Source organism: Streptomyces sp. TSRI0281, from assembly GCF_001905125.1.
Classification (GTDB): Bacteria; Actinomycetota; Actinomycetes; order Streptomycetales; family Streptomycetaceae; genus Streptomyces.
In genome coordinates, this window is sequence record NZ_LWLE01000034.1 from 284,791 (window position 1) to 400,133 (window position 115,343).

Here is a 115,343-nt window from a genome sequence, read left to right on the forward strand (position 1 = left end):
GCTTCGTCAGGATGAACTCGGTTACGCCGGGCGGGTAGTTGTCGACCCGCCCGGACTCCTCGTACCCGTGTCTCCGGTAGAAACCGGGGGCCTGGAAGTCCCAGGTCTCCAGCCGGGAGGCGGTGCAGGCCCGTTCCGTGCGGGCCACCCGTTCGGCCTCGGCGAGCAGCCGTGAACCGAGGCCGATGCCGCGGTGGGTGGCCTCGACCCAGAGCAGCTCCACATGGAGCCAGTACGCCCAGGTCCGCCCGGTCAGACCGCCGACGATCCCGCCCCGCTCGTCCAGTACCCATACCTCCAGGGGGACTTCGTGCTCGGCGGAGGTGGAGAGCAGTGCGCGCAGTTCCGGTGAGTCGGCTCTGTTGTCGTCCCGCAGACGCCCGCTCAGCAGAATGCGACGTTCTCTGTCTACTTCTGTCTCAAGACGGAACATGCAGCACACCCTAAACACCGTGGGCAACCAGTTCCGCGAATTACCTTCCCCCGTCGGCCCCCGCCCGTACGCTGATGCCCAGCACCGGTGGGGGCCGGTGTCGATTCAGGGGGCGAGACAGTCGGGTACGACGCCCGGGTGGGGTGGCAGCCGGCACACGGCGGCGGCCGTGGGGCTGTGGACCACCACCTCGATGATCCGGGTGTCGTACCCGTACCGGCCCGTCCCGGCCGAAGGGGATGTCTGTGGCGCGAATCCGGGTTCTCGTGGTCGACGATCACCGTATCTTCGCCGAGTCGCTCGCCGCCGCGCTCGCGGCCGAACCGGACGTCGATGTGGCGGCGGCCGGCAGCGGTCCGGCAGCGCTGCGCTGCCTGGACCGCGCGGCGGCCGAGGGGCACTGTTACGACGTGATGCTGATCGATGCCGAGCTGGGCATCCTGGCCACGGACGGAGCCCGTCCCGTCCCCGTACCGCAGCACGGGGAGAACGGCCCGGTCGACGGCATCTCGCTGGTCGCCGGGGTCCGTGCGGGCCGCCCGTCGGTCCGTACGGTGGTGCTCGCCGAGCGGGACGACCCCCGCCGGGCGGCGCGGGCGCTCCAGGCCGGGGCCTCGGGCTGGGTGGCCAAGGACTGCTCGCTGCAACGGCTGCTCGCGGTGATACGGGGCGTGCTGCGCGACGAGACGCATCTGCCGCCCGCCCTGCTGACCGGTGTCCTGCGGGAGCTGACCGCGGCGCGCAAGCACCGTACCGAGAGCGAACGGCTGGTGGAGTCGCTGACCCCGCGCGAGCGTGAGGTGCTGCGCTGCATGGTGGCGGGGCTGGGCCGCAAGGCGGTCGCCGAGCGGCTGTTCCTGTCCCCGCACACGGTGCGTACCCATATGCAGAACGTGCTGGGGAAGCTGGGCGTGCACTCGACGCTCGCCGCCGTGGCGCTGGCCAGACGGGCCGGGGTGGGCCCCGCCGAGCTGTCCGGGAACGTCGCCGAACTGACCGGGGGGCCTGTCGTCCTAGCCCGGGATGTTGTCGAACGGGGCGGTCAACTGGCGTAGCAGTCCGGCCAGTTCGCCCCGCTGGTGGCGGGAGAGCTCGCCGAGGATGGCGCGCTCCTGGGCGAGCAGTCCGGCCAGTGACTGGTCGGCCTTGTCGCGGCCCTCGGCGGTCAGCCGGACGAGCACGCCGCGGCGGTCGCTCGGGTCGGGCAGCCGCTCGACGAGGTTCTTCTTGGTCAGCCGGTCGATGCGGTTGGTCATCGTGCCCGAGGTGACCAGGGTCTGGGTCAGCAGTTGGCCGGGGGAGAGCTGATACGGGTCGCCCGCGCGGCGCAGCGACGTGAGGACGTCGAACTCCCACGGCTCCAGGTGGTGCTCGGAGAAGGCGATCCGGCGGGCCCGGTCGAGGTGGCGGGCCAGACGGGAGACGCGGCTGAGGACCTCGAGCGGTTCCACGTCGAGGTCGGGGCGCTCTCGGCGCCATGCAGCGACCAGACGGTCGACCTCGTCCTCCATGTCGATCAGTGTAGAGGGTCTGTCGACATGAAGTCTCTTGAATTCAAGTGTCTTGACATCAAGATACTTGCGTGCCGATCCTGTTCCCATGACCGAACCCCTCCCCGAACCCCTCCCCGAACCGATCTCCGCACCGATCTCCGCACCGACCCCCGGCCCCGTCCCCACACCCTCGCCCACCTGGGACCCGCAGCAGTACCTGCGCCACGCGGACCATCGCACCCGCCCGTTCCGCGACCTCCTGGCCCGTGTCGGCGACCTGCCCGGCCACCCCGCGCCCCGTATCGCCGACCTCGGCTGCGGCGCGGGCAACGTCACCGCGCTCCTCGCCGACCGCTGGCCGCGGGCCCGCGTCACGGGCTACGACAACTCCCCGCAGATGCTGGGACAGGCCGCCGCCCACGCCCGCCCCCTCCTCGACTTCACCCGGGCCGACGCCGCGACGTGGACCCCCACCGAGACGTACGGCCTGATCGTCTCCAACGCCCTGCTCCAGTGGCTCCCCGGCCACGTGGACCGCTTCCCGGTCTGGCTGGACGCCCTCGCCCCCGGCGGCACGTTCGCCTTCCAGGTCCCCGGCAACTTCACCGCCCCCAGCCACACCCTGCTCGCCGCCCTCCGCGAATCCGACCGCTGGCGCCCCCTGCTGCACGGGGTGGGCGACCGCACGGCCGCGGTCCTCCCGCCCGCCGACTACCTCGCCCGGCTCCAGGACCTGGGCTGCGAGGCGGACGTCTGGGAGACCACCTACCTCCAGACCCTGCCCGGCGACGACCCGGTCCTGGACTGGGTCAAGGGCACCGCCCTGCGCCCGGTCCTGACCGCCCTCGCCGACGACAGGGAAGCCCACGACGCGTTCCTCGCCGAATACCGCGACCTGCTCCGCACCGCGTACCCGCCGGGCCCGCACGGCACGGTGTTCCCGTTCCGCCGCGTCTTCGCGGTGGCGCGGAAGGGAGGCCGGCGACCCGCGGCCGGCCGATGCGCGGGCGTCAGAGCCGATTCAGCGCGTCCAGCGTGATCTCGATGTCGATGGGGAACGGGACGCCGGGCTTGAGGCGGTCGTGGTGGATCCCGGTCAGCGCATACGCCTTCGTCACCGGGTCCAGCTCGTAGACCCGCACGACCGGGTGCCGGTCGGTCCCGGCCGTCTCGACCAGCCAGAAATTCGGGATGCCTGCCGCGGCGTACTTCTGCGGCTTCGCCTCACGGTCGCGCGCCTCGGAGTCGGGGGAGACCACTTCGACGGCCAGGAGGACGTCGGCGGCGTTGTAGGAGGTCTGCTCCAGGCTCCCGGTTTCGGCCTCGGCGCGAATGATGGAGATGTCGGGCTCGGGGCCGTTGCGACGGTCGAGGACAACGGTCATCTCCCGGACGGCTTTCACCTCACGGGGAGCGCCGGCCCGCAGGCCGTACATCAGCAGGTCGATCGTGCGGCTGTGAAAAATCCGCTGTGGACTCGCAAAGACCAGGCTCCCGTCGAGCAATTCCGTGTGCGGCGGGAGATCGGGCAGCGTGAACAGATCGTCCACGGTGTAGCCGCCCTGGGGCGGCACCGGCCAGCGGGAACTGTGCGCGGCGGTCGACTCGGCGGTCATGATTCCTCCCATGGACGGGATTCTTGGCCCTGTTGACCACAGTAGGGGTGGGTTTCCCAGGTCGTCACCGCAACGGGTGACGCGTCGGCTCAGTTCTTCCGGTGGCCTATCAGTCGGGGTTTCGACTCCAGGTTCTCCAGGCCGTGCCAGGCCAGGTTCACCAGATGGGCGGCGACCTCCGCCTTCTTCGGCTTGCGGACGTCCAGCCACCACTGGCCGGTCAGCGCGACCATGCCCACCAGCGCCTGCGCGTACAGCGGGGCCAGCTTCGGTTCGAAGCCGCGGGCCTTGAACTCCAGGCCCAGGATGTCCTCGACCTGGGTGGCGATATCGCTGATCAGGGACGCGAACGTGCCCGTCGACTGGGCGACGGGCGAATCGCGGACCAGGATGCGGAAGCCATCGGTGTACGTCTCGATGTAGTCGAGCAGCGCGAACGCCGCCTGCTCCAGCAGCTCGCGCGGATGACCCGCGGTGAGGGCGCCCGTCACCATGTCCAGCAGCTGGCGCATCTCACGGTCGACCACGACGGCGTACAGCCCCTCCTTGCCGCCGAAGTGCTCGTAGACGACGGGCTTGGAGACCCCGGCGCGGGCCGCGATCTCCTCCACCGAGGTGCCTTCGAAACCCTTGTCGGCGAACAGGGCGCGTCCGATGTCCAGCAGCTGTTCGCGCCGCTCCTTGCCGGTCATCCGGACCCGTCGGGTCCGGCGCGTGGGGGAGGGTCTGCTCTTCTCGCCGCTTGTGCTTCCGTCGGTCGCCACGTCGTCAATCATGCCGCGTCGGCCGGTACGCGCTTGCGCCGGGAGGCGATACGGGCCGCGTCCGGCCACCGCACGTCGTACGCCCAGCCCAGCTTCTCGAACCAACGGATCAGCCGGGCACTGGAATCGACCTGGCCCCGCAGCACTCCGTGCCGGGCGCTCGTCGGGTCCGCGTGGTGCAGGTTGTGCCAGGACTCGCCGCAGGACAGGACCGCCAGCCACCACACGTTCCCGGACCTGTCACGGGACTTGAAGGGGCGCTTGCCGACCGCGTGGCAGATCGAGTTGATCGACCAGGTGACGTGATGCAGCAGCGCCACCCGTACCAGGGAACCCCAGAAGAACGCGGTCGCCGCGCCCCACCAGGACATCGTCACCAGACCGCCGACCAGCGGCGGGATCGCCAGCGAGACGAGGGTGAAGGTGAGGAAGTGCCGGGAGATCGCGACCAGGGCCGGGTCCCTGACCAGGTCCGGGGCGTACTTCTCCTGCGATGTCCGCTCCTCGTCGAACATCCAGCCGATGTGGGCCCACCACAGGCCCTTCATCAGGGCCGGCAGGCTCTCGCCGAACCGCCACGGCGAGTGCGGATCGCCCTCCGCGTCGGAGAACCGGTGATGCTTGCGGTGGTCGGCCACCCAGCGCACGAGTGGTCCCTCCACGGCCATCGACCCGGCGACGGCGATCGCGAGGCGCAGTGGACGCTTCGCCTTGAAGGCGCCGTGCGTGAAGTAGCGGTGGAAGCCGATCGTGATCCCGTGGCAGCCGAGGTAGTACATCGCCACCAGCAGACCCAGATCGAGCCAGCTGACACCGCGCCCCCAGGCCAGCGGCACCGCCGCGACCAGGGCCAGGAACGGCACCACGATGAACAGCAGCAGGGCGATCTGCTCGACCGAACGCTTCTTGTCGCCGCCGAGCGTGGCGGGAGGGAGTGCGCGGCCCTCCGCGGCCGGCTGGGGATCGTCGATCACATCGGGGCTGGTCGGCATGGGGAATCCTCTGTGGGGTGAGGAGATATACGACGGATGGCCCTGGCTACGCTTCCGTAACCTACGGCTTGGTAAGTATGGCAGTGACCGGGCCCACAACACGAGAGGCCGGTCCAGCCCGTCCCGTGCGGTACCCCGTACGCACACCGGGTAGGGGACCGGTGCCGACGGCATCGCCCGCACCCCTCGGGGCAGCGGAGACGCCGCCTGCGACGACACCTATCCTGGAAGGGTCGGACAGCGCGGTCCGCACCCGCTCGACGGGGCGTGGCGACAGCACCGCTGGCGCCGAAGGGCCCCGGATCCCGTGCTCAACCACTGCAAGGAGCCGCACACTGTGAGCAGTGCCGACCAGACCCCTGCCGCCAGCCCCGAGCTGCGGGCGGACATCCGACGCCTCGGCGACCTGCTGGGCGAGACCCTCGTACGTCAGGAAGGCCAGGAGCTCCTCGACCTCGTCGAGCGGGTTCGCGCCCTGACCCGTACCGACGGCGAGGCCGCGGCCGAACTTCTCGGCGACACGGACCTGGAGACCGCCGCACAGCTCGTGCGCGCCTTCTCCACCTACTTCCACCTCGCCAATGTCACCGAGCAGGTCCACCGCGCCCACGAGATGCGCGACCGGCGCGCCGCGGAGGGCGGGCTCCTCGCCCGCACCGCCGACCGGCTGAAGGACGCGGACCCCGAGCACCTGCGCGCGACGGTCAAGAACCTCAACGTCCGTCCCGTCTTCACCGCACACCCCACCGAAGCCGCCCGGCGCTCCGTGCTCAACAAGCTCCGCCGTATCGCCGAGCTCCTCGAAACCCCCGTCATCGAGGCCGACCGGCGCCGCCACGACCTCCGGCTCGCCGAGAACATCGACCTCATCTGGCAGACCGACGAGCTGCGCGTCGTCCGGCCCGAGCCCGCCGACGAGGCCCGCAACGCCATCTACTACCTCGACGAGCTCCACGCCAACGCCGTCGGTGACGTCCTGGAGGACCTCGCCGCCGAACTGGAACGCGTCGGCGTCGAACTGCCCGCGGGCACCCGCCCCCTCACCTTCGGCACCTGGATCGGCGGCGACCGCGACGGCAACCCCAATGTGACGCCCGCCGTCACCTGGGAAGTCCTGATCCTCCAGCACGAGCACGGCATCACCGACGCCCTGGAACTGATCGACTACCTGCGCGGACTCCTGTCGAACTCCATCCGCTACACCGGCGCCACCGACGAGCTGCTGACCTCACTCCAGAGCGACCTGGAACGCCTCCCCGAGATCAGCCCCCGCTACAAGCGGCTGAACGCCGAGGAGCCCTACCGCCTCAAGGCCACCTGCATCCGGCAGAAGCTCGTCAACACCCGCGAGCGCCTGGCCTCCGGCACGCCCCACCGCCCCGGCTGCGACTACCTCGGCACCGCCGAACTCATCGCCGACCTCGCACTCATCCAGACCTCGCTGCGCGAGCACCGAGGCGGTCTCTTCGCCGACGGCCGGATGGACCGCACCATCCGTACGCTGTCCGCGTTCGGGCTCCAGCTGGCCACCATGGACGTACGCGAGCACGCCGACGCGCACCACCACACGCTCGGCCAGCTCTTCGACCGGCTCGGCGAGGAGTCCTGGCGCTACGCCGACATGCCGCGCGACTACCGGCAGAAGCTCCTCGCCAAGGAGCTCCGCTCCCGCCGTCCGCTCGCCCCGACCCCGGCCCCGCTGGACGCCGCCGGTGAGAAGACCCTCGGCGTCTTCCACACCATCAAGGAAGCGTTCGAGCGCTTCGGCCCCGAGGTCATCGAGTCCTACATCATCTCGATGTGCCAGGGCGCCGACGACGTCTTCGCCGCCGCCGTCCTCGCCCGCGAGGCGGGTCTCCTCGACCTGCACGGCGGCTGGGCCAAGATCGGCATCGTGCCGCTCCTGGAGACCACCGACGAGCTCCGCGCCGCCGACGTCATCCTCGACGAGATGCTCGCCGACCCGTCCTACCGCCGTCTCGTCTCCCTGCGCGGCGACGTGCAGGAGGTCATGCTCGGGTACAGCGACTCCTCCAAGTTCGGCGGCATCACCACCTCCCAGTGGGAGATCCACCGCGCCCAGCGCCGGCTGCGCGACGTCGCCCACCGCTACGGCGTACGCCTGCGTCTCTTCCACGGCCGCGGCGGCACCGTCGGCCGCGGTGGCGGCCCCTCGCACGACGCGATCCTCGCGCAGCCGTGGGGCACGCTGGAGGGCGAGATCAAGGTGACCGAGCAGGGCGAGGTCATCTCCGACAAGTACCTCATCCCCGCGCTCGCCCGGGAGAACCTGGAACTGACGGTGGCCGCCACCCTCCAGGCATCCGCGCTGCACACCGCACCGCGTCAGTCCGACGAGGCACTCGCCCGCTGGGACGCCGCGATGGACACCGTCTCCAACGCCGCGCACGACGCGTACCGCAAGCTGGTCGAGGACCCCGACCTGCCCGCGTACTTCTTCGCGTCCACCCCCGTGGACCAGCTCGCCGAACTCCACCTCGGCTCCCGCCCCTCCCGCCGCCCCGACTCGGGCGCCGGTCTGGACGGACTCCGGGCCATCCCGTGGGTCTTCGGCTGGACCCAGTCCCGTCAGATCGTGCCCGGCTGGTACGGCGTGGGCTCGGGCCTCAAGGCGCTGCGCGAGGCCGGACTCGACACGGTCCTGGACGAAATGCACGAGCGCTGGCACTTCTTCCAGAACTTCCTGTCCAACGTCGAGATGACGCTGGCCAAGACCGACCTGCGCATCGCCCGCCACTACGTCGACACGCTCGTCCCCGACGAGCTCAAGCACGTCTTCGCGGACATCGAGGCCGAGCACGCGCTCACCGTGAGCGAGGTCCTCAAGGTCACCGGAGGCACCGAACTGCTCGGCACCAGCCCGGTGCTCCAGCAGACCTTCGCCATCCGCGACGCCTACCTGGACCCGATCTCCTACCTCCAGGTCTCGCTGCTGGCCCGCCAGCGGCAGGCCGCCGAGCGCGGCGAGGAGGCCGACCCGCTGCTCGCGAGGGCCCTGCTGCTCACCGTGAACGGTGTCGCCGCGGGTCTGCGCAACACCGGCTGATCAGGCCGGCGGACGCCGGCGGGTGCGGTCCTGTCAGAGCGCGACGAACGTCGCGACCAGCAGGACCGTGCCCGCCAGTCCGCAACCCCACGCGGTCCGGGTCAGCCGCATCCCGCCGCCGACGATCAGGGCGGCCAGCAGCAGCGAACCGCCCAGCGGCATCCAGGCGTGCAGGAAACCCGGTGTACCGGCGCGCACGGCGTCATCGGTACCGGGCTTCACGACCACGGGGAACCGGTCCCCCTTCTTCGCCGCGACGGACTTCTCCACGGTCAGCCGCGTACGGTCCGGCGACTTCGCGTCCGGTTCGTAGGGACCCGTGCACACCTCCTCACCGCACCCGGTGACCGTCATCGTGCCGTGCTCGCGGCCCTTGCTCAGGACGACGTGATGCGCGGTGTTCCAGGACGACCACGCGCCCGCGACCAGCAACAACAGGGCAACGAGACCCATGGCGGCCACCCGGCCGATGAGCAACGTGCGGTGGGAAGAGCTCCGCTTCATGGGGGCAGATCCTTGGCCAGACCCGTACCCCGGGTCAACCTGTGGCCGAAAACCGCCGTACAGCCATCGGAGAATCGGTGGGGGACCGGCGGGGAAACAGCGGGAATGTCAGGAGTTGTACGCGCTCTGCGCCCGCTCCAGCCCCTCCGCCAGCAGGCACTCCACCGAGTCCGCCGCCCGGTCCACCAGGAACGCCAGCTCCTTGCGCTCCGTGGACGAGAAGTCCTTCAGTACGAAGTCCGCCACCTGCATCCGGCCCGGCGGCCGGCCGATCCCGAACCGCACCCGGTGGTAGTCCGGGCCCATCGACTTGGTCATCGACTTCAGCCCGTTGTGCCCGTTGTCGCCGCCGCCGAGCTTCAGCCGCAGCGCGCCGTAGTCGATGTCCAGCTCGTCGTGGACGGCCACGATGTGGTCCGTGGGCACCTTGTAGAAGTCGCGCAGCGCCGTCACCGGCCCGCCGGACAGATTCATGTACGACATCGGCTTCGCCAGGATCACCCGGCGGTTCTCCGGTCCCGGCGGGCCGATCCGGCCCTCCACGACCTGGGCCTGCGCCTTCTGGGCCCGCTTGAACTTCCCGCCGATCCGCTCCGCCAGCAGGTCGGCGACCAGGAAGCCGACGTTGTGCCGGTTCGCCGCGTACTCCGGACCGGGATTGCCCAGGCCCACGATGAGCCAGGGGTCGGTGGCGTCGGACATCGCGCGGGTTCTCCTCGGGTACGGAAGGGCGGGTACGGAAGGACGGGTACAGGCGGACGGGGCGGCGGAAACCCGGAAGGGTTCCGCCGCCCCGTCAGTCAAGCAGGTGGAGCAGCACGCGGCGAGGCTCAGGCCTCGGTGGTCGCGGCGTCGGCGTCGGCGGTCGGCTCCTCGGCCTGCGCGGCGACGATCTGGAGCACGACGGCGTCCTCGTCACCGGCCAGCACGGAGCCGGCGGGCAGCGGGATGTCCTTGGCCAGGATCGAGTCACCGGCGTCCAGACCCGCGATGGAAACCGTGACGGACTCGGGGATGTGGGTGGCCTCGGCCTCGACGAGCAGGGTGTTCTGCACGTACTCCAGCAGGTTGCCGCCCGGGGCCAGCTCGCCGTCGACGTGCACGGCGATCTCGACGTTGACCTTCTCGCCGCGCTTGACGGTCAGCAGGTCGACGTGCTCGATGTTGCCCTTGAGGGCGTTGCGCTGCACGGCCTTCGGGATGACCAGGGCGTCCTTGCCGTCGATCTCCAGACCGATCAGGACGTTGGCGGTGCGGAGCGCGAGCTGAAGCTCGTGGGCCGGCAGGTTGATGTGGACCGACTCGGCGCCGTGGCCGTAGATGACGGCGGGAACCAGGTTGGCACGACGGGTGCGGCGGGCGGCGCCCTTGCCGAACTCGGTACGGACCTGAGCGGCGAGCTTGATCTCAGCCATGGTTGCACTCCTCGTAAGTGACGAAACTCGAATGGTCACCCGGCCCACGACAGGCCTGCTACGAAGAGCGCGTCGATAACGGACCGCCGTACCGAAAGGTACGGCCTCCCTCGCCGAGCAACTCGCTGAGTCTACCCGGCGGGGAGGCCGCACCCCAAAGTGGATCTACCGCACCCTTACGGGCACGGCCTGAGCAGGGATTACTCCTGCTCCTCGAAGAGGCTCGTCACCGAACCGTCCTCGAAGACCTCGCGTACCGCGCGCGCGATCGTCGGCGCGATCGAGAGCACCGTGATCTTGTCGAGCTCCAGCTCGCCCGGCGTCGGCAGCGAGTCCGTGAACACGAATTCGCTGACCTTGGAGTTCTTCAGGCGGTCCGCGGCCGGGCCGGACAGCACGCCGTGGGTCGCCGTCACTATGACGTCCTCGGCTCCGTGTGCGAACAGGGCGTCGGCGGCGGCGCAGATCGTGCCACCGGTGTCGATCATGTCGTCGACCAGGACACAGACCCGGCCCTCGACGTTGCCGACGACCTCGTGGACGCTGACCTGGTTGGGCACGTCCTTGTCGCGGCGCTTGTGGACGATCGCCAGCGGGGCGTCCAGCCGGTCGCACCAGCGGTCGGCGACGCGCACGCGTCCGGCGTCCGGGGAGACGATCGTCAGCTTCGAGCGGTCGACCTTCGCACCGACGTAGTCGGCCAGGATCGGCAGCGCGAACAGGTGGTCCACCGGGCCGTCGAAGAAGCCCTGGATCTGGTCGGTGTGGAGATCGACGGTGAGGATGCGGTCGGCACCCGCCGTCTTCATCAGGTCCGCGATCAGACGGGCCGAGATCGGCTCACGGCCGCGGTGCTTCTTGTCCTGACGGGCGTACCCGTAGAACGGCACGATCACGGTGATGGAACGGGCCGAAGCGCGCTTCAGCGCGTCCAGCATGATCAGCTGCTCCATGATCCACTTATTGATCGGAGCCGTGTGGCTCTGGATCAGGAAGCAGTCGGCGCCGCGGGCGGACTCCTGGAAACGCACGTAGATCTCACCGTTGGCGAAATCGAAGGCCTTCGTCGGCACGAGACCGACACCCAGCTGGTGTGCGACCTCCTCGGCCAGCTCGGGGTGGGCGCGGCCGGAGAAGAGCATCAGTTTCTTCTCGCCGGTCGTCTTGATCCCGGTCACAGCACAGTCTCCTCAGACGTGTATCTGGCGCTGCACGCATAGGTCCCGATGTGCAACGAGCCAGCCGAAATGGGTGAGCATCTATCACGGTACGCCGTGTCGGGCGCGCCTGTTTCCGGTCAGCTTTCGCCGTCGGTCTCCCCGGACGCGGCCTGGGCCGCCTGTGCGGCGGCGCTTCCCGGACGCTTCCGGGCCACCCAACCCTCGATATTCCGCTGCTGGCCCCGCGCGACGGCCAGCGAACCGGCGGGCACGTCCTTGGTGATGACCGACCCGGCGGCGGTGTAGGCACCGTCCCCCACCGTGACGGGCGCCACAAACATATTGTCCGACCCGGTCCGGCAGTGGGAGCCGATCGTCGTGTGGTGCTTCGCCACCCCGTCGTAGTTCACGAACACGCTGGCCGCGCCGATGTTGGTGTGGTCACCGATCGTCGCGTCGCCCACGTAGCTCAGGTGCGGGACCTTCGTGCCCTCGCCGATCGTGGCGTTCTTCAGCTCCACGTACGCACCGGCCTTGGACTTCGCGCCGAGCCGCGTACCGGGCCGCAGATACGCGTACGGGCCCACCGACGCCCCGGGCCCGACCTCGGCCGAGTCCGCGACCGTGTTGTCCACGCGCGCGCCCGCGTGGACGACCGTGTCCTTCAGCCGGGTGTTCGGGCCGACTTCGGCGTCCTCGGCCAGGTGGGTCGCCCCCAGCAGCTGGGTGCCGGGGTGCACGATCGCGTCCGGTTCGAAGGTGACCGTGGCGTCGATCAGCGTCGACGCCGGATCGATGACCGTCACGCCCGCCAGCATCGCCCGCTCCAGCAGCCGCTCGTTGAGCAGGGTGCGGGCCTGGGCGAGCTGTAGCCGGTTGTTGATGCCGAGGATCTCGCGGTGGTCGGCGGTGACGCAGGCGCCGACGCGGTGCCCGGACTCGCGCAGGATGGACAGGACGTCGGTGAGGTACTCCTCGCCCTGGCTGTTGTCCGTACGGACCTTGCCGAGCGCGTCCGTGAGCAGTCGGCCGTCGAAGGCGAACACTCCGGAGTTGATCTCCGCGATCGCGCGCTGCGCCTCGGTGGCGTCCTTGTGCTCGACGATCGCGGTGACCGCGCCGTCGGCCGGGTCGCGGACGATGCGGCCGTAGCCGGTGGAGTCCGGGACCTCGGCGGTCAGCACGGTGACGGCGTTGGCGTCGGCGGCGTGGGTGGCGGCGAGCGCGGTGAGCGTCGCGCCGGTGAGCAGCGGGGTGTCGCCGCAGACGACGATCACGGTGCCCTCGACGACACCGCCGAGCTCCTGGAGCCCCATGCGCACGGCGTGGCCGGTGCCGTTCCGCTCGGCCTGGAAGGCGGTCCGTACGGGGGTGTCACCGGCGGAGAGGTGCGCGGTGACCTGTTCACCGGCGTGGCCGACGACCACGACGAGGTGCTGGGGTTCCAGTTCGCGGGAGGCGGTGACGACATGTCCGACGAGCGAGCGCCCGGAGATCTCGTGCAGGACCTTGGGGGTCTTCGACTTCATGCGGGTGCCTTCACCCGCTGCGAGGACGACGACGGCTGCCGGGCTGTTGGCGCTCACGGATGTGCCCTTCGGCTTCGGGTGGTGGACATCCGCAGGATACCGGGGGTGTTTCCGCACGAAACGAGCGCGGGCCCCGACCGGTGAGGTCGGGGCCCGTGAGCGGGTGCTCCCCCATCAGGATTTGAACCTGAACAGACGGTACCAAAAACCGCAGTGCTGCCTGATTACACCATGGGGGATCAATCCCGGCTAAACCGGACAATAAGTCGGCCCGCCGGATCGGCACCCAACACTATGCCGTACCAAGCGCCTTCTACGCGACGACAGCTCTCGTCGGCTCTCGTCGCTCTTGGTCACGAAGGCGACAAGGGCGACAACCCGGCCACTGGAGCCGTCGCCGGTGTTCTTGCTCGCACTCGGCGCGGTGGCGCCCCGGTCACTCCAAAATGAGGTGCGCGCGCCCGTAGGCTGGACCGCATGACCGCAACGGGGGCAGACCGGGAAGCGGCGGGATCGACCACCCGCGGCTACTGGTGGTGGGAACGGCGACGCAGTGTCGCCCTGGACGTGGGGCTGGCGCTGGTATCGGCGCTGGAGTGTGCGCTGGAGGGGGTGGAGTTCGCCCGGGACACCGGGCTGCCGGTGCCGATCGGGGTGCTGTTCGGGCTGATCGCGGGTGCGGTTCTGGTGGTCCGGCGGCGCTGGCCGATCGCCGTGGTGCTGGTGTCGATCGGGACGACACCGGCCGAGATGGGCTTCCTGATGGGCCTCGTGGGCCTCTACACGCTGGCCGCGTCCGAGGTGCCGCGCAGGATCACCGTCGTACTGACGGGCATGTCGCTGTTCGGCACGTTCATCGTCACCTATGTACGGCTGCGCCAGAGCGTCACCGAGCAGGCCGACTTCGGGCCCGGCGACTGGTACGTACCGCTGGTGTCCGGCTTCATGTCGCTGGGGCTGACGGCGCCCGCGCTGCTGTTCGGCCTCTACATAGGGGCCAGGCGCCGGCTCATGGAGAGCCTGCGCGAACGGGCGGACTCCCTGGAGCGGGAGCTGTCGCTCCTCGCCGACCGGGCCGAGGAGCGCGCCGAGTGGGCGCGGACCGAGGAGCGGACCCGGATCGCCCGGGAGATGCACGACGTGGTCGCCCACCGGGTCAGCCTGATGGTCGTCCACGCGGCGGCCCTCCAGGCGGTCGCCCCGAAGGACCCCGCGAAGGCCGTACGCAACGCCGCGCTGGTCGGCGACATGGGGCGCCAGGCGCTGACCGAGCTCCGCGAGATGCTCGGTGTCCTGCGTAGCGGGGACGCGCTGGCCGCCCCCGCGGCGGCCGGCCGGGTACCGCTCGCCGAGGTGGGCCGGGCGGCGGCCGCCGCGGCCGCCGCCGCGAGCGAGGACGGGCCGCGCCTGCACCAGTTGGAGGTGCTCGTCGCGCAGTCCCGCGAGGCGGGGATGACTGTCGAGCTGTCGGTCGACGGCGAGCTGCGCCCGTACGCGCCCGAGGTCGAGCAGACCGCGTACCGGGTGGTGCAGGAAGCCCTGACGAACGTGCACAAGCACGCGGCGGGGGCGAAGACCTGGGTACGGCTCGCGCACCGCGGCGAGGAGGTCGCGATGCAGGTCGAGAACGGCCCCTCGGACAGCGCCGCGGCGGACGCGGGCCTGCCGAGCGGGGGCAACGGGCTGGTCGGGATGCGGGAGCGGGTGCTGGGGCTCGGGGGTGTGTTCGTCTCCGGCCCGACGGACGCGGGGGGCTTCCGGGTATCGGCGGTACTGCCGGACCGGGGCTGAGGCGCGGGCTGAGGCGCCGCACGCGGACCGGGGACGGGGAACACCCGCGTCGGCCTGTCCGCCCCCGCCCGCCCGGACCGGCCCACCCCGGACCGGCAGGGGATGGCCGGGGGTCGATCAGCTCGGCCCGGCAGCTCGGCCCGGTCCAGCGGTCGGCCCGAGGTCAGCCCGAGGTCGGCCCGAGGACAGTCCGAGGCCAGTCCGAGGTCGGCCCGAGGTCAGTCAGAGGTCAGCCCAAGGTCAGGCGGGACGGTTGGGCGCCGGTCACCAGGGTGGCCAGGGCCTGGTCGATGTCCGCACCGAGGTACCAGTCGCCCGTGTGGTCGATGCTGTAGACCCGGCCCTCGCTGTCGATCGCGAGCACGGCCTGACCCTCCCCCTCCTCGCCGAGCGGGCTCACCTCCGTCTTCAGCGCCCGCCCGAGGTCGCCCAGCGTCCGGGCCAGATGCAGCCCGCTCAGCGGGTCCATGCGCACCGAGGCCGGGGCGATCTGGCGGCCGGGCGCGGACGCGGTGATGTGCAGCCCGCCGAACTCCGCCCAGACCTCGACGGCCGCCGGGAGGACGGCGTGCTGATGTCCGGCCGGTGAGGCGTGGGAACGCAGTGCGTCCGCCCATTCCTCGGCCTGCCGGATGTCCCAGCGTCCCGGCTGCCAGCCGGCGTCGCGCAGGGCGGCGTCGACGGCGACGGGGAAGCGGGTGGAGGTGTGCTGATTCTGGCCTTGCATCTGCGCGCGGTCAGCCCTTCTCGGCGGTGGTCGCCGCCCCGGTGGTGAGGTCGACGGGACGTACGCCGAAGTGGGCGAGCATCGCCGTGCAGGAGCGGCAGGGCGGCGCGTAGCTGCCGTGCAGCGGATCGCCGTCCTCGCGGATGCGGCGGGCGGTGATCCGTGAGTGCTTCAGCGCGCGGCGGGCCTCGCCGTTGGTCAGCGGCTTGCGCTGGGCCCGCTTGGAGCGGTTGCCCTCGGCGGCGGTGAGCTGCCGGGACAGGAGTATGGCCTCGGGACAGCGGCCGGTGAAGCGTTCGCGCTGGCCGCTGGTGAGGGTGTCGAGGAAGTCCTGGACAAGTGGGTGCAGTGCGGGTGGCTGGTCCCCCTTGCCCGCGGTGCAGGTGAGCGTCTCTCCGCGTACGGACAGCGCTGCGGCCACGGCGGGCAGGATGCCGTCGCGGCGGTGGTGCAGGTGGGGGGTGCGGCTGGTCTCGGTACTGCTCCAGCTGAGTCGCGGGTCCCCGGATGTGGTCGTTTGTGCCGTATGCATCGTGCTGACGTCCCTCCCTGCAATCCCCCGAGTTGCGGGGACAGCCTGCCAAATGTGCCGGGTGATGGGGAAGCTGGGTGGGTTTAACGTGTCTGCGTGTCGCACAAAGGGTGCGAGATCGTCGCTCTTTCCTCGCTCTTCCGTCACGCCGACGTGACGGTTCGTGACGGAGTCGGAGGGGCGGTTCCCCCTGTTGCCCCACCGCATAGGCTGTGCGGAACACCGGACGCAGCAGGGGGCAACCGCCATGACGACAGGTCGGCTCGGGCAGCAAGCCGCGCCACCGAACGCGGCCTACGCCGGGCAGGTCGTGCACTTCCCGGACCCGGTCCGGGCGTCCCGCCACCCCAGAGGTGTGCGCGTGGACGGGGACGGCCATCCGGAACTCTCGCCGTACGCGCGTGCCGCCGCCGAGATCGCCGATCCCCCGCAGGGGTTCGGCATCGACGAACTGCGGCTCACCGACTACGTGTCGGCGAACGCCGCGCTGGCGGCGAGCGGCCACGAGCTGTGGGACACGATCCCGGCGGTGGCGACGCCGCACGGCTGGACCTGGCACCACGTGGCGGGCGGCCGGCGGATGGAGCTGGTTCCGGTCGAGGTGAAGGCGCTGCTGCGCCACCACGCCGGTCTGACCACGACTGCGGTCGACCAGAACCGGCGCGGCACCCGCCCGTTGCAGGAGACCCGGCCCGCGCACTTCCGGCTGCCGAAGGGTGCCGTCGCGGTGAGCGAGCAGCAGATCCAGGGCGTGGAGGAGGACCTCGGCTACCGGCTGCCGGGCGCGTACCGCTCCTTCCTCAAGGCGGCGGGCGGTTCGGCCCCCGTGGGTGCGGCGCTGGACGCGGAACTCGGTCTGCTGGTGGACCAGCCGTTCTTCACCGTGCGGGAAGAGGCCGCGGTGAACGACCTGCTGTACATCAACAAGTGCCTGCGGGACCACTTCACCAAGGACTACCTGGGCGTCGGCTTCGTCCAGGGCGGCATCCTCGCCGTGAAGGTGCGGGGCGACGGCATCGGTTCGGTGTGGTTCTGTCCGTACGACGACGCCAGGGACCAGGACGGCTGGAGCGTGCAGGAGCGTGCCGAACGGCTGCTGCTGCCCTGCGGTACGGACTTCGACGTCTTCCTCCAGCGGCTGGCGGGCAATCCGCCGGAGCTGGAGACGGTGGCGAACCTGATGGTGGACGGTGGCTTCGCGCAGGCCGTCCCGGTGGAGGGGTGAGCGCGATGGTGACCTTCGCTCAGGCACAGGAGCGGGCGGACGAGTGGGTCAACGGCGATGTGGCCGTGTACCAGCACCGGGAGGTGCGGGTCCGTGAGTTCGAGCTGGGCTTCGTGGTGTGGGCCGAGGACCGGGCGGAGGGCCCCGTCTCGGACGGCGGCTGCCAGCGGCTGGTGATCGCCCGCGACAGCGGTGAGGCCACGCTGTGGCCCGGACTGCCGGTGGGAGAGGTGATCCGGCGGTACGAGGAGGAGTACGGCGCCCCGTCCGACGCGCCGCCCGCTCCGGCGCCGCCGCAGCGCATCGACCTGAACCAGACGTCGTTCCTGCTGACCCCGCCGGAGTGGCTCCAGGAGGCCGCGGACAAGCTGGGGATCCCGGACCGGCGCGCGGACCGGGACAGCGGTGCGAGTACGGACGCGGACGCGAGTGCGGGTGCGGGGGCGGGGGCGACGCCGGTTCCGGGGACGCCCGTGGCATCCGCCGCCCCGCCCGCTCCCTCTCCTCCCTCTCCTCCCTCTCCTCCTTCCTCTCCTCCCTCCGCGCCCTCTCCCGCTGCGCCCGCCGCTCCCGTCGGGGCTCCGTCCGGGGACTCGGCGGCCGACTGGCCGGCAGCCGCCGGCCAGGGCGCTCCCGGCGACTACGAGCCGACGGCATCCGACGGTGTTCCCGCGTCCGCGTCGTCCGCCGCCGTGCCCGTGGGGTCCACCCCCTGGGCCGGTACCGACACCAACGGCGGGTCCGACGAGGGCGCCGTCCCGCTGCCCGCGACGGTGTTCGCGCCGCCCCTCTCCGGGGCCGACGACGAGGGGGCCCCGCCGCTGGTCGTGCCCGCCGACGCGCCCACGGCGCTGATGTCCGGCGGCAGCCATCTGCCGCGTACGAGCGTCGCTCCCGCACTGAATCCGCAGCAGGGCCCCGGTCCCGGCTCCCGCCCCAGTGACATCGCGGACGCGGCCACCAGCAAGGCCGTGGTGCAGCCGCGCGGCACCCGCGGGAGCGGTGCGGGCACCCCGCCGCCGCCCGGCGCCCCGGGAACTCCCGGCGTGCGCCCCGGAGCGACGCCGCCGCCCTCGGGTCCGGGTGCGCCCGGTGCCCCGGCGGGCGGCTATCTGCCGACGCAGCTCGTCGCCCAGCAGGGCCCGCCCGGAGCGCCGCAGCCGCCCGGCCCGCCCGGCCCTCCGGGTGCGCCCACGCCCCCCGGCCCTCCCACGCCGCCCGGTCCGCCGGGTGCCACGCCGCCGCCCGGTGGCGGGATGCACCATGCGGCGACGATGTTCGCGGACGCGAGCGGCCCCGGCGGCCCCGGCGGCCTGGCCGCTCCGCAGCCTCCGGGCCCGCCCGGCGTGCCCGGTGCCGGTGCCGGTGCGCCGCAGCCTCCCGGCCCGCCCGGTCCTCCGGGTGCGCCGGGTGCGCCGACGCCGCCCGGTCCGCCCCCGCCCCCCGCTCCTCCCGGCGGCGGGGTGCACCATGCCGCGACGATGCTGGCGAGCCCCGGTCCGGTCGGCCCCCAGGCCCCCCAGCCGCCCGGCCCGCCCGGTCCTCCGGGTGCGCCCGCGCCTCCCGGTCCGCCCGGGATGCCGCTGGGCGGTGCCCCCGGCCCCGTACCGCCCAATCCCCACGTACCGCCGCCTCCGCCTCCGTCGTACGGCTATCCGCAGCAGCCCACCGGTCAGCCGACCGTCGGGCCCGGCTACCAGGCCGTCCTGCGGTTCCGGGCCCCGGACGGGAGCGAGCAGCAGCTGATCCGCCGCTCGGCGCCCGGCACCCCGCACCCGGAGTGGCAGATGCTGCACGAGCTGCGCGCCATGAACGTGCCGCCGCAGCAGGTGATCGAGCTGCACACCGAGCTGGAGTCCTGTGAGCTGCCGGGCGGTTACTGCGCGCGGATGATCCGGGAGACCTGGCCGCAGGTGCGGATCACCAGCGTCGCCCCGTACGGCACCGATCACGCGAGCCGTCAGCAGGGCATGCAGCATCTGCTGACCCACCAGGGCGAGCTGCACCAGGTCGCCGACGGTCCGGCCCGCCCGGCGCCGGTACGGGCCCCGCTGCCGCAGCTGCCGCCCGCCCCGGCGATTCCGCCGGAGGCGGTCGCGGAGGAGCTGGCGATGGCCTTCGGCCCGCAGGGCGTGCTCCGCTTCGACCAGCGGGCCGTGTCCCGCCAGGGCGTGCCCGAGATCGTGGCGCAGACCCTGGTGTGGGCGGGGCTGCCCGCCGATTTCGGGCCGTTCTTCTGGGCGCAGCCGGGTCAGCCGGTGGTCCCCACGCTGGCCGAGCTGGCCACGCAGCGCCAGGTGCAGCCCGCGTCCGACGCGGGCTCGTACCTCGTGATGGGGACCGACTTCGGCCGGGCGATCTGTGTCCAGTACGGCACGGCGCACATCGTGGCCGTGCCGGTGGAGGCCGGACCGGCCGGCCGTACGGCGGCGCCACAGTTCGTGAACACCGGGCTGCCGGAGTTCGTGCGCTCGATGGCACTGCTCGGCCGGATGTGGCGGCTGCGCTTCGGGCTCAACCCGGAGCAGGCGGGCCGCTGGACCGTCGACTTCCAGGCGCAGCTGGTGGCGCTGGACCCGGCGGCGCTCGCGTCGCCGGAGAGCTGGTGGTCCGTGCTGCTGGAGCAGATGTGGGACGGGCTGCTCTGACCTGTACGTACCTTCTTCGGTGACGGCCCTGAGGCGCCCGGACCCCTGAGGGGGACGGGCGCCTCACGCTCTTCCGCGCTGTGATGCCGGTCGCTTCCGCGCCGAATGGCGTTGATCGATTCCGACTTCTTTCACCAATTGCCGCATCCTTGACGTATTGATGGGTGTCGGAGAGTCGGAGAGAGGCTTCAAGGATGAGTGCTGCACCGGATTCCGCGTACGGCTTCGTCGGCGTACGGGGACGTGGCTACCGCCCTGAGCAGGTGGACGGCACCGTGGCAGCCCTGTCGGCGGAGCGGGACGCGGCACTGGCCGAGATCACCCGGCTGTCGGACCTGGCACAGGAGCTGGCCGCCGAGTCGGCCCGGCTGGGCGAGACCGTGGCCACGCTCGCCCCGCAGACCTACGCGGAGCTGGGTGAGCGGGCCCAGCAGATCCTGGCGCTCGCCGAGAGCGAGGCCGAGACGATGCGCGACGCCGCGCAGGCGGAGGGCCAGGAGTGGCGGGACGCGGCCGGGACGGCGGGTCGGGCGGCCGGGGACGCGGCCCGCGAGTACTCCGGGACGGTACGGGCGGCGGCCGAGGCGTACGCGGAGCAGGTGCTCGATGCCGCGCGCAACACCGCCGAGGACACCGTCTCCCGTGCCCGCCAGGAGGCCGCCGAGGTCGCGGAGACGGCCGCGACGGCGATGCGCGAGACGCGGCGCCGTACGGCGAGCGTGCTGGCCCACCAGAAGCAGGAACACACCGAGCGTACGAAGGTGTCGGAGGCCGAACTGGCAGCGGAGGAAGCCGCGTTGACTGCCCGGCACACGGAGCTGACCGCCCGGGCGGAGGCGCTGCTCGCCGACGCCAAGCGGGCGCTCGCGGAGACCGAGGAGGCGGCCCGGCACGGCCAGGAGGACGCGGAGGCGAGGGCCGCCGAGCTGCTCGTGGAGGCCGGGGTGCGCGAGGAGCGCGTGGTCCGGGAGACGGAACGCGTCCTGCGCGAGCACGACGAGGGCCGCGAGGAGGTGCAGGCGCACATGACGCACGTACGCAACTCGCTCGCGGCGCTCACCGGGCGCGTCGCTCCGTCGGCGGACGACGACCGGGCGACGGAGGACTGAGGGCGGGGCGGATCTCTCTCGGAGCCGGGATCGGGCGGGCTCAGGCGGCGCTGGACCTGCGGCCCCTGTCGCGTCGGTGCGCCCGGTCGGCTCTGTCGGTCAGCGCGGCGCGCACGCTCTTGATGGAGTCGCCGACGGCGGGCACGTCGCTCGTGGCCGGGGTGTCGCAGTCGAGGCAGTTGCCGGGGCGGGCGGCCCGGAAGGCACGCTCGCACCCGCCGTCGCAGGTCTGCCAGGGCAGGAGGTCCGGCGGGGCGTCGGTGAGGGGTGCGGCGGGTGCGGGGGGCAGGGCGACGGGGGTCTCGCCGAGCCGGTAGGCCAGGATGCGGGCCGGGCGGGCCCGGAGCGGGGTGGGCAGCCCGACGGTGAGTGCCTCGGTGATCTGCTCGGCGCCGATACCCCGGGCGAGCCAGTCGGCGACAGCGGGGGCGAGCGCGGCCACCTCGCGCCGGGACAGACCCAGCCGGGCGTCGACGATGCGCAGCGAGGCCAGGATGGCGACGGCGTGCGGGTCGGCATCGGGAAGCGCGAGCGGGGGCGGGGGAGCAACTGGTTCGGCCGGGGCGGGAGTTGCGCCGCCACCCGCGTCGGTCCCGGCAGCGGCATCCGCTTCCGCTTCCGGAGCATCCGGAACTCCCGGAGCTTCCCACGCGGTCACGTCGTCCGGCTCCGGCTTCGGCACCGCAGGCTTTCGCGGACGCGGCGGGGCGGGCCGGTCGTCCCCTCGCTCGGGCACGTCGTGGAAGTACGTACGGGTGCCGATCAGGCCGCCGGACCTCCGCACGCGGCGCCGTTCCAGATATCCGGCGTCCTCCAGCTCCCGCAGCGCGCGGGAGATCAGGATCTCGCCCTCGGTGAAGTGCGCGCACAGCGCTTCGATGCTCACCAGATCGCCGTCCGGCAAGGAGAGGATGTACGCGGCGACACCGACCGTGACGGCGCTTCCGGGGCGCTGAGCAAGGGAGTTGGCCATCACGGTGAAGTGGGCCGTGAGGCGCGTACGTACGTGGATCACGCCGGAGGTCGGAGCTCCGGATTCGGCGCGAAGGCGCGCGTTAGACTGCGAATCAGCCATGGGGAAGGGTCTGTTCTTCCTGATTGGTCAGGCCCTCGTTCGGGATTGCCGTCCCGGCGGGGGCCGTCTTGGTGTGTGAGGTTGTTTCGCTGAACGTAACCGGCCTTTCCCTGTCGAGGCAAACAAGTCACCCTTGTGGGTGACGAGTTGGGAGGGGAGGGAGGGGGGTAGTTCTTTTCACCGGTTCTTAAGGGAGGTCCGTGGCCCACCGGGTAGGGGTGGGCGGGGGCCCGGTGGGCCGCGCCATACCAACGACGCGCAATATGGCCGCTGACCCGGTGGTGGGTCAACGGCCATATGAGCTTGAGTGGTGGGCGCCGGGGCTTCTATGCGGGTGTCAGGGTACTCGTGCGCCCCGGCCTACGTGCCAGTCGCGAATGCCGGCGGAGCGGACCTCAACTGCGGTCCCGCCGCGCTGGGCGAGTACGGCGGCCGTGAGCGGGGCGCGGCAGTGGCAGCCCATGCACACCGTCAGGATCCGCCGGGGCCGGTCAGTGCTCACGGTGCGTCAACTTTCGCGACCTCGATGGCCAGTACCCCGAGCGCTTCCTTCTCCGCCGGGAAGATGTCGCGGATCGCGCGCAGTTGCTCCTCGGCGGTGACCGTGGGATTGATGGCGGCCGCGCTCTCGTGGTCGAACATCTCGTCAAATGTGCCGTACCTGGCAACGCGCTTCACCTGGGTCAAGGTGCTCTCGGCGCGGCAGGTGAAGCGGATCCGATCGCCCGCCTTGATCCGCAGCATCGAGGAGTAGGCGACGCGCACCTCGACAGTCTTGGACCCGTTGGCGATGAGGTCGTAGTACTGCTTGTAGATCGGCATGTCCCGGGACCGGGGTGTCGTGGCGAGGTGGGAGGGGCGCGAGGCCATGAGACGTCCTAACTCCTGTGAGGTGAAACTTCGGAAGAAGTGCTTGGGGTCGGTCAGCAGGTGGCCGACCATCCAGAGCAGCGCGTCGACGTACTGGTCGGTGGTGCCCGGCCAGTCGGTCGTGGACAGCATCCACGGTTCGACGCCGGGGAAGTCGGTGATCGAAGCCGCGCGTATGAGCGACTTGGGCAGCTTTCCGCCGGTGTCAGGCCTGCTGGTCGCTGTACGTCTCGGTGCTGTACTCGACGTCGGTGGCGTCCGACAGGGAGTCGAAGAAAGGCCGGTAGTAGCCGTCGATCAGGGTGGCGACGCCGTCCTTGCCGAGCGCGTGGTGGTACGTCTGCTGGTAGGCGTGGTGGGTCTCGGGGTCGAGGACGATGTTGTACGGGGCGTTGTCGAGCGCGCCGAACTTCCCCACGGTGTCGGTGCGGAACACCCGTCGGGCCTGCTGGGCGAGGAGGAACGCCGACGCCTGGACCAGGTTCGTGCCCAGGTGCGCGGCGCCGCCGCTGCACCTCGCCCTGGTCTTCAACCTGTCCCACACCACCGCGAGCCGCTACGCGACCATCGCCCGAAACCTGCTCGACGACCAGATCGAGTAGCCCCCTGGCTTTATCGGTTGAGTCCTGACACCGGTTGTCGATCGGTGGCAACCTGATCCAGACCGGCACCGGACTCCTACCGCCTGGCCCTCGCCCAGGCCCGGGCAGCAGCACAGAACGCCGCCGGCTGACCTTACCCGGCCAGCGGGAGGCGATGCCGTCTTGCCCCGCACACGAGGGTCCGGACGGCCTCTCGCTATTGCGGTGCGATGGCTTTGAGCCAGTCCTCGACGGCGACGACATCTGCCCACTGTGGGAACAGCTTTTCGGTGAGCATCGTGTGCACCTCGGGGTCAGTGTCGAGGCAGGCATCCGCCAGCACGGTGAGGCCGAAGTCCAGGTCGATGGCGTGCCACAGGGTGGACAGCACTACAGCGCTGGTGGCGATGCCGGTGAGAACAAGGCCGTCGATATCGCGAGCTCTGAGGACCAAGTCAAGGTCGCTGCCCGAGAACGCGCTCCCCCGCCTCTTGGTCACCACGACGTCGCCCGGCTGGGGCGCGACATCGTCATGGATCTCGGTGCCAGGGGCACCCTCGCGGAACAGGCCGGCCGGCACGGCGTTTTTCATCGCCCTGTTGCGAGGGCTGACTTCCGGATCGCCCGGTCGTAACCCCATCACCACGTAGATCACGGGGATGCCGGCAGCCCGGGCGCCGTCGATCGCCCTGCGCAAGCGTGGCAGATATCCGGAACCGTCGTCGGCGATGGCCACGACGTCCCGTTGGACGTCCATCACCAGAAGTGCGCTGTTCACCATGCTTGCCATCCCTTCTCCGTTGGGAAACACGCACAAGTCTGGTGGATCAACCGAGCCGAGAGCGAATGAGTATCCTTCCGATTCAGAGGCGACGAACCCACCGCCCTTTCGAGCCTCTGCCATCAGCCGCAAACGATCGGCTTTCGGAGACTGTGGAGGGCTCACGACCATTCCTGTGCGGTGCAACGGAATCGGCCGGGGGCTCCTGCCCGCGAGAAGTCCGCCGTACGCGTCCGCGAGGTCGTCCCCGACGCCGTGACGCACCCGCCAGTCCGGCACGGCGATCTGATGCGGCTCGGTGCCGGTCCCGGCGACACTGTGCTGATCATCGATGGACTCTGGCACCAGAGTGCCCCGGTGCGGCACAAGGAGATCCTGGCGCTGCTGGCCGAAGGGGTCGCCGTGACCGGCGCCGCCAGCATGGGGGCTCTGCGTGCCGCCGAGCTCGTCCCGTACGGGACGGTCGGCATCGGCCGCATCTTCGAGGACTTCCGCAGTGGCGCCCTGGACGCGGACGACGAAGTCGCCGTACTCCACACCGACGGCGGCCTCCCGCTGTCCGAAGCCCTCGTGAACCTGCGGGCCGCCCTGACCCGGGCCGCCGCCGACGGGCAGCTGGATGTCACCGAAGCGGACCGGCTCGCCGACCTGGCTCGTTGCCTCCCCTACACGTCCCGGTCGTGGACCGCGCTGGGCCGCCCTGCGGCCGGGGAGGGGCTGGGGCCCGCGTTCAGCCGGGCGGACGCCTGGCGCCGCACGCATCCCTGCGACGCCAAGAGAGAGGACGCCGAGTGTGCTCTTGCCCTGGTTGCCGCCGGTCTGCCCCCGGTCCCTGGCGCCGGGGCGTGGGTGGGCGAGCCGTGGCAGACCGGTTTCGTCCGGTACTGGCAGGCGGCCTTCCGGCCCGGCGCGGTGGCGTGCGGGCAGCCCGTGAGCTTCCTCGCTCTCCTGCACCATCAGCAGCTGTACGACCCGGGGTTCCCCGGCCGGTGGCGGACGCGGGTCCTGGCCGCCGTCGCGCATGAGACGTCCGACGACGTGTGCTGCCCGGTGCGATCCGCGGCGGTGGAGCGGTCCGCCCTGCGGTGCGCCGCTGCGGCAGGCGTGGAGGTGGCCGGTATGTCCGGCGACCAGCTCGCCCACTGGCTCACCGAGGGGGAGTCGAGCCGGTTCCCGCCCGGGGAAGCGCTGGTGCGGGTCGTCGTCCGCTCCGCCCGCCTGGACGGTGGGGCAGGCGTTCACCGCGTACGCGAACACCTGCCCGGACGGTGGGGCAGGTGTCCACCGCGTACGCGAACACCTGCCCGTGGGGCCGGATGCCGGTCAGCGGGTGAGTACGTGGCCGTCGTGGGGGCGGTGGTCGCGGGAGCGGCGCAGGTCGGTGGTGACGTAGGTGCGTTGCAGCCAGCGGTCCGCGCCGTCGTAGCGGGGCTGGAAGGCGGTGCGGCCGTGGACGGTGACGCGGTTGTCGATGATGACCAGGTCGCCGGGTGTCAGGCGCAGGGTGCGGGCGGTCGTCTCGCAGGCTTGGCCGAATTCGGTCAGCGCCGCGGTGGCCCGAGGGGTGAGCGGGGTGGTGACGAGTTGGGCCATGCGGATGTCGGGATCCTCGACCGCTCCCGACAGCACCGGCCGGGGCTCGACGTCGGGTTCGCTCGTGGCGGCGGGGCCGAAGGACGGCGGTGGTGTGGTGATGAACTCCGGTGCGAACAGGGCCTGGCGGCCGGCTGGAGTCAGGAGCGGCAGTGCTTGGCGGATGCCGGCGACGCGCATGCCGGCGATCCGGTCGTGGTCGGCGCGCAGGCACAGGAAGATCACATAGTCGGGTGGGTGGGGGTGGAAGCCGTTCTCGGTGTGGAAGGACAGCGGCACCGATCCGGCGTTGCCGTGGAAGGTCTCCTGCCCGGGTACGGGCACGACGTCCTGCACGAGGGCGCCGGATTTCTCGGCCCGGTAGGCGAGAGGCTCGCCGAGCCCGCAGGCCACCATGGTGAGCATCGCGGCCGGGACACTGGCCCGGCGCTGGACCGAGCCGGGTACGGACGGTGTCGCGGGCAGGGCCGCCCGATCGACGGGCAGGCCGCCGATCACCAATGTGCCGTGCGGGCCGGAGTGCCTGCGAAACCGGCGCACTGCACGGCGCAGCGGGAACGGAAGGCCCTCCCAGGCGTCCCGGGCCCCTGCCACCCACTCGGGGCTGTCGACCTGGGCGTGCCCGCCGGTGCACAGGGTGCGGGCCAGCCGCTCGCATACGACGGCATCGGCCGGGTCAAGCGCCCAGTCGGCGGCGTCGGCAGAGCGTTGGGTGGTGCCGGGCGTCGTCTCGGGCATCAGGGTCTCCTGCCGGGGGTGGGCGGCGGACGCACGGACTCATGAGTGGCGCAGGCCGGCCACGGCGTCGGCGATGTAGTGGTCCCCGAACCGGACCAGGGAGGCGTACTGGGCCGCGCGGCGATGGCGCATGAGCCGTAGTTCGGCCACGGCGTTGTCGGGGCCTTCGGACTTCTGGGCGAGGGAACGCCGCAGGTGCACCATCGAGTACGCCAGAGTGACGTGCCGTTCACCGTCCACGATGTCGGCTTCCAGGAGAGCGGCCCGTGCTTCCGCCAGCTCCGGGGCGCCGGCCGACAGGTGCTCGTAGGAGTCGGGAAGCACCGACAGCAGTTCCTTCATCGCCGCCCGGAACAGCTTGTACCCGCGATGCTGGCGCCCGCTCAACGGGGCGTCCACCGACGGCGGCGCCATGGTGTGGCGTATCGCCGCCATGTAGTACTCGGCCGGGACCGTACTGGCGTGGGTCATGGCCGCCGGGAAGCCCCGCACGTACACCGTCGCATCTGACAGCCGCAGCAGCGCGGCATCGCCGTCACCCTCCCGCAGGTGGCGGGTGGCATCGGCCACGGCGACCGCGGCGCAGACGTTGAACAGGACATGGACCTGGTGCCCGATGAGCCACCGAGCACTCCACACACTCTCCAACGACGCCTCCGCAGCCGGCTCGGGGGCGGCCACCGACGGTACGGAGTCAGGGTCGGCGCCCGGCGCCGTGCCGGTGAGGTCGAGCACCGACTGCCGCATCCCCTCCACCTCAAGCGCCAGGTCGGCACCCGACAACGGAGCCTCGCACAGGTCTTCCAGACCGCGGTGGACGACCAGGACACCGTGCAGGGCAGCCTGTTGATCCGACAGCTCCCCCTCACGGACCCGGAAGAACGACTGACTGGTCGAATCCGCGGGCAGCCCCTCACCGACCACGGCCGGAGCCAGGGCCGACAGCGCGGCCACCAACTCACCGGAAGCCACGGCGGCCTGCCGCAGTGCGACGGCCCGCTCGACGGGCCTGGCGTGGGTCGCCAACCCGGCCAGCACGCGGGCGGTGCGCTTCGCCTCGGCACCGACCCGCGGGCCCAGCACCGGGACGGGCCGCCCGCCTCGGGGTTCACGGAAAACAGCGACAGCAGGATGACCGGCAACCGGCGATAAGCCCATGGTTGAAGTACTTCGCCAAGAACAGTTCACACGAAACCTGCTCCGCACGACCATTCCTGTGCGGTGCGACGGAATCGGCCGGGGCTCCTGCCCGCGAGAAGTCCGCCGTACGCGAGACATCCGCCGTACGGGAGGCGGAGCCCGTACGGCGGATGAGGGGGCGGCGGGTCGGCGGACGCGGTGGTGGGTCGTCTCACCGGTCCGCTGTGAGCGCGTCCGCTGTGAGTGGTTCCGCCGGTGGGGCGCCCGCGAGGATCAGGGGTTCCACGGCCTCGTACTGCCGGCGCTCCTTGTCGACGCCCCGGCGGGTGAACCTGGTGCCGAGCCAGCCCGCCAGGAATCCGGCCGGGACCGAGACGAGGCCGGTCGTGGTGAACGGGAACCAGTTGAAGTCGAGGTCCGGGAAGACCGCTTCGGGTGAGCCGGAGACCAGGTTGGTGCCCGTGAAGTGGATTCCTGTCCCTTAGGAGCGGGCCGGCCGGGGTGGGGTACCGGGGTCTCGTGCGATGGCGGTGGCTGAGCGGTCCCGGAGGGGTTCGTCCCAGGTGTCGAACTGTGCGGTGAGCCATCGGGGATCTACCTGCCAGGTGCTGCAGAGGTTCAGCATGGGCGCCCCGGCGCGGTAGGCCTGGAGTACGTCGTCGCGGTGGATGAGTACGTCGACTCGTGCGGCCTTCACTTGGGTTCTCGTGCGGCGGGGTAACGGCCGTTCTTCTGTGTGGTGTTGGTGCCGGGGGTGGTCACGGGAGTTCCGCGACGGTGACGCCGCGTAGTTGGCGGATGAGGAGGAAGGCGAGCATGCCGGGGTAGCGGGGTTTGCTGTACGGGGAGAGTTGTCCGTTTTCGGTGGAGATCCAGCCGGTGGTGGTGAGGCGGTAGAGGGTGCCGGACACTCCGTAGAGGTGGGGTTTCCTGACGCGTAGGAGGACGTGTTCGCCGCGGCGGAGGAAGGGGCATTGCCGTACGGAGATGCGGGCGTGTTCGGTGCAGAGCGGGGGCATGGTGGTGAGTGATTTCTCGGGCCAGGTGGGGGGTGAGTCCTCGCGCCGCCAGTCCATGAACAGCCAGCCGTCCTTGTTCCGGTCGGCGGGCTGGGCACAGACCTGGCACAACAGGTTTTCCATGCACCTGCGTTGGCGGGTCGAGTGCAGGGAGTCGTACAGGACAGGGCCCGGCTGCGGGGACTCATCCACGCGGACCCACAGGTTCCCGTGCCTGTCCCGGTCCTCCGGACGTACGTCCCGGTACGTGAGCCGGGGCCCGCTCGCGGCGAACTCGACGGTCAAGGCGGACTCCAGCACGCCTCTGTCGGTACTGCGTGAGGCGACGTACGGGGTCAGGAGAGGCATGGGTTCCTCCTTGTGGGGGTGGGGGCCGCCCGGCTGCCGCCGTCCCCATGACAGGGGGCAGCCGGGCGGGGTTTGGGGGTTACTGGGCCGCCGGGTGTGTGCCGGGGGTGCGGGGTGCCGTGGTGGGCGGGGTGGCTTTCGCGTAGGGGCGGCCGGGTTTGGTGCCGGTGCAGAGGTTGCAGTGGGGGCAGTCCTGGATCCGGGTCTCAGGGGGTGGTTTCCATGGGGTGTGTTCGGTGCCTTGTTGGGTGGTGCCCGTCCTGGTCGCCCGTGGGGGAGCCACTGCGAACGCGACCAGGACGGGGGTGTGTGGGGTGCTGGAGGCCGGTGGTCCCGTGCGTCCGGGCGGGTCGGCCGGTGAGGGTGACGTGCAGGCCGACGGCCGGGTCGGCCACGGTGAGCAGGGTGCCGGAGCCGGTTTCCAGGTGGTGCAGTGCGTCGGTCTGGCGCTGGTCGTCGGCGGCCCAGGCGCGGAGGCTTTCGGGGGCGTCGGAGCCGTGGAACGTGACTGGCCGGACGTCGTTCCTCGCCCGTGCCCAGGGGGTGGTGTCGGGAGATATGAGGTGTCCGTGCCCGTCCGCGAGCCGTAGTGCCTGCCTGCGGAGCCAGCGCAGGGCGAGACGGCGGTTGGGCACGGTGACCCGGCCGAGCAGGACCGCCCGCCTCGTCCCGGCGGTCACGGTGACTTCGGCGACGTAGTCCGTGCCACCGTGGCGGCCGTCGTGGCGGGGGCGGATCAGGCGCCGGAGCAGGTCGGCCGCCGCTTCGACCGCGTGCGACCGGGCCGTACGCTCCGCGTCGCGCCGGGCGATCGCTGTGTCCAGTCCGGTGAGGAACAGGGCCCGGTACGCGGGGTCCGACTCGATGCGTTGCAGCTCGGCGAACAGCGGTGGTGGCTCGGGTGGTTGTGGGGCGAGTGCCCGCATGATCCGGGGGAGGTACCGGCGCAGGAGGATTCCGGCGGCCCCGAGGGTGAGGGCGAGCCGGACCGCCAGGAACCTCGACGTCATGACGGCGCGCCGTGCTCGGCAGCCTCGTGGCGCCGGCGCGAGGCCCGGCAGGCGGCCTGCTTGGCGGTGTCGCGTTCGGCACCGGCTACGGCCTCGGCGTGGTCGATCTCCTGGCAGCCCCGGCACGGCTCCGGCGCGGGCAAGCCGTCGTGGACGACCGGCCGTACGAGGGTGCCGGGGGCGGGTACGTGGGGGGTACGTCCGTTCGGAGAACCGTTTTTCGTAGACACGATCGTTCCTCTCCGTGGTCATTTCGCTACCAGGTGGGATGAGCGTGACCTACGGTTCGGGTGTCTTCAACTTGCGTTGGCTGAACGGAAAGTTGGGTACCACGATGGTGAACCGCAAGGATTTGGACCCCGAGAAGTCAGCTAGCGCTGCGTTTGGGCAGCTTCTGCGTACTTTTCGGGATGCGCGGGGCTGGACGCAGGACGAGTTGGGGGAGCGCATGGGGTGCTCCGGGACGCACATTTCTGCTGTCGAAACTGGTCGCCGCCCTCCAACTACCCGTTTTGCGCGGAGTGCTGACAGGGCGCTCGGTACCGGTGACAGGCTCGAACGTCAGAGCCGAGCCGTTCGGCATACGGCACTTCTTGAGGGCTTCCCGGAGTACGTCACGCAGGAGGCTCGCGCGGCAGAGATCCGGCTCTACGAGGTCGGCGTAATGCCGGGAATACTCCAGACATCGGAGTACGCATCGGCACTCACCGCCCGCACGGTCGAGCGTGGAGCTATCACGCCCGAACAGGGTGACGAACGGATCGCGCTCGTATCGGAGCGTCAGACATCCCTGAAACGGACACCGCCACCGCTCGTGTTCGTAGTGCTGGACGAAAGTTGTCTTAGAAGGCCTGTCGGCAGCTCCACCATCATGGAGAACCAGTTGGCGCGGCTGGTTGAGTTCGCCGCACTGCCCAATACAGTCCTCCAGATCGCCCCGTTCGATATGGGCGACCGCCGTCCGCTCAGCTTGCCGCTGTACGTCCTGACGATGGAGAACCGCTCCCTCGTCTCGTACGCGGAGTCCGCGCAGCGCGGTCAGTTCGAACGGGAAAGCACTTCCGTAGTGCCCCTGTTGACCGCCTATCATCAGTTGCAGGCCGAAGCGCTCTCGCAAGCGGCATCCGTGGCCATGATCGAGCAGTTACGAAAGGGCACTCCGTGACGACCGAATCCCCCCAATGGTTCAAGTCTTCATACAGCGAGAACGGCGGCGCTTGCATCGAGGTCGCTGCCAACCTCGCCGCCTCGCGCGGCATGGTCCCCGTACGTGACTCCAAGGATCTGAGCGGTCCCACCCTGGACCTTCGCGCTGATGCGTTCGTCGGCTTCGTGGCGGGCGTCAAGGCCGGAGAGTTCGGCACCGTCTGAGCACCTGGTTGTTTGCCGAGCCGGGTGCAAGCCCCCTGGCCCTCCTGCTCACCCGGGCCAGTGGGGCGACGCCCCACAGGTGATCGAGGTCCTGAACCGGATCCAGCTTCCCGACCGCATGGCCAACGGCCCGGACCGGCTGCCCGGCTGCCCGGACAGGGGCGCCGCCGCTCCAGCTCCGGTCGGCCTGCTGCTCCCACCACCGGTAGGCGGTTTCCGTCTCATCCCACAGCCGGCGCGGCCCCGACCGCACCACGAGGTACTTGCTCGCCCCCGGCTCGTAGTCGATGGACGCCCAGGACTGTTCGTCGTCGCTGTAGAGCCACACCACGTAGGTTCCCTCATCATCGGGCTCGACAGACCGTCGGCCCACGCCCGAGCCCCCCCTCACCTGCGGCTACGGGGTCTGCCAGTAGTCCGCCCACGCCCGTGCCGCCTTCACGTGGCGCTCCAGGCCGGGCGTCCCGTACTCATGCCAGGCCTCCCAGGAACGGGCGTCGGCCTCGGCGAGCACCACCACGCCCTCGCGGGGAGCCTCGGCGAACGCGGGAATGCGCCGGCACCACCGGGCGGCCTGCTCGGGAGTCTGCTCGCCGTCCAGGACGAGGCGCTGGCCCCACAGGACCGCGTCCACCCATCCGGGGCCCCGGGCCGCCCACGCCCAGTCGATCAGCCACGTCCGGTCGGTCCCGGGCAGGAAGTTGACCGCCGCCGGATCGCCGTGCACAAGCATGTCCCCCGTCAGCAGCGGCTCATCAACAGGGTCGCAGTACTCCTCCCACCGCTCCCACGCCGGCTTCAACCGGGCCTCGGGCGGCGCGGACGTCGTGCTCAGCTCCTGCAGGACCGTCGCGACGGAGTCCAGATGGGGGCTGTCGTCCGCATAGAAGTCGGCCCACGGTGACGTACTGGTGATCCCCTCGAACCCGAGGATCGTCCAACCGCCCGCTGCCACCCGCCACAGGAGACGTGGTGCGAAGTCGGGAAGGAACGGCGCCACCGCGCTCTCCACGTTCAGCTCGGCCGTCCGCTCATGGTCCTCGGGCAGCCCCTTGACGAAGACACTCCCGCCGCCGGGGGCGGTCAGCAGGGCGGCGAAGCCCGAGCTGGTCGCGTTGGCCATGTCGGCCACCGCACTGCCCTCTCCGACCTGGCCGGCGACCGCCCGCCGTACAGGTTCGGGCAGTTCCTCGTAGGAGCGCAGAGCGACACGCACGACCGTCTACCTCGGGGGCCTCTGAGGGGCGTTCGGAGGGAATGGCGGGTTCTTGTCCGGCCTCGTCGGTGGGTTGGTCGAGGGACGTCCCGGCGGGGGGTTGGTCGACGGACGGGGGGACGGGTTGCGTGCTTCAAGGATCGTCATGACCGGGACCGTATCGGCCGCCCCCGACCGGACGGGCCCGAACCAGTGAAGTTCCAGGGACGGCAACCCAGTCCTCGTGTTGCTACGGCAGACGAACACGTAACGAAGGCTAGTGACCGGTTCCGACGCTCCGTCAGCGGTCGTCAACCAGTGATCGGCGCGCGCCGATCCGTGGACGGGGGCAGGCCGTGGTCAGGCGCTCCGGCACGTTCCATCCGCCGTACGGGAGGCGGAGCCCGTACGGCGGATGAGGAGGTGGCGGGTCGGCGGAGGCGGTGGTGGGCCGTCTCACCGGTCCGCTGTGAGCGCGCCCTCCGGTGGGGCGCCCGCGAGGATCAGCGGTTCCACGGCCTCGTACTGCCGGCGCTCCTCGTCGACCCCCCGGCGGCTGAACCTGGTGCCGAGCCAGCCCGCCAGGAATCCGGCCGGGACCGAGACGAGGCCGGTCGTGGTGAACGGGAACCAGTTGAAGGCGACGTCCGGGAAGACCGCGTCGGGCGAGCCGGAGACCAGGTTGGTGCCCGTGAAGAGGATCAGCACGCTGACCGTGCCGCCGATGAGCGTGCAGAGCAGGCCGACCCGGGTGAAGCGACGCCAGAACATGCTGTAGATCAGCGCCGGGGCCAGCGCGGAGGCGCCGACGCAGAAGGACAGCGTCACCAGCGACTGGAGGTTCCAGTGCCGGGCGAGGACGGCGAGCGCGATGGTGAGCAGGCCGATGCCGACCGCGGCGGCCTGTGCCGTACTCATCTCGGTGCGCTGCTTCAGCGGCGGCTTGCCCGGTTCGCGCAGTCCATGGGCGAACAGATCGTGGGCGAGGGAGTTCGCGCAGGCCAGGATCATTCCGGCGACCGAGGCGAGCAGTGTCAGGAAGATCGCCGTCGTCATGGTCGTGACGACCAGCGCCCCCGCCGCCCCGCCGCCCGCGACCGCGCCGCTGACCTGGAGGATCGCGCTGTTGCCCTGCGCCCCGGCGGCGGTGATGCCCTCGTAGCCGACGAGGGCCGCCGCGCCGAAGCCGCTGAGGGTGAGCAGCAGACAGATCGCGGCGACGATGCAGACCGCCCAGGACAGCGAGCGGCGGACGGCACGGGCGCTGCCGACGCTCGTCATCCGCATGGTGATGTGCGGCAGACACGCGACACCGAGCACCAGGGTCAGTTCGGAGCTGATCATGTCCAGGTCGTTGCCGTCGAACTGCAGCCCCGAGCGGAGGTAGGCCGCCCCGGCTCCGCTGCCCGCCTGGGCGGCCGAGAGCAGGGCGCCCAGGCTCCAGTCGTAGCGGTTCATCACGAGTACGGAGACGAGCAGTGCGGCGCCGAGGAGCACCACCGTCTTGACGATCTGGATCAGGGTGGTGCCCTTCATGCCGCCGATCGCCGCGTAGCCGATCATCATGACGCCGAGCGCGACGATGGATCCGGTGCGGAATCCGGAGCTGTCGAAGCCCAGCATGAAGGCGAGCAGATTGCCGCTGCCCGCGAGCTGGACGACCATCAGGGGTACGAGTGCGGCGAGCGTGACCGCGCAGGCCGTGATGCGGACGGCGCGGCCGGGGGCCCGGCGGGTGAGCATGTCGCCGATGGTGAACCGGCCCGCGTTGCGCAGGGGTTCGGCCAGCAGGAACATCAGCAGCAGAAGGGAGAGGACGGTGCTCAGGGCGACCACGAGCCCGTCGTGGCCGGTGAGGGCGGTGAGCCCGGTGGCACCGAGGACGGTGGCCGCCGAGAGGTAGTCACCGGCGATCGCGAGGCCGTTGCGCAGCGGGGAGAGCGTGCGGTAGCCCGTGTAGAAGGCGTCGAGGTCGTCGCGGTCCGGCACGGTCATCACGCAGAGCAGCAGGGCGACGGTGGCCACGGCGATGAACGCCACCAGGGACATGGTCTGCGCGGAGTCTTCGAATCCGGTCATCGTCCCGCCCGGTCGTCGTGCCTACGGGGGCGCCGGTGGGGGCGCGGATGGGCAGAGGTACGGCCGCCGTTGCGCAGGTCGGCCGAGAGCGGGTCCACCGTCCGCTCGGCTGTCCGTTCGTACACGGTGATGGCGAGCACGGCGACCGGGAGCTGGCACAGACCCAGCAGCAGGCCGACGTTGAGACCGCCACCGCCGACGGGGTGGGCCATCAGATCGGGGGCGTAGGCGGAAAGCAGCAGGAACAACGTGAAATAGCCGAGCGCGGTGAAAGTGGCGGCCCGGCGCAGGACGCGGTACGCGCCGCGCAGCCGGAGCAGATCGCCGTGGTGGTCGTGGGCGGGAGCGGAATCGTCCTCGCACGGGGCGGCGGACCACCGGGGCGGGAGCAGCGGCGGATACGGCGCCGGAGCGGCCTGCGGGGGCGAACTCTGCCAGGCGAGAAGGTAGTCGGGTTGGTAGGGGGGAGGGTGCGGGTCGTTGTTCGGCATCGGGTACTGCTCCCTTCCTTGCATGGCTGGGGGACCTGGGGGTGTGCAAGGCAGAAGCGGAGGCGCTGGTGCGCCCGGTCGATGCGCGTAGATTACTTATGGGTACGGCGGGTGGGGAGGGGTAACACGGAAATACCCTCCGAGGTACCGGAGTTGTCCTATTCCTGGACGCCTAACGGACGCTTTCCGTCCCCTCGTCGAGGATCGGGAAGCGGCGCGGGGCGAGGACGACGAGTACCAGCAGTGCGAGTCCGGCGGCCACGGCGGCGCCGAGGTAGACATGGTCGACCGCGGCGTCGACCGCCCGGCGCAGGTGGTCCGTCGCGGCGGCGGAGAGCGACCCCGGGTCGTCCAGGGCGTGCGAGATCGCGTCCAGGTCGCCCGGCAGCCCGGGGACGGGGGCGTCGGTCAGCCGGGAGGCCAGCCCCCCGTTGGCGACGGCACCGAACAGCGCGGCGCCGACGCTCTGGCCGACCTGGCGGCAGAAGAGGACGGACGCCGTCGTCGTACCGCGCTCCGACCAGCCGACGGTCGACTGGACGCCCACGATCAGCGGCAGTTGGAACAGGCCGAGCGCCGCGCCGAGCAGCAGCATGATCAGGGCGGGCTGCCAGGCCGCACCGGGGTAGGGCAGCAACGGGAAGGCCAGCAGGATCAGCAGGGCGGCGCTCATGCCGATGATCGCGGTGAGCCGGAAGCCGATGCGGTGGTAGACCCGGTTGGACAGCGCCGCCGAGACCGGCCAGCTCAGCGTCATCACGGAGAGCACGAAACCGGCCGCGATCGGGCCGAGGCCCAGGACGGACTGGGCGTACGTCGGAAGGAAGACGGTCGGCGCGACCATCAGCAGCCCCATCGCGCCCAGGGCGAGATTGACCGAGGCGATGGTGCGCCGCCGCCAGACCCAGCCCGGGATGATCGGATCGGCGGCCCTGCGTTCGATGGCGACGGTCAGCGCGGCGAGTAGGGCACTGGCCCCGAAGAGGCCCAGCGAGGGAGCGGAGAGCCAGGGCCAGGCGACGCCGCCCTGGACCAGTGCGGTGAGCAGGAGGACGCCCGTCGCGAAGACCGCCAGCGCGCCGGGCCAGTCGATCCGGGGGCGGACGGCGGGGCGCGGGCGGGACGGTTCGTGGAGGTGGCGGACGACCAGCCAGAGGGCGATCGCGCCGACCGGCAGATTGATCAGGAAGATCCACCGCCAGTCGGCGTACGCGGCGAGCAGCCCGCCGATCGCCGGTCCCGCGACGGCCGAAGTGGCCCAGACGGTGGACAGCTTGGCCTGGATCTTGGGGCGTTCCTTGAGCGGGTAGAGGTCGGCGGCGATCGTCTGCACCGTGCCCTGGAGCGCACCGCCGCCGAGACCCTGCACGACCCGGAAGGCGATCAGCGCGGCCATGTTCCACGCGGCGGCGCAGAGCACCGAGCCGACCAGGAACAGGATGATCCCGGCGACCAGGACGGGCTTGCGGCCGAAGGTGTCGGAGAGCTTCCCGTACACGGGCAGGGTGACGGTCATGGCCAGCAGATAGCCGGAGAAGAGCCACGAGAAGACGGCGAACCCGCCGAGATCGCCGACGATCTGGGGGACGGCGGTGGAGACGATGGTGCCGTCGATGGCGGACAGCGCCATGCCGAGCATCAGCGCCGCAACTACGGGGCGACGGCCGCGTGGGGTGGTGGGGGAGGCCCCGGTCTCTCGGGTTGCGGTGGCGGTTGCGGATGCAGTGGTGGGTGCGGCTGGGGTGACGGCTGCGGGTTCCGGGGCCGGAGTTGTGGCGGTGGCTTCCGGGGCTGTGGATACGGCAGTTGCTTCCGTGGGCTTCGTGAGGTTCGCGGGCGGGCCGGCGGGCGCGGTTCCGGGTGGCTCGGCTCCGGCGGGCCCGGTTCCGCCCGGCCCGGCTCCAGTTGGCGCGGCTCCGGGGGGCGGGGCTCCAGTTGGTGCGGCTCCGGGCCCGGAGGTCGCTGCGGCCGGCCCGGGTATCGCTTCGATGTCGCCGTCCGCGCCGCCCACAGATTTTCCTTCCCTATGCATGTATTTCCTGGGCCACTGTCTCACCGCGCGCCGCCCGGCGGGAGGGCCGCGAAGGACGGGCCCCGGTCGGCCCGGTCCGCCCGCGGCCGGTTCGCGACCCCTTACGCCGGTCTCCGTCGAGGGGTGGAGACCCCTAGGGGTTGGTCCTCAGTTCTGTCCAGGGGGCGTTCCTCCCGGCGGAGGACGTGGTGGTGGGGGGCCGTTCCTTAGCCTTTTCCTACGTCGCGAATGCGGCCGGCAACGGGGGCGGGGTGGGGATAACCCCACCGAAGGACTGCGATGAGCACCAGCGCGCCGGACCCCCTCCTCACCCGAGACTCGGAACGTACACAAACGCGTTCAGTCATTGACCGACATAGGAGACTTACCGTGACAACGGCTGTAACCATTCCCAGGCACGGGGGCACTGGAGGGCGTACGGCCGTCGCTGCGCGAGCGAGGCAGGTCGTCAAGGCGTACGGGTCGGGGGAGACCCGGGTCGTCGCGCTCGACCATGTCGATGTGGACATCGCTCGCGGGCAGTTCACGGCGATCATGGGGCCGTCCGGCTCCGGCAAGTCGACCTTGATGCACTGCCTGGCCGGACTCGACACCGTGACCTCCGGCGAGATCTTCCTCGACGAGACCGAGATCACGAAGCTCAAGGACAAGAAGCTCACCCAGCTCAGACGGGACCGGATCGGCTTCATCTTCCAGGCGTTCAACCTGCTCCCGACGCTCAACGCGATCGAGAACATCACGCTGCCGATGGACATCGCGGGCCGCAAGCCCGACGCCGGGTGGCTCCGGCAGGTCGTGGAGACCGTGGGTCTCTCCGAGCGGCTGAAGCACCGGCCGACCGAGCTGTCCGGCGGTCAGCAGCAGCGCGTGGCGGTGGCCCGCGCCCTGGCCTCGCAGCCGGAGATCATCTTCGGTGACGAGCCCACCGGGAACCTGGACTCGCGGGCCGGTGCCGAGGTGCTGTCCTTCCTGCGCCGGTCGGTCGACGATCTGGGCCAGACCATCGTCATGGTAACCCACGACCCGGTGGCCGCCTCCTACGCTGACCGGGTGCTCTACCTCGCCGACGGCTCCATCGTCGACGAGATGTACAACCCGACGGCGGACCAGGTCCTGGACCGGATGAAGCACTTCGACGCACGCGGGCGGACCTCATGACCGTCTGGAAGACCTCGATGCGCAACTTCCTCGCGCACAAGGGACGGATGGCGCTGTCCGCCGTCGCGGTCATGCTGTCGGTGGCGTTCGTGTGCGGCACGCTCGTCTTCACCGACACGATGAACACCACCTTCGACAAGCTCTTCGCGGCGACCTCGGCCGATGTCACCGTCAGCCCGAAGTCGTCGAAGGGCGGCGGCGACATGCCGGAGAACGGGAAGCCCGAGTCGCTGCCCGCCTCCGTCGTCCCGCTGGCCGCGAAGGCCGACGGGGTGGAGAAGGCGGAGGGCGCCGTCATCAGTGCGTCGGTCACCGTCGTCGACAGCCACAACAAGAACATGGGGACGGAGAGCGGCGCCCCGACGCTCGCGGGCAACTGGACGCGGAACGACCTCCGTTCCATGGAGATCACCGCCGGCCACGCCCCGCGCGGCCCCACCGAGGTGATGGTCGACGCCGACACCGCCGAGAAGCACCACCTGAAGCTCGGCGACGAACTGCGCACGATCGCCGTCACCGGTGACGTCACGGCACGGATCAGCGGGATCGCCTCGTTCAAGGTGACCAACCCGGGCGCCGCGATCGTCTACCTCGACACCGCGACCGCCCAGACGAAGCTGCTCGGCACTCCCGGTGCCTTCACGCACATCTCCATCACCGCCGAACCCGGCATCAGCGACACGCAGTTGAAGAAGAACGTCGCCTCGGCGCTCGGCGACCCGGCCGCGTACAAGCTCCAGACCCAGCAGGAGGCCGCCGACGCCAACAAGGACTCCATGGGGTCCTTCCTCGACGTCATGAAGTACGCGATGCTCGGCTTCGCCGGAATCGCGCTCCTGGTCGGCATCTTCCTGATCGTCAACACCTTCTCCATGCTGGTCGCCCAGCGCACCCGCGAGATCGGTCTGATGCGGGCCATCGGCTCCAGCCGCAAGCAGGTCAACCGGTCCGTGCTGGTGGAGGCGGTCCTCCTCGGCATCGTCGGATCGGTCCTCGGCGTCGGCGCCGGAGTCGGCCTCGCCGTCGGACTGATGAAGGTGATGAGCTCCATCGGCATGGAGCTGTCCACCGACGACCTCACCCTGGCCTGGACGACCCCGGCGATCGGGCTCGTGCTCGGCATCGTCGTCACCGTCCTCGCCGCGTACATCCCGGCCCGCCGGGCGGGCAAGGTCTCCCCGATGGCCGCACTGCGCGACGCCGGAACCCCGGCCGACGCGAAGTCGGGCTGGATCAGGGCCGGTATCGGCCTGGTCCTCACCGGCTCCGGCGGAGCGGCCCTGTGGGCGACGACGCAGGCCGACAAGGCGAGCGACGGATCGCTCCTCCTCGGCCTCGGCGTGGTCCTCACCCTGATCGGCTTCATCGTGATCGGCCCGCTGCTGGCCGGCCTGGTGGTGCGGGTGCTCAGCGTGGCCGTGCTGCGGCTGTTCGGCCCGGTCGGGCGGCTGGCGGAGCGCAACGCGCTGCGCAACCCCCGGCGTACGGGAGCGACCGGCGCGGCCCTGATGATCGGCCTGGCCCTGGTGGCCTGCCTCTCGGTCGTCGGCTCCTCCATGGTGGCCTCGGCCACCGACGAGCTCGACAAGTCGGTCGGCGCGGACTTCATCGTCCAGTCGTCCACCGGCCAGCTGATCGTTCCCCAGGCCGCTAAGGCGCTGGAATCGGCCCCCGGCATCGAGCACATCACCGAGTACAAGAACATCAGCGCGAAGATCACCGCACCCGACGGCACCACGGAGGACGAGGGAATCGTCGCCGCCGATCCGACGTACAAGGACGATCTGCGCCGCGAGACGGTCTCCGGCGACATGGCCGCCGCGTACGGCAAGAACGCCATGTCGGTCGGCGACGGCTACGCCGAGCGGCACGGTGTCGAGGTCGGCGACGAGATCACGGTCGCGTTCAAGGCGGGCGACACGGCGAAGCTGAAGGTCGCCGCGATCACCTCCGACGACACGAGCGTCGACACGGGCGCGATGTACACCAACATCACGACCGCCGAACGGTACGTCCCCGCCGACCGGATGCCCGAGAACGTGATCATGTTCGCCAAGGCGCAGGACGGCAAGGAGAAGGAGGCGTACACCGCCCTCAAGTCCTCGCTCGACGCGTACCCGCAGTACAAGGTGCAGAACCAGACGGACTTCAAGCAGGAGCTGAAGGACCAGATCGGCCAGCTGCTGAACATCGTGTATGGCCTGCTGGCCCTGGCGATCATCGTGGCGGTGCTCGGCGTGGTGAACACCCTCGCCCTGTCCGTGGTCGAGCGGACCCGGGAGATCGGCCTGATGCGGGCGATCGGTCTCTCCCGCCGCCAGCTGCGCCGGATGATCCGCCTGGAGTCCGTGGTCATCGCCCTCTTCGGTGCCCTGCTCGGACTCGGCCTGGGCATGGGCTGGGGCACCTCCGCCCAGAAGCTGCTGGCGCTGGAGGGCCTGGGAGTCCTGGAGATCCCGTGGCCGACCATCCTCACCGTCTTCGTCGGCTCGGCGTTCGTCGGACTCTTCGCCGCACTCGTCCCGGCCTTCAGGGCGGGCCGGATGAACGTCCTGAACGCCATTGCCACGGACGGCTGATGGCTGACAGTTGACGGCGACGGTCGCTCCGGACGGGCGGCCGAAGGCGACCGTCACCGTAGAATGACCGTGTTGGCCCCGGGGCGTTCCTCCAAACGCCCCGGGGCCGTTCGCGTCCGTACGCCGTCGCACCCGGCCCGGATCCGTCCTGTACGAGGTTGCCCCTGCACGAAGCCGCCCCTGTACGAGGCTGCCCCTGCGCGAGGTTGCCCCTGCGCGAAGCCGCCCCTGTACGAGGCTGCCCCTGCGCGAGGTTGCCCCTGCGCGAAGCCACAGCCCTGCACGAAGCCGCCCCCGCACGCAGCCGCCGCCCCGCACGAAGTTGCCCCTGCACGAAGCTGCCGCGCCCCGTGCAGCAAGCTGTCACCGCCGCCCAGGCCCCGTTCCGCTCCCCGCTGGCATATTCATCCGTGCCGGGACCCCCCGGCAGGACGCCACAGCCGAAGGGGAAACGTGACCATGTCTTCGCTTTCGCAGCAGCCGCGCGGTCCGGTGCGCAGCGCCGTCGCCGTCACCACTCTCGCGCTCGTCTCGCTCGCCCTCTCCGCCGGTGCCGCGTCGGCGGCCCCCGCACCGGCCACCGCCCCGGAACACCTCCCCGAACACACCGGCCGGACGCTCTGTACCCAGGTGGAGGAGTTCCTCGGCCGACTGCCCGTTCCCTCCGGGCCTGTTCAGGTGTGCAAGCTGGTCAACGGCTGGGACTAGGGGCGGGAAGCCATGATGCGCTTCCAGATCCTCGGGCCGCTGGCCCTCGCGGACGGCCCCGACACCGTCGTACTCCAGCCCTCGAAGCCCACGATCCTGCTCGCCGCCCTCCTTCTGCACGCCAACTCCGTGGTGTCCGCCGAGTACTTGCAGCGGGCCGTATGGGGCGAGGAGCAGCCCGCCACCGCCAAGGCGGCGCTCCAGACCTGTGTCCTGCGGCTGCGCCGGCTGTTCACCAAGCACGGGGTCACCGAGACCTCGATCGAGGCGGTGCCCGGTGGCTACCGGATCACCGCCGCACCGCACTCCCTGGACCTCCTCGGTTTCCGCGACCAGATCCGCCGGTCCGTGGCCCTCTCCGGCGACCCGGAGGCCGAGCTCTACACGCTCAAGGACGCGCTGTCGCTCTGGCAGGGCTCCCTCCTCGCCAACGTGCGCTCCGACGTCCTGCACCGGGACGAGGTGCCCCGGCTCGCGGAGGAGCGGCTGCGGAGCGTGGAGCGGGTCTGCGATCTGCTGCTGGGGCTGGGGCGCTGCGGGGAGGCGCTGGTCGAACTGTGGACCGCTACGCGCGTATATCCGGGGCACGAGCGCTTCCACGAGCAGTTGATCGAGGCGCTCTACCGGACCGGGCGGCAGTCCCAGGCCCTGGCCGAGTACCGCAGGGTCAAGGGCTTCCTCCTGGACGAACTGGGAGTGAACCCGTCGCCCGCCCTCCAGCAGCTGGAAATGGCGATCCTGCGCGGTGAGGACCTGGGCACCGGCGAGCCCGCGCCCCCGCCGCCGCCCGCCCCCGCCGTCCGGGTCATCGAAGGGGAGACCGTCCCCGTCCCGGGCGTCGGCCCGGTGCCCACCGTGCCGAACTTCACCGGGCGCGAGGCCGAGACGGCCGCCATGGTCGCCCGCCTCACCGCCGGTGCCGAGCCCGGCGCGAAGGACCGGCAGCCGCTCACGGTCCTGGTGTCGGGCGCACCCGGCATCGGCAAGTCGGCCCTCGCCCACCGGGTCGCCCACCTCGTGCGGGACGCCTTTCCGGCCGGCCGGCTGCTCGTGCCGATGACCCGGCCGGACGGCGAACCGCGCCGCGTCGCCGAGGTCGCGGCCGAGGTGTCCGCGGCCCTGCGCTCCGGGCGCGCGGGCGAACGCGCCCTGCTCGTCCTCGACGACGTGGTGGACGCCGATCAGGTGCGCCCGCTGCTGCTCCCGGCGGACGGCCCCGACATCGCCGTCGTCGTCACCAGCCGGATGGGTCTGGCCGGGCTCATCGCCACCCACGGCGGCTGGGTGCACCGGCTCTCCGCCTTCACGGAGGCGGAGTCGTACGCCCTGCTGCTGGCCGCACTCGGTGCCGAACGCGTCGAGGCGGAGCCGCAGGCCGCCCGCCGACTGGCCGCGCTCTGCGGGCACTTCCCCGTGGCCCTGCGCATCCTGACGGCCCGGCTGCTGACCCGGCCGGGGCTGGGACTCGGCCACGCCGTCGACTGGCTGGGCGAGGACCCGCTCGCCCGGCTCACCCTGACCGATTCCCCCGGCCTGTCCGTCACCGGCCTGTTCGACCGGGCGCTGGGCCGGCTCGACCCCCGGCTGTCCGAGGCGTTCCTCCGGGTCGGGGCGGGGCCGCTCGACACCTTCGGGGCCGAGGACGTCGCACCGGGGAGCGGGGCGGTACCGGAGACCGAGGCCGTACTGGAGCAGCTGGCCGACGCCGGACTGCTGGAGGACGGCCCGCCGGGCCCGTACCGCATCCACGCACTGCTCCGCGCGCACATACGAAGAACCGCCCGGATCCGCATCCGCCGCACAGAGAAGGTGTGAACCCATGGCCGAGAGTGCCGAAGCCGTAGCCGACACCGCCGTCGAAGCCGCCGCAGTCGCAGGGGTGGCCGGTCGCGCAGCCGCCACGACCGGGGCGTTCGACTCCCTGGCCGGGACCCGGCCGCGCATCCGCCAGGACGTGCTGTTCACCGAGACCCCCGGCGGGGTGCTCTTCCACAACGCCGACGGCGGCTTCCATCTGACCGGCCGCACCGCCTACCGCTTCGCCTCCCTCGTCGTCCCGCACCTGACCGGCCACCACCGGCTCGACGAACTCTGCGCGGGCTTCGGACCGGCCCAGCGGGCGATGGCCGCCGAGCTCGTCAAGACGCTGTATGCACGGGGGTTCGCCCGCGACCTGCCGGTGGCGGACAGCACGGTGGAGCCCCTGCCGGACGCGGTCGCCGAGCGGTTCGCCGCCCAGATCGCCTACGTCGACCACTACGCCGACGGCGCCCCGGAGCGCTTCGCCCGCTTCCGCGCCACCCGGGTCGCGGTCCTCGGCGACGACGAGGTCGCCCGCTGGTGCGCGCTCAGCCTGGTGCGTAACGGGTGCGTCCGGATCGGTACGGCGACGGGCTTCGACGACGTCACGGCCGAGGCGGCCGAGGCGGGCGCGTACGTCGAGCGCATCGGCTCGGGCGCGGACGCCGGGATCGACGCCCCGGGAGCGGGCACCGGGATCACGGCGTCGGGCACGGACGCCGGCTGGGCGGCACTCGGCGGTTACGACGTCGTGGTGGTGACCGGCGCCGGGGCCGGGGCGCGTACCCAACGGCTGCTCGCCGCCGGGGTGCCCGAGGGCCGGACCCTGATCCCCGCCTGGTCGTTCGGCCGCCGCCTCGTCGTCGGACCGCTCGCCACCGCCACCTCCACCGGCTGCTGGTCCTGTGCCGTCCTGCGGCTCGGCGGCAACGTGGCCCCCGGGCCCGCCGCCGAACTCTGGGGCGAGGCCGCGGGCGCCGTCACCTCCTCGGCGGACACGCTGTCCGGCCCGGTCGCCGCGATGGTCGGCAACCTCCTCGGTTACGAGATCTTCCGCATCGCCACCGGCGCCCTGCCCGCCGAGACGGACGGTCAGGTCCTCGTCCAGGACCTGGAATCGCTCGACGTGATGGCCGAACCGGTCCAGCCCCATCCCCGGTGCCGCCGCTGCGCCGCCCTCGACGCCCGCGAACCCGCCGCCGCGCTGCCGGAGGGCCTGGCGCTCCCCGTCACCCCGACCGTGGAGACCGCCCGCGACGCGGAGGCGCTGGTCGAGGACCTGAACCGGATCAGCACGGCCCTGGTGCGCCCGTTCACCGGGATCTTCGGCCGGTACGACGACGAGGGGCTGACCCAGACCCCGTTGAAGATCAGCCGGGTCGAGGTGGCGCTCGGGGCCGGAGTACGGCGCCGGATCGCCGCGTTCGACGTGCACCATCTGGCGGGCGCGCGGATGCGGGCGCTGTACGCGGCGGCGGAGGTGTACGTCGAGCACGTGGTGCCGGTGGCCGCCGAGGACACCGCGGATGCGGTCGCCGGGGAGGGCGCGGCGGTTCCCGTGCTCGCCCCGGACGCGCTGACCACCGGGGGCGGTACGGGAGCCCGCCCGCGGTCCTGGGTCACCGCCACGTCCCTGATCCGCAAGGAGCCGGTCCGGGTGCCCGCCGCCGCGGTGCGCACCTTCGGGGCCGACAACCGGGACCGGCCGCACCTGGCCACCTCGGCCGGTTCGGGCGCGGGCGGCAGCGCACGGGAGGCGGCGGGGCGCGGCCTGATGTCGGCGCTCGCCCACGACGCGCTGCTGCGGGCGGTCCGGGGCACCACCCGGGTGAGCCCCGTGGCCGTCGACGGCGCGGACCCGGAGCTGGTGTTCCTGCTGAAGTCCGCGGCCAACCTGGACGTCGCGGTGGAGCTCCTCGACCTCGGCGAGGGGGCCCGCACCTCGGCCCAGGTGGTGCTGGCCCGCGAGGCGAACACCGGTGCCACGGGCGGGCGTTGGGCGGTCGGATCCGGTCTGTCGCGGCGTGCGGCGGCCTGTTCCGCCCTGCGGGATCTGCTCGGTCAGGTGCAGCTGGCTGCCGAGGACCCGGGTGCGGAGGTGGACCTGGGCGATCCGCTGCTCGGTGACTTCGCCGCCGGGACGGTCGCGGTGACCGGGGAATCCGTCACGGCGGACGGGGCGGCGACCACGTTCGAGGCGGTGCTCGACCGGCTGCGGGACGCCGGGCGCGACGCCCTGTACGTACCGACGACCCCGGCGGACCTCCCGGCGGGCGGCATCAGCACCGCCCGGGTGCTCCTCACCGTGGACGGCGAGGTCGGCCCCGATGCCCGTTGAGACCGCGGACACGGCCGCGACGGACGCCCGCGCGCCCGACGCCGTACTCGCCGAATCCACCCGGCGCCTCGCGGAACTCCTCGCGGAACGGCTGGCCCGGCACACATCCGAGCCGCCGCCGCTGGACGTGGCACCACTGGGCGTGCGCGACGCCTTCGCGGACCTCGCGCCGAGTGACGAACCGCCGACGAACGCATTGCCGGCGGACGGCGCACCGACGGACGGCGCACCGGCGGACACCGTGCGCGCCGTGCCGGTCGGCGCCGTGCCGGTCCGCTACTACGGGCAGCACGCCGTCGTCGGCCCCTTTCCTGTCGCACCCCCGGCCACGGGGGGAGCGGAGGGCGGCGACGCGACGGTCCCACAGCCCTGTGCGCGCTGCCTGGACCGGCGCTGGCAGGGGGTCCGCTCCGTCGCCCTGCGCGAGGCGCTGGAGCTCGGCTCCGGCACCCGGGCGGCCGGGGAGTCCCCCTATGTCACCCCGTTCGGCGCCGAGGCCCTCGCGGGTGTCATCGCCGCCCGGCTGAGCGGCACCGGACCCCGGACCGGCGCCTTCCCCTACGTCCATCTCGTCGACCTCCAAACCCTGGCGGTCCGCGGCTATCCGCTCGTCCCCGATCCGGAGTGCCCGGTCTGCGGCCGGCCGGAGCCGGACACCGCCGAGGCCGCCGCACTCACCCTGCGGCCCGCCCCCAAGCGGAAGCCCGGCAGCTTCCGGGTCCGGGACATCGCCGACTACGAGCTGCCCGTCGAGCCGTACGCCAACCCGGTCTGCGGCTCGCTGGGCTCCTCCGTCGTCCAGGACGTCTCCTCCACCTCCACCTCCGCCACCATCGGGCGGTTCTCGATGCGCTCGGGCGAGTACCTCCGCGAGACGTTCTGGGGCGGCCACGCCGACACCTTCGCCGAGAGCGTGCGCATCGGGGTCCTCGAAGGGCTGGAGCGGTACGCGGGCATGCGCTCGCGGGCCAAGCGCGCACAGGTGCGGGCCTCCCTGCACGCCCTGCGCGGGCGCGGTGAGCACGCGCTCGACCCACGGTTCTGCGGGCTGTACTCGGACGCCTTCCACCGGGCCAACCCCCGGGTCACCCCGTTCACCCCGGACCGCGAGATCCCCTGGGTGCGCGGCTACTCCCTGCGCGACCACCGCACGGTCCTGGTCCCGGAAGTGCTCACGTACTACCACGCACCCGGTCTGGAGAACCGCTTCGTGCAGGAGAGCTCCAACGGCTGCGCGTCCGGCGGCTGTATGGAGGAGGCCGTCTACTTCGGGCTGATGGAGGTCGTGGAGCGCGACGCGTTCCTGCTGGCCTGGTACGGGCGGGCCGCCCTGCCCGAGATCGACCCGCGCACCAGCCGTCGCCGGGCCACCCGGCAGATGGTGGACCGGCTGGAGATGTACGGCTACGAGGCCCGCTTCTTCGACACCCGGATCTCCTTTGCCGTCCCCGTCGTCACGGGAGTCGCCGTACGCCCGGACGGCGGGCGGGGCCGCATGTGCTTCGGCGCGGGAGCCGGGCTCGATCCGGAAGCCGCCCTGGCCGGTGCGCTCTGCGAGATCGCGACGGACGCGGTGAACCTCCAGGGACGTACCGCACGCGACGAGACACGGCTGCGCGCCATGGCGTACGACTTCGACAAGGTCGAGGCGCTGCACGACCACCCGCTGGCCTACGGCATCCCGGAGATGGGCGACCACGCCCACTTCCTGCTCGGCGAACCGGGCGCGCCGCGCCCGCCCAAGCGGTCCTTCACCGAGCTGTACGGCAACGGGGAAGGGGGCGGAGATCCGGGCGGCGACCTCGGCGCCGACGGGCGCGGCGCCCGGAACGGCGACCTGAACACCGGCGGGCGCGGCGACCGGAGCGGGGGCGCCGGGCGGCACCCGGTGATCCCCGTCTCCGACGACCTGCGGGAGGACCTGGACCGGTGCGTGGAGGCCGTCACCGGGGCGGGGTTCGATGTGATCGTCGTCGACCAGACCATGCCGGAACAGCGCGCCCTGGGCCTGACCACCGTCTCCGTCATCGTGCCGGGGCTGCTGCCCATCGACTTCGGCTGGAGCAGACAGCGGGCACTCGGCATGCCCCGGCTGCGCACCGCGCTGCGCGAGGCGGGACTGCGCGAGGGCGACCTCACCGACGCCGACCTCAACCCCGCACCCCACCCCTTCCCGTGACCAAGGAGCTCGCCATGGGGTACGCCCATGAATACGCGGCCGCGATCATGCAGCGCGGCCGGGTCCCGATGGACCCCGCCGATTTCGTACCGAACTGGTCGGACGGACCGCGCAAGGCCAAGTTCTACCCGGGTGCCGACAGCCTGCCGCTGCCCGGCACGGACTACCCGGCCCACGCGACGCTCGACCGCGGACTGGCCCAAGAAGACGGCATGGAAGGGGAGTTCGACCTGTCGGCGCTCTCCGGGATGCTCCGTGACTCCTACGGGCTCACCGGCCGCCGCCTCGGTGTCCAGGCCAACACGGACCTGAGCGCCCTGCCCCACTACCCGCTCGCCAACTGGTCCCGCGGCTCCGCGTCCGGCGGCGGCCTGTACCCCGTGAGCGTCTACTGGGTCTCGGGTCCCGGCGGCCCCGTACCGCCCGGAGCGCACTACTACTCCACCCGGCACCACACCATGCAGCGGCTGCTCACCGGCGATGTGTCCGGTGAGGTGCGCGCCGCCCTGGGGGACGGGGCGCCGGGTCCCGCCACCGACCAGTACCTGGTGCTCGGCGTCAAGTACTGGCAGAACTCCTTCAAGTACAACAACTTCTCCTTCCACGCCGTCTCCATGGACGTCGGCGCCTGTGTGCAGACCTGGCGGATGTGGGCCGGTGCGCGGGGCCTCGGAATCGAACCCGCGCTCTGGTTCGACGAGGAACGCCTCGCCTCGCTGCTCGGGGTGAGCACGAAGGAGGAAGGCATCTTCGCCGTCGTCCCGCTGAAGTGGGCGGGTGCGGCGGATGCGGCGAGCGCGGCGGATGCTTCGGGCGTCTCGGGTGTTCCGGGTGTTTCGGGTGCTTCCGCCGGTCCGGTCTGCCCGGTGCGGCGCAAGGACGTCGAGCGCTCCCGTACCGTCCTCGGCTTCGACGCGCTGGAGCGGATGCAGGCGGCCACCTCCGCCCATGCCACCGCCCGGCCCGCCCCCGACGCGCTGGCCCCCGCCGCCGCGCCTCCCGCCGACCCGGCGCTCCCCGAAGTGGCCCTGGCCCCCGCGCTGCCGCTGGACACCGACGTACGCACCGCCCTGCGCCGCCGCCGCAGCAGCTTCGGCCGCTTCGACGCACAACGCCCGGTGAGCGCGGCGCAGTTGGCGACCTGTCTCGCGGCGGCCGTCACCGGGTCCCGGATCGGCGGGGACACGGGCAGCACCCGGCTGGCGAAGCTGTACGCGTTCGTCAGCCATGTCGAGGGACTGGAGCCCGGCAGCTACGCCTACGACCCCGAGGCGCACAGTCTGCGGCTGGTCAAGGAGGGCCGGCCGGGGGAGTTCCTCCAGAAGAACTACTTCCTCTCCAACTACAACCTGGAGCAGGCGGGCGCCGTCCTGGTGCCCACGGTCCGTACGACCGCCGTCCTGGACGCGGTCGGCGACCGGGGATACCGCCTGGTCAACGCCACCATCGGCGCCGTCGCACAGAGCGTGTACACCGCGGCGTCCGCCGTGGACCTCGGCTGCGGTGTGGCGCTCGGCTTCGACAACATCTCCTACATCGAGGAACTGGGCCTGGAGGCGACGGGCGAAGCGCCGCTGCTGATCATGATGATCGGCCACGAACGGCCCGCCCCCGCCGACTTCCGCTACGAGATCGCCTGAGCCGGGGGTACGAACGATGCATCACGAATCCACGAACCCCGCCGTGATCCGGCCCGCGTTCATGCTGCGCGTCGCCGGGCTTCCGGTCGAGAGCGTGCGGGGCCTGCGCTGCCCCGAAAGCCGCCGCTGGGCCGACGACATCCTCGACGGGACCGAGCGGCTGAGCCTCGCCGCGGGAACGGTCGGCGATCAACTGCACGAGCTGATCGGCGGCAGCGACGACGAGCCGCTGCGCCGGACGCTGCTGAAACTGCGCCGGGACGTCTTCAACAACCGGCTGCCGCAGGCCGAGGCGGCCGACCGCGCACTCGCCCTGGTCCGCTCCCTCGACCCGGCCGCCGGTGACACGCTGGCCGGCTGGCTGGAGGCCCGGCGCGGGCTCGACGAGCGCCGGAACGCGGGCGCCGCCCTGCTCGCCGCCGAGACGGGCCGCAGCCGCACCGAGCTGCGCCGGCTGGCGGAGGAGGACCGGCTGCGCAAGGCGCTGCTGCTGGCCTCGCCCACCCTGGACGCCCAGATCGACGCCTTCGTCCACCGTGCGGCGGACGGCCCGCCCGACAAGAAGCAGCGCAAGATCGAGCGTTCGCTCCTCTCCTACCTCTACCGGACGGTCTGCAAGACCAGCCCGTTCTCCACGTTCACCGGCGTCGCCCTCGGCTCGCTGGGCGGTGACGGCGGGCTGCGGGTCCGGGTCGGGGCGGACTGGCACGGACAGGTGCGGCTCAATGTCGTCGCCCTCGGACGGCTCGCCGACGCCGTGATCGCCGACCCGGTGCGCCGCGCCGATCTGCCGGTCGCCCTCGCCTCCGGCTGGGGCCGTGACGACGACCGGGTGCGCTATGTGCGCCGCTGGGTCACGGCGGGCGACGACGACACCGCCGTCACGTTCGACGCGGTGAAGGACCGGCTGTTCTTCCTGCGGCGCAGCGGCACCCTGGAGCGCCTGCTCGGCCTGTTCGAGGAGCGCGGGACCCTCCGTTACGGGGAGCTGTCCGGCTGGCTCGCGAAGGACCGGGACGCCACCGAGGAGGAGTGCGCGCAGTACCTTCAGGCGCTCCTCGACCTCGGCATGGTCCAGGTGCCGTGTCTGCGGACCGAGGTGCACGACACCGACCCGCTGCGCGCGTTCCAGGGTTCGCTGCGGGGCCTCGGGCGGCCCTGGGCGGACCGGCTCGCGGACCGGCTGAACGGGCCCGCCTCCCGCGTCGAGCGGTTCGCGGACGCCTTCCCGGACGAACGCCGGGCGCTGCTGGACGAGTTGCGGGACGAGCTGCGCCGCGTCCAGGAGGAGGAGCTGGGTGCCGTACGCGCCAAGGTCCCGCAGACCCTGCTGTACGAGGACGTGGCGGCGGGGCCGGGCGTGGAGCTGGACCCGGCGGCCTGGCAGGAGCTGGCGGCCCGGCCGCTGGGCGCGGTGGAGCGGATCCTGCCCGCGTTCGACCTGACGCTGCCGCAGCGGATCACCTTCAAGGGCTTCTTCCTGGCCCGGTACGGGCAGGGCGGCCGCTGCGACGACCTGCTGAAGCTGGTGCACGACTTCCACGAGGACTTCTTCGACCAGTACATGTCGTTCACCGCCGGGCACACCAGGTTCGACGCCGAGGGCACCTACGTACCGGAGGTGAACTGGCTCGGTCAGCCGCAGCTCAAGGCCCTGGACGCGGCCCGGCAGACGTTCGTGGAGCGGATGCGTGCCCTGTGGGAGACGACGGGGCCCGGCTGCGCCGAGGTGAGCGTCGACGAGGACTTCCTGGCCGCCGTGGCGGATCAGCTGGGCTCGATCGCGCCGGGCTTCGCGCCGATGAGCCACCACCTCCAGCTCGTGGACCGGCCCGAGGACCCGTTGGTCGTCCTCAACCGTTCCTACGGCGGAGTGTCCTTCCCGTTCAGCCGGTTCACCCACCTCTTCGACGGCGTCCGGGACGGCGAGGGACCCGGCGGAATGCCCGGCGACGACGGTCTCGACGGAGGTCTCCACGGCGGTCTCGACGGGCAGTTGCTGGCGGGGGCGGACGACATCGTGCCCGAGGGTGCCGTCCTCGCCGAGATCACCGGCGGCCCCGTCACCAGCAACCTCAACCTGCACGGGCGCCTCACCCGGTACGAGATCGTCTGCCCGGGGGAGAGGGGCACCCTGCCCGAGGAGTTCCGGCTCGACCTCGAAGACCTCCACCTCGTCCACGACCAGGACGGGGACCGGCTGGTCCTGCGCTCCACCCGGCTGGGGCGCGAGGTGATCCCCGTCTACCTCGGCTATCTCGTACCGCTGGCCCTGCCCGAACTGCCCCGCACCCTGCTGCTGCTCTCCCCGACCTCGATGGCCCCGGTCAATGTGTGGGGAGGCGTTCCCGAGGGGGCACCGTCCGGCGGGGTGACCGGGCGGCCGAGGGTGCGCCACGGCAGTGTCGTACTGAGCCGGCGCAGCTGGAGCGCGCCCGCCACCGTGCTGCCGCTGCGGAAGCCGGGGGCGGCCGAGGACGGCTGGTTCCTCGGCTGGCACGGCTTCCGGCGTGCGCACGGCCTGCCCGACCGGGTGTTCGTGACCGTGTCGGACACCGGGGCACGGGGTGCGACCGGGGCCAAGCCCCAGTACCTCGACTTCGACAGCCCGCTGTCCCTGTCGGCGTTCGAGGCGCTGCTCAAGTCCCCCGAGGCGCGTGCGGTGTTCCGGGAGATGCTGCCCGACGAGGACGCCCTGCACGCCGTCTCCGCCCGTGGCCGCCATGTCGCCGAACTGGCCGTGGAGACGGCCGTACCCGTCCGAAGGAGGACCCAGACCCCATGAACGTCCCCACCGCCGCGACGCCCGCGACCGCGTCCCCGCAGACCGCCACGTCCCCCGGCCCCTGGCAGGCCCTGCACATCTTCTACGCGGCCAACCCGCGCCCCCTGCTCCTGCACTGCGTCCGCCCGCTGATCGACGAACTGGAGGCGGACGGCCTCCTCGCGGGGTACTTCTTCATCAACTACTGGCTGGAGGGACCGCACGTACGCCTGCGGCTCAGGCCCTCCTCACCCGCCGCCGGCGCGGAGGTGACGCGCCGCGCCGAACAGGCCGTGGACGCCTTCCTGGCCGAGCGGCCGGCGCTGTACGAGGTGGACTCCGGCTTCCTCAACGACTTCTACAACACGCTCTTCGAGATCGAGTTCCCCGGCAGCGAGCGCGGCCACTACATGGACGACCAGGGCCGGATGAACCTGCGCCCCAACAACTCGCGCCATGCGCAGCCGTACGAGCCGGAGTACGGGAAGTACGGTGGTCCGGCCGGGATCGAGCTGGCCGAATGGCACTTCCGGCACTCCAGCGACCTGGTCATCGACGCCTTCCGCTCCAAGAACCTCCATCTGCGCACCGTGCTGCTGGGCACGTCCGCCCAGCTGATGATGGTGATGTCCGCGACCTTCCTCCCGGACCGCGCGGAACTGGCCGACTACCTGGACAGCTACTACGAGTTCTGGCACACGGCCTTCCCCGGCACCGGCTTCATCGGCACCGAGGAGTACGACCGCAACTACGCGGCGATGGCCGCCGGGCTCACCGCGCGCTTCGAGCGGATCATGGACGCCACCGCCGGGGGCGTCCGGGGGGAGGACCGGACCCCGGCGGCCCTGCCCGGTTTCCTGGGCGGCTGGGCCGAGCACTGCGCCGAACTGCGCGACCGGGCCCGGAAGCTGACCGCCGACGGCGACCTCGTCTTCCGGTCCTGGGACGGTGAGCGCGACGAGCTGGTCACCGACCCGGCCGCCTCGTTGCCGCTGCTCCTGTCCCCGTACATGCATATGACCAACAACCGTCTCCACGTCACCATCAGGGACGAGGCCTACCTCAGCCATGTGCTGGGCCGCGCCCTGCGGGAGACCGGGTGAACGCCCCCGGTCGCCCTGCGGGAGACCGGGTGAACGCCCCCGGGGCCCTGGCCGACTACCGCCCCGCGCTCCGGCCCCGGGTGCTGCTCAGCGACGCGCTGCTGTACGGCTCCGCGACCGTGCACCTGATCAAGGACACGGACAACGGCACCTCCTTCAAGGTCGGCGTCAAGGAGCACTTCCTCATCGCCCGGATGGACGGGGAGCGCAGCCTGAAGGAGATCGGGGAGGAGTACGCGGCGGAGTACGGGCGCAGGCTGGCGGACGCCAACTGGCAGCAGATCCTGCGGATGCTGGGCACCCGCGGTCTGCTCGCCGGATCGCCCACGCCCACGTCCGCGCTTACGCCCACGTCCACGCCCGCACCCGCACCCGCTTCGGTCGAAGGTGCCACGTCCGGCCCCGCGTCGGCGTCCGGTGCGCAGCCCGCACGGGGGATTCTGCGCGGGAGCATCCGGCTGGTCGCCGACGCGGACGCCACCACCGCCCGGCTGCACCGGGCGATCGGCTTCCTCCTGGCACCGGGCTGGCTGATACCGCTGCTGGCCCTCGTCGTGGCCATGGAGGTGGTCCTCGCCCGGCAGGTCGGCGAACTGCTCATCGCCGTAAGGGAGCTGTTCACCAACCCGGTGCTGCTGACCGGGGCCGCCACCCTGCTCTGGCTGAGCACGGCCCTGCACGAGCTGGCGCACGGGGTCGTCGCCCGGCACTACGGAGGCCGCGTCGCCGAGATCGGGCTGCGCTGGCGGCTGCCCGTCGTCATCATGTACTGCACGGTGGACAACTATCTCTATCTGGGCAGCCGTTGGCGGAGGATCGGCACGGCGGTCGCGGGCGCGGTGATGAACCTGGTCTTCCTGCTGCCGTTCTGCGCCCTGTGGCTGTTCGCCCCGCTCGACGACGCCACGCACGACGCGCTGGCCGGCCTGCTGCTGCTCGGCAGCGTCCAGGCGTTCGCGATGCTCGTGCCCTTCCCGCCGCTGGACGGCTACAAGATCGCGAGCCAGCTGGCCGGAGCGACCGGGCTCGCCGCCTCGACCGGTACGTATCTGCGGCTCGTCACCCGCCGTGACCCGGCGGCGGCCGACTACCCGCGCCGGGCCCGGATCGCCTACACCGCCTACGGGCTCGGCTCGCTGCTCGTCCTCGCCGCGCTCGTCGCGGCGGTCGCGGCGGCCGCCCACCACCTGCTGACGGCCTGACGCATTCCCCAAGGAGAGTTCCATGAGCGCCACCGCCCCCCGCCCCCCGAAGGATTCCCCCGACGCCCCGGCCGCCCCCGCCGCCGCTCCCGAGGCCCCGGTCTCCCCGGCCGTCGCCCTGGACGGCGTGCACAAGAGGTACGGCGACACCCGGGCCGTCGACGGGGTGTCCTTCACCGTGGCACGCGGGGAGTTCTTCGGTCTGCTCGGCCCCAACGGCGCGGGCAAGACGACACTCGTCGAGATCATGGAGGGCCAGCGCAGGGCCGACGCCGGGACGGTGACCGTCCTCGGCACGAGCCCCTGGCCACGCAATGTCGCCCTGCTGCCCCGGCTCGGCGTGCAGACCCAGGCCTCGGCGTTCTTCGTCCGGCTGACGGCCCGCGAGCACCTGTGCACCATGGCGGCCCTCTACCGCTGCGACGCGGCGGCGGCCGAACGCGCACTCGCCTCCGTCGGGCTCACCGAACAGGGCGACACCCGGGTGGACGACCTCTCCGGTGGCCAGCGCCAACGGCTCGCCATCGCCTCCGCCCTGGTCCACGGCCCCGAACTGATCTTCCTGGACGAGCCGACCGCCGCCCTCGACCCGCAGGCCCGCCGCGCCCTGTGGCAGGTGCTCCGCGACCTCAAGGGCGCGGGCCGCACCATCGTCTACACCACCCACCACCTCGACGAGGCCGAGGCGCTCTGCGACCGCGTCGCGATCATGGTCGACGGGAAGGTCGCCGCCCTCGACAGCCCCGCCAGCCTGATCGCGGCGGGCAGTCCCACCACCCGCCTGCTGGTCCCGGCGGGCCGGCTCACACTCGCCGCGGCGCGGGCCATCCCCGGCGTCGACCGGGCGGAGGAGGAGGCCGACTCGATCGTGCTGGAGACCCTCGAATCGGGCCGGGTGCTGGCCGCCGTCGACGCGATCGCCGGACTCCAGGGCGTACAGACGCGCACCGCGAGCCTCGAAGACGTCTACCTGGCCCTGACCGGTGCCCCGCAGCCGTAGAGCCGCCCCGGCCGCCCCTCCCACCTCCCAGAGCGATACGGAGCACCCCCGATGAGCGCATACGCCGCGCTGAGCCAGGCCGGATACCGGGCCTGCACGCGTGACCGGACGACCCTCTTCTTCACCTTCGCCTTCCCGCTGATCTTCCTGGTGGTCTTCGGGCTGATCTTCCACGGCCAGACGGTCGAGGAGAGCGGCAAGCCCTACATCAACTACATCGCCCCCGGCGTGCTGTCCTGGGGCGTCGGCAACGCCGCCGTCTTCGGCGTCGGCTTCACCCTCATGCAGTGGCGCCGCGACGACATCCTGCGGCTCATCCGGATGACCCCCACCCCGGTCTCCTCGGTGCTCGCCTCCCGCTACGTCCTGGCGCTCGGCATCGGAGCCGTACAGGCCGTGCTGTTCGTCGCCGTGGCCCTGCTCCCCTCGTTCGGTCTCGAACTGGACGGCCGCTGGCCGCTCGCGCTGCCGGTTCTGGTGCTCGGCATCACCGCGTTCCTCGCGATGGGCGTCATCGTCGGCAGCTACGCCAGGACACCGGAGGCGGTCGCCGCCGTCGCCAACTGCCTGATGATCCCGATGGCCTTCCTGTCCGGCTCGTTCTTCCCGCTGGACGCCATGCCGGGCTGGATGCAGAGCCTCTCCAGGGTCCTGCCGCTGCGCTACCTCAACGACGGGATCTCCGGCGCCGTCACCGGCCGCGGCTCCCTCGCCGACATCGGCGTCGCCTGCGCGGTGCTCGCCGGATTCGCGCTCGTCCTCGGCGCGGTCGCGCTGAAGACCTTCCGCTGGAGCGACAAGTCATGACGACCACGACGGTGACCGCGGCGGCCACCCCGCTCGACGCGGCACGCACCCACCTCCAGTCCGAACTGGCCTCGCGCCATGCCACGTTGTCCGTACCGCCGTCCGGCCCGCCCGCGCTTCCCGCCCCGCGCGTCGTCCCGCTCGGCGCCGCCGACACCCTCGGCTTCGGCCACCCGGACCCGTACGCCGCCACCCGCCCCGCGGCGAACGTCCAGCTCACCGCCCGCGCCGTGCTGATCGGACCCTGGGGCGGCGGGCCCGGCGCCACCGCCTGCGGCCAGTGCCTCGCCATGCGCTGGCAGCGGCTGCGCAGCCGCTCCGAGCGCGAGGCGCTCGAACTCGGCCATGAGCCGCACGGCGCCATCCACTGGCCGGTGCTCACCGGCTACGCGGTGGACGCCGTCTGGGCCACGTACCGCGCCGTCCTGACCACCGACCGCGCCGCGCACCGCACCGCGCACCGTGCTGTTCCGCCCGGCGACCGCACCGCCCGCCTCGCCGCTCCGCCCGCCGACCGTGCCGTCACCGAAGCCACCGCGGCGGACCGCGCACTGCCCCAGGTCACCCGGATCGACCTCGGCACCCTCGCGACGGCCACCTTCCCGCTGCTGCCCGAACCGCTCTGCCCCGCCTGTGTGCACGAGGTACCCGACACCGAGGCCGCCGCCCGGATGGAACTGGCCCCCACCCCCAAGCCCGACCCGGACGGCTACCGGCTGCGCTCCCTCGACTCCTACCCGCTGCCTACCGCCGCCCTCGCCAACCCGGTCTGCGGCGCGCTCGGCTCCGACACCTGGATCAACCCGGCGTCCACCACCACCGCACCGGTCGCCGGAACCCACTTCGTCCGCGGCTACGCCGGACTCAACGACGTCACCTGGAGCGGCCAGGCCAACCGGTACGCGACCAGCCGCACCCTCGCCTACCTGGAGGGCCTGGAGCGGTACGCGGGCACCCATCGCAGACGCGGCACCTCACCCGTCGTCGACTCCTACACCAACCTCGCGGACCGGGCGCTGAACCCGGCGGACTGCGGCTTCTACGCCCCCGAGACCTACGCACGGGACCACCTGGTCAGCCCGTTCGACCCGGACCGGGCGATCCCCTGGGTCTGGGGCCACTCGCTGCGCGACGACCGCCCCGTCCTCGTACCCTCCCGGCTCGCTCACTACAGCGCCGGGGTCGAGGCCGACAACTTCGTCTTCGAGTGCTCCAACGGCTGTGCCACCGGCGGAAGTCTGGAGGAGGCCATCCTCTTCGGGCTCCTGGAACTCGTCGAGCGGGATGCCTTCCTGCTGGCCTGGTACGGGCGCGCCCGGCTGGCGGAGATCGACCTCGGCTCCTGCCGCTCCCCGGCCGTCCGCTCCATGCTCGACCGCGCCGCGCTGCACGGCTACGACGTGCACGCCTTCGATACGCGGATGGATCTGGCGGTACCGGTCGTCACCGCGCTCGCGGTGCGCCGGGACGGCGGAACCGGCACCCTCTCGTTCAGCGCGGCGGCCGGCTTCGACCCGGAGGGCACCGTCGAGGCGGCCCTGTCCGAAGTCCTCACCTATATCCCGCACCTGCCCTACCAGGTGGCCGAGCGCCTGCCCGAACTGGAGCTGATGGCGCAGGACTTCACCAAGGTGCTGCATCTCAAGGACCACGCCCAGCTCTACGGTCTGCCCTCGATGACCGGGCACGCCCGCGAGTATCTGGAGCCCACAGACGTCGCCCCGCTGGACGAGACGTTCGCCGACTGGCAGGAGCTGCGGCCCCGCACGGGCGACCTGCTGGACGATCTGCGGCTGCTGCGCGACCGGCTGACCGCGGCGGGGTACGACGTGATCGCCGTCGACCAGACCACGCCCGAGCAGCACCGGATGGGCCTGCACACGGTCTCCACCACCGTCCCCGGGCTGCTGCCGCTGGACTTCGGCTGGACCAGGCAGCGGGCGTTGCGCATGCCCCGGCTGCGTACCGCGCTGCGGGCGGCGGGCCGCCGCCCCGACGACCTGCCGGAGGGGGAGATCAAGGCCGTCCCGCACCCGTTCCCGTGACGGCACCCGTTCTCGTTCCCGCGCCCGCGCCTGTCTCCGCTTTTGCGCTTGTTTTTGCTTCCGCTTCCGCACGACCGGCAGCCCCCTCCGCCGACGGAGGGGGCTGCCGGAACGGCATCGCAGGCGCCGGTCCCGGTACGGGATCAGGCGCAGCAGGAGGTGGTGCTGGTGGTGCTGGAACAGGTGGACGTCGACGAGGACGACGTCGAACCGGCGAGGACGACCTCGACCGCGTCCGAGTAGTCCGAGATCTCGAAGGTCTCCGACTCCAGCTCCAGGATCTCGTCGGCGAGGGTCGCGAGCTCAGTCTTGGGGGCCATGGTGTTCTCCCTGGTGTCACGGGGACCGGCCGGCCGATCCGGCACTGTTCCCCTGCGGTGGGTCCATTGCAGGGGCAGCCGCTGTCAGATCGGCCCGGCTTTCGCTGTCACCCCGCTGGCATCCGGTGACAGCGGAACGGCGAGGTGCTGAAGGGCGGTCGGCGCAGGCTCGTACGGCGCGTACCGCTCGCACGTCCGAAGGAGAGAGGACCGACTCCATGTCCACACCCCTGCCGGTGCGGCGCCCGGTGCAGCACGCGGTGCTGCGCTCCGCGGTCGAGCTCTACCTCGACCTGCACGCCCACCCCGAACTCTCCGGAGCCGAGCACCGCACGGCCGGCCGCCTCGCGGACCGGCTGACGGAACACGGCTGTACGGTCACCCGTTCCGTGGGCGGCGGCCACGGTCTCGTCGGCGTCCTGCGCAACGGGCCGGGGCCCACCGTGATGCTCCGCACCGAACTCGACGCGCTGCCCGTGACCGAGCGCACCGGCCTGGCGTACGCGAGCACCGTCCCCGGGGTCATGCACGCCTGCGGCCACGATCTGCACATGGCGGCGGTGGCCGGTGCGGTGGCCGAACTCGCCGCCGCCCGGACCGACTGGCGCGGCACGGTCCTCGTGGTGGGCCAGCCCGCCGAGGAGACCCTGACCGGGGCGCGGGCCATGCTGGACGACGGCCTGTACGAGCGTTTCGGCACTCCGGACGCGGTCCTCGCCCAGCACGCCGCACCGCTCCCGGCGGGCATGCTCGGCCACCCGGCTCCCGGCCCCGCCCCCCTGATGGCGGGAAGCGTCTGTGTCGATGTCACCGTGCACGGCCGGGGCGGTCACGCGGCCACCCCGCACCTCGCCGTCGACCCGGTCCTGACGGCAGCCGCGATCGTGCTGCGGCTCCAGTCCGTCGTCGCCCGGGAGACCTCCCCGGCCGAACAGGCCGTGCTGACCGTCGGCTCGATGCGGGCGGGGGAGCGGGGCAACATCATCCCGGACACGGCCGAACTGACGCTGTGCATGCGGGCGTTCTCCGGCCCCGTGCTCGACCGGATGGAGGCCGCCGCCGAACGCATCGTCCGTGCCGAGTGCGTGGCGTCGGGCTGTCCCCGGGAACCGGACGTCACGGTGACCGCGCGCTCGCCCGTGCTCGTCCCCGATCCGGTGCTGACGGCCGCCGTGCGCGGGGCCCACGAGAGCCTGCTGGGACCGGACCGGGTCCTGGACTTCGGGACCACCACCGCCACGGAGGACTTCCCCTGGTTCGCGGAAGGGGGCGTGCCGGCCGCGTACTGGATGCTCGGTGTGACCGGGGCCCGGCAGTGGCGCACGGCCCGCGCCGGGGGCGAACCCGTCCCGCCCAACCACGCGCCCGGGTTCGCCCCCGATGTCCGCACGGCCCTGCCCGCCGGGATCGGGGCGATGGTGTCGGCGGCCCGGCAGGTGCTGGGAGCAGGGCCGGGCGGCGGCGGGGAGGCGCGGTGATGCGGCCCGGCTGGACGGATGTGGCCGTCGTGCGCCGCGACCGTACCGCCCCGACCGGGGAGACCACCGTCGTACGGCTGCTGGGCATGCTCCCGACGCACTGGACCTGCTCGCCCGGGGCGGTCGGCCAGGACCGGGTGGTGCTGAGGGTCGAGCTGGGCGGGGGGACGGACGAGGCCGCGGTGCGGCTGGCGTTCTCCCGGGTCCTGTCCGACGCGGCGCTGCACGGCTGGACCCGGGAAGCCTGACCTCGGTGCCGGTGCCGGTGCCGGTGCCGGTGCCGGTGCCGGGCGCTGGGCTCGGCTGGGCCCGGCTCGGGCGGGAGGCATTCCCCGGCGCCCCGCCCCGCCCCGCCCGCCGCTCCCCTCCTTCCCCTCCTCTCCTCCCCTTCCTCCCCTCCTCAGATCCAGCCGCGCTCCCGTGCCCGCAGGGCGGCCTGGGCCCGGCTCGTCGCGCCGAGTGTCTGCATCAGGTCGGCGACATGCCGCCGGTAGGTCCGTACCGACACGCCCAGCTCACGGGCGCCCGACTCGTCCTTGCCCGCCGTGCACATCGACACCAGCACCCGCTGCTCGATGCCGGAGAGCCCGGTGCCCGCCGCGGCGTCGTGGGGGGAGCCCGCCGGTGCGAGCTCCTCGGCCGCGTCCCAGATCTTCTCGAACAGGGCGATGATGTTGGAGACGAGACCGCTGCGGTGGGCGAGCAGCGCGCCCCGTGCGGTGTTGCGCGGGTCCAGCGGGACGAGCGCGGCTCTGCGGTCGTAGACGAGGAGCCGCTCCGCGGTCTCCGACGTCACCCGGATCGCCGCCCCGTGCGCGGCCAGTTCCCGCAGATACGCGGCCGTGGGCGGATCGTCGAGCGCGGTCCTGGCGACGACGTTGCGGATCCGGACCCCGCGGCGCAGACAGCGCAGGTCCAGTGGCCGGGAGCGGGCGATGTTCTCGGGCGACAGCTTGGTGTACGGCTCCACGGAGAGGATCTCGTCCCGGGCGAAGAAGGCGAGATCGTCGATCCGGTTACGTATCTGCGCGAGCCCTTCCAATTGCTCGATGCCCTGTGGCGGGGGTGTCCGGGCCCCCTGCTCCGCGCGTAGACCGTCGATGACGTGCCGGGACCGGGTGACGCGCTGGAGTTCCTGGTGCAGGGCGTGCAGCCGTAAGTCGACCAGCCGGGCCAGCGCCACCTCGGGGTCGGTCGGGAAGATCCGCAGGTCGGCGCCCTCCGGATGGAGCAGCCCCAGCTCCTGGAGCCGGTCGATGCAGGCGCGGGCCACCTCCGGCCCGGAGTGCAGCAGGAGATGAAGATCGTCGGTGGCGGTGCCGGGATTGCGCAGGAAGTGCCGGTAGATCTCTTCCTCGGCCTCGGAAACCCCGAATACGGACATCTCGTTCTCGCCCACGTACGCCCCCGCTGCCTGGTGCTGTGTGGCCGCGCGCCGCCGGGGATCGCCCTGCGGTGCTGGTCGACGACTGCTTCCCGTTGCCCTACTGCTACGCGTCCTGCCGGCCGTGCCGCGCTGCCCGTGGTGCTGCCCGGACAGCTGTTTGTGCAATGGTCGGGCAAAGACTAGACGGTGGGATCACTCCTGTGAGGATCCCGGACACAACTGTGTGCGGATGGGAGACGAACGGTGTGCGACCGGCGATGAGCGGCACGGATGGCGCGACGGGCGGCTTCCGGCCGGTGGCGGCGCCCCGGCGTTTCGCCGGGCACGCGGCTGTCACCGTCGGGTCGTAGTCTGGAACCCCCGGCCCGCTGGGGGCGTGGTCCGGATCGGCTGAGATCCGGCGGGCGCCCCAGGACGCGTGTCGGGCCCTTCGCGTTGCCCCTGGCAGCAGCCGGCTGTCAGCGAACCCTCATTACCCCGGACGGAAGCCCTTCATGAGCCTGCACGGTCTGCTGGATGTCGTCGTACGTGACCCGGCTCTCGCCGAAGCGGTGAAGGCCGCCGCGGACGGCCACCGTATGCATGTCGACCTGGTGGGGCCGCCCGCCTCCCGCCCCTTCGCCGTGGCGGCCCTGGCCCGGCAGACCGGCCGGACCGTGCTGGCCGTCACCGCGACCGGCCGCGAGGCCGAGGACCTGGCGGCCGCGCTGCGCACCCTGCTGCCGCCGGACACCGTCGCGGAGTTCCCGTCCTGGGAGACCCTGCCCCATGAGCGGCTCTCGCCGCGCTCGGACACCGTGGGCCGCCGCCTCGCCGTGCTGCGCCGCCTCGCCCACCCGCGGGCGGACGACCCGGAGACGGGGCCGGTCAGCGTGGTCGTCGCCCCGGTCCGTTCCGTACTGCAACCACAGGTCAAGGGGCTCGGTGACCTGGAGCCGGTGGCGCTGACCAGCGGGCAGAACGCCGATCTGGGCGAGATCGTCGAGGCCCTCGCGGCAGCCGCGTACTCCCGGGTCGAACTGGTCGAGAGGCGCGGCGAGTTCGCCGTACGAGGGGGAATTCTGGACGTTTTCCCGCCGACCGAGGAGCACCCCCTCCGGGTGGAGTTCTGGGGCGACGACGTCGAGGAGATCCGCTACTTCAAGATCGCCGACCAGCGTTCGCTGGAGGTCGCCGAACACGGCCTGTGGGCCGCGCCCTGCCGGGAGCTGCTGCTCACCGACGAGGTGCGGGAGCGGGCCGCGGCCCTCGCCGAGGCCCACCCCGAGCTGGGCGAACTGCTGGGGAAGATCGCCGAGGGGATCGCGGTCGAGGGCATGGAGTCCCTCGCCCCGGTGCTGGTGGACGACATGGAGCTGCTGCTCGACGTCCTGCCGAAGGACTCCATGGCGCTGGTCTGCGAACCGGAGCGGGTCCGTACCCGGGCCGCCGACCTGGTCGCCACCAGCCAGGAGTTCCTTCAGGCGTCCTGGGCGGCGACGGCGGGCGGCGGCGAGGCCCCGATCGACGTGGGCGCGGCCTCGCTGTGGGGCATCGCGGACGTCCGGGACCGGGCCCGCGAGCTCTCGATGATGTGGTGGTCCCTCTCCCCGTTCGCGGCCGACGACGAGCTGGACGAGGACACCCTCAAGCTCGGGATGCACGCCCCGGAGTCGTACCGGGGCGACACCGCGCGGGCGCTGGCCGACACCAAGGGCTGGCTGGCCGACGGCTGGAGGACGGTGTACGTCACCGAGGGCCAGGGCCTCGCCAACCGTACCGTCGAGGTGCTGGGCGGCGAGGGCATCCCGGCCCGTCTGGACCCGGACCTGGCGGAGATCTCGCCCTCGGTCGTCCATGTCTCCTGCGGGGCCATCGAACACGGCTTCGTGGACCCGGCGCTCCGGCTCGCCGTGCTGACCGAGACGGACCTGACCGGCCAGCGCACCGCCACCAAGGACCTGGGCCGGATGCCGGCCCGCCGCAGGAAGACCATCGACCCGCTGACGCTGGAGGCGGGCGACTACATCGTCCACGAGCAGCACGGCGTCGGCCGGTACGTGGAGATGGTGCAGCGCACCGTCCAGGGCGCCACCCGCGAATACCTCCTGGTCGAGTACGCCCCCGCCAAGCGCGGGCAGCCGGGGGACCGCCTCTACATCCCGACGGACCAGCTGGAGCAGGTCACCAAGTACGTCGGCGGTGAGGCGCCCACCCTGCACCGGCTCGGCGGTGCCGACTGGACCAAGACCAAGCAGCGCGCCAAGAAGGCGGTGAAGGAGATCGCCGCCGACCTGATCAAGCTGTACTCGGCCCGGATGGCGGCCCCCGGCCACGCGTTCGGCGCGGACACCCCCTGGCAGCGCGAGCTGGAGGACGCCTTCCCGTACGCGGAGACGCCCGACCAGCTGTCCACGATCGCCGAGGTCAAGGAGGACATGGAGAAGACGGTTCCGATGGACCGTCTGATCTGCGGCGACGTCGGTTACGGCAAGACGGAGATCGCGGTCCGGGCGGCCTTCAAGGCGGTCCAGGACGGCAAGCAGGTGGCCGTCCTCGTGCCCACCACGCTCCTCGTCCAGCAGCACTACGGCACCTTCACCGAGCGCTACTCTCAATTCCCGGTCAATGTGCGGGCGTTGAGCCGGTTCCAGTCGGAGACCGAGTCCAAGGCGACCCTGGAGGGGCTGAAGGAGGGAGCCGTCGACCTGGTCATCGGGACGCACCGGCTGTTCTCCGCCGACACGAAGTTCAAGGACCTCGGGCTGGTCATCGTCGACGAGGAGCAGCGCTTCGGCGTCGAGCACAAGGAGCAGCTGAAGAAGCTCCGCGCCAACGTCGATGTGCTGACGATGTCCGCGACCCCCATCCCCCGTACGCTCGAAATGGCCGTGACGGGCATCCGCGAGATGTCCACGATCACCACCCCGCCGGAGGAGCGGCACCCGGTGCTGACTTTCGTCGGCCCGTACGAGGAGAAGCAGATCGGCGCGGCCATCCGGCGCGAACTGCTGCGCGAGGGCCAGGTCTTCTACATCCACAACCGTGTCGAGTCCATCGACCGGGCCGCCGCCAGGCTCCGCGAGATCGTCCCCGAGGCCCGGATCGCCACGGCGCACGGCCAGATGTCGGAACAGGCCCTGGAACAGGTGGTGGTGGACTTCTGGGAGAAGAAGTTCGACGTCCTGGTCTCCACGACGATCGTCGAGTCGGGCATCGACATCTCCAACGCCAACACCCTGATCGTGGAGCGCGGCGACAACTTCGGCCTCTCCCAGCTCCACCAGCTGCGCGGCCGGGTGGGCCGGGGCCGCGACCGCGGCTACGCCTACTTCCTCTACCCCCCGGAGAAGCCCCTCACCGAAACGGCCCACGAGCGCCTCGCCACGATCGCCCAGCACACCGAGATGGGCGCGGGCATGTACGTGGCGATGAAGGACCTCGAAATCCGCGGCGCGGGCAACCTCCTCGGCGGCGAACAGTCCGGCCACATCGCGGGCGTCGGCTTCGACCTGTACGTCCGCATGGTCGGCGAGGCGGTCGCCGACTACCGGGCCCAGATGGAGGGCGGCGAGCAGGAGGAGCCGCCGCTGGAGGTCAAGATCGAGCTCCCGGTCGACGCCCATGTCCCGCACGAATACGCCCCCGGCGAGCGGCTGCGTCTCCAGGCGTACCGCGCCATCGCCTCCGCCAATACGGAGGACGACATCAGGGCGGTCCGCGAGGAACTCACCGACCGCTACGGCAAGCTCCCCGAACCGGTCGAGAACCTCCTCCTGGTCGCCGGCCTGCGCATGCTGGCCCGCGCCTGCGGAGTCGGCGAGATCGTCCTCCAGGGCTCGAACATCCGCTTCGCCCCGGTGGAACTGCGCGAGTCGCAGGAGCTGCGCCTGAAGCGGCTCCACCCGAAGACGGTCATCAAACCGGCCGCCCACCAGATCCTGGTCCCCCGCCCCACGGCGGGCAGGATCGGCGGCAAGCCGGTGGTGGGCCGCGAACTGCTGGCGTGGACCGGGGAGTTCCTGACGACGATCCTGGGGTCGTAGGCGGGGACTGCGTGCACGATCGGGCCTCGCCGGGCTTACTTGCCCGGCGGGGCCCGGTGCGTTTCGCCGGGCCGGGCTACGGTGCTGGGGGCCTTTTGAACGCGGCCCACACCGTTTTGCCCACTACGTGGCGGTCGATGCCGAAGTCCGCAGCGAGTTCACCGACGAGGAACAGGCCGCGCCCTGAGCAACTGCTCTCGTCCGGGTGCTGAACCTCCGGCCGCCCGTCGCCGCTGTCCCGGACCTCCAGCCGCACGAGGTCATCCGTCAGATCGAGCCGGACGGCGAATTCCCGCCCTGGTGGGACGCCGTGGAGCAGGGCGTTGGTCGCCAGCTCCGAGGCGCAGAGCTCTATGTCGTCGATCAGGTCCGTGAGCTGCCACTGCCTGAGGACGTGGACGACGAAATCGCGTGAGGCACCGACGGACGTGCGCCGTCGGGGGAAGCGCCGTAACTGCGAAGAGGACACGGTGGTTCACCGCCTTGCTCGTGGGCCGTAACGAGATGACCGTACTGCTATTCACGAAAGGCAGCAAGGTACTCTTTGGGGTGGTCGGCGGAGTCGCCTACCGTGTGCACAGGCAAGGTCCGTAGCCGGCGAAGGAGGAGGCCGTGGGCGAGGGGGAAGTGACCAGCGCGTCCACTCATTACCTGACGCCGACGAAGGGCGGAGGTGACGTCTGGAGTGCCGAGGCAGCGGCTGCGGGGCGACGGGGCACACAGAAGATCGTGAGTGCCGGTGAAGTCGCCGCCCCGGAGCGAGTGGCGGACCTGCTCGCGGTAGGGCGGGGCAGACCGGTCGTCGCGCGGCGGCGGATCATGTACCTCGACGGGGAGCCGTGCGAGTTGACCGACACCTACTACCCCGTGGAGATCGCGCGGGGCACAGGGCTGGCGGCCACGGCGAAGATCCGGGGAGGAGCCGTTCGGCTGCTCGCCGAACTCGGGCATGTCGGAGTCCGGGTGCAGGAGGACGTGGCGGCCCGCATGCCGTCCGTAAGCGAGCGGGCGTCCCTGTCGCTCAAGGCCGATGAGCCGGTCCTCGAACTGACCCGGCTCACATTCGACGCGGGAGACCGGCCGATCCAGGTCGATGTGATGGTCATGCCTCCCCGGGGGCAGAAGTTGCGGTACGAGATCAGGATCGGATGACGGTGCACGGACCGGAGACGGGCGAGACGGATGGCCGCCCCCTGCACGAGCGGATCGCCGCCGATCTGCGGGACGACATCATGTCCGGGAACTTGGCTCCGGGCGATCGTCTGCCCTCCACCGCACAGCTGAAGGAGCGGTTCGGCGCCGCGAACGCCACCGTTCAGAAGGCCCTGCAACTCCTCAAGGACGAACACCTGGTGGTCGGCCGGGCAGGCGCGTCGGTGACCGTACGCGAACACCGGCAGCGCACGATACGACCTGCCGCGTACATGGCCCCGTCCCCGTCAGGAGAGCCCTATCGCTGGCTGACCGAGGCGGCGAACTCAGGCGCACGCGCCCGCAGCACACTCCTGGACGTTGCGGAGGTCGAACCTCCGGCGGATGTCGCGGACGCACTGGCTCTCCAGCCGGGCAGTACGGCGGTCCTCCGCTATCAACTGCTGTCGATCGACGACGAGCCCGCAGAACTCGTCGCGTCCTACTACCCGCCGGACATCGCCGAAGGCACGGCCATCACCGAGCGCCGCCGCATCCCGGGAGGCACGCCCACCCTCCTGGCCTCGCTCGGCCACCCTCCCCGGCTCAGCGTGGACCGGGTTTCGGCCCGGGTCGCGACGCAGGAGCAGTACCGGCTGCTCCGGCTCCCCGGCGACCTTCCGGTCCTACGGACGCTGCGGGTGGTGTTCAGCGACGACGGTCGGCCCATCGAGGCCACGGTGATGGTCAAGGCGGGGCATCTGTACGAGGTGCAGTACGAGTTCGCGCCCGAGTGACGCCCAGCTGCTCTGCCCGTGGACGTTGGTGGGGAGTGGCAGAGTGATGAGGATGAAGGTAAAGGGGCGAGCAGGATGGCGGGCATGGGCTCCGCTCACCGTGGGTGCGTGTGCGCTGCTGGTGCTCTGCCTGACGTACGTACTGGGCTTCGGTGAGGGCGCCAAGACCTTGGCAGACCGGGTGGCCGTGGTCATGATCGTGCTGGCCGTCCTGACGCCGGTCGTCTCTTTCCTGCGTGGTACGGGCCCTGCTGCGGTGGAGGATGGAGCGGCCCTGGCGATGAGGCTCGGGCGGACGGTTGCGAGCGCGGAGTTGCTGTCGCGGCGCATCATGGGCGGCGACCGGGTTCCCGTCCGTGTCACGTTCGCCTTCCGGCGCTCCGCGCACGTGAGGAGCGCGACCCGACCTCTGGTTCCGAATGGAACGCTGGACGGGCTGGTTGCGGACTACCGGGCCGTCCGCCCCCGTCGACTGGTGATCACGGGTGAGCCGGGGGCTGGGAAGTCCGTGCTGGCGAGAGTGTTCGTCGCGGAGTTCAACAGGAGCCGGGCGGAGGAGGAACCGGTACCGGTGCTGCTGCCGCTCGGTGACTGGGGGCGGCAGGAGCTTTTTCGCGACTGGGTCGTCAGGCATCTCGTGCGGGACTACGGCAGCACCTCCGCTCATGCCGCCCAGTTGATGGACTCGGGCCTGGTGCTCCCTGTCCTCGACGGGCTCGACGAGCTGGACGAGCCGGGTGTGCCGCTCCCGGAGTCACGAGCGCAGCAGGTGTTGGACGCACTGACCGGCTACCAGAGCGGGTTGGAGCCGGCACCGGTTGTGCTGACCTGCCGGACCAACCTGTACGACGTCCTGGAGGCGTCCGGCAGACCCATGCTGGACTCTGCCCGGGTGGAGATCGATCCGGTGGCGGCCGACGAGGGGGTTCGATTTCTCTCGATGCGTCAGGACGCCGTCCACCGGGAGGCGGTCTGGCGTCCGGTCCTGGACGAGCTGCGCATCCATCCGCAAGGGGTCCTGGCTCGGTCTGTCTCCACGCCGTGGCGGCTGGCAGCCATGGCGACGGCCTACGAGCGGGTCAACGATCCGGGGGAGCTGATGGGAGCCGGGGCGGAGCGAGAAGTCACGGACAGGATGTTCGCCCATTTCATCCCCGCGTCCGTGCGCGCCGTCGATGAGGAGGCTCGGTACTCCCCGGAAAGAGTGCACTCCTGGTTGCACCAGCTGGCGCTGCGGTTGGAGGCGCGGGACGGAGGGGCGAACACGCTCGTACTGCCGGAGCTGGCGCGCTCCCCAGGGGCCCTGCGGGCCCGAGCGCTGTACGCCGTGATGGTCGGTCTCCTGACGCTGATCACGCTGTGTGCTCTCCTGCCGGCTGGCGACTGGGGGGGAACCGAATGGGGCTTCTCGCTGGTCTCTGTGGGTATCGCGGTGCTGGCTCTGCTGCACCTACGTCCCGGTGGTTTCAGTTTGATGCTTCCTTCGGCCATGTGGTTGCCGCCATGGCGCAGCCCCTTGTGGGCGGTAGCAGTGAAAGCGGCCCTGACGGGGCGCAACCGCTGGGGCGTCTTGTTGTCATCGGTTCCGCCCGCCCTGGTCATATGGTGGACCTTGGCTCCGGAACAGCTCGGTGGGATGGGTGACTGGACCATGGCGCTGGCCGCGTTGCCGACGTTCGCACTGTATGCCGGTCTCCTCGCCGGGCACGCATTGGACGCCGCTGTTATTGGCCCGTCGGGTTGGCCTCGCGGTGGCGCTCTGGTCGCCCTCGTCCTGCTGTGCCCCACTGCCGTTCTCGTGAGCTTGAGCCTCCGGGCGGGCCTGGGGCCGGACGCCTACCTGTTTCCCCTCGCTCTGTTCGGGGTGCTCTACTGCGCGCTCAGCGGTGACACGGTGATGTATCTGTGCTGGCTGCTGGTTCACTTCCGCAGCGTCCCGCTCAGACTGAGCCGCTTCCTGGACTGGTGCCATGTGGCAGGGCTGATCCGGATCACCGGCGGTGTCTACCAGTTCCGGCACCGTGAGTTCCAGGAATGGCTTGCGCGCCATCCCGTTCCGCTTACGAGCTCCTCCAATCCCGCGCCTGCCCCCGATTCGGTCCGGACTCCGTAGCAGGGCGGGGCTTCGTCTTGCGTCTGCCCGAGAGACTACGACTGAGGTCTCCGCACCCGACGCTACGAACGATCCGCCCCCGCCAGCGCCCCCGCGATCTCCTCGTGCAGCCCGAGCGGTAGTCGCGTCGCAGCAGCTCGATGCGGCGGTCCAGGCCGTCGGAGGGCAGGGGAGTGCGGGCGGTACGGGCGTGGGTCGGGCGTGCGGCATGGCCGGGACTCCTGGGTGGGTGCGTAGGCATACGAACGGGCCTGGCGGTCGACGCCGGGCGGCTTCCGGTCCCGCTGCGGGACCTCGTTCGTCACTCAGGAACGCCCATGAGGAGCAGCCTAGATGTATTGACCCGTCAGCTGGCGCGGCCGTTTTCCGGAGTGAAGATCAGCTCCGTGAGTGACCGGAAGACCTCCTCCGGGTGCTGTTCGCCCATCGGGCCGGTCAGGTTGCCGCTGAGCAGCAACGTCGCGAAGCCGTGGGCCAGTGACCAGGCGGCCACGCCCGCGAGTCGGGGGTCCTCGCCCCGGCCCGACGCGGGGAGCCCCGCGATGCCTTCGGTCAGTGCCTCGGTGGCGCGGGCCTTTGCCGCGAGCAGGTCCGGGGCGTCGGTGCGGTAGAGGTCCGGCTGGAACATCACCTGGAAGTGCGCGGGGTGCTCCGTCGCGAACCGTACGTACCGCACACCCCGCTCCTGGAGGTCCGGCGCGGCGGCCAGGGCGTCGGCGAACAGGCCGTACCCCTCCGTGGCGATCGCGGTGAGCAGGCCGGTGCGGTCCTTGAAGTGGTGGGCAGGGGCGGCGTGCGAGACGCCCGCCCGGCGGGCCAGGTCGCGCAGGCTCAGGGCGGCGGGGCCGTCGGTGGCGATGACGTCCAGGGCGGCGGTCAGGATGGCGCGCCGCAGGTCGCCGTGGTGATAGGTGCGTTCGCTGCTCATGCCAGCACCGTACGCGGAATCTAGGCATTGACAAGTTCATCGACGGGGCGCACTCTGGGAGTGTCACTCGATCTAGTCACTGACTAGATACGGGACTGGATGCCTGGCCGGTGGCCGGGTGCCGAGAACTACGGAAGGTGCGGACATGTCCGAGGACCTGGGGCCCGTACGTCAGATGTGGCATCTGCTGGAACCGCTGCACGCCGTCCTCTACTACGCGCCGGAGGCATTCGAGGAGGCCGCCGCCCTCGGTTACGGCACCGAGGACCGCTGGCCCAGCTACTTCGCCTGGCGCGCGGCGCCGCTCGGGGCGGCCGGTGCGGACAGGGTCACCGAAACCTTCTACAGCTACAGCCCGGACATGGTGCGCGCCTTCGTACCCGCCGTCTGGTCCGTCGCGGAGCCCGGTGCGGTGCTCGCGGCCCGGCTGCGGGCGGTCGACCGTGCGTACCGGACGCTGTTCGGGGATCGGCTCGACGGGCCGGAGTTCGCGGCGGCGGCCGAGTCGGCCCGGCGGGCCGCGCTGTCCGCCGAGGTGACCGGGCGCCCGCTGGCGGCGGCCAACGCGGCACTGTCCTGGCCGGACACCCCGCACCTCGCGCTCTGGCACGCCGCGACGATCCTGCGCGAGCACCGGGGGGACGGGCACCTCCGGGCGCTGGTGGAGGCGGATCTCGACCCGGTCGAGTGCCTGGTGTCCTTCGCCGCCGTGGGCGCGGCGAGCCCGGAGACGTTCGAGAGCCGGGGATGGAGTGCGGGGGAGTGGGCGGCGGCCCGCCAGCGGCTCGAAGGCCGCGGTCTGTTGGAGCCGGACGGGACGGCCACCGAGGCCGGGCGGGCGCTGCGGGCGCGAGTCGAGCGGCGTACCGACGAACTGGCGGCCGGGCCCTGGAGGGCCCTCGGTGAGGAGGCGTGGGTCCGTCTCGTCGCGCTGCTGGAGCCGCTGTGGGTGACGACGCTCGGCAGTGGGCTGCTCCCGGCGGAGAACACCCTGGGCATCGGCAAGGTGTGAGCAGGCGGGGAGATACGAGTGGCCGGGAGATACGAGTGGCCGGGAGATGTGAGCGGCCGGGGAGATGTGAGCGCGCGGGGGATGTGAGCGCCGGGGAGATGTGAGCGCCCGGGGAAGGTGTGATTCGGGACGCATCCTGACCGAACCGTCGTCATGAGTGCGCGTCGGCGGGGAAGAGGTCCATAGGATTCCCGGGTTCGTCTTTCTCCCCGTCAGGATGGCTACGCGTGATATCTCCCCGTACATACCGAGTGGTGTTGCCCGTACTGAGCGCGGTGGCCGTGCTGGCCCTGGCCGGGTGCGACCCCGACGACCTTGCGGCCGAGGGCGGTTCGGGCGGCGGTTCGGGTGGGAGCGGGCAGTCGGCGGGCGGCTTCGGGGCCAGCCCGCTCGACAACCCCGACGGTACGAAGCCGGGTCTGGCACCCCTCACCACCGACGCGGACCGGGCGGCCGCCCGCAAGGTCATCGAGCAGGTGGCCACCAAGGGGCGCGGCCCCAAGACCGGCTACGAGCGTGACAAGTTCGGCTATGCGTGGAAGGACCCGGTCGACGGCATTCCGCTCTCCCGCAACGGCTGCGACACCCGCAACGACCTGCTCGCCCGCGACGGCAAGGGCATCGAACACCGCTCGGGCTCCGACTGCGTGGTCATCTCCATGACCCTCAAGGACCCGTACACCGGGTCGACCATCGCCTGGCGCAAGCAGCAGGCCACCAAGGTGCAGATAGACCATGTGATGCCGCTGTCCTACGACTGGCAGATGGGCGCCGCCCGCTGGGACGAGGCCAAGAGGCAGCGGATCGCCAACGATCCGCTCAACCTCATCCCGGTGGACGGCCCCGCCAACAACGCCAAGCGCGACTCGGGCCCCGCCTCCTGGCTGCCGCCGTACAAGCCGGTCCGCTGCTCGTACGCGGTGCGCTTCGCACAGGTCTCGCTGAAGTACGAACTGCCGGTCACCACCGCCGACAAGGAGGCCATGCTCACCCAGTGCGGCGGCTGAGCGCGCGGTCGGCGGTACGGCAGCGGGGGTGAGGCCGGACGGGCGGGGGAGGGGCTTCGACGGCGGGGTGACCGCTGTCGAAGCCCCTTCGCGTACGGGGCGGTCAGCCGGCCGGCCGGTCCAGGTCGACGATGTCCTTGGCGGCGGGCTTCTTCGCCACGACCGGTTCGTCGAACGCGGAGAGGTTCATCGTCGTCGGCTCCTCGCCGCCCTTGGACGTGACCCGGAGCAGGTACGGGGCGCCCTCGGCGGCCACCAGGACCGTGTAGGTCTCCTTGCCGTCCTTCTCGGTGAGCCGCAGCGCGGGCTTGCCCGCGACCGTGGCCCCGCCGGCCTTGCGGGCGGCGGTGTCGTTCGCCTCGAAGCCCTTCAGGATTCCGTCGAGGTCGCAGAACTCGATGCTGTCCTTGGTGTCCGCGTCGGTCGCCTTCGACTCCATCCAGCGGCCCGCGAGCAGTTTCACCGCGGCGTCGACATCGGCCTCGGGCTCGCCCTTCGACTGCTCGCGCAGCATCGCCTCGTCGAACTTCGTGTAGACGGTGTCACCGGTCTTGATGATCTCCATCGTTCCTGCGGGGCCGATGGACATGGTCCCGATGCACTCGCCGGTGCGGCTCGTGGCGAAGTCGGCCTTGACCGGGCCGTCGGTCGACCGGAGGTCGACCGATATCCGCAGGGACTTCGCCTTCTTCGTGGTCGACAGCGCCTTGTTGGTGACCTCGGGACCCGACATGTCCGCGAACGGACCGGTGGCCTTCGGGGCGGCCGAATCGGCCGAATCGACCGCCCCCGTGCCGCAGGCGGCGAGGCTGAGCACGGACAGGGCGCAGAGGGTGTTGACGGCGGTGCGGGCGAGAAGACGCATGGGAAATGACTCCGGGAGATGAGGTGAGCGGAGTGAAGGGTGAACGGGGCTCGCGAGGCGAGCGAGGTGGACGGGGTGAGAGAGGTGAACGGGGTGAGTGAGGCGGACGGAGCGCGTGAGGCGGACGGCGCGCGTGGCAGGGGAGCCGGTGGCCCCGGAACGGTGAACCGGGCGCCGGTCGGGGCGTCTGCGCGGGTGCCTGTGGTGGCGCCGGTCAGGCCACGGCTGTCGGTGCCGCCACGTGCCCCGGGCTTCCGGCGGCGCTGAGCGCCGGGGGCGTCGCCGTGCCGTCGGGCGGAGTGCCGCCGGCCCCGGCCCTGAGCGCGAGCACCGCGCCGACGAGCGAGAGCGTCAGCGCGACCACGCCCAGCAGGGCCCCGAAACTGGTCATGCCGTGGTCGGCGCCCTCGCCGCGTCCGATGCGGCGGCGGCCCGCCAGGCCGAGGAGGAGGGCGAGCAGGCCCAGGCCCCCCGCGAGCCAGAAGAGGGGCCGGATCAGCCCCAGGAGGCTGCCGGTGATGCCGAGGACGAACGCCGTCGTGCCGAACCCGCGGCGCCCCGGACGCTCGCCCGGTGCATGGGCGGGGGCGTACACCTGCTGCGGTGGGCGCGGGTACTCGGACATGCTGTGCCCTTCGGTTGGTGAACACGGGAACGGCGAACGGACGCGCCCCCGTCCGGCAGGTACGGGAACAGGTCACATCACAACAGAGCTTGTGAACCGAGTCAACACGGTTCACGATGGATGGGTCGGGTCACGCTGTGAATCGGTGGCGGGTGATCAGGTCGGTATGCTCGCCGACACAGCGCGGACGGATCAGGGAGACAGTCAGTGCCGGAGAACGCGACAGAGGTGACCGCGGCCGGGATCGCGCGGCTCGCAGGAGTGGGGCGGGCCGCCGTCAGCAACTGGCGCCGTCGTCACGCCGACTTCCCCAAGCCGGTCGGCGGCACCGAGACCAGCCCGTCCTTCGCCCTGCCCCAGGTGGAACAGTGGCTGCGCGACCAGGGAAAACTCGCCGAGGTGCCCCTTCGGGAGCGGGTCTGGCAGCAGGTGACCGGGCATCCCGCAGGTGCCGTCACCGCCCTGATCCACGCCGGCTGCGGCCTGCTGCTCGTCCGGGACCGCCCCACCGCCTGGCTGGAGCTCGCCGCCGTCTCGGACGCGCGCATGGCCGGTGTGCTGCCGCACGCGCTGGACGACGTCCTCACCGCCCGCTTCGGACCGGATGCCGGATCGCCCCGCGGTGCCGGATCGCCGTCCCGGTCGGGTGAACCATCTGCCCCCGGCGAACTGTCCGCCCCCGGTGAACCGTCCGCCAACGGAGTACGGGTTGTTCACACCCCGGACGCCGCCGATCTGCTGGCGTCCGTCCCGCTCCTGCGCGCCGTCGCCGCACTCGCCGCCGAAACCGGCACCCGGCAGGCATTCGAGTTCCTCTTCGGCCGTCAGCTCGACGCCAACCCGCGTCAGTACACCCTCACTCCGCCCGATCTCGCCGAGCTGATGGCAGCCCTGGCCGAACCGGCGAAGGACACGGACCGGTCCGCCGGAAAGCAGCCCGCCCGCACCTTCCTCGACCCCGCCGCCGGAACAGGCGCCCTGCTCCGGGCGGTCGACAGGCCCACGGCCCTGTACGCACAGGAGGCCGACCCCGACCTCGCCGCGCTCACCGCACTCCGGCTCGCGCTCCACCGCGAGGGGGCCGGGCCCGACGCGACGACCCTGGCCGTGCGCACCGGCGACACCCTGCGCGCCGACGCCTTCCCGCAGCTCGCCGTCGACGCCGTGCTCTGCCACCCGCCCTTCAACGAGCGCAACTGGGGCCACGGCGAACTGGCCTACGACCCGCGCTGGGAGTACGGCTTCCCCGCCCGCACCGAGTCCGAACTCGCCTGGGTCCAGCACGCGCTCGCCCGCCTCCGGGAGGGCGGCACCGCCGTCCTGCTGATGCCCCCGGCCGCCGCGTCCCGCCGCTCCGGCCGCCGGATCCGCGCCGACCTCCTGCGCCGGGGAGCGCTCCGCGCGGTCGTCGCGCTCCCGGCCGGGGCCGCGCCCCCGTACGGCATCCCGCTCCACCTCTGGATCCTGCGCAAGCCGGGCAGCGGTCCGCACCCCGCCCCCGAACTGCTCCTCATCGACACCGCCGAGCCCGCCGAACCGGCCTCCGGGCCCGGCTCCGGCTCCCCGGCGGGCGGCGGACGCGACCGGATCGACTGGCCCGCGGTGCGCGGCGCCGTGCTCGACGCCTGGCAGCGCCACACCGGCAGCGCCGTCCCCCCGGCCGGCGTACCCGGCGTCAGCCGTGCCGTCCCCGTCATCGAACTCCTCGACGACGACGTGGATCTCGCCCCCGCCCGGCATCTGCCGCGACCCACCGCCGGTGGCGGGGCAGCCGCGCTGATCGGCGTACGGGAGCGGCTGGCCGACACTCTGCGGCTTACCGCCCGCCTCACCCCGCCGCCCGCCGACCTCTCCGGCCCGGCGCACTGGCCGCTGACCACCGTCGGTGAACTCGCCCGCGCCGGGGCCCTGCACCTGCGCACCGGAGGCTCCGGCGGCGGCACGGGTCCCGTCCTCACGGAGCACGACGTGCTGGCGGGAGCGGCACCCGGCGGCACGCCCGCCGCCGGGACCGCGTACCCCGAAGGCGCCGACGACGCCGTGCTCCTCGAACCTGGCGACGTCGTCGTACCCGTCCTCGGCGGCGGGTCCGTCACCCGCGTCGTCGACGAGGCCACCGCGGGTGCCGCGCTCGGCCGCAACCTCCAGCTGCTGCGCCCCGATCCGGCCGCGATCGACCCCTGGTTCCTCGCCGGATTCCTGCGCGGCACCGCCAACAACCGGCAGGCCAGCAGCTATGCGTCCACGGCCACCCGGCTCGACGCCCGCCGTCTCCAACTGCCCCGGCTGCCGCTCGCCGAACAGCGGAGGTACGGGGAGCAGTTCCGTACGCTCGCCGAGTTCGAGGACGCGCTGCGGGCGGCGGGGCGGCTCGGGGGGCTGCTCGTACAGGGGATGTACGACGGGCTGACGGACGGCACGGTCGCTCCGAAGTGAGGTGAACCACAGAGCTCGCGCACAACCCGGGACCGTTCGTCCGTGTCGGTGTATACGCTCACAGCACACGTCCGACATACGCCTCCGGGAGCAGCACATGCACGGCTACGGCTATCCGCCGGAGCAGCCACCGAAGCGCCGCCCGTCCTCGGCGACGCTGACCGCGGTGCGCGTGGTTCTTGTGGCGATGACCGTACTGAGCCTCGGGTTCCTGGCCTGGGGGGCGATGCTGAGGCTGGCTATCGTCACCCGCAGGGCGCGCGACTGGGCGCTGCTGGCGCTCGTGTTCGCGCTCAACACCGGGCTCTTCGCGTTCATGCTGGCGATGCCGGAGGACCCGGACAAGACCACGGACGCGGAGGCGTTCATCGGGGTCACCTGGATCTTCGGCGTCATGGTCGGCGTGGTCGCCTATTACCTGTACGCGGAGATACGCCACTACGGCCCGGACGGACCGTACGGCACTCACCCGCACCCGCCCAGGTATCAGCCGCACTTCCCGCCCCAGCCCCAGCCCCAGCCCCAGCAGCAACTCCAGCCCCAGCAGCCGCACCCGTACGGCGGGTACGCCCCGACGCAGCACCCGACCCCGACCCCGACCCCGGCCCCCGCCGCACCCCCGCCCGCCGCGCCCCAGCGCCTCGACCAGGTCCGTGCCGAGCTGGACGAGTTGAGCGACTACCTCCGCAAGGAGGGCGAGGGCCGGTGAGCGGGCGGGTCATCGCCGGGCGGTACGAACTGGCCACCGTCCTCGGCCAGGGCGGCATGGGCCAGGTATGGACGGCGTACGACCAGCGTCTGGACCGCCGGGTCGCGGTGAAGCTCCTGCGCCCCGACCGGGTCGCCGGGCCCACCGGCAGCGACGCCGCCGACGAGCTGCGCCGCCGGTTCGTCCGCGAGTGCCGGGTCACCGCCCAGGTCGACCACCCCGGTCTGGTCACCGTTCACGACGCGGGCAGCGACGACGACGACCTCTACCTCGTCATGCAGTACGTCGAGGGCGCCGACCTCGCCGACCATCTCGCCGAGCACGACCCCTACCCCTGGCCCTGGGCCGTCGCGGTCGCCGCCCAGCTCTGCGCCGTACTGTCCGCCGTGCACGCCGTGCCGATCGTCCACCGCGACCTCAAGCCCCGCAATGTGATGGTCAGGCCCGAGGGCACCGTCACCGTGCTCGACCTGGGTGTCGCCTCCGTCCTGGACATGGACACCACCCGTCTCACCCACACCGGTTCACCGATCGGCTCCCCGGCCTACATGGCCCCGGAACAGGCGATGGGCGGCGCAGTCGGCCCGTACACCGATCTGTACGCCCTCGGGGTGCTCCTGCACGAACTCCTCAGCGGGGACGTGCCGTTCGCGGGTTCCACCGCACTCGGCGTCCTGCACCGCCATCTCTACGAGCCGCCGCTCCCGGTACGCCACCTCAGGGCCGAGGTCCCCGAGCAGCTCGAAGCGCTCGTCCTGCGGCTGCTCGCCAAGGACCCGCAGGCCCGGCCGGCCTCCGCCCAGGAGGTGTACGAGTCGCTCGCCCCGCTGCTGCCCGCCCGCGGCGCCCCGGCGGGGCCGCTCGACCCGACCCGCCCCTTCCTCCGGCCGCACGCCCCGTGGCCGGACCGGGCGGCCACCCCGGCGACCTCTCCCGTACCGCAGCCGCCCGGCCCCGCGGCACCCGCGCCCGGACCGGCCGCCCGGCCCGATGTGGCGGGGGCCGTCGACGAGGTGAAACGACTGCTCGGCGAGGGCCGGATCACGCAGGCGGTGGACATCCTCGGCGGCATCCTCCCGGCCGCCGCCGCCGAACACGGCGAGCACTCACCCGTCGTCCGGATCCTGCGCAAGCAGTACGCGGCGACGCTGCTGGACGACGGGCAGTACCGCCGCGCCCTGCCCGTGCTGCGCCGCCTGGCCGAGGACCGCACGGCGGAGGCGGGACCGGCCGACGGGCAGACACTCCAGTACCGCTACGACGCGGCCCAGTGCCTGGAGCAGCTGGGCGAGACGGCAGCCGCGCTCCACGAGTACCGCAGCGTCCTCCCGTACTACGAGAACGGGTACGGCACGGTCGGCACCGATCCCGGCCGCGCCTTCGACATCCGCCACCGCATCGGACACCTGCTGCTCGCGGTCGGCGACCACACGGCGGGGCGGGCCCAGATACAGGCCCTGCTGTACGACGCCGAGCGTGTGTACGGGCCGCACCACCCGCTGCCCGTGGAGCTGCGCCGCCGGCTGACGCACCAGCAGGACGTGCGCGGCGGCTGAGCGGGACGGGCCGGGTGCGTGTCCGGCTCGGAACGGCTCGGAACGGCTCGGAACGGCCCGGAACGGCTCGGAACGGCTCGGGCGTCAGGCCGGAGGGCCCGGTCGGACCGGTTCGCTTCGTCGGACCGGATCGGCCGGGCGGGCCCAGGGGCGGCGCGGCCGGGGCGTACGGCGGCCGGTCAGCCGCCCGGCGGCCGCCGTCGCCACCAGGACGAGCAGCGCGGCCGCCCCGACGGCCGCCCCCGCACGCAGCCCCGGCGGCCGGAACGTACAGCTGACCGAGGTGGCACCGGCGGGTACGGGTACGGCGACCAGCCCCAGATACGCGTCGGCGGGCCGTCCGCCACAGCTCCACCCGGCGATGCGCGGCGCGGCCAGGACGGCGGTTCCGGTGGTGCCGGGCGGCAGTTCGGCCCGCACCCCGTCGCCGGTGACGTGGACGGAGGTCGCCCCGGTGCGCGTCAGCGCGGTCACGGCCGTGGCCAGACGGGTCCGGTCGAGACAGCCGATGGCGGCGTGCGGCACGGTTCCGTCGCGCTCGGGCTCCAGCGTGACCTGCACGGACGCGCCTCCGGGTGCTCCTCGTGAGGCGCCCGCGGGCGTGCCCAGACGTTCCATCGCCGCGCTCCTCGCGGGCAACTGCCCCTGGAGCCGCACCCCTTCCGTCTCCCGCGCGTCGCCCCTGTCCCCGCTGTCCCCGCTGTCCCGCGCGGCCACCAGCCGGGCCCGCCCGAACAGATCCGGCGCCCACAGATACACCTCACGACCGGCCGGGCAGGCGGCGGTCAGGGTGTAGGTGGCCCCGCCCTCCACCCGGTAGGACGAAGCTCCCCGGCCCGAAGCTCCCCGGCCCGGCGCTCCCCGGCCCGGCGCTTCCCGGCCCGGTGCTCCTGCCTTCGGGGCCGGGGGCCCCGCCGCGTCCCGCAACGTCGTCGGCGGCACCGCGTAGACGGAGGCGCCGAGCAGCTTCTCCTGATTCCGGAACGGCGAGCGCCCGTACACCGGCGGCGCCCCGGACCCCGGTCCGCGTACGGTCACCAGCGGCGGCACCTGCGCCCGGGTCACCGTCGGGGGCCGGTCGTCCCGCGCGTTCCACGGTTGGTGCGGATCGGGGGGCGTACGCAGGCGCGCCCCGACCGAGAAGATCGCGTCGGTGACCGGATTGTCGAGGCTCTGGACGGCGCGCCCGCGTGAGGTCCAGCCACCGCCGAGGGCCCGCACGGTGCGGGTCAGGACATCCGGCGTATGGCTGCTGTAGTACGCGCCGCCCTGGCCGCCGACCACCAGCGGATCGTTGGCGGTGGTCGGCTCGCGGCCCGGATCGGTACGGTAGCGCGGCCAGCCGTCGGCCCGGTCCACCGCCTCGGCCTGGGCGCTCTGCCGTGCGCCCCAGGGCGCGTAGTCGTCGAGCCGCGCGAGGCGTTGCCGGTCGGCGTACGCGGTCGTGGCGGCCGCCTGTCCGGCCTGTGCCACGACCAGCAGAAGCACGGCCGGAACGGCGTACCACCCGCGCCCGCGCCCCTGCCCGCTCCGCCCGGCCCCCCGCCGTACCAGCGCGAGCGCGGCCCCCGCCGCCAGCAGACCGGCGGCGAACAGCGGATACGTCCATCGGGTGACGAGACCGCTGGAGGCCGCCCCGGCGCCGACCGCCACCAGGACCGCGCCCCCGCCGAGCAGGGCGCGCCACCCCGGCCAGTCGTACGACACGGAGATCCAGGCGGCGATCACGAGGATTCCGGCCAGTACGAACGTCTGCCGGTACGGGCTTCCGTTGGGGGTCGCGAACGCGTGCCAGAGCAGATGGGTCGGCCCCCACTGCAAGGACAGGGCCACGGCCGCCACCAGCCCCGCCCAGGCCCACCGCTCGCGGCGCGGCACGGACTTCTGGAAGGCGAGCGCACAGGCCAGCAGCAGGGTTCCGGTGCCCAGGAAGAGCGAGGGAGTGAAGAATCCGTACGTGGCCGGAAGCAGCCGGGCCAGGACATCGGGCCAGGAGGCGGGGGCGAACGGCCGGGTCCAGCCGGGGTAGGCGTGTTTCGTGCCGAGGTAGACGGGAAGCAGCACGGGCGCGGCGAGCCCGATCCCGAGCGCCACCGTGCCTGCGGCCCGCAGCAGCGCCCGGCCCGCCGCCCCTCGGTCGGGCGACTCGGTCACCAGCCGCACCACCAGCACCAGTGCCGCCCCGAGCGTCGCCATATAGGCCGTATAGAAGTTCGCGATCCACAGCACCGCCACGACCAGCGGCGCCACCACCCGGTGCCGCCCCGTCCGCGCCCACTCCCCGGCCAGGCACAGCAGCGGCAGGGCGACGAGACCGTCCAGCCACATCGGGTTGTACGTGGCCTCCAGGACCGACCAGCCGCACAGCGCGTACGAGGCACCGAGCACCCCGGCCGCCCACCGGCGCCCGCCACGCAGCGTCAGCAGCAGGAAGGCCATCGCCGCGGCGGCCGAGGCCATCTTCAGTACGGTCACCGCATAGACGGCCAGATCGATGCGGTCGCGCGGGAAGACCCCGACGAGCAGGGCGAACGGGCTCGTCAGGTACGTGCCGAGGTCCGGCAGGAAGCTCGTCCCGAACCCCGACTGCCAGTTGAGCAGCACCCCGCCGTCGGCCTGCCCGTGCAGCAGGTCCCATAGCCGGGTGTGGAACGGCACGAACTGATTGCCCAGGTCATTGACGCTGCGGGTGTGCGGCCCGAAAGGGAAGCTGCGGGCCGCGGCGTCGCCCGCGCACACGGTGGCGACGGTGACCAGCGCGGCAAGTGCGCAGGCCGCGGCAGGGGGGCGGGAGTTCGGCATACGAAGAAATATGTCAGCGCCGAACGGGTAACCCCGTGCCGAATTGGGCCAGTTCACTGAAGCGACGCCCATTGGTCATACGGAGCATCGGGTTCCGACACCTGGGCGCGGTGATGTGCTTGCGTGCTGATCTCGATAGTGGTGCCGTGTTTCAACGAGGAGGAAATCCTCGAACGCTTCCACGCGCGTGTCACGGATGAAATCGCGCGCTTGGGACATGAATTCCAGCTCGTCTATGTCGACGACGGAAGCCGGGACGGAACGCTGACGATCCTGGAGACGCTCGCCGCGGTGGACCCCCGGGCCCGCTATCTCTCCTTCAGCCGCAACTTCGGCAAGGAAGCGGCCATGCTCGCCGGCCTCCAGCACGCCGAGGGCGACGCCGTCGTCATCATGGACGCCGACCTCCAGCACCCGCCGGAGCTGATCGGCCGCATGCTGGAGGAGCACGCGCTCGGCAACGACCAGGTGATCGCCCGCCGCACCCGCAAGGGCGACCGCGTCACCCGGACGGTCGGGGCACGCGCCTACTACTGGCTGATCAACCGCCTCGTGGATGTGGAGCTCGTCGACGGCGTCGGCGATTTCCGGCTGCTGTCCAGGCGCACCGTCGACGCCATTCTCGAACTCACCGAGTACAACCGCTTCTCCAAGGGCCTGTTCGCATGGGTCGGATTCCGCACGACGACGTTCAGTTACGAGAACGCCGTGCGGGAACAGGGCCGTTCCGCCTGGACCTTCGGAAAGCTCCTCAACTACGGCCTCGACGGTCTGCTCTCCTTCAACAACAAACCCCTGCGCGCCGCCCTCTACCTCGGCCTGCTGCTGCTCTCCCTCGCGCTGGCCTATGCCACCTGGATCGTCGGGGTCGCCCTGGTGAGAGGGGTCGACACCCCCGGTTATGTCACGCTCCTCGTCGTGGTCACCGCGCTCGCCGGAGTACAGATGGTGATGGTGGGGGTCGTCGGTGAATACGTGGGGCGCATCTATTACGAGGTGAAGCGCCGGCCGCACTTCCTGGTGAAGGCGTCCAACATCTCCGCCTCGCAGGGGCCTCGCCCGCCACAGGAGCCGCACCCGGCCCGGGGACTCGTACGCCGGTGAACGACGCCCCGCCGTCGAGGCCGGTCATCGGGCAGCTGGCCAGATTCGCCCTGGTCGGCGTCGTGAACACCGGCACGTACTACGCCTGCTACCTGGCCCTGCTGACCTGGCTGCCGTACATCGCCGCGCACGTTCTCGCCTTCGCGCTCTCCATGACCGGGTCCTTCTTCCTGAACTCCCACTTCACCTACCGCACCCGCCCCACCTGGCGGAAGTTCCTGCTCTTCCCGCTCACCAACGCCGCCAACTTCCTCATCACGACCGGCGGCGTGTACGTCCTGGTCGACCTGGCCGGATTCAGCAGCCGCTACGCCCCGCTGATCGCCGCCGCGGCCGCCATCCCGATCACCTTCGTGGTCTCCCGCACGATCATGCTGCGGCCGGATCCGGTGGACCCGGCGGTCGAACGGGTGCCCTGAACGAACCCGTACGGAACACGTCACCGACACCCGTACCGACTCCGTTGCCGCCCCACATCCCCAACTCCTCCCGAATCGTTGGTCGAATCGGTGGCCCGAACCACGTCCACTGCCTAACATCGATCACCGCAAGGCTTTGTGCACTGATGCACAAACTCTCCCCGGGAGGCTCCTTTGCACCGCCGCCGTCGCACCGCGCTCGCCGTCTCCGCCGCACTGCTCGTCGCGGCGCCGCTCCTCTCCGCCTGCGGTAGCCAGGCCCATCCGGGCGCCGCGGCCGTTGTCGGCGGGGAACGGATCGAGGTGTCGGCGGTCCAGGCCCAGGCCGCGGACGTCCGCAGTGCCCAGGAGAGTTCGCCGCAGGCGGCTCAGCTGGTCGACAAGTCCGGCCAGCTGGGCCGGGCCAAGCTGCACGGCCTGATCTTCGGCCGGATCCTGGACCGCGCGGCCGAGGACGCCGGGGTGAGCGTCACCCGCAAGGAGATCCAGGAGACGCGGCTGGCGGCCGCCGCGGAGTCCGGCGGCGAGGCACAGCTGAAGGCGATGCGGCTCCAGCAGCGCTGGGTCGCCCCGGACCAGATCGAGGGCGACATGCGCCGTGAGGCCCAGCTGATGAAGCTGGGCGCGGCGCTCGGCGCCGAGCTCGGAACCCCCGCCGGGCAGCAGGTGGTGGGCGAGGCGCTCACCAGGGCGTCGACGGAGCTGGACATCGACGTCAACCCGCGCTTCGGCACCTGGGACGACCAGAAGCTTCAGCTCGGCGACTTCAAGGCACCCTGGATCACCCAGATCACCGAGTTCGATCCGAAGGACGCCCAGGCGGGCGCCTGAGCCGTCCGGGGGCCGGGGTAGGTTCGAGGGGTGAACGCTGAAGCCCCCGGCGACCCCGGCCGCATCGTCCTGCTCACCGCCAGCCACCGGGTGGCACCCGGGCTGCTGTCCTGGCCCGCCTGGCAGACGCTGCACGCCGCCGACCGTGTGCTCTGCGCCGACCCGGCCCACCCGCAGCTGCCGTATCTGCGCGAGGCGGGCGTCACCGTCGAGCACGCCGCCCCGACGGCCGGGGAGCTGGTCGACGACTGCGCGGGCGGCCGGAGCGTGGTGGTGCTGGTGGGCGGCGAGGGCAACCGGCCGCTCACCGACGGACTGGCCCGCCTCGGCGGTTCGGGCCGGGTGGCGATGCCGGACCTGGAGCTGCTGCCCGGTTCGTACGACCTGCCGGGCGCCCGGCTCCTGGACCTGGTCCAGGTCATGGACCGGATCAGGCGCGAGTGCCCGTGGACCTCGCAGAAGACGCACCGGGGCCTCGCCAAGTACGCCATCGAGGAGGCGTACGAACTGGTCGAGGCGATCGAGGACGGCGACCGCGACGAGCTGCGCGAGGAACTGGGGGACGTCCTGCTCCAGGTCGTCCTCCACGCGCGGATCGCCGAGGAGGACCCCGAGGAGCCGTTCGCCATCGACGATGTCGCGGCGGGTCTCGTGGAGAAGCTGATCCACCGCCATCCGCACGTCTTCGGTGACGAGACCGCGGAGACCCCCGAAGATGTCCGCGCTCACTGGTTGCGCACCAAAGCGATCGAGAAGCAGCGCGACTCGGTCACCGAAGGCGTCCCGCTCGGCCAGCCGGGTCTGGCATTGGCGGCCAAGCTCGGCAGCCGCACCCGCACCGCGGGACTCGAAGTCACCCTGCCCACCGGCGACTCCATCGGCTACGAGCTGCTGGCCCTCGCCGTGCGGGCCGAACGCGACGGCATCGACCCGGAGGCCGCCCTGCGCGCCGCCGCCCGCGCGTACCGCGACGCGATCCTGGCGGCGGAGGGCAACACCCGTTAGTACGGTGGTGCCAGAGCCGTTCGAGGTGTGGGGGACAGGGCGTGGACGACGCGGAACTGAAGCTGCTGGCCGACGGGTTGATCCGGTTGATGGCGGGCGGGGACTGGGAGCGGTTCCACCTGGCCGCTCGCGCACCGGGGAGATTCCTCGCCGGCTTCGCGGCCGAGCTCGGCGAGATCAGGGACGAGCTGCTGGACGATGACCCGGACTCGGTCACGACGGCCTGGTCCATGGTGTTCGGAGAAGTCGAGGACCTGGACAGCAGGCACCCCGCCGCCCTGGCCACGCTGGCCAGGATTCTGCGCGACTTCGCGGCGGCCCCGGACGACGCGGCACCGGTCCGCGAGGACGTCGTACGGCACTCCGCGTCGGGAGACACGCTCCACGGCTCGGCGATCCGGACCGGCACGGTCCGGAACCTGCGGTTCACCGTCGATGACGCACCGTCCGACCACCACCACCGCTCCGACTTCCGGGACGGCACGTTCACCGGCCCCGTCCAGGGCAACGGCATACAGAACAACAACTACTACGGATCCGGCCCGCACCACGCCCTGCCCGCGGTCTCCGACTGGCCGCGGCTCGACCGGGCCGACCCGGTCGCGCTCGGCGTACGACGTACCCGCAGGCTCCCCGACGAGCCGGTCCTCCCCGCCTACACGGAACGGGACTGCGACGCGGGACTGGGCGCCCTGGTCCGGAACGCGGCCCGGTCCGGCGGGCTGGTGCTGGTGACCGGCGAGCCGCTCTCGGGAAAGACCAGGACGGCCTGGGCGGCGCTGTTCGGCAACCTCTCCGGTGAGACGAGGATCTACGCGCCCTCGCCCGGAACGGACCTGCGCGGTCTGCCCGCCGTGCTGCGCGGCCGGGGCGGCGAGAACACCGTCGTCTGGCTCGACGACCTGGAGGGCCACCTCGGCGAGAAGGGCCTGACCGCGGCGGTCCTGGCCGAACTCGTGCGGGAGACCACGCCGGTGCTCGCCACGATGGGCGACGAGGTGTACGACGTACACCGCTTCGGCGCCGCCCCGAGCGCCCGGGTGCTGATCGGTGTGGAACCGGTCGAGCTGAGCTGCGAGTGGAGCCCGGCCGAACTGGCGAGGCTCGACGGGAACCTCTCCGACCACCGGCTGTCGGGCGCCCGCCACGGACGCGGCGACCGGGGCGTCACCGAGTACCTGGCCATCGGCCCGGAGCTCGCGGACCAGTGGCGTCGCGCCGGCCGCCGCGCCGGCGCCCACCCGCGCGGACACCTGCTGGTGCGCGCCGCGATCGACCTGGCCCGCTGCGGGGCCCGGGGCGAGGTGGCGCTCGATGTGCTGCGCGCGGCGCACCGGATGTACGGGCCCGATGACGTCCGGGCCGAGCAGGAGAGCTTCGAGGACGCCCTCGCCTGGGCGACCGGCATCCAGCACGGGGTGACCGGAATGCTCGTACCGGGCCGGGGCGAGAACACCTGGCGGGCGTACGGCTCCCTGGTCGCGGATGCGGAGGACCAGGCTCCGGGCTTCACCTCTCCCGTGCCCCTGGGGATGTGGCCGCTCGCGCTGGAAGCGGTACGGGGCGTCGCCCGGTTCCGGGCCGATGTCTTCGAGCGGGCCCACGCGGTGCTGGAGCGCAGGGCGGCCGGCGACCCGGACGTCCTGATGACACTCGGCCGCATCGACCGGGAGTTCGGCGACGAGGCAGCCGCGGAGCGCTGGTTCCGCGGGGCGGCGGACGCGGGCAGCGCCGAGGCGGCCGGTGCGGTGGGGAAGCTGCTCGCGGCCCGGGGCGACGGGGCGGCGGCGATTCCGTATCTGGAGATGGCGGCCCGGGCGGGCGACGTCGAGGCGCAGGGTGCGCTCGGCGCCGCCCTGGCCGAGCGTTCGCTGCACTGGCTGACGCGGGCCGCGGAGGCGGGCGACGGCGCGGCCGCGCACCGGCTGGGCGACCTGTCGGCGGGGGCCGGGGACAACCACGAGGCGCGCCGCTGGTACGTCAGGGCCGTGGAGATGGGGCACGAGGAGGCGGCGGGGAGCCTGGGCAGCCTGTTCCACGAGTGGCACGAACTGGAGGTGGCGGAGCACTGGTACCGCAGGGCCCTGGCCCACACGACCAGCGGGACCGTGTACTACCGGGCGGCGAACAACCTCGCGCTGGTCCTGCGGGAACGGGACCCCGACGACCCCGAGATCGAATCGCTCTACCGGGCGGCTGCCGAAGCGGGCGGCACCAGCGCGGCCACCAATCTCGCCAACGACCTGCGGGACCGGGGTGACACCGAGGAGGCGCGGCGCTGGTTCGAGGTGGGGCACGCGCGGGGCAGTTACTACGCCGCCGCCGCGCTGGCGGTCATGCTGTGGGACCAGGGGGAGGAGGCCGAGGCCGAGGAGTGGTTCCACAAGTCGGCCGAGGCCGGGCACCACGAGGCCGAGGACATCCTCGCCGAGCTGGCACGGAACCGTCCGAGCGCGCCGGATAACGTCGAGGGGTGAACGCCAGCCCCGCCGAGCCCCCCGCCGACGCCCCTTCCCCCGCCTCCGAGCCCGCCACTGCCGACGCCCCTTCCCCTTCCCCTGCCTCCGCGCCCGCCAGTGCCGACGCCCCTTCCCGCGCCTCCGAGCCCGAGCCCGCCGACGCCCCCGTCTGCCCGCACGCCTCCGCTGCCTCCGCCGACGCGCCCGCGCAGACCGACGCAGCTCCCGCCTCCGCCCCCGCCCCGTCCCCCGCCCCCGAACTCTTCACCTGGGAGTTCGCCACCGACCCGTACCCCGCCTACGCATGGCTCCGCGAGCAAAGCCCCGTACACCGGACGACGCTGCCCAGCGGGGTCGATGCCTGGCTCGTGACGCGGTACGCGGACGCCAAGCAGGCCCTCGCCGACTCCCGGCTCTCCAAGAACCCGGCGCACCACGCCGGGCCGGCGCACGCCAAGGGGAAGACGGGCATCCCGGGGGAGCGCAAGGCGGAGCTGATGACGCATCTGCTGAACATCGACCCGCCGGACCACACCCGGCTGCGCCGGCTCGTCTCCAAGGCGTTCACTCCGCGCCGGGTCGCGGAGTTCGCGCCGCGCGTGCAGGAGCTGACGGACCGCCTCATCGACGACTTCATCGAGGAGGGGAAAGCGGACCTCATCCATGACTTGGCCTTCCCGCTCCCCATCTACGCCATCTGCGATCTGCTGGGGGTCCCGCGCGAGGACCAGGACGACTTCCGGGACTGGGCGGGCATGATGATCCGCCACGGCGGCGGCCCGCGCGGCGGGGTCGCCCGGTCGGTCAAGAAGATGCGCGGCTATCTCGCGGAGCTGATCCACCGGAAGCGGGAGGGCCTGGGCGACGAGGGGGACGGCGACGATCTGATCTCGGGGCTGATCCGGGCCAGTGACCACGGCGAGCACCTCACCGAGAACGAGGCCGCGGCGATGGCCTTCATCCTTCTCTTCGCCGGATTCGAGACCACGGTCAACCTCATCGGCAACGGCACGTACGCCCTGCTGCGCCACCCCGAACAGCGCGCACTCCTTGAGCGTTCGCTCGACGCGGGGGAGAGCGGCCTGCTGGCCACGGGCATCGAGGAACTGCTGCGGTACGACGGACCGGTGGAGCTGGCCACCTGGCGCTACGCCACCGAGGCGCTGACGCTCGGCGGACAGCAGGTCGCCGCGGGCGACCCCGTGCTCGTCGTGCTCGCCGCGGCCGACCGGGACCCGGAACGGTTCGAGGACCCGGACCGGCTCGACCTCGCACGGAGTGACAATCAGCACCTCGGATACGGGCACGGCATCCACTACTGCCTGGGAGCACCGCTCGCCCGGCTGGAGGGACAGGCCGCTCTCGCTACGCTGCTGAAACGCCTTCCGGAGCTGCGACTTGCGGGAGAACCTGCCGATTTGCGGTGGCGTGGCGGGCTCATCATGCGGGGATTGCGCACGCTCCCCGTGGAGTTCGAGCCGGGGCGGCGACTGGGCGAAGGTGACGCTGCGTCAACTCTGTGACTTTCACGTGATCTCCGCTGCATCGACTTGTGACACACGTTCGAGTCCCGCTAGGTTCACCGTTCGACGCATCAGTCGGGCGTCGGATGACTCGTCAACCACTCAGTACCCACTCGTCAGTCGCACGGAAGGCAAATCCCATGGGCTCCGCGAACGGCAGGCACCGTCGCCCTCGCCAGGCACCCGCCATCGTCGTCGCCGCGGGCGTGACGGGATCGGCCATCGCGATTCCGCTGCTCGGCGCGACCGGCGCACACGCCGCCGACGCCTCGACCTGGGACCGGGTCGCGGAGTGCGAGAGCGGCGGCATGTGGAGTGCCGACCTCGGTAACGGCTTCTACGGCGGGCTCCAGTTCTCGCAGGACACCTGGTCGGCGTACGGCGGCACGGCGTTCGCGGCCCGGGCCGACCTCGCCAGCCGTTCGCAGCAGATCTCCGTCGCGGAGAAGGTCCTGGACGACCAGGGCCCGAAGGCGTGGCCCAGCTGTGCGGTGATCTCCGGACTCGCGGTGGACGGTGCCCTGCCGGGCGTCGACCCGGGCGGCACGCCGTCCGCCGATCCGTCGGACACGGCGACCCCGTCGGCCGACGGCAGTGCGGACGGTGATAAGGGGGACGCGGCGGGCGAAGCGGACGCGGGCGACGCGCCCGGCGAGGCCGCCGACCCCTCGACCACCCCTTCCACCCCGGACGGGACCCCTTCCCCGACGAAGCCCAAGGGTTCCGCGAAGCCCGAGGACTCCTCGGCACCCGAGGACTCCGCGGCGCCTGACGCCTCGAAGGACACGGACCGCAACGGCGGCAAGCACCGGGGCACACCCGCTCCCGAGGGGAGCCGGGCGGCGGACGGTGACGACGGGCGCGAGTCCGGCCGGCACGCGTCCCGCGGCGACGGCGAGGCTCGCGACGGCGGGGCGGAGCGGGCCGGCAGCGACTACACCGTCCGGCCGGGCGACAGTCTCTGGGCGATTGCTGACGCACAGAAACTCTCCGGCGGATGGGCCGCGCTGTACGAGGCCAACAAGGACGCACTCGGCTCGGACCCGGACCTGATCCTGCCCGGCCAGAACCTGGATCTGGACCTCGGCAAGCGCCCCGAGGACGCCGCGGTCAACTGATCGCGTAGGGGAAAACACCCCGAAAACCGGGGTAGTTCAGGGGCCTATGTCCACTTATGCGTAAGTGAGACATGGGTCTCTTTGCTTCAACTGGCGTGTCTCGTCCGCCGGATCCGTCCACATTGCCCCCGACCTGCGAAAACGTCTCTTCGGTGAGGGCAAGTAAGGGGCGATTGACCGGTATGTCCATCTTTGAATGTGGGGGTTGCCTGTGTTTACGGTCGGAACCGCTCGCACCGCGGGCCCCGTCGATCGTCACGCCGAATCCTGCCGTCGGTCGAAGGGAACAGACGCGTAAAGCGCCGTAGGCAGGAGCGGGGGACCCAGGTAAGCGCCGGGCCCGGTCGTCTCGTCCCGTACGAGAGTGATCAGGACCGGCTTGGGGTGAAGTCGCGTGCTAGGACGTGCGACCGGGCAACTCACTTGGCCCGAACCCGACAGCTCACCTCGTAGGCGTCGGTGAGGGGAAGTTCCATGCTGCTTCACAGCAAGGGTAAGCACCGCCGCCCGTCCAAGGTCGTCCGTGTCGCCACGCTCGCCGGTGTCGCCGGTGCCGCCGTCGCCGTCCCGCTGATGGGTGCGACCGGCGCCTCCGCCGCCTCCGTCTCCACGTGGGACGCCGTCGCCCAGTGCGAGTCCGGTGGCAACTGGTCCATCAACACCGGCAACGGCTACTACGGCGGTCTGCAGTTCTCGCAGTCCAGCTGGGCCGCCGCCGGCGGTACGCAGTACGCCGCCCGTGCCGACCTGGCCTCCAAGTCCCAGCAGATCGCCACCGCCGAGAAGCTTCTCGACATGCAGGGCCCCGGCGCCTGGGCCTGTGCCGGTGCCGGCAACCTGAGCAACGACGGTGTGGACCCGGGCGTCGACACCGGCTCCGGCCAGAGCGAGGCCAAGCAGCAGCAGGCCCAGCCGCAGCAGCAGGCTCAGCCGAAGCAGCAGGAGCGCAAGGCCGAGCAGCCCGCCTCGCGCAGCGAGCAGCGCACCGCCCCGAAGGCCGGGACCCCGAAGACCGTCACGACCCCGACCGGCCAGAAGGTCGCCAAGGGTGACGGCGAGTACAAGGTGAAGTCCGGCGACACCCTGAGCAAGATCGCTCACAAGGAAGGCGTCAAGGGCGGCTGGCAGAAGGTGTTCAAGCTCAACGGCGACATCGTCAAGGACGCCGACCTGATCTTCCCGGGTCAGCAGCTCCACCTGAAGTAGTCCGGCACACGGCTTCTCCTCCCCCGAGGCGGATGTCCGGCGGCATCCTCCTCGGCCGGTTCCCCGGCCCGGCGCACTCTCCCCCGTGCGCGCCGGGCCGGGGTTCTTGCGCGGTGGCCCGCGCCGCAATCGTTCAACCCTTGTAGTTACCGGTCAGTAAATTTCTGGACCTTCGTCCTGTATTGCACGGCCTTGGGTCCTTTTTCGTCCCAGGAGACGGGCGGTCGGCCGCCCGATCGGGCCGGGCCGGTTAGGCTCATGTCGCAAGGCCGTAGTGACCCTGCACCACCAGCGTCATATCCCAGAAGGAGATGCCTCGTGCCGTCCATCGACGTCGTCGTAGCCAGGGAAATCCTCGACTCCCGGGGAAACCCCACGGTCGAGGTCGAGGTTGGCCTCGACGACGGCAGCACGGGACGTGCTGCTGTTCCGTCCGGCGCCTCCACCGGTGCGTTCGAGGCCATTGAGCTTCGCGACGGAGACCCCAACCGCTACCAGGGCAAGGGCGTCGAGAAGGCGGTCCTCGCCGTCATCGAGCAGATCGGCCCGGAGCTCGTCGGTTATGACGCCACCGAGCAGCGCCTCATCGACCAGGCGATGTTCGACCTGGACGCCACCGAGAACAAGGCGTCGCTCGGCGCCAACGCCATCCTCGGCGTCTCGCTGGCCGTCGCCCACGCCGCGTCCGAGGCGTCCGACCTGCCGCTCTTCCGCTACCTCGGCGGCCCGAACGCGCACCTGCTGCCCGTTCCGATGATGAACATCCTGAACGGCGGCTCGCACGCCGACTCCAACGTGGACATCCAGGAGTTCATGATCGCCCCGATCGGCGCGGAGTCCTTCTCCGAGGCCCTGCGCTGGGGCGCGGAGATCTACCACACGCTGAAGAAGGTCCTGAAGACCAAGGGCCTGTCCACCGGACTCGGCGACGAGGGCGGCTTCGCCCCGAACCTGGAGTCCAACCGCGCCGCCCTGGACCTCATCGTCGAGGCCATCAAGGAGGCCGGTTACGTCCCCGGCCGCGACATCGGGCTCGCGCTCGACGTCGCCGCGTCGGAGTTCTACAAGGACGGCTCGTACGAGTTCGAGGGCAAGTCCCGCTCGGCCGCCGAGATGACCGAGTACTACGAGGAGCTCGTCTCCGCGTACCCGCTGGTCTCCATCGAGGACCCGCTGTACGAGGACGACTGGGCCGGCTGGAAGGTCATCACCGACAAGCTCGGCGCCAAGGTGCAGATCGTCGGCGACGACCTCTTCGTCACCAACCCGGAGCGCCTGGCCCGCGGCATCGAGGAGGGCTCCGCGAACGCCCTGCTCGTCAAGGTCAACCAGATCGGTTCGCTGACCGAGACCCTGGACGCCGTCGAGCTGGCCCAGCGCAACGGCTTCAAGTGCATGATGTCGCACCGTTCCGGTGAGACCGAGGACGTCACCATCGCCGACCTCGCCGTCGCCGTGAACTGCGGTCAGATCAAGACCGGCGCCCCGGCCCGCTCGGACCGTGTCGCCAAGTACAACCAGCTGCTGCGCATCGAGGAGATCCTCGACGACGCCGCGGTGTACGCGGGCCGCTCGGCGTTCCCGCGCTTCAAGGGCTGATACCCCGGCACCCGGGGGCCGGTCACCGGCCCTTCGGGGGTTCCAGGCACCAGCCTCCGTCCGTCCCCGCACTCGGTCCCGTACCGTGTGCGGGGACGGACGTGCGTAATGGGGAGGCGGGAGACATGGCCGGGAAGAACCGCGACCGGTTCTCCACCGCGACCAGGCTGCGACTGCTCGGTGAGCAGACCGCGGCCCGCGTCTACCGGTCCCAGAACCGCCGCCAGGCGCACCGCTCCCGGCTCACCGGCCGGGCCGCGTTCCTGGCCCTGATCGTCTGCTCCCTGGTGGTCGCGCTCGCGTACCCCATGCGGCAGTACGTCTCCCAGCGCGACGAGATCGCCGATCAGGAGCGGCTGTCCCAGGAGGCGGGCCGGCGGACCGAGGAACTGCGCGACGAGAAGGCGCGGCTCCAGGACGACGCGTACATCAGGCGACTGGCCCGGGAGCACCTCCACTACGTACTCCCCGGGGAGACCGGCTACACGGTGGCCGATCCCGACGCGGCCGAGGACCGCCGCGGAGAGCCGGGCGCGGCGGACCGCCCCTGGCATTCGAACCTCTGGGACGGCGTGGACACCGCCGACCGCGACTGACCCGTTTCCGGGCCGCGGTTTTCGAGCGGAGGCTTCGAGCGGCACCCTTGAGCAGCACCTTCCGAGCATCATTTTTCGAGCAGCACCTTTCGAGCAAACGTCGAGCAGAACCTAGGCAGGCATGGAAACGCCCCCTCCGCAGACCGAGTCCACCACGCCCACCGACGCGGACATCGCCGCGTTCGAGCAGCAGCTCGGCCGCCCGCCGCGCGGGCTGCGGGCCATCGCGCACCGTTGCCCGTGCGGCAACCCGGACGTGGTCGAGACGCAGCCCCGTCTGGAGGACGGCACGCCGTTCCCGACGACGTACTACCTGACCTGTCCGCGTGCGGCGTCGGCGATCGGGACGCTGGAGGCCAATGGGGTCATGAAGGAGATGACCGAGCGGCTCCAGTCCGACCCCGAGCTGGCAGCGGCCTACCGCGGGGCGCACGAGGACTACCTCGCCCGCCGTGACGCCATCGAGGTCCTGGAGGGCTTCCCGAGCGCGGGCGGCATGCCGGACCGGGTGAAGTGCCTGCACGTCCTGGTCGGTCACTCCCTGGCCGCGGGCCCCGGAGTGAACCCGCTCGGCGACGAGGCGATCGCGATGCTGCCCGAGTGGTGGGCGAAGGGCCCGTGCGTCACGCCGTGCGAGGCGTCCTCCGACGCGCCGACCGGCGAGGGGGCGGGCCGGTGACCCGGGTCGCCGCCATCGACTGCGGGACCAACTCCATCCGGCTGCTCGTCGCCGACGCGGACCCCGCCACCGGCGAGATCGTCGAGCTCGACCGGCGGATGCAGATCGTCCGGCTCGGCCAGGGCGTCGACCGGACCGGCCGGCTCGCCCCCGAGGCGCTGGAGCGCACCTTCGCCGCCTGCCGTGAGTACGCGGCGGTGATCAAGGAGCTCGGCGCCGAACGCGTCCGCTTCGTCGCCACGTCCGCCTCGCGCGACGCCGAGAACAGCGACGAGTTCGTCCGCGGCGTCCTGGACATCCTGGGCGTCGAGCCGGAGGTGATCAGCGGCGACCAGGAGGCCGAGCTCTCCTTCCTCGGCGCCACCAAGGAACTGGCCGGCGGCGACCACCTCGCCAAGCCCTACCTCGTGGTCGACATCGGCGGCGGCTCCACCGAGTTCGTCGTCGGCGACGACGAGGTCCGTGCCGCCCGTTCCGTGGACATCGGCTGTGTACGGATGACGGAGCGCCATCTCGTACGCGACGGAGTCGTCGTCGACCCGCCCACCCTCGGCGCGGTCACCGCGATCCGTGCGGACATCGACGCCGCGCTGGACCTCGCGCAGGAGACCGTCCCGATCGGTGAGGCCGCCACCCTCGTCGGCCTGGCCGGCACGGTCACCACGGTGGCCGCGATCGCGCTGGGGCTCACGGAGTACGACCCGGCGGCCATCCACCACTCCCGGATCTCCTTCGAGCAGGTCCAGGAGATCACCGGACGCCTGCTCTCCTCGACGCACGAGGAGCGTGCGGCGATCCCCGCGATGCACCCCGGCCGGGTCGACGTGATCACCTCCGGAGCGCTCGTCCTGCTCGCCGTGATGAAGCGGACCGGGGCTCAGGAGGTCGTCGTCAGCGAACACGACATCCTGGACGGCATCGCCTGGTCGGCGGCGTCGCACGCCGGCTGACGCAGAGGGTGCGCGGCCCGCGCTCACCGGCAGCTCAAACGCACCGTCGCCTGCCCCTTTGAGCCGTCGACGGGCCCCGTGGGCGGTCCGGAGGGCCCCTTCGGGGGCGCGCCGCGACGAAGTTCGTGAACTTCTTCACAAGGAATTCGGCCCCGTTGGGCGCAGTTCGGCACCCAAGGGGCCGTGCGGGTCGCGCGGCGGGGCTCGCGGAGGGGTCGGGGGCGCGTTCCGGGCGTGTTGCGCGCGGATGAATCAGGGGGGTGGTTTGCCCGGCATCAAGGGCCAAGGGCCAGCTCACAAGCGGTGAACAACGTTCGCCACCGCCTGGTGGTTCCCCCGCGACATCATGACCTGGGTCACGTGGGCGGCGAAGTGTAGCAGAGGTGGCCCGATACCTTGTGAAGGGGCTCACGAGCACCCCCTCGGAGGGGGGTGGATACTCGATGGCATGAGCACCACGGAGCGTCCCAGGATCCTCGTTGTAGGCGGTGGGTACGTAGGCCTGTACGCAGCTCGACGCATTCTCAAGAAGATGCGCTACGGAGAGGCGACCGTCACGGTCGTCGACCCGCGCTCGTACATGACGTACCAGCCCTTCCTTCCCGAAGCTGCTGCCGGCAGCATCTCGCCTCGGCATGTCGTCGTCCCACTGCGACGCGTGCTGCCCAAGGCCGAGGTCCTCACCGGCCGAGTCACGACCATTGACCAGGACCGCAAGGTCGCCACGGTCGCGCCGCTCGTCGGCGAGGCCTACGAGCTGCCCTTCGACTACCTCGTCATCGCGATGGGCGCGGTCTCGCGCACCTTCCCGATCCCCGGCCTCGCCGAGCAGGGCATCGGCATGAAGGGCATCGAGGAGTCCATCGGCCTGCGCAACCACGTCCTGGAGCAGCTGGACAAGGCCGACTCGACGACCGATGACGAGGTCCGCCGCAGGGCGCTCACGTTCGTCTTCGTGGGTGGCGGTTTCGCCGGCGCGGAGACCATCGGCGAGGTCGAGGACATGGCCCGCGACGCGTCGAAGTACTACACGAACGTGAAGCGCGAGGACATGCGCTTCATCCTCGTCGACGCCGCCGACAAGATCCTTCCCGAGGTCGGCCCGAAGCTGGGCGCCTACGGCAAGGAGCACCTTGAGGGCCGCGGCGTGGAGATCTACCTCTCCACCTCCATGGACTCCTGCGTCGACGGTCACGTCGTGCTGAAGAACGGCCTTGAGGTCGACTCCAACACCATCGTGTGGACCGCCGGTGTGAAGCCGAACCCGGCGCTCGCCCGCTTCGGTCTGCCGCTCGGCCCGCGTGGCCATGTGGACACCTCCGAGAAGCTCCAGGTGCAGGGCACCGACTACATCTGGGCCGCGGGCGACAACGCCCAGGTTCCGGACCTGGTCGGCCGCAAGGCCGGCAACCCGAACGCCTGGTGCCCGCCCAACGCCCAGCACGCGCTGCGTCAGGCCAAGGTCCTCGGCGACAACGTCATCTCCGGTATGCGGGGCTTCCCGCAGAAGGAGTACAGCCACGCCAACAAGGGTGCGGTCGCCGGTCTCGGCCTGCACAAGGGCGTCGCGATGATCGTCATGGGCAAGGTGAAGATCACGCTCAAGGGCCGTCTCGCCTGGTACATGCACCGCGGCTACCACGGCATGGCGATGCCGACCTGGAACCGTAAGATCCGGATCTTCGCCGACTGGACGCTGGCGATGTTCCTGAAGCGCGAGGTCGTCTCGCTCGGCGCCATGGAGACGCCGCGCGAGGAGTTCTACGAGGCCGCCAAGCCGGCTCCGGCTCCGGCCGCCGCGACCCAGGACGCCAAGGGCGAGAAGGCCAAGGCTTCCTAGCTCCGCCGGTTCCGGCCCGCCGGAACCTCCTGTACGACGCCCGAAGGGGCCGTCCGCCATCCGTGGTGCGGACGGCCCCTTCGGCGTATCCGCGCGCCCCCGGCGTACGGGGTGCGTTCTGTGGCGCCGTGCGCTCCCCGGCGCGACCGCGCGCTCCCGGCCCGTTGTGCTCCCGGGGCGCGCCCGTGCGCCCCGGCCCCGTGTGCCGGCGGCCGTGCGGTTCTCGGTGGCGGTGGCCCGGAACCCCGGTGATACATGCCGGATACATGCGCTTTGCCGATCCATTGCCATGTAGCGGGATGGCATGGGGTCCGGAGACAGTTGACGCAGGTGTCCCGTCGTGGCGCCGAGGTGTCGTGGCGGGGTTATGGGCATGGTTATGCGAATTTTGGCATATTTGGGAAACACCATCACGGAGGTGTGCGCCATGGCAGACGCCGCATCGCGGCTGACCGCTCTCGCCGAAGAGTTGCTGGGAAAGCCCCTACCGGTCCGCATCCGGGCCTGGGACGGCAGCGAATCCGGACCGCCGGGCGCCCCCGCCCTCGTGATCCGCCACCGCCGCGCCCTGCGCCGCCTGCTCTGGAAGCCGGGCGAACTGGGCCTGGCCCGTGCCTGGGTGGCCGGAGAGATCGATGTCGAAGGCAATCTGTACGAGGCCCTGGACCACCTCGCCGGGCTCCTCTGGGAACGCGGGGCCGACGCGAAGGACTCCGTACACCCGCTTCGCGACCCCGGCGTCAGGGCCTTCGCGCGCGGTCTCGTCGAACTGGCCGGACCCTGGCCCCCGCCGGCCCCGCCCGCCGAGGAGGTCCGCCGCCGCGCCGGCGCCATGCACACCAAGCGGCGCGACAAGAAGGCCATCAGCCACCACTACGACGTGGGCAACGACTTCTACGAACTGGTCCTCGGCCCCTCCATGGTCTACTCCTGCGCCTACTGGGAGGACGGCGGAAGCCTGGAGGACGCCCAGCGCGACAAGCTCGACCTGGTCTGCCGCAAGCTCGCGCTGAAGGAGGGCGACCGGCTTCTCGACGTCGGCTGCGGCTGGGGCTCCATGGCCATCCACGCGGCCCGTGAGTACGGTGCCCGGGTCACCGGAGTGACCCTCTCCATCGAACAGGCCGCCTTCGCCAGGAAGCGCATCGCGGAGGAGGGTCTGACCGACCGGATCGAGATCCGGGTCCAGGACTACCGGGACGTCAGGGACGGCCCGTACGACGCCATCTCGTCGATCGGGATGGCCGAACACGTCGGCTCGGTCCGCTACCGCGAATACGCCGACGACCTCTACGCGCTCCTCAAGCCCGGCGGCCGGCTCCTCAACCACCAGATCGCCCGCCGCCCGGAGAAGGACGAGGACGCCTACCGCATCGACGAGTTCATCGACGCGTACGTCTTCCCCGACGGCGAACTCGCCCCGGTGGGCCGGACCGTGGGCACCCTCGAAGAGGCCGGGTTCGAGGTCCGCGACGTCGAGGCCATCCGTGAGCACTACGCGCTCACCCTGCGCCGCTGGGTGGCCAACCTGGAGCAGCACTGGCAGCGGGCGGTACGGGCCACCTCGCCCGGCCGGGCGAGGGTCTGGCGGCTGTACATGGCCGCCTCCGCGCTCTCCTTCGAGCACAACAAGATCGGGGTCAACCAGATCCTCGTGGTGCGCCCGACGGAGGGCGGCGGCGCCCGTATGCCGTTGCGCGCCCGCGCCTGGACGGCTTCGGCGACCGGCTGAGGCCCGCGTACGGGACGGGGAGAAGAGGGAGGGGCCGGTGACCGCGTACGGCGGTCACCGGCCCCTCCCCTTCCCCCTCGGGGCGCGTGCTATTCGGTCTTGATCGCCGTCAGCATGTTCAGCTTCGCGGCGCTGCGGGCCGGCCACAGCGAGGCCAGCACGCCCACCAGTCCGGCGAGCACGAGGAAGAGCGCGAGGCGGTCCCACGGGATGACCAGGGCGTAGTCCGGGATCTCGGCGGCCAGGGTCTGGCCGATCGCCCAGCCCAGGAACGTACCGAGCACGACACCGATCACCGCGCCGAAGACCGAGATGACCACGGCCTCCAGGCGGATCATGCGCTTGACCCGGCGCTTGTCGAGGCCGATCGCCCGCAGCATGCCGATCTCCTGCTGACGCTCGAACACCGACATCGCCAGGGTGTTGATGACACCCAGCACCGCGATGATCAGGGCCATCGCCAGCAGTCCGTACATGATGTTCAGCGCGATGTTGACCATGCCGCCGAACATGTCCCGGATGTCAGCCTGGTCCTTGATGCTCATCGCCGGGTTGTCACCCAGCGCGTCCACCACGGACTTCTCGTTGGCCGCGGAGGCGCCGCCGTCCATCTTGAGCCAGATCTCGCGGATGTCCGCCTGCGGGGTGTGCGCGTTGACGATGTCCTTCGGCAGCAGGAAGGGCGACAGGAAGTCGTTCTCCTCGTAGAGGGCGCCGATCTTCAGCTTCCCCTTCTTCTCGTCCTCGAACTTCACCGGGAGGGTGTCGCCGGTCTTCCAGCCGTTCGACTTCGCGGTCTTGCTGCCGACCGCGATCTCGCCGTCGTTCAGCGATCCCAGCGAGCCGGAGACCGTCTCCAGCGAGAAGACCTTCTCCACATCGCCGGGGGTCACTCCGGAGGCCGAGTGATAGTCCTCGCCGACCCACAGGGCGGAGGACTGCTGCGGGGAGATCGCGGAGACCCCGTCGGCCTTCTCCAGGGCGCTGAGCGCCGACTGGTCCAGCAGGCCACCGCTGGCCATCGAGACCATGTAGTCGGCCTTGATGTTGTCCGTCGTCATCCGGTCGACCGCCTGGCCGAGGGTGACACCGAGCACCGAGATCCCGGTGACGAGGGTCAGCCCGATCGCCAGCGCGGAGGCCGTGGCTCCGGTACGCCGCGGGTTACGGACCGCGTTCTGCGCGGCCAGCTTGCCGGAGACGCCGAACAGCTTCATCAGCAGCGGCCGCACCAGGGCGATCACCGGCCGCGACAGCAGCGGGATGAGCACGATGACGGCGATCAGGGCGAAGAAGGCACCGGCCGCGACGGTGTAGCGGCCGTTCGTGCCGGCCGCCGAGGCGCCCGCGACGATGGCCGCCGCGCCGATCAGGCCGAGGAATCCGCCGATCGAGTTCCGTACGACCAGGGACTTGGTGGTGGCCACCGCGTGCACACTGCTCATCGCCGCCACCGGCGCGATCTTCGCGGCGCGACGGGCGGGCAGCCAGGCGGCGAGCACGGTGATCACAATGCCGACGGTGAAGGCCGCGGCGACCGCGGTGGGGGAGACGACCAGCGGGCCGGCCGGGATCTTCCCGCCGAGCAGGCTCATCGCGGAGCGCAGACCGATGGCGAGGCCGAGACCGAGCACGAAGCCGATCACCGAGGCGATCGCGCCGACCACGGCCGCTTCGAGCAGGACGGAACGCTTCACCTGGCTGCGGGAGGCGCCGACGGCCCGCATCAGGGCCAGTTCCTTGGTGCGCTGGGCCACCAGCATGGTGAAGGTGTTGGCGATCAGGAAGATACCGACGAAGAGGGCGATGCCCGCGAAGGCGAGCAGCATCCCGTTGAGGGCCCCGAGGCCGCTCTCGATCTGCTCGGCCTGCTCGTCGGCGAGTGCGGCGCCGGTCTGGGCGGAGGCGTCCTTGGGCAGCAGCGGTTCCACGGCGGACAGCAGCTTCTGGTCCGATGTGCCGGCCGCGGCGCTCACGGTGACGTCCTGGAAGACGCCGGGCTTGAGGTAGAGCTTCTGCGCGACCGCGGTGTCGAACAGGACCAGACTGCCGCCCGCGTTGACCGCGCCGTCCTCGGTGGTGAAGACACCGGCGAGGGTGTACTCCTTCACCGGCCCGTTGGTGGCGACCCGCACCGGGTCTCCGACGCGGTACTTGCCCTTGCTCGCGGTGTCCTTGTCCAGCGCGATGGTGCCGGCCTTCACCGGGCCGGTGCCCTCGGTGAAGGTGTACGCGGTGTCCTTGCCGTCCTTGCCGGGGGCGAAGTTGCCGCCGGTGTTGGACCAGCCGTTGCCGATGAGCTTGCCGTCGGGGTCGGCGACCCCGGCGAAGCCGGAGACCCGGCCGGTGGCGCTCGCCACGCCGTCCAGGGCCTGGATCTTCTCCAGGGTGGCGTCGTCGATGCCTTGGGACTTCTCGTCACGCTGGTCGGCGTAGGTGGTGATGGCGACGGCGACGTTGTCGTAGCTCTTGGCCGACTGGTTGCGGAAGGCGTTGCCGAGGGTGTCGGTGAAGACCAGGGTGCCGGAGACGAAGGCTACGCCGAGCATGACGGCGAGCACGGTCATCAGCAGCCTGGCCTTGTGCGCGAGCACATTGCGCAGGGCGGTACGGAACATGTCTGTAGTCCTGGGATGGGTTCCGGAAGGGGGACGGGGGCGGCAGCCGGTTACGTCAGCTGGTGCGGCCCTTCGCGTCGAACGCCTTCATCCGGTCGAGGACCCCGTCCGCGGTGGGGTGCATCATCTGGTCGACGATCGCGCCGTCCGCGAGGAAGATCACGCGGTCCGAGTAGGAGGCGGCCACCGGGTCGTGGGTCACCATCACCACGGTCTGGCCGAGCTCGCGCACCGAGTTGCGCAGGAAGCCGAGGACCTCGGCGCCGGAGCGGGAGTCCAGGTTTCCGGTGGGCTCGTCACCGAAGATGATGTCGGGCCGCGAGGCCAGGGCGCGGGCCACCGCGACGCGCTGCTGCTGGCCGCCGGACAGCTCGGTCGGCCGGTGCTTCAGGCGCTCGGAGAGGCCGATCATGTCGATGACCTTCTGGAGCCACGCGGCGTCGGGCTTACGGCCCGCGATGTCCATCGGCAGGGTGATGTTCTCCAGCGCGGTCAGCGTCGGCAGCAGGTTGAACGCCTGGAAGATGAAGCCGATCTTGTCCCGGCGCAACTGCGTGAGCTGCTTGTCCTTGAGGGAACCCAGCTCGGTGTCACCGATGCGGACGGAGCCGCTGCTGAAGCTGTCGAGACCGGCCACGCAGTGCATCAGCGTGGACTTGCCGGAGCCCGAGGGGCCCATGATCGCGGTGAACTCGCCCTGCGGGAAGTCCACGGTGACCCGGTCCAGGGCGACCACCTGGGTCTCACCGTGGCCGTAGACCTTCGACAGCTCCGTGGCGCGGGCAGCCACCGCGGTGGCGCGGTGAACGGTGGAGGTGGTGGTCACAGGGACGCTCCTGATTCGGGTGATGCGGGGTTCCTACGGGGACACCTCCATCGTCACGGCCATATCGCCGCCGGACGTCAGCCCCCGTGCCCGTTCCTGTGGCCCTCTTGAGTCGCATCGACGGGGTGGGGACGTCCTCCTGGGGTATGACACCGACCCTGAGCCCGGCCCATGGGCCGGGCTCAGGGTCGGTGCGGGGGAGCGGCAGGGCCGGGCGAGGGAGCGGGCCGGGGCGGCCGTCGGTCCCGAGGGGTGGCGCGGCCCTGGCGGAGCATGGCGCGCCCCTGGCGCATTGGGCCGTCCGAGTGCGGCGACTTTCCGTCATTCCCGGGCGGCGGACTTCCTGCCCGACATCCCGTGCGGGCGTGTGGTCAGCCCGCCCAGGATGTGCTGACGACCCCTCAAACGGTCAATAAAATAAGACAACATCGAGCCACTGTTCCGCTGATCGGGGGACGTGCCCGGATAGGGTCATGTGCCAAAGCGGAGCCGCGCGCCACGCCCGGATGGTGGAACGCAGACACGGCGAGCTTAAACCTCGCTGCCCCTCGGGGGCGTGCCGGTTCGAGTCCGGCTCCGGGCACCACACCTCTCACAGGGTGTGACCAGGCGTAACGGCCCGAATTCGTGTCCCACGTGTGTCGGCGTGGGAACACCTTGGGAACACGCCGCTAATTTCAGGTCATGGCATCAGTGCACCCCCGCGTGAACAAGCTCGGCGAGATCACGAGCTACCAGGTGAAGTGGCGGCTCGGCGGCGGCCGGGGCGGCGACTCGCAGAGCGAGCGCTTCGATGACGAGGTCTCCGCCGAGGTCTTCAAGGCCGCCGTTGACGAGCACGGCCAGCAGTGGCCGCCGGGCTGGGTCAAGGGCGTGGGCTACATCGCGGCGGACGCCGCCGACGAGTCGCGGTTCGTCTTCGAGGCGTACGCCCTGCTGTCGGTCGAGAACCGGACGGGAGTCGAGGACTACTACCGCGACGCGATCGAGAAGGAGCTGCGGACGTACATCCTGCCGACCTTCGGCAACTGCGACATCCGCAGCACGGAGCACTTCTCCAAGGCCACGGTCTCGGCCTGGGTCAACAAGATGTCGAAGACCAAGGTGTGGCGGGGGTCGGTCCACAAGGAGATGTCGCCGAAGACATTGAAGAACCTCCATGGCCTCCTCTCGTCGGTCCTCCGCGAGGCCACCATGGAGGAGCCTCCCTTGCGCCTGCGGAACCCGTGCGACTTGACCCGGCTGCCTCGCACCGATGATGAGGGGATCTCCGAAGACGGCGACGACGAGGACATGTGCTTCCTCACGCCGGACGAGGTGCAGGGGATCGCGAAAGAGTTCGAATCCGAGCGGGGGCGGCGGTTTGTGCGCCGGAAATTTGCGACGGGGTGCCGGTGGGGGGAGCTCACCGCGGTCGCGAAGCGGCAGGTCTACCGGGATCCGAAGGACGGCAAGCCGAAGCTGCGGATCTCGCGGGCATGGAAGCGGAAGAAGGGCGGCGGCTACTACCTGGGCAAGCCCAAGTCGAAGCGGTCGCGCAGGACGATGCGGCTCGACGAGATCACCTACGCCGAGTGGTTGGAGGACGGCCTGGAGGAACTGGAGCCGGGCGACTTGGTCCACCACAACGGGCAAGGTGAGCGGCTGCCCTACAGCACCTTCTACGACCAGTGGGAGGTGGCCGTGCGGAAGGCGAAGGAGGCCGGCACCGTGGACCCGGACAAGAGCCCGACGATCCACGACCTTCGCCACTCCCTGGCGGCGCTTCTGCTGTCGGAAGGGCGCAGCCTGACGTACGTCCAGCGGCGGCTGGGCCACGAGAGCATCAAAACGACCAGCGACAAGTACGGGCACCTGCTCCCCGTGGCCGACGACGACGCGATGGACACGATTGAGAGGGGCCTCGGAGGGCCGGGCCCCTCGGTGGCGGCTCTGGACGACGACGAGGTGCCGTACGAGCTGTCTGAGCGGGCTGCGGCGAAGGGGGCCCGGCGGGTGTACGTCGTCCACCTGGGGGCGCACAAGGAGGGCTTCTGGGACCTCGACGACGCGCGAGCTCTTGCCGGGCAGTGGTACGTCGAGAAGGGCGACGAGGCGCTGGTCGAGGTCTGGACGTCGACGTGGTGGACGCGCTCGGCGCACGGCGGTCGGGGCGGCGGGCTGGAGCTGGTTCGGTACCGGGTTCCGGAGCGGCTGCGCGTGTGGCAGATCGGGCCGGCCTACTACTCAGTGGACGGGACCGAGCGCGTGGAGCGGCCGGAGGACCACGAGCCGCGTGCAGCTTGGACGTGGGAGTGGGAGTCGACCTTCACGGACGAGCAGGCCGTGCCGAACGCCGAGTGGGGGCGGAACGGGGAGACGGAGGCGAGGGCCTCCGGGTTGTCCCGCGAGGCAGTCGTGGCGGCCTATGCTGCCGCCCGGTCCGACGCTCTGCGGGTGTGCGGGCACCACCCGCGGGCTCCTCGGCCGGGAGAGCCTGCTCCAGACCTGTCGAAGATCTGACCGAGAGGTGAGGGGGTGCAAGGGGGTTCGCTGGAGCGGGCCCGAGCGTGTGGCGGCCGGTGTTAGGCCGGGCCGCCCAGGCTGTCGACCGGGCGGTCGTGCTGGGAAGGCTCGGCGGCCACCGCGGATCGCCTGCGCAGCCGGATAGGCAGGGGGATCTTCGGCTCCACCACGGTGTCGGGCGACACTCGGAGGGCTGAATAGGGCACAGGCCCTGCTGACCGGAGGGTGTCCACGCTCCGTCGGAATCGGTTTGCCCTGTCCTGCATGGCTTGGATGACGACCAGGTTGTAGTCGGCCGCGAGCTCGTCGTAGCTGGCTTTGAGCCTGTCGTTCTTCTCGCGTTCTTCGGCGAGGGACCTAAGGGCTTCGGTCAGGCGGGCTGCGCTACTTCGTAGCTGACGCCCGTCTGACTCTGCCGTGCGGTTGATGCGCTGTTCTCGCGCATCCAATTTCGCCGCGCGCAACCTGCATTCGTCACGGAACTTGTCGCGCTCGTCGGCGAGTTCCTGAAAGAGCTTGCGGCTCTTGTGGTCATAGGAAGTCGTCCATCGGCGCATTGCTGCGAGGACGATGGTGGTGACGCACAGCAGGGGCGCGAGGCGCGTGAACGCCTGGATGATGACGGCCTTCGAGCCGTCGGTCGGGATGGCGTCCGTTGATAAGGCGAAGGTGATCCCGACCGCTACGCCGCAGAGCGACGCGATCGTGGTCTTACCCGGCATTCGGCCCCCAGAAAGTTGCTATGCACCCCCGGATGCCGCGGCTCGGTCAGCCTGCTGCTGAAGGCCGATTGCCTGCCGGATGTTCGAAATGAGCATGCTGCGAATCATGGGGTCAGTGATTCCCCACCGGTCCGCCGCCGCTTCGGGAGAAAGCGAAAGTGACTGATTGGTTGCTGAGCGTACATCCGAATTGCCTTGATTGCGGCTGTTGTTGGGGGAAAGTACCCCTCCCTCGATGAGTAGATCGGTCACATCGCCGTCCACCGCAGCGGCGATGCTCTCGAATTGATCTGGTCTTGGCAGGGTCTCGCCAGTGAGCATCCGGCCGACCGCAGACGGCGACATGCCGATCCGCTGGGCGAGCGCCGCGCGGCCCCCGCCTCTGGCCGAGAGGTCGTAGCCGGCCTGTATGGCGAGCTTGGTGACCAGGGCGCCGAAACGGGCCGAGATGATCTCCGGCCCGCCATCTGAAGGACTGTCCATACTCCGCATACCTGGAGGCTAGCGCGCACGCATGCAAGCTGAGGCTGCTTGCATGCGTGCAAGTCCGCAGGTGGCGCGGCGTGGCGACGCGCCCTGAGGCTCATTGCTGGTCAGTGGAGTGGTGCGCCGGAGCTTCCTTGCGGAAAAAACACCCCCGACACTCACCCCCTCTAACTTGCATGCATGCAAGCAACATGCCTAGAGTTGCACGCATGCAAGCAAGTAGGACTTGCGTGCATGCAAGATGAGGAGGTGAACTCTGTGTCCAGACTCCGACTCAACGTCGAAATGGTGCGGCAGAAGGCCGAAGAAGCCGGTGACGTCACCCTCGACGCCATCGCCCAGCGAGCGGGTCTCGACGAGTCGACGATGTCCCGGCTCCTCGCGGGGCGGACCACGCCACAGACGGCCTCGCTGGTAGCGCTCAAGACCGCGTACGAGATCAGCCTCGACGTCCTCTTGATCGTCGAGCCGGTCGAGCCGCAGAGGGTTCCGGCGTGAGGCGCGCTCACTGCCGTTGCGAGACGGTGCGGAACTTCGGCTACGCCGAGGCAGCCGAGCGGCTCGGCTGCAAGGTGAGGTTCCTCCGCGACCGCATCAGCCGTCTACCGCATCAGCGCCTGGGGGAGTCCGTCGCGTTCTGCGAATGCGAACTGGACCTCATCAGGGCGATGCACACCGTCGTACCGGCCTCCGTCGAGGCCCTGTTCGACCAGCCCGCGCCGAGCGCGGCGTCCCCCGTCGTCCCGGACCTGCGCTCCATCCGCCCCTCGAAGGGCCGGAAGACCGCGCGGGTCTCGTGACGACGAACGGGACCGACCGGACCATGCCGGGTCCGAACGGCCCCGCCCATCAGGCAGTACCTCAACCACGAATCGAGGTCCACCTTGAATACCCAGCCTAGCTTCGCCCGCACCCCCGCAGGAGGTGCGCAGTGATCAGCACGCTGATCCTCGCCGCCATGGTCGTAGCGGCCTCGCTGCTCCCCGTCTCGATCATCGTGCACCGCCACGCCCTTTCCGAGGCCCAGCCCCACGATGCGGCCGCCAGCCCTCAGCAGGCCCACACGCTGCGGGACTGCGGCATGTGCGCCCAGCTGCGTCACCCCGCCCACCGTCAGACCCGCATGGCCCTGGCCGCGATGCTCCCCGGCCCCCGGCGGTCTGCCGCGACCGGCTTCGGGCACGAGAACGGCGGCTGCTGATGCGGACCCACGTGAGGCTCGACCACGCGGACGCTGCGCAGGCTGCCCGCACGCTGCCCGGCGTCTGGACCTTCGCCGGCGTCTACTCGATCCGCGCGAGTGCCGCCAACGCGGTGAAGCGCGTCTCCCGCGCCCTGCGGATGCCGTCGTACGCCCCGGCAGGAGCGTACGAGGCGTATGCCGCCGGGCACGAGGACGGAACGGCCCTGTGGGTGCGGTACCTGGTCGGCGTGACCGACCCGGAGCCGCGCCCGAGGTCGATGACGTACCGGGTGATCAACCGGGGGACCAGCCGCTCGTACGAAGGGCTGCACATCGAGACGGTCACCGTCGCCGCCGAGTGCCCCCGATGCGGAGGCCCGCGCGGTGCCGCGATCCGTCATCGCTTCTGCGAGGACGGCGAGTGGTACGTCTGCGATCGCTGGACCAACCCGTGCGACAACGTGGACGAGTACCACGCCGTCCTTGCCGAGCACAGCGCGCGACAGCAGGCCATCAGGGATGCCGAGATCCGTACCGCGTACCGCATCCGGAACTTCGAGGCGCGCGAGCTTGACCGTGACGCCCGACCGGTCCGGGACGTGGCGCTGCCCCGCATCGCCGCCAGCTCGGACCCTGTCGGCTTCGAAGCCGCCATGGTTCGCAGCGCAGCCGCGCTCGGACGCGGAAAGGACCTGGCCACGGCGGCATGGACCGCGGTGGACCCGGTGCGCACGGCCGCCGAGATCGAAACGTTGGCGGCACGCCGTCGCCTCGCCCTGCTCTCTCCTCGGAAGGATGCGAAGTGACGACGACGATCGAGCCCAGCCTGTTCGAGGTTCCCGGTCAGGCCGAGGCCGCCCCCTTGGCGGACGCGCCGACCGCGCGGCTGCTGCTCCCTGCCGACGCCTCCCGCGAGGAGTGGCTGGCGGTTCGGCGCTCCGGTATCGGAGGCTCCGACGTCGCCGGAATCCTCGGGCTGGGCGGGAAGTACACGGGCCCCAGGCACGTCTTCGAGGAGAAGCACGGCCGCCCGACGTTCACCGACAGCGAGCCCGCCGAGATCGGCCGGGAAATCGAAGACTTCATCGCTCACATGTTCACAAAGCGGTCCGGGGTCACCACTGCGGAGGCCCCTGGGACGCTCGTGCACCTCGACCGGCCGTGGATGCGGGTCAACGTCGACCGCTACACGTACGCGCAGCCTGGCCCGGCCTCCGGGCTCCTGGAGTGCAAGAACCGCAGCGAGTACCAGGCGGACCAGTGGGAGGACGGGGCCGTTCCCGATGCCCCCGCGATCCAGTGCCACTGGGGCATGGCCGTCGGCGGGTGGGGCCACGGGTACGTGGCCGCGCTGGTCGGAGGCAACAAGCTCCGGTGGGTCCGCTTGGAGCGCGACGAGGAAATGATCGAGTACCTCGTCGATTACTGCGGGAAGTGGTTCCAGCGCCACGTCGTCGAGGGGGTCGAGCCCCCGGCTGATGGCCTTGAGGCGACGTCGAGCCTCCTGGCCAAGCTGTGGTCGGTCAAGGCCGAGACCATCGCGCAGATCGACGTGGCGAAGGCCAAGGAGCTGCGCGCGAAGTACGCCGAGGTCAAGGCGCGGGCCAAGGCCGTCGACGACGAGCTGCGGCTCGTCGAGAACGAGATGAAGCTCCTCACGGCCGAGAACGAGATCGCGCAGGCGGGCGGCAAGCCGGCGTGGACGTGGAAGGGGAACGGCACCTTCGCCAGCAAGCAGTTCGCCAAGGCACACCCCGCCCTGGTCGAGAAGTACACGCGGATGGTGGCCGCCCTCGACACGGACCGGCTCAAGGCCGAACAGCCCGATCTCTACGCGCAGTTTCGCGCCCGCCGTCTCCTCGTCCCCGCGAAGGGAATCTGACCCATGGCTCTCACTTCACTCAAGGCCCGTGTGATCGCCGCGACTTCGGAGCAGCCGACCGTCGAGTCCGTGGCGGTCGCTGTGCCGGAGCAGTCGGCGGGTGACCAGCTCCACACCACGGCGCAGGGCGAGGGCGGCACCCTGGCCGACACCGCGCTGACATGGCTGGAGCGGTACGAGTTCGACTTCACCGCGGCTCTGCCGTCGCACATCAGCGTGAAGGCGTTCCTGTCCGCTGTGCGGGATGCGCTGCCGGGGCTGGTCCGTTGCTCTCCGGCGTCGCTCCGTCAGGCGCTGCTGACCTGCGCCCGGTTCGGTTTGATCCCGGACGGGCGTCACGCGGTGATCAAGCGCGAGGGCAAGACGGCCGTCTTCGTGCCGATGGCTCAGGGCTACGTGGACCTGATGTACCGATCCGGCCGGGTCGGGTCGATCCACGTCGGGATGGTCCACCAGGCCGACGAGTGGTCGTGGGCGCCGACTAACCCGGCGCCCGAGGACTTCGTGCACCGGCCGAACGTGACGGTGCCGAAGGCGGAGCGGGGCCCGGTGGTCCTCGCGTATGCGTTCGCGTGGCTGGAGTCGGGTGCCCGGTCGCAGGTCATCGTGCTGACGCGGGAGGACGCGGAGGAGATCCGCGACGAGTACAGCCAGGCGTACCAGCGGGCGAAGGAGACCGGTGCCGACGACAGCTTCTGGCACACGGACTTCAACAAGATGTGGGCCAAGTCGGCCCTGCGCCGCCTGCACAAGGTGGTCCCGATGTCCGCCGAGCTCGTCGCCCTGTTGAAGGCCGACGACGCCGGGGACGCCGGCGAGGTCCAGGTGGTCCACGCCCCGGTTGAGGAAACCGCCCTCCTGGCGGAGGCCGAGGAGCAGCACGCGCGGGCCGAGGACTCGCAGGCCCCCGAGGAGGCGCGGCCCCGCCCGCTGCTCCGTAAGCGGTCGCGGACGCAGCCGAAGCGGCGGTCCTCTCGTGCGGCCCGTAAGAGCGCACGCCGGTGATCCATCGCCTGTTCGCCCCGACGGCGCGGGTCTTCCCGTGCCGTCGGTGGCGGTCCCCGGCCGACCGGATGTTCCGGGTCGGCCCGCTGTGGGCGTGGTGCCCGGCCGAGGCCCGCATGACGCCCCACCAGCTCGATGCCGGATCGCGTTGCTGCCGGTCCTGTAAGACGACCACGAAGACCGAGGTGAACAGCCATGGTTGTTGAGCCCTTCGAGCCGCTGTACGTGCGGCCCGCACAACAGGACTGTCCTCGCTGCCAGTGCTGTACGGCGGCGCTGTGCGAGCGGGGCCGGTACAGCATGCGCCGGTGCGTCGGGCACGTCAGCGACGTGCTGCGCGGCACGGTCGCCGAGTGTGTGTGCTCGGCGACCGCGACGGCGGGTACCGCGGCCTGGATGCTGGAGCGGGTGCGGATCACCCGTATTGCCCGGGAGGCTCCGGTTCGTGAGGACGCGACGATCCTCCTGCGGGCCTTGGTGGCCGGTGACGCGGCGCAGGCGTGGCCGGACACGGTGCAGCAGCTCACGGTGCAGCAGCTCACGGTGCGGAACCTCGCCGAGATCGTCGACGAGATGCCGAAGGCCACCGTGCGGGGCCGGAAGTACCTGTCGGCGGTGGACGATATCCGGGTGGCGTCGCCGATCCGTGTGGTCGACGTCAACACGAAGAGGCGCCTGGCACAGGTCGAGGTGTCGGCATGGCAGGCGGATGAGCGGGTGCCGGTCCTCCTGGACCAGCTCACCACCGACACGGGCATCCCCGCCGAGGGGCTGACCCTTCGGTGGCTGGAGGCCGACGCGAACGTCGAGGCCAAGTCCGTGGATGAGCTGGTGCTGACCGCGTTCCGCCCGATGGGTCCGACGCCCCCGAAGTGGACGGCTGTGGGCGGTGACGTCTCGTGATGGGGCTGAGCTGGACGCCGGTGCGGGTGCTGGCCGCGACGGACTGCGGGCGTACGGACTGCTGTGGTGCCCCTGCGCACGCGTGGGTGCGGGTCGAAGCGTGGTCGCCCAGGCGGGCGTTCCTGACGAGCGCCGTGCCGTTCGTCAGGGCTGCCGGGGTGCCTCATGGTGAGCTGGCCGGCCGGGCCTTCTTGGCCGAGCTGGACGTCGCGGCGCCGCCTGGGAACACGGACACGGGCGGGGAGCGGCTGGAGTGGCCGGGTCTCCAGGTCGCGCCGTCGATCCCGGAGCAGTCCGTGGGGACGCCGACGGTGCAGATGACCGCCTCGACGCTGATGCCCGCTGGCGGCCCGGAGATGGACCAGGAGCGGGCTCGTCGTCTCGCGCGGGCGCTCGCTCCGGGGGCCCTGTCGGTGAAGACGCTCGTCATCCCGCGGACTCCGCCGGGGAAGCTACGGCCGAGGCACACGAAGGACGGGCACACGTACAAGGCCGACGGGGACGAGGAGGCCGCGACCGCCCTGTACCTGCGGCGGGCCTTCCGGCAGCCGTGGGGCGGGAACCTCGCGCTGGGTGCCGTGTTCTTTCGCCCGAACCGGCAGCGGATCGACGGCGACAACCTCCTCAAGCACATCTTGGACGCCGGAAACCAGATCGCCTGGCATGACGACGCGCAGATCACCGCGTCGTACCCGGTGATCGAGCTGGACCGGAAAAGCCCGCGGACTGTCCTGGTCGTGGCACGGCATGTGTCGTCGCTTGACCGGTCGGACGTGGGGGCGAAGCGCCCACGTGGCCGGAAGGGCCGGTGAGGGCGTGTGTACGGGGATACGTGGGTCCGCGGCGTCGACCTGGTCGCGGTCGAGCGCGCTGCCTCGCTCCGGGGGGTGTGCCCCGAACTCCGGGACGTCGAGGTGCTGCACGCCATCCGGGTCATGACGAAGCAGGGCGCCAGCGAGAAAGCCATCGCGAAGCGGCTCGGGCTGTCGGCGAAGACCGTGATGCGGCGGCGCGCGGACATGGGGCTGATGACGTGACCGGCCCGCCGGTCTCATCGTCGGCGTCGGCCGGTGTCCCGCCCTCCCGGACACCGTCCGGACATGTCTCCGGACTGTCCGGACCGAGGACCATCCCTTCTCTCTCAAGCCCCTGATCTGCACGGACGCCGTCCGGACACTGTCCGGACGGCCTGACAAGGAGCAAGCTGTGCCGTTCCCCCGCCCGGCAGACCGGGCCCCCGACAACCTTTCCCGGCCCCCTCATTGGTCCTCGGACGCCCTGTGCAAGGGCGAGGTCACCGAGCTGTGGTACCTGACTCCGGGGGCGTCCGCCAGCTATGCGAAGTCGATCTGCTGGCGGTGCACCGTCCGGTCCGAGTGCCTGACGGACGCCTTGGAGCGCAGCGAGCCCTTCGGGGTGTGGGGCGGGCTGGACGAGCGTGAGCGGAGGGCCCTCCTCGCGGACGCCCGCCGGGCGGCGCAGAAGCAGTGTGAGCGCGAGCAGGAGAAGGCCTCCAGTGGCGTCGCGTCGTAAGGCCGCCGTAGCACCTGCCCGGCCCGATCCCCGCCTGCTACCCGCTGGCGGTGTCCTCCTGGACTGGTCGTCGCCGGAGCACTGGGACGGCCGGGAACAGCGCCCGTGCCGACACTGCGGGAACGTCACGCACCTGCGTGACGACCGCGGTCGTCCAGCGGACAAGGTCTGTGCCGAGGGGGCGCTGGCCGAAGTCAGCCAGGTCGTCCAGGCGTACGGCGCGCAGGGGCTGTTGTGACCGGGCGGGCGTGGGCAATGAGCCCCGGCGTCGTCGCGGTCTGGTCGAGAGCGGGCGTCCACGCCGCGCGCACCGGCGATGACGGCCTGGCCGCCGAGGTCGCGGCCCGGGTCGCTGCCGTGGGCGGCTTCCTCGACCTGGCCCCGGTCTGCCGGTGCGTCGCCGACGTAGCAGTCCGTGCGCTGTCTGTGCTGCACGAGCCGCCTGATGCGGCCCGAGGTCAGGTGTGGGTCCTCGATGGCCAAGACACCGCCCCGGACCGGCTGTTCGCCGTACGCCTCGTCACTGCCGCCGCGAACCGCGACGACGCCATGGTCACCGCGCTCGTCGCGGCATTGGCCGAGGCATCCGAGACCGAGCGCGCCCAGTCGCTTCGGTCGCTGATCACCTATGCGGCTGGGGTCCACGCCCAGGCCGCCCACTACCGAACGGAAGGAACCGAATCATGAGCACGACCGATGAGCCGGGCGCGCAGGAGCGCAAGCGCGGAGCGCGGGATCCGCAGAAGCGGCGGCCGCGACGGAACGAGGCAGAGCGGGTTGTGCTGAGCGCCGCCATGGCGAAGGCGTACGACGTGGACAGGCTCACGATCCGTGAGGTGGCGGAGACATTCGACGTGTCGTACGGCCATGCCCGGAAGCTGCTGCTGGAGGCGAAGGTCAAGCTGCGTTCGAAGCGGGGGACTCGCCCGCCCGCCGCGAAGAAGGCGTGGCGGCGATGAGTGAGGGTGAGCGGATCTCCCGGTCGGTAGCGGGGGCGTTCCTCGCGGCGGCCGTGGCCGCCGCGTTGATGGCCGGATGCGCGAAGCCGGACGACACCCGGCCGTGTGAGCGGTACGACCGGTTCGACCTCATCGCGGTGGCGAAGCCGGGGCCGCCTCCGGCTCCTCGGCCGCCGGCACCCGCGGTGAAGCCCCCGGCGCCGGTCCAGAGAGTGCCGTCGCTGCAGAAGCCGAAGCCCGCCGCCCCGGCCCCGGCTCCGGGTGGCCCCCGCCTCGACGTCCCGGATGTTCCGGGCGCGCCGGGGGCGACTGCCCGGCAGCCGGCCCCGACCCCTTCCCCCAGCAAGACGCAGAAGCGCCGTCACCACGACGCCGACCTCTGCGACGACTGACCACCAGGAGCAGCAGCACATGGGCCTCCTTGCCCGACTTCTTCTCGGTGCCGCCTGCGGCACCCTCACTTCCGGCGTCACGTACGCCATCACGACGGATCAGCCGTGGTGGTGGGCCGTCGGCCTGACCGTGGCTGTGCTGATCTGGTTCGGCGAGCTGATCTGGGACGTGTTCTCGTGACCGCGGCCACGAAGACGCGGGTGCGGCTCCAGGGCGCTGCCCGCGAGGCGATGGCCGCGACGCTCGTGAAGGGCTACGCCAAGGCGTCGGCCCGGGAGTTGGCAGCGCGGCACGGGCTGTCGCTCGGGTTGACGCAGGCGCTCCTCCGTGAGGGCGGGGCGACGATCCGGCCGTCGGGCACTACCCGGGTTCCGGGCCGTCCGTGGCCGCCGTCGGTCCCGCATCGGAAGCCGGCCCCGATGACGGAGGGGCGGCTCGACCTGATCCTCGACGTCGCGGGGCGGTACGACGACGGCGCCACGGTCCGCGAGCTCGTCACCACCCACGGCGTGGCGTTCGGCACCATCCAGCGACTCCTCCGCGACGGCGGGGTCCAGATGCGACCCCGCAACGCCCGGCAGTCCCTGACCTCCTGCTACTGACCACCCCTCAGCCCAAGCCGCCCCACCGAACTGGTGGGGCGGCACGGGCACTTCACGGAAGGACCTCAGATGCGCCCGAGGACTCTGTGCGTGGACTGCCGACGGCCTGTGCTCTGGACGAGGACCGATGCGGGGAAGCAGCTCGCTGTCGACCCCGAGCCGGATCCTGCCGGGAATACCGCGGTGCATCGCGATGGGCTCGGCGTCACGAGGTCGAGGCGGCCTACGGAGGAGCTGCCGAAGGCCCCGTGGGAAAAAATCCACATCCCGCACGTCGCGACGTGCCCAGCCCGGAAGCTGGAGCAGACCCCGGCCAGACCCGGGACGCTCCCGGCCGGTGTCTCGGACCTCACGGCTTTCCGGCGGACTCGAGGACGTCCGTGACCAGGACCAGGGCGCACGAAGTAGGCCGCCCCGGTCCGGGGCGGCCTACGCGGGCGGCCGGCCGCGTCCTTGAGGCGGTACAGCGCGGTCGAGCGGTCGGTGAGAGCGGGCACTTACGTGCTCCTTCGTCAATCGGACTGCGCGCCCATCAGCCGCCGTGCCTCCTCGACGAACTCAGGAGTGACGAGGCAGATACGCCGACGCCCGCGCACGGTCAGCGCGGTGATGGTGTCCCGCTCCCTGGCGTCCTCGATCAGCGTCGTGAGCTGAGGCCGGGCGTGCGTGAGTGGGAGTTCCTGGATGCCGTCGTCGGCGAGCACGGGCTTAGGGGCAGCGGTCATGGCCAGAGTGTAACTCCTGGCCTGTTTCACCACTATGGTGATACTTGCCAAAGTTTAAAGATCGCGGGAGGGTGGCCCCAACGGACGGGCATAAGCGC

General features: G+C 71.4%; 102 protein-coding genes, 2 tRNA genes, 2 pseudogenes and 1 riboswitch. Of the genes and pseudogenes, 65 read left to right on the forward strand and 41 right to left on the reverse strand.

What is annotated here, in order from left to right; genetic code table 11:
* Positions 1–433, reverse strand: a 433-nt coding sequence (locus tag A6A29_RS33170; protein ID WP_073725922.1) for a GNAT family N-acetyltransferase, incomplete at its 3' end; no start/stop codon positions are given.
* Between the two features lie 245 nt (positions 434–678).
* Between A6A29_RS33170 and A6A29_RS33175 the strand changes: the two genes are divergently transcribed.
* A complete protein-coding gene (locus tag A6A29_RS33175; RefSeq protein ID WP_073725924.1) occupies positions 679–1,488 on the forward strand; it encodes a LuxR C-terminal-related transcriptional regulator in 810 nt (269 codons plus the stop codon).
* On the opposite strand, the gene A6A29_RS33180 is transcribed toward A6A29_RS33175, so the two are convergent.
* Positions 1,447–1,944 (reverse strand): MarR family winged helix-turn-helix transcriptional regulator, encoded by a 498-nt coding sequence (locus A6A29_RS33180; RefSeq protein WP_073725926.1) that lies wholly within the window; start codon positions 1,942–1,944, stop codon positions 1,447–1,449. The two genes, A6A29_RS33175 and A6A29_RS33180, sit on opposite strands and share 42 nt — an antisense overlap.
* 88 nt (positions 1,945–2,032) lie before the next feature.
* Here A6A29_RS33180 and A6A29_RS33185 point away from each other — a divergent pair, with 88 nt between their 5' ends.
* Positions 2,033–2,965, forward strand: a complete 933-nt coding sequence (locus A6A29_RS33185; RefSeq protein ID WP_079183128.1) for a trans-aconitate 2-methyltransferase — start codon at positions 2,033–2,035, stop codon at positions 2,963–2,965.
* Here the strand turns inward: A6A29_RS33185 and A6A29_RS33190 are convergent.
* The 3 genes from A6A29_RS33190 to A6A29_RS33200 all read right to left on the reverse strand — a co-directional run bounded on the left by A6A29_RS33190 (position 2,937) and on the right by A6A29_RS33200 (position 5,298).
* Positions 2,937–3,542, reverse strand: coding sequence for a Uma2 family endonuclease (locus tag A6A29_RS33190; protein WP_073725928.1), 606 nt, complete (start codon positions 3,540–3,542; stop codon positions 2,937–2,939). The genes A6A29_RS33185 and A6A29_RS33190 overlap by 29 nt on opposite strands.
* A gap of 89 nt (positions 3,543–3,631) precedes the next feature.
* Positions 3,632–4,318 (reverse strand): TetR/AcrR family transcriptional regulator, encoded by a 687-nt coding sequence (locus tag A6A29_RS33195; RefSeq protein ID WP_073725930.1) that lies wholly within the window; start codon positions 4,316–4,318, stop codon positions 3,632–3,634.
* A complete protein-coding gene (locus tag A6A29_RS33200; protein ID WP_073725932.1) occupies positions 4,315–5,298 on the reverse strand; it encodes an acyl-CoA desaturase in 984 nt (327 codons plus the stop codon). Before A6A29_RS33200 ends, A6A29_RS33195 begins: the two co-directional genes overlap by 4 nt.
* Before the next feature lie 337 nt (positions 5,299–5,635).
* Between A6A29_RS33200 and ppc the strand changes: the two genes are divergently transcribed.
* Positions 5,636–8,365, forward strand: a complete 2,730-nt coding sequence (ppc, locus tag A6A29_RS33205) for a phosphoenolpyruvate carboxylase (protein WP_073725934.1) — start codon at positions 5,636–5,638, stop codon at positions 8,363–8,365.
* 33 nt (positions 8,366–8,398) lie between these two features.
* On the opposite strand, the gene A6A29_RS33210 is transcribed toward ppc, so the two are convergent.
* The 6 genes from A6A29_RS33210 to A6A29_RS45530 all read right to left on the reverse strand — a co-directional run bounded on the left by A6A29_RS33210 (position 8,399) and on the right by A6A29_RS45530 (position 13,212).
* Positions 8,399–8,869 carry a hypothetical protein gene (locus A6A29_RS33210; protein ID WP_073725936.1) on the reverse strand — a complete coding sequence of 157 codons (471 nt, stop codon included), beginning with the start codon at positions 8,867–8,869 and terminating at the stop codon, positions 8,399–8,401.
* A 108-nt stretch (positions 8,870–8,977) separates the two neighbouring features.
* Positions 8,978–9,571, reverse strand: a complete 594-nt coding sequence (pth, locus tag A6A29_RS33215) for an aminoacyl-tRNA hydrolase (protein WP_073725938.1) — start codon at positions 9,569–9,571, stop codon at positions 8,978–8,980.
* Between the two features lie 128 nt (positions 9,572–9,699).
* Positions 9,700–10,284 (reverse strand): 50S ribosomal protein L25/general stress protein Ctc, encoded by a 585-nt coding sequence (locus tag A6A29_RS33220; RefSeq protein ID WP_073725940.1) that lies wholly within the window; start codon positions 10,282–10,284, stop codon positions 9,700–9,702.
* A 200-nt stretch (positions 10,285–10,484) separates the two neighbouring features.
* Positions 10,485–11,462 (reverse strand): ribose-phosphate diphosphokinase, encoded by a 978-nt coding sequence (locus A6A29_RS33225; protein ID WP_073725942.1) that lies wholly within the window; start codon positions 11,460–11,462, stop codon positions 10,485–10,487.
* A gap of 119 nt (positions 11,463–11,581) precedes the next feature.
* Entirely contained in the window at positions 11,582–13,030 is a 1,449-nt protein-coding gene (gene glmU / locus A6A29_RS33230) for a bifunctional UDP-N-acetylglucosamine diphosphorylase/glucosamine-1-phosphate N-acetyltransferase GlmU (RefSeq protein WP_073725944.1), read from the reverse strand.
* A 109-nt stretch (positions 13,031–13,139) separates the two neighbouring features.
* Positions 13,140–13,212 (reverse strand) — tRNA-Gln (locus A6A29_RS45530).
* Between the two features lie 238 nt (positions 13,213–13,450).
* On the opposite strand from A6A29_RS45530, the gene A6A29_RS33235 reads away from it, so the two are divergent.
* Positions 13,451–14,764, forward strand: a complete 1,314-nt coding sequence (locus A6A29_RS33235; protein ID WP_073725946.1) for a sensor histidine kinase — start codon at positions 13,451–13,453, stop codon at positions 14,762–14,764.
* A gap of 229 nt (positions 14,765–14,993) precedes the next feature.
* Here the strand turns inward: A6A29_RS33235 and A6A29_RS33240 are convergent, their stop codons facing one another.
* Both A6A29_RS33240 and A6A29_RS33245 read right to left on the reverse strand, forming a co-directional pair.
* Complete coding sequence (locus tag A6A29_RS33240; RefSeq protein WP_073725948.1) at positions 14,994–15,491, reverse strand: SUKH-3 domain-containing protein; 498 nt, start codon at positions 15,489–15,491, stop codon at positions 14,994–14,996.
* A 10-nt stretch (positions 15,492–15,501) separates the two neighbouring features.
* A complete protein-coding gene (locus A6A29_RS33245) occupies positions 15,502–16,023 on the reverse strand; it encodes a YwqJ-related putative deaminase (RefSeq protein WP_073725950.1) in 522 nt (173 codons plus the stop codon).
* A gap of 247 nt (positions 16,024–16,270) precedes the next feature.
* On the opposite strand from A6A29_RS33245, the gene A6A29_RS33250 reads away from it, so the two are divergent.
* The 3 genes from A6A29_RS33250 to A6A29_RS33260 all read left to right on the forward strand — a co-directional run bounded on the left by A6A29_RS33250 (position 16,271) and on the right by A6A29_RS33260 (position 21,005).
* Entirely contained in the window at positions 16,271–17,248 is a 978-nt protein-coding gene (locus A6A29_RS33250; protein ID WP_073725952.1) for an SMI1/KNR4 family protein, read from the forward strand.
* A 5-nt stretch (positions 17,249–17,253) separates the two neighbouring features.
* The gene (locus A6A29_RS33255; protein WP_073725954.1) at positions 17,254–19,896 is read left to right on the forward strand and encodes an SUKH-4 family immunity protein; all 2,643 of its coding nucleotides are present in this window, start codon (positions 17,254–17,256) and stop codon (positions 19,894–19,896) included.
* Positions 19,897–20,090: 194 nt separating this feature from the next.
* The gene (locus A6A29_RS33260; protein WP_073725956.1) at positions 20,091–21,005 is read left to right on the forward strand and encodes a cellulose-binding protein; all 915 of its coding nucleotides are present in this window, start codon (positions 20,091–20,093) and stop codon (positions 21,003–21,005) included.
* 40 nt (positions 21,006–21,045) lie between these two features.
* Here A6A29_RS33260 and A6A29_RS33265 read toward each other — a convergent pair whose 3' ends face one another.
* The 5 genes from A6A29_RS33265 to A6A29_RS33280 form a co-directional block, all read right to left on the reverse strand.
* On the reverse strand, positions 21,046–22,080 hold the full coding sequence (locus A6A29_RS33265) for a hypothetical protein (protein WP_241838749.1): 1,035 nt from the start codon (positions 22,078–22,080) through the stop codon (positions 21,046–21,048).
* Between the two features lie 337 nt (positions 22,081–22,417).
* On the reverse strand, positions 22,418–22,582 hold the full coding sequence (locus A6A29_RS44500) for an arsenate reductase/protein-tyrosine-phosphatase family protein (RefSeq protein WP_107468373.1): 165 nt from the start codon (positions 22,580–22,582) through the stop codon (positions 22,418–22,420).
* Positions 22,579–23,082: an ASCH domain-containing protein gene (locus A6A29_RS33270; protein ID WP_241838750.1), complete on the reverse strand. Its 504-nt coding sequence runs from the start codon at positions 23,080–23,082 to the stop codon at positions 22,579–22,581. The genes A6A29_RS44500 and A6A29_RS33270 overlap by 4 nt, the downstream gene beginning before the upstream one ends.
* Positions 23,083–23,155: 73 nt before the next feature.
* Positions 23,156–23,386 (reverse strand): hypothetical protein, encoded by a 231-nt coding sequence (locus A6A29_RS33275; protein WP_073725960.1) that lies wholly within the window; start codon positions 23,384–23,386, stop codon positions 23,156–23,158.
* Between the two features lie 362 nt (positions 23,387–23,748).
* Entirely contained in the window at positions 23,749–24,312 is a 564-nt protein-coding gene (locus tag A6A29_RS33280; RefSeq protein ID WP_073726548.1) for a cysteine hydrolase family protein, read from the reverse strand.
* Positions 24,313–24,600: 288 nt separating this feature from the next.
* Here A6A29_RS33280 and A6A29_RS47185 point away from each other — a divergent pair.
* Positions 24,601–24,933: pseudogene (locus A6A29_RS47185) on the forward strand (TfuA-like protein); the annotation flags it as partial.
* A 702-nt stretch (positions 24,934–25,635) separates the two neighbouring features.
* On the opposite strand, the gene A6A29_RS33290 reads toward A6A29_RS47185, so the two are convergent.
* From A6A29_RS33290 to A6A29_RS33320, 7 genes and pseudogenes are all read right to left on the reverse strand, one after another.
* Positions 25,636–26,643 (reverse strand): clavaminate synthase family protein, encoded by a 1,008-nt coding sequence (locus A6A29_RS33290; RefSeq protein WP_073725962.1) that lies wholly within the window; start codon positions 26,641–26,643, stop codon positions 25,636–25,638.
* Between the two features lie 39 nt (positions 26,644–26,682).
* Positions 26,683–27,726 (reverse strand): hypothetical protein, encoded by a 1,044-nt coding sequence (locus A6A29_RS33295; protein ID WP_079183129.1) that lies wholly within the window; start codon positions 27,724–27,726, stop codon positions 26,683–26,685.
* Positions 27,727–27,994: 268 nt separating this feature from the next.
* A pseudogene (locus A6A29_RS47190) lies at positions 27,995–28,246 on the reverse strand (hypothetical protein); the annotation flags it as partial.
* A gap of 18 nt (positions 28,247–28,264) precedes the next feature.
* Positions 28,265–28,480 carry a hypothetical protein gene (locus A6A29_RS33305; RefSeq protein WP_073725966.1) on the reverse strand — a complete coding sequence of 72 codons (216 nt, stop codon included), beginning with the start codon at positions 28,478–28,480 and terminating at the stop codon, positions 28,265–28,267.
* Between the two features lie 61 nt (positions 28,481–28,541).
* Positions 28,542–29,150: a hypothetical protein gene (locus tag A6A29_RS33310; RefSeq protein ID WP_073725968.1), complete on the reverse strand. Its 609-nt coding sequence runs from the start codon at positions 29,148–29,150 to the stop codon at positions 28,542–28,544.
* Between the two features lie 206 nt (positions 29,151–29,356).
* Positions 29,357–30,160, reverse strand: coding sequence for a hypothetical protein (locus A6A29_RS47910; RefSeq protein WP_073725970.1), 804 nt, complete (start codon positions 30,158–30,160; stop codon positions 29,357–29,359).
* Positions 30,157–30,390: a hypothetical protein gene (locus A6A29_RS33320; RefSeq protein WP_073725972.1), complete on the reverse strand. Its 234-nt coding sequence runs from the start codon at positions 30,388–30,390 to the stop codon at positions 30,157–30,159. The genes A6A29_RS47910 and A6A29_RS33320 overlap by 4 nt, the downstream gene beginning before the upstream one ends.
* Positions 30,391–30,494: 104 nt before the next feature.
* On the opposite strand from A6A29_RS33320, the gene A6A29_RS33325 reads away from it, so the two are divergent.
* Both A6A29_RS33325 and A6A29_RS33330 read left to right on the forward strand, forming a co-directional pair.
* Complete coding sequence (locus A6A29_RS33325; RefSeq protein ID WP_073726550.1) at positions 30,495–31,325, forward strand: helix-turn-helix domain-containing protein; 831 nt, start codon at positions 30,495–30,497, stop codon at positions 31,323–31,325.
* On the forward strand, positions 31,322–31,531 hold the full coding sequence (locus A6A29_RS33330) for a DUF397 domain-containing protein (protein ID WP_073725974.1): 210 nt from the start codon (positions 31,322–31,324) through the stop codon (positions 31,529–31,531). The genes A6A29_RS33325 and A6A29_RS33330 overlap by 4 nt, the downstream gene beginning before the upstream one ends.
* Positions 31,532–31,928: 397 nt before the next feature.
* Here A6A29_RS33330 and A6A29_RS33340 read toward each other — a convergent pair whose 3' ends face one another.
* The 4 genes from A6A29_RS33340 to A6A29_RS33355 all read right to left on the reverse strand — a co-directional run bounded on the left by A6A29_RS33340 (position 31,929) and on the right by A6A29_RS33355 (position 36,935).
* The gene (locus tag A6A29_RS33340) at positions 31,929–32,747 is read right to left on the reverse strand and encodes a hypothetical protein (RefSeq protein WP_079183130.1); all 819 of its coding nucleotides are present in this window, start codon (positions 32,745–32,747) and stop codon (positions 31,929–31,931) included.
* 435 nt (positions 32,748–33,182) lie between these two features.
* Entirely contained in the window at positions 33,183–34,805 is a 1,623-nt protein-coding gene (locus A6A29_RS33345) for a sodium/solute symporter (protein WP_073725978.1), read from the reverse strand.
* Positions 34,802–35,296, reverse strand: coding sequence for a DUF485 domain-containing protein (locus A6A29_RS33350; RefSeq protein ID WP_073725980.1), 495 nt, complete (start codon positions 35,294–35,296; stop codon positions 34,802–34,804). The genes A6A29_RS33345 and A6A29_RS33350 overlap by 4 nt, the downstream gene beginning before the upstream one ends.
* A 172-nt stretch (positions 35,297–35,468) precedes the next feature.
* Positions 35,469–36,935 (reverse strand): MFS transporter, encoded by a 1,467-nt coding sequence (locus tag A6A29_RS33355; RefSeq protein ID WP_073725982.1) that lies wholly within the window; start codon positions 36,933–36,935, stop codon positions 35,469–35,471.
* A gap of 762 nt (positions 36,936–37,697) precedes the next feature.
* On the opposite strand from A6A29_RS33355, the gene A6A29_RS33360 reads away from it, so the two are divergent.
* The 13 genes from A6A29_RS33360 to A6A29_RS33420 all read left to right on the forward strand — a co-directional run bounded on the left by A6A29_RS33360 (position 37,698) and on the right by A6A29_RS33420 (position 58,651).
* Complete coding sequence (locus tag A6A29_RS33360; protein ID WP_073725984.1) at positions 37,698–38,486, forward strand: ABC transporter ATP-binding protein; 789 nt, start codon at positions 37,698–37,700, stop codon at positions 38,484–38,486.
* A complete protein-coding gene (locus A6A29_RS33365; RefSeq protein ID WP_073725986.1) occupies positions 38,483–41,065 on the forward strand; it encodes an ABC transporter permease in 2,583 nt (860 codons plus the stop codon). Before A6A29_RS33360 ends, A6A29_RS33365 begins: the two co-directional genes overlap by 4 nt.
* A 459-nt stretch (positions 41,066–41,524) precedes the next feature.
* Complete coding sequence (locus tag A6A29_RS33370; RefSeq protein WP_079183131.1) at positions 41,525–41,773, forward strand: hypothetical protein; 249 nt, start codon at positions 41,525–41,527, stop codon at positions 41,771–41,773.
* 15 nt (positions 41,774–41,788) lie between these two features.
* Positions 41,789–43,588 (forward strand): AfsR/SARP family transcriptional regulator, encoded by a 1,800-nt coding sequence (locus tag A6A29_RS33375; protein WP_073726554.1) that lies wholly within the window; start codon positions 41,789–41,791, stop codon positions 43,586–43,588.
* A gap of 4 nt (positions 43,589–43,592) precedes the next feature.
* Positions 43,593–45,911, forward strand: a complete 2,319-nt coding sequence (locus A6A29_RS33380; RefSeq protein ID WP_079183132.1) for a TOMM precursor leader peptide-binding protein — start codon at positions 43,593–43,595, stop codon at positions 45,909–45,911.
* Positions 45,901–48,090, forward strand: a complete 2,190-nt coding sequence (locus tag A6A29_RS33385; protein ID WP_073725990.1) for a TOMM precursor leader peptide-binding protein — start codon at positions 45,901–45,903, stop codon at positions 48,088–48,090. The genes A6A29_RS33380 and A6A29_RS33385 overlap by 11 nt, the downstream gene beginning before the upstream one ends.
* A 14-nt stretch (positions 48,091–48,104) precedes the next feature.
* Positions 48,105–49,730, forward strand: a complete 1,626-nt coding sequence (locus A6A29_RS33390) for a SagB family peptide dehydrogenase (RefSeq protein WP_073725992.1) — start codon at positions 48,105–48,107, stop codon at positions 49,728–49,730.
* Positions 49,731–49,746: 16 nt separating this feature from the next.
* Positions 49,747–52,515: a lantibiotic dehydratase gene (locus A6A29_RS33395; protein ID WP_073725994.1), complete on the forward strand. Its 2,769-nt coding sequence runs from the start codon at positions 49,747–49,749 to the stop codon at positions 52,513–52,515.
* A complete protein-coding gene (locus A6A29_RS33400; RefSeq protein WP_073725996.1) occupies positions 52,512–53,597 on the forward strand; it encodes a lantibiotic dehydratase C-terminal domain-containing protein in 1,086 nt (361 codons plus the stop codon). Before A6A29_RS33395 ends, A6A29_RS33400 begins: the two co-directional genes overlap by 4 nt.
* A gap of 29 nt (positions 53,598–53,626) precedes the next feature.
* A complete protein-coding gene (locus tag A6A29_RS33405) occupies positions 53,627–54,799 on the forward strand; it encodes a site-2 protease family protein (RefSeq protein WP_073725998.1) in 1,173 nt (390 codons plus the stop codon).
* A 22-nt stretch (positions 54,800–54,821) separates the two neighbouring features.
* Positions 54,822–55,799: an ABC transporter ATP-binding protein gene (locus A6A29_RS33410; protein WP_079183133.1), complete on the forward strand. Its 978-nt coding sequence runs from the start codon at positions 54,822–54,824 to the stop codon at positions 55,797–55,799.
* Positions 55,800–55,850: 51 nt separating this feature from the next.
* Entirely contained in the window at positions 55,851–56,606 is a 756-nt protein-coding gene (locus A6A29_RS33415; RefSeq protein ID WP_073726000.1) for an ABC transporter permease, read from the forward strand.
* A complete protein-coding gene (locus tag A6A29_RS33420) occupies positions 56,603–58,651 on the forward strand; it encodes a TOMM precursor leader peptide-binding protein (protein ID WP_073726002.1) in 2,049 nt (682 codons plus the stop codon). The genes A6A29_RS33415 and A6A29_RS33420 overlap by 4 nt, the downstream gene beginning before the upstream one ends.
* Before the next feature lie 143 nt (positions 58,652–58,794).
* Here the strand turns inward: A6A29_RS33420 and A6A29_RS33425 are convergent, their stop codons facing one another.
* Entirely contained in the window at positions 58,795–58,971 is a 177-nt protein-coding gene (locus tag A6A29_RS33425) for a thiazolylpeptide-type bacteriocin (protein WP_073726004.1), read from the reverse strand.
* A 218-nt stretch (positions 58,972–59,189) separates the two neighbouring features.
* On the opposite strand from A6A29_RS33425, the gene A6A29_RS33430 reads away from it, so the two are divergent.
* Positions 59,190–60,449 carry an amidohydrolase gene (locus A6A29_RS33430; RefSeq protein WP_073726006.1) on the forward strand — a complete coding sequence of 420 codons (1,260 nt, stop codon included), beginning with the start codon at positions 59,190–59,192 and terminating at the stop codon, positions 60,447–60,449.
* Entirely contained in the window at positions 60,449–60,697 is a 249-nt protein-coding gene (locus A6A29_RS33435; protein WP_073726008.1) for a hypothetical protein, read from the forward strand. Before A6A29_RS33430 ends, A6A29_RS33435 begins: the two co-directional genes overlap by 1 nt.
* Positions 60,698–60,849: 152 nt before the next feature.
* Here the strand turns inward: A6A29_RS33435 and A6A29_RS33440 are convergent, their stop codons facing one another.
* Positions 60,850–61,848, reverse strand: coding sequence for a helix-turn-helix transcriptional regulator (locus A6A29_RS33440; RefSeq protein ID WP_198953463.1), 999 nt, complete (start codon positions 61,846–61,848; stop codon positions 60,850–60,852).
* A gap of 482 nt (positions 61,849–62,330) precedes the next feature.
* Between A6A29_RS33440 and mfd the strand changes: the two genes are divergently transcribed.
* Entirely contained in the window at positions 62,331–65,861 is a 3,531-nt protein-coding gene (mfd, locus tag A6A29_RS33445; RefSeq protein ID WP_073726012.1) for a transcription-repair coupling factor, read from the forward strand.
* 76 nt (positions 65,862–65,937) lie between these two features.
* Here the strand turns inward: mfd and A6A29_RS33450 are convergent, their stop codons facing one another.
* Positions 65,938–66,330, reverse strand: a complete 393-nt coding sequence (locus A6A29_RS33450) for an ATP-binding protein (RefSeq protein WP_073726014.1) — start codon at positions 66,328–66,330, stop codon at positions 65,938–65,940.
* Between the two features lie 143 nt (positions 66,331–66,473).
* On the opposite strand from A6A29_RS33450, the gene A6A29_RS33455 reads away from it, so the two are divergent.
* Genes A6A29_RS33455 through A6A29_RS33465 form a run of 3 tightly spaced genes read left to right on the forward strand, consistent with a single transcriptional unit; the run spans position 66,474 to position 69,902 of the window.
* Positions 66,474–67,013, forward strand: a complete 540-nt coding sequence (locus A6A29_RS33455) for a GntR family transcriptional regulator (protein ID WP_073726016.1) — start codon at positions 66,474–66,476, stop codon at positions 67,011–67,013.
* Complete coding sequence (locus tag A6A29_RS33460; RefSeq protein WP_073726018.1) at positions 67,010–67,789, forward strand: GntR family transcriptional regulator; 780 nt, start codon at positions 67,010–67,012, stop codon at positions 67,787–67,789. The genes A6A29_RS33455 and A6A29_RS33460 overlap by 4 nt, the downstream gene beginning before the upstream one ends.
* Positions 67,790–67,835: 46 nt before the next feature.
* Positions 67,836–69,902, forward strand: coding sequence for an NACHT domain-containing protein (locus A6A29_RS33465; protein WP_079183134.1), 2,067 nt, complete (start codon positions 67,836–67,838; stop codon positions 69,900–69,902).
* A gap of 346 nt (positions 69,903–70,248) precedes the next feature.
* Here the strand turns inward: A6A29_RS33465 and A6A29_RS33470 are convergent, their stop codons facing one another.
* Positions 70,249–70,830, reverse strand: coding sequence for a TetR/AcrR family transcriptional regulator (locus A6A29_RS33470; protein WP_073726022.1), 582 nt, complete (start codon positions 70,828–70,830; stop codon positions 70,249–70,251).
* Between the two features lie 145 nt (positions 70,831–70,975).
* On the opposite strand from A6A29_RS33470, the gene A6A29_RS33475 reads away from it, so the two are divergent.
* Positions 70,976–71,842 (forward strand): SCO6745 family protein, encoded by an 867-nt coding sequence (locus A6A29_RS33475; RefSeq protein ID WP_073726024.1) that lies wholly within the window; start codon positions 70,976–70,978, stop codon positions 71,840–71,842.
* Positions 71,843–72,069: 227 nt separating this feature from the next.
* Entirely contained in the window at positions 72,070–72,849 is a 780-nt protein-coding gene (locus A6A29_RS33480) for an HNH endonuclease family protein (protein ID WP_198953464.1), read from the forward strand.
* A 103-nt stretch (positions 72,850–72,952) separates the two neighbouring features.
* Here A6A29_RS33480 and A6A29_RS33485 read toward each other — a convergent pair whose 3' ends face one another.
* Together A6A29_RS33485 and A6A29_RS33490 are read right to left on the reverse strand one after the other, a co-directional pair.
* A complete protein-coding gene (locus A6A29_RS33485; RefSeq protein WP_073726028.1) occupies positions 72,953–73,714 on the reverse strand; it encodes a hypothetical protein in 762 nt (253 codons plus the stop codon).
* Positions 73,715–73,928: 214 nt separating this feature from the next.
* Positions 73,929–74,339 (reverse strand): hypothetical protein, encoded by a 411-nt coding sequence (locus tag A6A29_RS33490; protein ID WP_073726030.1) that lies wholly within the window; start codon positions 74,337–74,339, stop codon positions 73,929–73,931.
* Between the two features lie 207 nt (positions 74,340–74,546).
* Here A6A29_RS33490 and A6A29_RS33495 point away from each other — a divergent pair, with 207 nt between their 5' ends.
* The 3 genes from A6A29_RS33495 to A6A29_RS33505 all read left to right on the forward strand — a co-directional run bounded on the left by A6A29_RS33495 (position 74,547) and on the right by A6A29_RS33505 (position 79,040).
* On the forward strand, positions 74,547–76,775 hold the full coding sequence (locus tag A6A29_RS33495) for an N-6 DNA methylase (RefSeq protein WP_073726032.1): 2,229 nt from the start codon (positions 74,547–74,549) through the stop codon (positions 76,773–76,775).
* Between the two features lie 97 nt (positions 76,776–76,872).
* A complete protein-coding gene (locus A6A29_RS33500; RefSeq protein ID WP_073726034.1) occupies positions 76,873–77,484 on the forward strand; it encodes a hypothetical protein in 612 nt (203 codons plus the stop codon).
* Positions 77,481–79,040 (forward strand): serine/threonine-protein kinase, encoded by a 1,560-nt coding sequence (locus A6A29_RS33505; RefSeq protein ID WP_073726036.1) that lies wholly within the window; start codon positions 77,481–77,483, stop codon positions 79,038–79,040. The genes A6A29_RS33500 and A6A29_RS33505 overlap by 4 nt, the downstream gene beginning before the upstream one ends.
* Before the next feature lie 84 nt (positions 79,041–79,124).
* Here A6A29_RS33505 and A6A29_RS33510 read toward each other — a convergent pair whose 3' ends face one another.
* Positions 79,125–81,842, reverse strand: coding sequence for a YfhO family protein (locus A6A29_RS33510; protein ID WP_073726038.1), 2,718 nt, complete (start codon positions 81,840–81,842; stop codon positions 79,125–79,127).
* Between the two features lie 123 nt (positions 81,843–81,965).
* Between A6A29_RS33510 and A6A29_RS33515 the strand changes: the two genes are divergently transcribed.
* The 14 genes from A6A29_RS33515 to A6A29_RS33580 all read left to right on the forward strand — a co-directional run bounded on the left by A6A29_RS33515 (position 81,966) and on the right by A6A29_RS33580 (position 98,903).
* The gene (locus tag A6A29_RS33515; protein WP_073726040.1) at positions 81,966–82,946 is read left to right on the forward strand and encodes a glycosyltransferase family 2 protein; all 981 of its coding nucleotides are present in this window, start codon (positions 81,966–81,968) and stop codon (positions 82,944–82,946) included.
* Complete coding sequence (locus A6A29_RS33520; protein WP_241838751.1) at positions 82,943–83,365, forward strand: GtrA family protein; 423 nt, start codon at positions 82,943–82,945, stop codon at positions 83,363–83,365. Before A6A29_RS33515 ends, A6A29_RS33520 begins: the two co-directional genes overlap by 4 nt.
* Positions 83,366–83,539: 174 nt before the next feature.
* Positions 83,540–84,196 carry a SurA N-terminal domain-containing protein gene (locus tag A6A29_RS33525; RefSeq protein ID WP_073726042.1) on the forward strand — a complete coding sequence of 219 codons (657 nt, stop codon included), beginning with the start codon at positions 83,540–83,542 and terminating at the stop codon, positions 84,194–84,196.
* A 30-nt stretch (positions 84,197–84,226) separates the two neighbouring features.
* Positions 84,227–85,201, forward strand: coding sequence for a nucleoside triphosphate pyrophosphohydrolase (locus A6A29_RS33530; RefSeq protein WP_073726044.1), 975 nt, complete (start codon positions 84,227–84,229; stop codon positions 85,199–85,201).
* 41 nt (positions 85,202–85,242) lie between these two features.
* Positions 85,243–87,678: a tetratricopeptide repeat protein gene (locus A6A29_RS33535; protein ID WP_073726046.1), complete on the forward strand. Its 2,436-nt coding sequence runs from the start codon at positions 85,243–85,245 to the stop codon at positions 87,676–87,678.
* Positions 87,675–89,183, forward strand: a complete 1,509-nt coding sequence (locus A6A29_RS33540; RefSeq protein WP_241838752.1) for a cytochrome P450 family protein — start codon at positions 87,675–87,677, stop codon at positions 89,181–89,183. The genes A6A29_RS33535 and A6A29_RS33540 overlap by 4 nt, the downstream gene beginning before the upstream one ends.
* A 140-nt stretch (positions 89,184–89,323) precedes the next feature.
* Positions 89,324–90,301: a LysM peptidoglycan-binding domain-containing protein gene (locus tag A6A29_RS33545; protein ID WP_073726048.1), complete on the forward strand. Its 978-nt coding sequence runs from the start codon at positions 89,324–89,326 to the stop codon at positions 90,299–90,301.
* Positions 90,302–90,591: 290 nt separating this feature from the next.
* Positions 90,592–90,772, forward strand: a riboswitch (cyclic di-AMP (ydaO/yuaA leader).
* Between the two features lie 3 nt (positions 90,773–90,775).
* Positions 90,776–91,507 (forward strand): LysM peptidoglycan-binding domain-containing protein, encoded by a 732-nt coding sequence (locus tag A6A29_RS33550; protein WP_073726050.1) that lies wholly within the window; start codon positions 90,776–90,778, stop codon positions 91,505–91,507.
* Between the two features lie 258 nt (positions 91,508–91,765).
* A complete protein-coding gene (gene eno, locus A6A29_RS33555; protein ID WP_073726052.1) occupies positions 91,766–93,106 on the forward strand; it encodes a phosphopyruvate hydratase in 1,341 nt (446 codons plus the stop codon).
* A gap of 125 nt (positions 93,107–93,231) precedes the next feature.
* Positions 93,232–93,702, forward strand: coding sequence for an FtsB family cell division protein (locus A6A29_RS33560; RefSeq protein ID WP_073726054.1), 471 nt, complete (start codon positions 93,232–93,234; stop codon positions 93,700–93,702).
* A gap of 121 nt (positions 93,703–93,823) precedes the next feature.
* On the forward strand, positions 93,824–94,381 hold the full coding sequence (locus tag A6A29_RS33565) for a DUF501 domain-containing protein (RefSeq protein ID WP_073726056.1): 558 nt from the start codon (positions 93,824–93,826) through the stop codon (positions 94,379–94,381).
* Entirely contained in the window at positions 94,378–95,331 is a 954-nt protein-coding gene (locus tag A6A29_RS33570) for a Ppx/GppA phosphatase family protein (protein WP_073726058.1), read from the forward strand. Before A6A29_RS33565 ends, A6A29_RS33570 begins: the two co-directional genes overlap by 4 nt.
* 448 nt (positions 95,332–95,779) lie before the next feature.
* Positions 95,780–97,171, forward strand: coding sequence for an NAD(P)/FAD-dependent oxidoreductase (locus A6A29_RS33575; protein ID WP_073726060.1), 1,392 nt, complete (start codon positions 95,780–95,782; stop codon positions 97,169–97,171).
* A gap of 427 nt (positions 97,172–97,598) precedes the next feature.
* Positions 97,599–98,903, forward strand: a complete 1,305-nt coding sequence (locus tag A6A29_RS33580) for an SAM-dependent methyltransferase (RefSeq protein WP_073726062.1) — start codon at positions 97,599–97,601, stop codon at positions 98,901–98,903.
* A gap of 89 nt (positions 98,904–98,992) precedes the next feature.
* Here the strand turns inward: A6A29_RS33580 and A6A29_RS33585 are convergent, their stop codons facing one another.
* Positions 98,993–101,521 carry an ABC transporter permease gene (locus A6A29_RS33585; RefSeq protein WP_073726064.1) on the reverse strand — a complete coding sequence of 843 codons (2,529 nt, stop codon included), beginning with the start codon at positions 101,519–101,521 and terminating at the stop codon, positions 98,993–98,995.
* Between the two features lie 55 nt (positions 101,522–101,576).
* Positions 101,577–102,347: an ABC transporter ATP-binding protein gene (locus A6A29_RS33590; RefSeq protein ID WP_073726066.1), complete on the reverse strand. Its 771-nt coding sequence runs from the start codon at positions 102,345–102,347 to the stop codon at positions 101,577–101,579.
* A 500-nt stretch (positions 102,348–102,847) separates the two neighbouring features.
* Here A6A29_RS33590 and A6A29_RS33595 point away from each other — a divergent pair.
* Both A6A29_RS33595 and A6A29_RS33600 read left to right on the forward strand, forming a co-directional pair.
* Positions 102,848–102,933, forward strand: a tRNA-Leu gene (locus tag A6A29_RS33595).
* 98 nt (positions 102,934–103,031) lie between these two features.
* Complete coding sequence (locus tag A6A29_RS33600) at positions 103,032–104,849, forward strand: tyrosine-type recombinase/integrase (protein ID WP_073726068.1); 1,818 nt, start codon at positions 103,032–103,034, stop codon at positions 104,847–104,849.
* A 62-nt stretch (positions 104,850–104,911) separates the two neighbouring features.
* Here A6A29_RS33600 and A6A29_RS33605 read toward each other — a convergent pair whose 3' ends face one another.
* Both A6A29_RS33605 and A6A29_RS33610 read right to left on the reverse strand, forming a co-directional pair.
* Positions 104,912–105,574, reverse strand: a complete 663-nt coding sequence (locus tag A6A29_RS33605; protein WP_073726070.1) for a DUF4200 domain-containing protein — start codon at positions 105,572–105,574, stop codon at positions 104,912–104,914.
* 18 nt (positions 105,575–105,592) lie between these two features.
* Positions 105,593–106,057: a helix-turn-helix domain-containing protein gene (locus tag A6A29_RS33610; protein WP_079183135.1), complete on the reverse strand. Its 465-nt coding sequence runs from the start codon at positions 106,055–106,057 to the stop codon at positions 105,593–105,595.
* A gap of 261 nt (positions 106,058–106,318) precedes the next feature.
* Here A6A29_RS33610 and A6A29_RS33615 point away from each other — a divergent pair, with 261 nt between their 5' ends.
* From A6A29_RS33615 to A6A29_RS33685, 15 genes are all read left to right on the forward strand, one after another.
* Positions 106,319–106,558: a helix-turn-helix domain-containing protein gene (locus A6A29_RS33615; protein ID WP_079183136.1), complete on the forward strand. Its 240-nt coding sequence runs from the start codon at positions 106,319–106,321 to the stop codon at positions 106,556–106,558.
* Positions 106,555–106,860, forward strand: a complete 306-nt coding sequence (locus tag A6A29_RS33620; RefSeq protein ID WP_073726076.1) for a hypothetical protein — start codon at positions 106,555–106,557, stop codon at positions 106,858–106,860. The genes A6A29_RS33615 and A6A29_RS33620 overlap by 4 nt, the downstream gene beginning before the upstream one ends.
* A 131-nt stretch (positions 106,861–106,991) precedes the next feature.
* Positions 106,992–107,261, forward strand: a complete 270-nt coding sequence (locus tag A6A29_RS33625) for a hypothetical protein (RefSeq protein ID WP_073726078.1) — start codon at positions 106,992–106,994, stop codon at positions 107,259–107,261.
* The gene (locus A6A29_RS33630; RefSeq protein WP_073726080.1) at positions 107,261–108,049 is read left to right on the forward strand and encodes a hypothetical protein; all 789 of its coding nucleotides are present in this window, start codon (positions 107,261–107,263) and stop codon (positions 108,047–108,049) included. The genes A6A29_RS33625 and A6A29_RS33630 overlap by 1 nt, the downstream gene beginning before the upstream one ends.
* Positions 108,046–109,125 (forward strand): YqaJ viral recombinase family nuclease, encoded by a 1,080-nt coding sequence (locus A6A29_RS33635; protein ID WP_241838753.1) that lies wholly within the window; start codon positions 108,046–108,048, stop codon positions 109,123–109,125. The genes A6A29_RS33630 and A6A29_RS33635 overlap by 4 nt, the downstream gene beginning before the upstream one ends.
* Before the next feature lie 3 nt (positions 109,126–109,128).
* Positions 109,129–110,130 (forward strand): recombinase RecT, encoded by a 1,002-nt coding sequence (locus A6A29_RS33640; protein ID WP_073726082.1) that lies wholly within the window; start codon positions 109,129–109,131, stop codon positions 110,128–110,130.
* Positions 110,131–110,325: 195 nt separating this feature from the next.
* Complete coding sequence (locus A6A29_RS33645; protein ID WP_143197125.1) at positions 110,326–111,033, forward strand: hypothetical protein; 708 nt, start codon at positions 110,326–110,328, stop codon at positions 111,031–111,033.
* Positions 111,033–111,845 (forward strand): RusA family crossover junction endodeoxyribonuclease, encoded by an 813-nt coding sequence (locus A6A29_RS33650; protein ID WP_241838763.1) that lies wholly within the window; start codon positions 111,033–111,035, stop codon positions 111,843–111,845. Before A6A29_RS33645 ends, A6A29_RS33650 begins: the two co-directional genes overlap by 1 nt.
* Positions 111,846–111,851: 6 nt before the next feature.
* The gene (locus A6A29_RS33655) at positions 111,852–112,070 is read left to right on the forward strand and encodes a hypothetical protein (RefSeq protein WP_073726088.1); all 219 of its coding nucleotides are present in this window, start codon (positions 111,852–111,854) and stop codon (positions 112,068–112,070) included.
* A 169-nt stretch (positions 112,071–112,239) separates the two neighbouring features.
* On the forward strand, positions 112,240–112,566 hold the full coding sequence (locus A6A29_RS33660; RefSeq protein WP_198953466.1) for a WhiB family transcriptional regulator: 327 nt from the start codon (positions 112,240–112,242) through the stop codon (positions 112,564–112,566).
* Positions 112,567–112,821: 255 nt separating this feature from the next.
* Positions 112,822–113,253, forward strand: a complete 432-nt coding sequence (locus A6A29_RS33670; protein ID WP_073726090.1) for a hypothetical protein — start codon at positions 112,822–112,824, stop codon at positions 113,251–113,253.
* Positions 113,250–113,525: a helix-turn-helix domain-containing protein gene (locus A6A29_RS33675; RefSeq protein ID WP_073726092.1), complete on the forward strand. Its 276-nt coding sequence runs from the start codon at positions 113,250–113,252 to the stop codon at positions 113,523–113,525. Before A6A29_RS33670 ends, A6A29_RS33675 begins: the two co-directional genes overlap by 4 nt.
* Positions 113,522–113,917: a hypothetical protein gene (locus A6A29_RS33680; protein WP_143197126.1), complete on the forward strand. Its 396-nt coding sequence runs from the start codon at positions 113,522–113,524 to the stop codon at positions 113,915–113,917. Before A6A29_RS33675 ends, A6A29_RS33680 begins: the two co-directional genes overlap by 4 nt.
* Before the next feature lie 19 nt (positions 113,918–113,936).
* Positions 113,937–114,098, forward strand: a complete 162-nt coding sequence (locus A6A29_RS45535; protein WP_158074494.1) for a hypothetical protein — start codon at positions 113,937–113,939, stop codon at positions 114,096–114,098.
* The gene (locus A6A29_RS33685) at positions 114,095–114,520 is read left to right on the forward strand and encodes a helix-turn-helix domain-containing protein (RefSeq protein WP_073726096.1); all 426 of its coding nucleotides are present in this window, start codon (positions 114,095–114,097) and stop codon (positions 114,518–114,520) included. The genes A6A29_RS45535 and A6A29_RS33685 overlap by 4 nt, the downstream gene beginning before the upstream one ends.
* 512 nt (positions 114,521–115,032) lie before the next feature.
* Here the strand turns inward: A6A29_RS33685 and A6A29_RS33695 are convergent.
* Entirely contained in the window at positions 115,033–115,245 is a 213-nt protein-coding gene (locus A6A29_RS33695; protein ID WP_143197127.1) for a hypothetical protein, read from the reverse strand.
* Positions 115,246–115,343 lie beyond the last annotated feature (98 nt).

Coding starts and splice junctions, on each gene's coding strand:
- A6A29_RS33180 (WP_073725926.1), bottom strand. CDS start 1,944: ATGGAGGACGAGGTCGACCGTCTGGTCGCTGCATGGCGCCGAGAGCGC.
- A6A29_RS33185 (WP_079183128.1), top strand. CDS start 2,033: ATGACCGAACCCCTCCCCGAACCCCTCCCCGAACCGATCTCCGCACCG.
- A6A29_RS33190 (WP_073725928.1), bottom strand. CDS start 3,542: ATGACCGCCGAGTCGACCGCCGCGCACAGTTCCCGCTGGCCGGTGCCG.
- A6A29_RS33195 (WP_073725930.1), bottom strand. CDS start 4,318: ATGATTGACGACGTGGCGACCGACGGAAGCACAAGCGGCGAGAAGAGC.
- A6A29_RS33200 (WP_073725932.1), bottom strand. CDS start 5,298: ATGCCGACCAGCCCCGATGTGATCGACGATCCCCAGCCGGCCGCGGAG.
- A6A29_RS33210 (WP_073725936.1), bottom strand. CDS start 8,869: ATGAAGCGGAGCTCTTCCCACCGCACGTTGCTCATCGGCCGGGTGGCC.
- pth (WP_073725938.1), bottom strand. CDS start 9,571: ATGTCCGACGCCACCGACCCCTGGCTCATCGTGGGCCTGGGCAATCCC.
- A6A29_RS33220 (WP_073725940.1), bottom strand. CDS start 10,284: ATGGCTGAGATCAAGCTCGCCGCTCAGGTCCGTACCGAGTTCGGCAAG.
- A6A29_RS33235 (WP_073725946.1), top strand. CDS start 13,451: ATGACCGCAACGGGGGCAGACCGGGAAGCGGCGGGATCGACCACCCGC.
- A6A29_RS33240 (WP_073725948.1), bottom strand. CDS start 15,491: ATGCAAGGCCAGAATCAGCACACCTCCACCCGCTTCCCCGTCGCCGTC.
- A6A29_RS33245 (WP_073725950.1), bottom strand. CDS start 16,023: ATGCATACGGCACAAACGACCACATCCGGGGACCCGCGACTCAGCTGG.
- A6A29_RS33250 (WP_073725952.1), top strand. CDS start 16,271: ATGACGACAGGTCGGCTCGGGCAGCAAGCCGCGCCACCGAACGCGGCC.
- A6A29_RS33255 (WP_073725954.1), top strand. CDS start 17,254: ATGGTGACCTTCGCTCAGGCACAGGAGCGGGCGGACGAGTGGGTCAAC.
- A6A29_RS33260 (WP_073725956.1), top strand. CDS start 20,091: ATGAGTGCTGCACCGGATTCCGCGTACGGCTTCGTCGGCGTACGGGGA.
- A6A29_RS33265 (WP_241838749.1), bottom strand. CDS start 22,080: ATGGCTGATTCGCAGTCTAACGCGCGCCTTCGCGCCGAATCCGGAGCT.
- A6A29_RS33270 (WP_241838750.1), bottom strand. CDS start 23,082: ATGCTGTCCACGACCGACTGGCCGGGCACCACCGACCAGTACGTCGAC.
- A6A29_RS33280 (WP_073726548.1), bottom strand. CDS start 24,312: ATGGTGAACAGCGCACTTCTGGTGATGGACGTCCAACGGGACGTCGTG.
- A6A29_RS33290 (WP_073725962.1), bottom strand. CDS start 26,643: ATGCCCGAGACGACGCCCGGCACCACCCAACGCTCTGCCGACGCCGCC.
- A6A29_RS33310 (WP_073725968.1), bottom strand. CDS start 29,150: ATGCCTCTCCTGACCCCGTACGTCGCCTCACGCAGTACCGACAGAGGC.
- A6A29_RS47910 (WP_073725970.1), bottom strand. CDS start 30,160: ATGACGTCGAGGTTCCTGGCGGTCCGGCTCGCCCTCACCCTCGGGGCC.
- A6A29_RS33325 (WP_073726550.1), top strand. CDS start 30,495: ATGGTGAACCGCAAGGATTTGGACCCCGAGAAGTCAGCTAGCGCTGCG.
- A6A29_RS33345 (WP_073725978.1), bottom strand. CDS start 34,805: ATGACCGGATTCGAAGACTCCGCGCAGACCATGTCCCTGGTGGCGTTC.
- A6A29_RS33350 (WP_073725980.1), bottom strand. CDS start 35,296: ATGCCGAACAACGACCCGCACCCTCCCCCCTACCAACCCGACTACCTT.
- A6A29_RS33355 (WP_073725982.1), bottom strand. CDS start 36,935: ATGCTCGGCATGGCGCTGTCCGCCATCGACGGCACCATCGTCTCCACC.
- A6A29_RS33365 (WP_073725986.1), top strand. CDS start 38,483: ATGACCGTCTGGAAGACCTCGATGCGCAACTTCCTCGCGCACAAGGGA.
- A6A29_RS33370 (WP_079183131.1), top strand. CDS start 41,525: ATGTCTTCGCTTTCGCAGCAGCCGCGCGGTCCGGTGCGCAGCGCCGTC.
- A6A29_RS33375 (WP_073726554.1), top strand. CDS start 41,789: ATGCGCTTCCAGATCCTCGGGCCGCTGGCCCTCGCGGACGGCCCCGAC.
- A6A29_RS33380 (WP_079183132.1), top strand. CDS start 43,593: ATGGCCGAGAGTGCCGAAGCCGTAGCCGACACCGCCGTCGAAGCCGCC.
- A6A29_RS33385 (WP_073725990.1), top strand. CDS start 45,901: ATGCCCGTTGAGACCGCGGACACGGCCGCGACGGACGCCCGCGCGCCC.
- A6A29_RS33390 (WP_073725992.1), top strand. CDS start 48,105: ATGGGGTACGCCCATGAATACGCGGCCGCGATCATGCAGCGCGGCCGG.
- A6A29_RS33395 (WP_073725994.1), top strand. CDS start 49,747: ATGCATCACGAATCCACGAACCCCGCCGTGATCCGGCCCGCGTTCATG.
- A6A29_RS33400 (WP_073725996.1), top strand. CDS start 52,512: ATGAACGTCCCCACCGCCGCGACGCCCGCGACCGCGTCCCCGCAGACC.
- A6A29_RS33410 (WP_079183133.1), top strand. CDS start 54,822: ATGAGCGCCACCGCCCCCCGCCCCCCGAAGGATTCCCCCGACGCCCCG.
- A6A29_RS33415 (WP_073726000.1), top strand. CDS start 55,851: ATGAGCGCATACGCCGCGCTGAGCCAGGCCGGATACCGGGCCTGCACG.
- A6A29_RS33420 (WP_073726002.1), top strand. CDS start 56,603: ATGACGACCACGACGGTGACCGCGGCGGCCACCCCGCTCGACGCGGCA.
- A6A29_RS33425 (WP_073726004.1), bottom strand. CDS start 58,971: ATGGCCCCCAAGACTGAGCTCGCGACCCTCGCCGACGAGATCCTGGAG.
- A6A29_RS33430 (WP_073726006.1), top strand. CDS start 59,190: ATGTCCACACCCCTGCCGGTGCGGCGCCCGGTGCAGCACGCGGTGCTG.
- A6A29_RS33435 (WP_073726008.1), top strand. CDS start 60,449: ATGCGGCCCGGCTGGACGGATGTGGCCGTCGTGCGCCGCGACCGTACC.
- mfd (WP_073726012.1), top strand. CDS start 62,331: ATGAGCCTGCACGGTCTGCTGGATGTCGTCGTACGTGACCCGGCTCTC.
- A6A29_RS33460 (WP_073726018.1), top strand. CDS start 67,010: ATGACGGTGCACGGACCGGAGACGGGCGAGACGGATGGCCGCCCCCTG.
- A6A29_RS33465 (WP_079183134.1), top strand. CDS start 67,836: ATGAGGATGAAGGTAAAGGGGCGAGCAGGATGGCGGGCATGGGCTCCG.
- A6A29_RS33470 (WP_073726022.1), bottom strand. CDS start 70,830: ATGAGCAGCGAACGCACCTATCACCACGGCGACCTGCGGCGCGCCATC.
- A6A29_RS33475 (WP_073726024.1), top strand. CDS start 70,976: ATGTCCGAGGACCTGGGGCCCGTACGTCAGATGTGGCATCTGCTGGAA.
- A6A29_RS33485 (WP_073726028.1), bottom strand. CDS start 73,714: ATGCGTCTTCTCGCCCGCACCGCCGTCAACACCCTCTGCGCCCTGTCC.
- A6A29_RS33490 (WP_073726030.1), bottom strand. CDS start 74,339: ATGTCCGAGTACCCGCGCCCACCGCAGCAGGTGTACGCCCCCGCCCAT.
- A6A29_RS33500 (WP_073726034.1), top strand. CDS start 76,873: ATGCACGGCTACGGCTATCCGCCGGAGCAGCCACCGAAGCGCCGCCCG.
- A6A29_RS33510 (WP_073726038.1), bottom strand. CDS start 81,842: ATGCCGAACTCCCGCCCCCCTGCCGCGGCCTGCGCACTTGCCGCGCTG.
- A6A29_RS33545 (WP_073726048.1), top strand. CDS start 89,324: ATGGGCTCCGCGAACGGCAGGCACCGTCGCCCTCGCCAGGCACCCGCC.
- A6A29_RS33550 (WP_073726050.1), top strand. CDS start 90,776: ATGCTGCTTCACAGCAAGGGTAAGCACCGCCGCCCGTCCAAGGTCGTC.
- eno (WP_073726052.1), top strand. CDS start 91,766: ATGTCGCAAGGCCGTAGTGACCCTGCACCACCAGCGTCATATCCCAGA.
- A6A29_RS33560 (WP_073726054.1), top strand. CDS start 93,232: ATGGCCGGGAAGAACCGCGACCGGTTCTCCACCGCGACCAGGCTGCGA.
- A6A29_RS33565 (WP_073726056.1), top strand. CDS start 93,824: ATGGAAACGCCCCCTCCGCAGACCGAGTCCACCACGCCCACCGACGCG.
- A6A29_RS33575 (WP_073726060.1), top strand. CDS start 95,780: ATGAGCACCACGGAGCGTCCCAGGATCCTCGTTGTAGGCGGTGGGTAC.
- A6A29_RS33580 (WP_073726062.1), top strand. CDS start 97,599: ATGGCAGACGCCGCATCGCGGCTGACCGCTCTCGCCGAAGAGTTGCTG.
- A6A29_RS33585 (WP_073726064.1), bottom strand. CDS start 101,521: ATGTTCCGTACCGCCCTGCGCAATGTGCTCGCGCACAAGGCCAGGCTG.
- A6A29_RS33600 (WP_073726068.1), top strand. CDS start 103,032: ATGGCATCAGTGCACCCCCGCGTGAACAAGCTCGGCGAGATCACGAGC.
- A6A29_RS33605 (WP_073726070.1), bottom strand. CDS start 105,574: ATGCCGGGTAAGACCACGATCGCGTCGCTCTGCGGCGTAGCGGTCGGG.
- A6A29_RS33610 (WP_079183135.1), bottom strand. CDS start 106,057: ATGGACAGTCCTTCAGATGGCGGGCCGGAGATCATCTCGGCCCGTTTC.
- A6A29_RS33630 (WP_073726080.1), top strand. CDS start 107,261: ATGCGGACCCACGTGAGGCTCGACCACGCGGACGCTGCGCAGGCTGCC.
- A6A29_RS33640 (WP_073726082.1), top strand. CDS start 109,129: ATGGCTCTCACTTCACTCAAGGCCCGTGTGATCGCCGCGACTTCGGAG.
- A6A29_RS33645 (WP_143197125.1), top strand. CDS start 110,326: ATGGTTGTTGAGCCCTTCGAGCCGCTGTACGTGCGGCCCGCACAACAG.
- A6A29_RS33650 (WP_241838763.1), top strand. CDS start 111,033: ATGGGGCTGAGCTGGACGCCGGTGCGGGTGCTGGCCGCGACGGACTGC.
- A6A29_RS33670 (WP_073726090.1), top strand. CDS start 112,822: ATGAGCCCCGGCGTCGTCGCGGTCTGGTCGAGAGCGGGCGTCCACGCC.
- A6A29_RS33675 (WP_073726092.1), top strand. CDS start 113,250: ATGAGCACGACCGATGAGCCGGGCGCGCAGGAGCGCAAGCGCGGAGCG.
- A6A29_RS33680 (WP_143197126.1), top strand. CDS start 113,522: ATGAGTGAGGGTGAGCGGATCTCCCGGTCGGTAGCGGGGGCGTTCCTC.
- A6A29_RS45535 (WP_158074494.1), top strand. CDS start 113,937: ATGGGCCTCCTTGCCCGACTTCTTCTCGGTGCCGCCTGCGGCACCCTC.
- A6A29_RS33695 (WP_143197127.1), bottom strand. CDS start 115,245: ATGACCGCTGCCCCTAAGCCCGTGCTCGCCGACGACGGCATCCAGGAA.